105 protein-coding genes and 2 pseudogenes (1 of these 107 running past the window's edge) are annotated in these 115343 nt (G+C 44.3%); 89 read left to right on the top strand and 18 right to left on the bottom strand.

The annotated features are described in order from the left end of the window. The 22 genes from upp to nuoK form a co-directional block, all read left to right on the top strand. Window positions 1–382: the 3' portion of a uracil phosphoribosyltransferase gene (upp, locus tag ACQCVH_RS07035; RefSeq protein ID WP_009792624.1), read on the top strand. Its footprint begins 248 nt before the window's first position; 382 of the gene's 630 nt are visible here — the last part of the coding sequence; the start codon falls outside the window, past its left edge; its stop codon occupies window positions 380–382. Between the two features lie 15 nt (window positions 383–397). Then, complete coding sequence (gene wecB, locus ACQCVH_RS07030; RefSeq protein ID WP_426835042.1) at window positions 398–1546, top strand: non-hydrolyzing UDP-N-acetylglucosamine 2-epimerase; 1149 nt, start codon at window positions 398–400, stop codon at window positions 1544–1546. A gap of 321 nt (window positions 1547–1867) precedes the next feature. Continuing rightward, window positions 1868–2944, top strand: coding sequence for a nuclease-related domain-containing protein (locus ACQCVH_RS07025; RefSeq protein WP_426835041.1), 1077 nt, complete (start codon window positions 1868–1870; stop codon window positions 2942–2944). Between the two features lie 25 nt (window positions 2945–2969). After that, complete coding sequence (locus ACQCVH_RS07020) at window positions 2970–5210, top strand: S8 family serine peptidase (protein ID WP_426835040.1); 2241 nt, start codon at window positions 2970–2972, stop codon at window positions 5208–5210. Window positions 5211–5537: 327 nt separating this feature from the next. Then, window positions 5538–5759, top strand: a complete 222-nt coding sequence (locus ACQCVH_RS07015; protein WP_426835039.1) for an AtpZ/AtpI family protein — start codon at window positions 5538–5540, stop codon at window positions 5757–5759. Window positions 5760–5765: 6 nt separating this feature from the next. Continuing rightward, entirely contained in the window at window positions 5766–6140 is a 375-nt protein-coding gene (locus tag ACQCVH_RS07010; protein ID WP_129612994.1) for an ATP synthase subunit I, read from the top strand. Between the two features lie 21 nt (window positions 6141–6161). Next, window positions 6162–6872, top strand: coding sequence for a F0F1 ATP synthase subunit A (gene atpB, locus ACQCVH_RS07005; protein ID WP_426835038.1), 711 nt, complete (start codon window positions 6162–6164; stop codon window positions 6870–6872). Window positions 6873–6948: 76 nt separating this feature from the next. Continuing rightward, window positions 6949–7161, top strand: a complete 213-nt coding sequence (atpE, locus tag ACQCVH_RS07000; protein WP_009792631.1) for a F0F1 ATP synthase subunit C — start codon at window positions 6949–6951, stop codon at window positions 7159–7161. A 217-nt stretch (window positions 7162–7378) separates the two neighbouring features. Beyond that, complete coding sequence (gene atpF, locus ACQCVH_RS06995) at window positions 7379–7912, top strand: F0F1 ATP synthase subunit B (RefSeq protein WP_009792632.1); 534 nt, start codon at window positions 7379–7381, stop codon at window positions 7910–7912. Continuing rightward, window positions 7909–8445 carry a F0F1 ATP synthase subunit delta gene (locus ACQCVH_RS06990; RefSeq protein ID WP_426835037.1) on the top strand — a complete coding sequence of 179 codons (537 nt, stop codon included), beginning with the start codon at window positions 7909–7911 and terminating at the stop codon, window positions 8443–8445. Before atpF ends, ACQCVH_RS06990 begins: the two co-directional genes overlap by 4 nt. A 24-nt stretch (window positions 8446–8469) precedes the next feature. Next, window positions 8470–9978, top strand: coding sequence for a F0F1 ATP synthase subunit alpha (atpA, locus tag ACQCVH_RS06985; protein WP_009792634.1), 1509 nt, complete (start codon window positions 8470–8472; stop codon window positions 9976–9978). A 155-nt stretch (window positions 9979–10133) separates the two neighbouring features. Beyond that, window positions 10134–10994: a F0F1 ATP synthase subunit gamma gene (locus ACQCVH_RS06980; protein ID WP_009792636.1), complete on the top strand. Its 861-nt coding sequence runs from the start codon at window positions 10134–10136 to the stop codon at window positions 10992–10994. A 173-nt stretch (window positions 10995–11167) separates the two neighbouring features. Further along, window positions 11168–12589, top strand: coding sequence for a F0F1 ATP synthase subunit beta (gene atpD, locus ACQCVH_RS06975; protein ID WP_129613042.1), 1422 nt, complete (start codon window positions 11168–11170; stop codon window positions 12587–12589). Window positions 12590–12611: 22 nt separating this feature from the next. Beyond that, window positions 12612–13019: a F0F1 ATP synthase subunit epsilon gene (locus tag ACQCVH_RS06970; protein WP_426835036.1), complete on the top strand. Its 408-nt coding sequence runs from the start codon at window positions 12612–12614 to the stop codon at window positions 13017–13019. A 1015-nt stretch (window positions 13020–14034) separates the two neighbouring features. Continuing rightward, entirely contained in the window at window positions 14035–14409 is a 375-nt protein-coding gene (locus tag ACQCVH_RS06965) for an NADH-quinone oxidoreductase subunit A (protein WP_129612989.1), read from the top strand. Then, window positions 14400–14912, top strand: a complete 513-nt coding sequence (locus tag ACQCVH_RS06960) for a NuoB/complex I 20 kDa subunit family protein (protein WP_022544498.1) — start codon at window positions 14400–14402, stop codon at window positions 14910–14912. The genes ACQCVH_RS06965 and ACQCVH_RS06960 overlap by 10 nt, the downstream gene beginning before the upstream one ends. 4 nt (window positions 14913–14916) lie before the next feature. Beyond that, the gene (locus ACQCVH_RS06955; protein WP_426835035.1) at window positions 14917–16212 is read left to right on the top strand and encodes an NADH-quinone oxidoreductase subunit C; all 1296 of its coding nucleotides are present in this window, start codon (window positions 14917–14919) and stop codon (window positions 16210–16212) included. 3 nt (window positions 16213–16215) lie between these two features. Then, window positions 16216–17316, top strand: a complete 1101-nt coding sequence (locus tag ACQCVH_RS06950; RefSeq protein WP_426835034.1) for an NADH-quinone oxidoreductase subunit D — start codon at window positions 16216–16218, stop codon at window positions 17314–17316. Further along, window positions 17316–18323, top strand: coding sequence for an NADH-quinone oxidoreductase subunit NuoH (nuoH, locus tag ACQCVH_RS06945; RefSeq protein WP_426835033.1), 1008 nt, complete (start codon window positions 17316–17318; stop codon window positions 18321–18323). Before ACQCVH_RS06950 ends, nuoH begins: the two co-directional genes overlap by 1 nt. 69 nt (window positions 18324–18392) lie before the next feature. Further along, window positions 18393–18812 (top strand): NADH-quinone oxidoreductase subunit NuoI, encoded by a 420-nt coding sequence (gene nuoI, locus ACQCVH_RS06940; protein WP_426835032.1) that lies wholly within the window; start codon window positions 18393–18395, stop codon window positions 18810–18812. Next, window positions 18809–19333, top strand: coding sequence for an NADH-quinone oxidoreductase subunit J (locus ACQCVH_RS06935; protein WP_426835031.1), 525 nt, complete (start codon window positions 18809–18811; stop codon window positions 19331–19333). The genes nuoI and ACQCVH_RS06935 overlap by 4 nt, the downstream gene beginning before the upstream one ends. Next, window positions 19330–19644 carry an NADH-quinone oxidoreductase subunit NuoK gene (gene nuoK, locus ACQCVH_RS06930; protein WP_426835030.1) on the top strand — a complete coding sequence of 105 codons (315 nt, stop codon included), beginning with the start codon at window positions 19330–19332 and terminating at the stop codon, window positions 19642–19644. Before ACQCVH_RS06935 ends, nuoK begins: the two co-directional genes overlap by 4 nt. A gap of 13 nt (window positions 19645–19657) precedes the next feature. Here the strand turns inward: nuoK and ACQCVH_RS06925 are convergent, their stop codons facing one another. Next, window positions 19658–19813 carry a hypothetical protein gene (locus tag ACQCVH_RS06925; RefSeq protein ID WP_426835029.1) on the bottom strand — a complete coding sequence of 52 codons (156 nt, stop codon included), beginning with the start codon at window positions 19811–19813 and terminating at the stop codon, window positions 19658–19660. On the opposite strand from ACQCVH_RS06925, the gene nuoL reads away from it, so the two are divergent. The 7 genes from nuoL (at window position 19794) to spoIID (ending at window position 28771) form a co-directional block, all read left to right on the top strand. Further along, on the top strand, window positions 19794–21659 hold the full coding sequence (gene nuoL / locus ACQCVH_RS06920) for an NADH-quinone oxidoreductase subunit L (protein ID WP_426835415.1): 1866 nt from the start codon (window positions 19794–19796) through the stop codon (window positions 21657–21659). The genes ACQCVH_RS06925 and nuoL overlap by 20 nt on opposite strands. After that, entirely contained in the window at window positions 21656–23170 is a 1515-nt protein-coding gene (locus ACQCVH_RS06915; RefSeq protein ID WP_426835028.1) for an NADH-quinone oxidoreductase subunit M, read from the top strand. The genes nuoL and ACQCVH_RS06915 overlap by 4 nt, the downstream gene beginning before the upstream one ends. A gap of 6 nt (window positions 23171–23176) precedes the next feature. Continuing rightward, window positions 23177–24691: an NADH-quinone oxidoreductase subunit NuoN gene (gene nuoN / locus ACQCVH_RS06910; protein ID WP_426835027.1), complete on the top strand. Its 1515-nt coding sequence runs from the start codon at window positions 23177–23179 to the stop codon at window positions 24689–24691. Window positions 24692–24892: 201 nt separating this feature from the next. Then, window positions 24893–25129 carry a DUF1146 family protein gene (locus ACQCVH_RS06905; protein ID WP_009792651.1) on the top strand — a complete coding sequence of 79 codons (237 nt, stop codon included), beginning with the start codon at window positions 24893–24895 and terminating at the stop codon, window positions 25127–25129. Between the two features lie 256 nt (window positions 25130–25385). Then, a complete protein-coding gene (locus tag ACQCVH_RS06900; RefSeq protein WP_426835026.1) occupies window positions 25386–26132 on the top strand; it encodes a YwmB family TATA-box binding protein in 747 nt (248 codons plus the stop codon). 33 nt (window positions 26133–26165) lie between these two features. Then, window positions 26166–27473, top strand: a complete 1308-nt coding sequence (murA, locus tag ACQCVH_RS06895) for a UDP-N-acetylglucosamine 1-carboxyvinyltransferase (protein ID WP_426835025.1) — start codon at window positions 26166–26168, stop codon at window positions 27471–27473. A 269-nt stretch (window positions 27474–27742) separates the two neighbouring features. Further along, window positions 27743–28771 carry a stage II sporulation protein D gene (spoIID, locus tag ACQCVH_RS06890; RefSeq protein WP_426835024.1) on the top strand — a complete coding sequence of 343 codons (1029 nt, stop codon included), beginning with the start codon at window positions 27743–27745 and terminating at the stop codon, window positions 28769–28771. Between the two features lie 21 nt (window positions 28772–28792). Here the strand turns inward: spoIID and ACQCVH_RS06885 are convergent, their stop codons facing one another. Then, window positions 28793–29212, bottom strand: coding sequence for a VanZ family protein (locus ACQCVH_RS06885; protein ID WP_426835023.1), 420 nt, complete (start codon window positions 29210–29212; stop codon window positions 28793–28795). Window positions 29213–29351: 139 nt separating this feature from the next. On the opposite strand from ACQCVH_RS06885, the gene spoIIQ reads away from it, so the two are divergent. The 5 genes from spoIIQ to ACQCVH_RS06860 all read left to right on the top strand — a co-directional run bounded on the left by spoIIQ (window position 29352) and on the right by ACQCVH_RS06860 (window position 35412). Then, window positions 29352–30317, top strand: a complete 966-nt coding sequence (gene spoIIQ, locus ACQCVH_RS06880) for a stage II sporulation protein SpoIIQ (protein WP_426835022.1) — start codon at window positions 29352–29354, stop codon at window positions 30315–30317. A gap of 436 nt (window positions 30318–30753) precedes the next feature. Beyond that, entirely contained in the window at window positions 30754–32322 is a 1569-nt protein-coding gene (gene ggt / locus ACQCVH_RS06875) for a gamma-glutamyltransferase (protein WP_426835414.1), read from the top strand. Between the two features lie 12 nt (window positions 32323–32334). Further along, complete coding sequence (gene pcp, locus ACQCVH_RS06870) at window positions 32335–32937, top strand: pyroglutamyl-peptidase I (RefSeq protein ID WP_426835021.1); 603 nt, start codon at window positions 32335–32337, stop codon at window positions 32935–32937. A gap of 463 nt (window positions 32938–33400) precedes the next feature. Next, window positions 33401–33703 carry a DUF4212 domain-containing protein gene (locus ACQCVH_RS06865; RefSeq protein ID WP_426835020.1) on the top strand — a complete coding sequence of 101 codons (303 nt, stop codon included), beginning with the start codon at window positions 33401–33403 and terminating at the stop codon, window positions 33701–33703. A gap of 38 nt (window positions 33704–33741) precedes the next feature. Then, window positions 33742–35412: a sodium:solute symporter family protein gene (locus tag ACQCVH_RS06860; protein WP_426835019.1), complete on the top strand. Its 1671-nt coding sequence runs from the start codon at window positions 33742–33744 to the stop codon at window positions 35410–35412. Window positions 35413–35503: 91 nt separating this feature from the next. Here the strand turns inward: ACQCVH_RS06860 and ACQCVH_RS06855 are convergent, their stop codons facing one another. Next, a complete protein-coding gene (locus tag ACQCVH_RS06855; protein WP_426835018.1) occupies window positions 35504–36184 on the bottom strand; it encodes a LysM peptidoglycan-binding domain-containing protein in 681 nt (226 codons plus the stop codon). Between the two features lie 727 nt (window positions 36185–36911). Here ACQCVH_RS06855 and spoIIID point away from each other — a divergent pair. The 8 genes from spoIIID to ACQCVH_RS06815 all read left to right on the top strand — a co-directional run bounded on the left by spoIIID (window position 36912) and on the right by ACQCVH_RS06815 (window position 42851). Further along, a complete protein-coding gene (gene spoIIID / locus ACQCVH_RS06850) occupies window positions 36912–37184 on the top strand; it encodes a sporulation transcriptional regulator SpoIIID (RefSeq protein WP_009792667.1) in 273 nt (90 codons plus the stop codon). A 462-nt stretch (window positions 37185–37646) separates the two neighbouring features. Beyond that, window positions 37647–38648 (top strand): rod shape-determining protein, encoded by a 1002-nt coding sequence (mreB, locus tag ACQCVH_RS06845; RefSeq protein ID WP_426835017.1) that lies wholly within the window; start codon window positions 37647–37649, stop codon window positions 38646–38648. Between the two features lie 532 nt (window positions 38649–39180). Next, a complete protein-coding gene (locus tag ACQCVH_RS06840; protein WP_426835016.1) occupies window positions 39181–40017 on the top strand; it encodes a flagellar hook-basal body protein in 837 nt (278 codons plus the stop codon). A gap of 40 nt (window positions 40018–40057) precedes the next feature. After that, a complete protein-coding gene (locus ACQCVH_RS06835) occupies window positions 40058–40882 on the top strand; it encodes a flagellar hook-basal body protein (RefSeq protein ID WP_426835015.1) in 825 nt (274 codons plus the stop codon). Window positions 40883–40897: 15 nt separating this feature from the next. Then, window positions 40898–41164: a DNA-directed RNA polymerase subunit beta gene (locus tag ACQCVH_RS06830; RefSeq protein WP_426835014.1), complete on the top strand. Its 267-nt coding sequence runs from the start codon at window positions 40898–40900 to the stop codon at window positions 41162–41164. A 96-nt stretch (window positions 41165–41260) separates the two neighbouring features. Next, window positions 41261–41695 carry a 3-hydroxyacyl-ACP dehydratase FabZ gene (gene fabZ / locus ACQCVH_RS06825; RefSeq protein WP_224902168.1) on the top strand — a complete coding sequence of 145 codons (435 nt, stop codon included), beginning with the start codon at window positions 41261–41263 and terminating at the stop codon, window positions 41693–41695. Between the two features lie 235 nt (window positions 41696–41930). Continuing rightward, window positions 41931–42266: a hypothetical protein gene (locus ACQCVH_RS06820; RefSeq protein ID WP_426835013.1), complete on the top strand. Its 336-nt coding sequence runs from the start codon at window positions 41931–41933 to the stop codon at window positions 42264–42266. 186 nt (window positions 42267–42452) lie between these two features. After that, window positions 42453–42851: a hypothetical protein gene (locus ACQCVH_RS06815; RefSeq protein ID WP_426835012.1), complete on the top strand. Its 399-nt coding sequence runs from the start codon at window positions 42453–42455 to the stop codon at window positions 42849–42851. A 232-nt stretch (window positions 42852–43083) separates the two neighbouring features. On the opposite strand, the gene ACQCVH_RS06810 is transcribed toward ACQCVH_RS06815, so the two are convergent. After that, window positions 43084–43518, bottom strand: coding sequence for a YwpF-like family protein (locus ACQCVH_RS06810; protein WP_426835011.1), 435 nt, complete (start codon window positions 43516–43518; stop codon window positions 43084–43086). 261 nt (window positions 43519–43779) lie between these two features. Here ACQCVH_RS06810 and ssb point away from each other — a divergent pair, with 261 nt between their 5' ends. The 4 genes from ssb (at window position 43780) to ACQCVH_RS06790 (ending at window position 49051) form a co-directional block, all read left to right on the top strand. Continuing rightward, window positions 43780–44139 carry a single-stranded DNA-binding protein gene (gene ssb / locus ACQCVH_RS06805; protein WP_426835010.1) on the top strand — a complete coding sequence of 120 codons (360 nt, stop codon included), beginning with the start codon at window positions 43780–43782 and terminating at the stop codon, window positions 44137–44139. Continuing rightward, on the top strand, window positions 44136–44306 hold the full coding sequence (locus ACQCVH_RS06800) for a hypothetical protein (RefSeq protein WP_426835009.1): 171 nt from the start codon (window positions 44136–44138) through the stop codon (window positions 44304–44306). Before ssb ends, ACQCVH_RS06800 begins: the two co-directional genes overlap by 4 nt. Window positions 44307–44577: 271 nt before the next feature. Next, window positions 44578–48471, top strand: coding sequence for a S8 family serine peptidase (locus tag ACQCVH_RS06795; protein ID WP_426835008.1), 3894 nt, complete (start codon window positions 44578–44580; stop codon window positions 48469–48471). Window positions 48472–48634: 163 nt separating this feature from the next. Further along, window positions 48635–49051: a hypothetical protein gene (locus tag ACQCVH_RS06790; RefSeq protein ID WP_426835007.1), complete on the top strand. Its 417-nt coding sequence runs from the start codon at window positions 48635–48637 to the stop codon at window positions 49049–49051. Window positions 49052–49054: 3 nt separating this feature from the next. Here ACQCVH_RS06790 and ACQCVH_RS06785 read toward each other — a convergent pair whose 3' ends face one another. After that, window positions 49055–51880 carry a DEAD/DEAH box helicase gene (locus ACQCVH_RS06785; RefSeq protein WP_426835006.1) on the bottom strand — a complete coding sequence of 942 codons (2826 nt, stop codon included), beginning with the start codon at window positions 51878–51880 and terminating at the stop codon, window positions 49055–49057. Further along, window positions 51873–53495, bottom strand: coding sequence for an SWIM zinc finger family protein (locus ACQCVH_RS06780; RefSeq protein WP_426835005.1), 1623 nt, complete (start codon window positions 53493–53495; stop codon window positions 51873–51875). Before ACQCVH_RS06780 ends, ACQCVH_RS06785 begins: the two co-directional genes overlap by 8 nt. 191 nt (window positions 53496–53686) lie before the next feature. Between ACQCVH_RS06780 and ACQCVH_RS06775 the strand changes: the two genes are divergently transcribed. Both ACQCVH_RS06775 and ACQCVH_RS06770 read left to right on the top strand, forming a co-directional pair. Then, the gene (locus ACQCVH_RS06775) at window positions 53687–54109 is read left to right on the top strand and encodes a hypothetical protein (RefSeq protein ID WP_426835004.1); all 423 of its coding nucleotides are present in this window, start codon (window positions 53687–53689) and stop codon (window positions 54107–54109) included. Window positions 54110–54315: 206 nt separating this feature from the next. Continuing rightward, window positions 54316–55584, top strand: coding sequence for a hypothetical protein (locus tag ACQCVH_RS06770; protein WP_426835003.1), 1269 nt, complete (start codon window positions 54316–54318; stop codon window positions 55582–55584). A gap of 31 nt (window positions 55585–55615) precedes the next feature. Here ACQCVH_RS06770 and ACQCVH_RS06765 read toward each other — a convergent pair whose 3' ends face one another. From ACQCVH_RS06765 to ACQCVH_RS06755, 3 genes are read right to left on the bottom strand one after another with little or no spacing between them, the layout of a single operon-like run. After that, the gene (locus tag ACQCVH_RS06765) at window positions 55616–55909 is read right to left on the bottom strand and encodes a hypothetical protein (protein ID WP_426835002.1); all 294 of its coding nucleotides are present in this window, start codon (window positions 55907–55909) and stop codon (window positions 55616–55618) included. Window positions 55910–55927: 18 nt separating this feature from the next. Beyond that, on the bottom strand, window positions 55928–56626 hold the full coding sequence (locus tag ACQCVH_RS06760; RefSeq protein WP_426835001.1) for an Ig-like domain-containing protein: 699 nt from the start codon (window positions 56624–56626) through the stop codon (window positions 55928–55930). Then, window positions 56626–57630, bottom strand: a complete 1005-nt coding sequence (locus tag ACQCVH_RS06755) for an Ig-like domain-containing domain (RefSeq protein WP_426835000.1) — start codon at window positions 57628–57630, stop codon at window positions 56626–56628. The genes ACQCVH_RS06760 and ACQCVH_RS06755 overlap by 1 nt, the downstream gene beginning before the upstream one ends. A 291-nt stretch (window positions 57631–57921) precedes the next feature. Between ACQCVH_RS06755 and ACQCVH_RS06750 the strand changes: the two genes are divergently transcribed. Beyond that, window positions 57922–59223: a nucleotide sugar dehydrogenase gene (locus tag ACQCVH_RS06750; protein ID WP_426834999.1), complete on the top strand. Its 1302-nt coding sequence runs from the start codon at window positions 57922–57924 to the stop codon at window positions 59221–59223. A gap of 2 nt (window positions 59224–59225) precedes the next feature. Continuing rightward, on the top strand, window positions 59226–59942 hold the full coding sequence (locus ACQCVH_RS06745) for a WecB/TagA/CpsF family glycosyltransferase (RefSeq protein ID WP_426834998.1): 717 nt from the start codon (window positions 59226–59228) through the stop codon (window positions 59940–59942). A 1140-nt stretch (window positions 59943–61082) separates the two neighbouring features. On the opposite strand, the gene ACQCVH_RS06740 is transcribed toward ACQCVH_RS06745, so the two are convergent. Together ACQCVH_RS06740 and secA2 are read right to left on the bottom strand one after the other, a co-directional pair. Continuing rightward, window positions 61083–61991, bottom strand: coding sequence for an accessory Sec system S-layer assembly protein (locus ACQCVH_RS06740; RefSeq protein WP_426834997.1), 909 nt, complete (start codon window positions 61989–61991; stop codon window positions 61083–61085). Further along, window positions 61991–64366, bottom strand: a complete 2376-nt coding sequence (gene secA2 / locus ACQCVH_RS06735; protein ID WP_426834996.1) for an accessory Sec system translocase SecA2 — start codon at window positions 64364–64366, stop codon at window positions 61991–61993. Before secA2 ends, ACQCVH_RS06740 begins: the two co-directional genes overlap by 1 nt. A 386-nt stretch (window positions 64367–64752) precedes the next feature. Here secA2 and ACQCVH_RS06730 point away from each other — a divergent pair, with 386 nt between their 5' ends. Then, window positions 64753–68223 carry a S8 family peptidase gene (locus ACQCVH_RS06730; protein WP_426834995.1) on the top strand — a complete coding sequence of 1157 codons (3471 nt, stop codon included), beginning with the start codon at window positions 64753–64755 and terminating at the stop codon, window positions 68221–68223. A 154-nt stretch (window positions 68224–68377) separates the two neighbouring features. Next, a complete protein-coding gene (locus ACQCVH_RS06725) occupies window positions 68378–70852 on the top strand; it encodes a transglycosylase SLT domain-containing protein (protein ID WP_426834994.1) in 2475 nt (824 codons plus the stop codon). A 409-nt stretch (window positions 70853–71261) separates the two neighbouring features. Here ACQCVH_RS06725 and ACQCVH_RS06720 read toward each other — a convergent pair whose 3' ends face one another. Further along, on the bottom strand, window positions 71262–72251 hold the full coding sequence (locus tag ACQCVH_RS06720) for a C40 family peptidase (RefSeq protein ID WP_426834993.1): 990 nt from the start codon (window positions 72249–72251) through the stop codon (window positions 71262–71264). Window positions 72252–72739: 488 nt separating this feature from the next. Here ACQCVH_RS06720 and ACQCVH_RS06715 point away from each other — a divergent pair, with 488 nt between their 5' ends. The 4 genes from ACQCVH_RS06715 to ACQCVH_RS06700 all read left to right on the top strand — a co-directional run bounded on the left by ACQCVH_RS06715 (window position 72740) and on the right by ACQCVH_RS06700 (window position 79442). Beyond that, on the top strand, window positions 72740–76072 hold the full coding sequence (locus ACQCVH_RS06715; RefSeq protein WP_426834992.1) for an S-layer homology domain-containing protein: 3333 nt from the start codon (window positions 72740–72742) through the stop codon (window positions 76070–76072). A 237-nt stretch (window positions 76073–76309) separates the two neighbouring features. After that, window positions 76310–76684 carry a hypothetical protein gene (locus ACQCVH_RS06710; protein WP_426834991.1) on the top strand — a complete coding sequence of 125 codons (375 nt, stop codon included), beginning with the start codon at window positions 76310–76312 and terminating at the stop codon, window positions 76682–76684. Window positions 76685–76725: 41 nt separating this feature from the next. Continuing rightward, window positions 76726–78156, top strand: a complete 1431-nt coding sequence (locus ACQCVH_RS06705) for a recombinase family protein (protein ID WP_426834990.1) — start codon at window positions 76726–76728, stop codon at window positions 78154–78156. After that, window positions 78153–79442, top strand: a complete 1290-nt coding sequence (locus ACQCVH_RS06700; protein WP_426834989.1) for a recombinase family protein — start codon at window positions 78153–78155, stop codon at window positions 79440–79442. The genes ACQCVH_RS06705 and ACQCVH_RS06700 overlap by 4 nt, the downstream gene beginning before the upstream one ends. A gap of 16 nt (window positions 79443–79458) precedes the next feature. Here the strand turns inward: ACQCVH_RS06700 and ACQCVH_RS06695 are convergent, their stop codons facing one another. The 3 genes from ACQCVH_RS06695 to ACQCVH_RS06685 form a co-directional block, all read right to left on the bottom strand. Beyond that, on the bottom strand, window positions 79459–79623 hold the full coding sequence (locus tag ACQCVH_RS06695) for a hypothetical protein (protein ID WP_426834988.1): 165 nt from the start codon (window positions 79621–79623) through the stop codon (window positions 79459–79461). A gap of 494 nt (window positions 79624–80117) precedes the next feature. Continuing rightward, window positions 80118–81059: a tyrosine-type recombinase/integrase gene (locus ACQCVH_RS06690; protein WP_426834987.1), complete on the bottom strand. Its 942-nt coding sequence runs from the start codon at window positions 81057–81059 to the stop codon at window positions 80118–80120. Window positions 81060–81082: 23 nt separating this feature from the next. Further along, entirely contained in the window at window positions 81083–81919 is an 837-nt protein-coding gene (locus ACQCVH_RS06685; protein WP_426834986.1) for a helix-turn-helix domain-containing protein, read from the bottom strand. Between the two features lie 116 nt (window positions 81920–82035). Between ACQCVH_RS06685 and ACQCVH_RS06680 the strand changes: the two genes are divergently transcribed. The 3 genes from ACQCVH_RS06680 (at window position 82036) to ACQCVH_RS06670 (ending at window position 86581) form a co-directional block, all read left to right on the top strand. Next, the gene (locus tag ACQCVH_RS06680; RefSeq protein WP_426834985.1) at window positions 82036–84636 is read left to right on the top strand and encodes a hypothetical protein; all 2601 of its coding nucleotides are present in this window, start codon (window positions 82036–82038) and stop codon (window positions 84634–84636) included. 1042 nt (window positions 84637–85678) lie between these two features. Further along, complete coding sequence (locus ACQCVH_RS06675; protein WP_426834984.1) at window positions 85679–86011, top strand: hypothetical protein; 333 nt, start codon at window positions 85679–85681, stop codon at window positions 86009–86011. A 399-nt stretch (window positions 86012–86410) separates the two neighbouring features. Continuing rightward, window positions 86411–86581: a hypothetical protein gene (locus ACQCVH_RS06670; protein WP_426834983.1), complete on the top strand. Its 171-nt coding sequence runs from the start codon at window positions 86411–86413 to the stop codon at window positions 86579–86581. A 281-nt stretch (window positions 86582–86862) separates the two neighbouring features. On the opposite strand, the gene ACQCVH_RS06665 is transcribed toward ACQCVH_RS06670, so the two are convergent. Further along, window positions 86863–87021, bottom strand: coding sequence for a hypothetical protein (locus ACQCVH_RS06665; protein ID WP_426834982.1), 159 nt, complete (start codon window positions 87019–87021; stop codon window positions 86863–86865). 23 nt (window positions 87022–87044) lie between these two features. Between ACQCVH_RS06665 and ACQCVH_RS06660 the strand changes: the two genes are divergently transcribed. The 5 genes from ACQCVH_RS06660 (at window position 87045) to ACQCVH_RS06640 (ending at window position 91577) form a co-directional block, all read left to right on the top strand. Next, the gene (locus ACQCVH_RS06660; RefSeq protein ID WP_426834981.1) at window positions 87045–87197 is read left to right on the top strand and encodes a hypothetical protein; all 153 of its coding nucleotides are present in this window, start codon (window positions 87045–87047) and stop codon (window positions 87195–87197) included. Between the two features lie 921 nt (window positions 87198–88118). Further along, window positions 88119–88727: a LamG domain-containing protein gene (locus tag ACQCVH_RS06655; protein WP_426834980.1), complete on the top strand. Its 609-nt coding sequence runs from the start codon at window positions 88119–88121 to the stop codon at window positions 88725–88727. Window positions 88728–89492: 765 nt separating this feature from the next. Continuing rightward, window positions 89493–90182 carry a hypothetical protein gene (locus ACQCVH_RS06650; protein ID WP_426834979.1) on the top strand — a complete coding sequence of 230 codons (690 nt, stop codon included), beginning with the start codon at window positions 89493–89495 and terminating at the stop codon, window positions 90180–90182. A gap of 323 nt (window positions 90183–90505) precedes the next feature. Then, a complete protein-coding gene (locus ACQCVH_RS06645) occupies window positions 90506–91132 on the top strand; it encodes a VanZ family protein (protein ID WP_426834978.1) in 627 nt (208 codons plus the stop codon). 49 nt (window positions 91133–91181) lie between these two features. Beyond that, a complete protein-coding gene (locus ACQCVH_RS06640; RefSeq protein WP_426834977.1) occupies window positions 91182–91577 on the top strand; it encodes a hypothetical protein in 396 nt (131 codons plus the stop codon). 40 nt (window positions 91578–91617) lie between these two features. Here ACQCVH_RS06640 and ACQCVH_RS06635 read toward each other — a convergent pair whose 3' ends face one another. Together ACQCVH_RS06635 and ACQCVH_RS06630 are read right to left on the bottom strand one after the other, a co-directional pair. Then, a complete protein-coding gene (locus ACQCVH_RS06635) occupies window positions 91618–93072 on the bottom strand; it encodes an S-layer homology domain-containing protein (protein ID WP_426834976.1) in 1455 nt (484 codons plus the stop codon). Window positions 93073–93160: 88 nt separating this feature from the next. Continuing rightward, on the bottom strand, window positions 93161–94624 hold the full coding sequence (locus ACQCVH_RS06630) for an S-layer homology domain-containing protein (RefSeq protein ID WP_426834975.1): 1464 nt from the start codon (window positions 94622–94624) through the stop codon (window positions 93161–93163). A 165-nt stretch (window positions 94625–94789) separates the two neighbouring features. Here ACQCVH_RS06630 and ACQCVH_RS06625 point away from each other — a divergent pair, with 165 nt between their 5' ends. The 25 genes and pseudogenes from ACQCVH_RS06625 to ACQCVH_RS06505 all read left to right on the top strand — a co-directional run bounded on the left by ACQCVH_RS06625 (window position 94790) and on the right by ACQCVH_RS06505 (window position 114716). Beyond that, on the top strand, window positions 94790–96250 hold the full coding sequence (locus tag ACQCVH_RS06625) for an S-layer homology domain-containing protein (RefSeq protein WP_426834974.1): 1461 nt from the start codon (window positions 94790–94792) through the stop codon (window positions 96248–96250). A 219-nt stretch (window positions 96251–96469) separates the two neighbouring features. After that, window positions 96470–97078: a hypothetical protein gene (locus ACQCVH_RS06620; protein WP_426834973.1), complete on the top strand. Its 609-nt coding sequence runs from the start codon at window positions 96470–96472 to the stop codon at window positions 97076–97078. Window positions 97079–97860: 782 nt separating this feature from the next. Then, on the top strand, window positions 97861–99531 hold the full coding sequence (locus ACQCVH_RS06615) for a deaminase domain-containing protein (RefSeq protein ID WP_426834972.1): 1671 nt from the start codon (window positions 97861–97863) through the stop codon (window positions 99529–99531). A gap of 15 nt (window positions 99532–99546) precedes the next feature. Beyond that, window positions 99547–99903 carry an Imm3 family immunity protein gene (locus ACQCVH_RS06610; RefSeq protein ID WP_426834971.1) on the top strand — a complete coding sequence of 119 codons (357 nt, stop codon included), beginning with the start codon at window positions 99547–99549 and terminating at the stop codon, window positions 99901–99903. A 1098-nt stretch (window positions 99904–101001) separates the two neighbouring features. Then, on the top strand, window positions 101002–101580 hold the full coding sequence (locus ACQCVH_RS06605; RefSeq protein ID WP_426834970.1) for an SMI1/KNR4 family protein: 579 nt from the start codon (window positions 101002–101004) through the stop codon (window positions 101578–101580). Between the two features lie 71 nt (window positions 101581–101651). Beyond that, window positions 101652–102023 (top strand): hypothetical protein, encoded by a 372-nt coding sequence (locus ACQCVH_RS06600; protein WP_426834969.1) that lies wholly within the window; start codon window positions 101652–101654, stop codon window positions 102021–102023. A gap of 173 nt (window positions 102024–102196) precedes the next feature. Further along, complete coding sequence (locus ACQCVH_RS06595; RefSeq protein WP_426834968.1) at window positions 102197–102550, top strand: SMI1/KNR4 family protein; 354 nt, start codon at window positions 102197–102199, stop codon at window positions 102548–102550. 11 nt (window positions 102551–102561) lie between these two features. Further along, entirely contained in the window at window positions 102562–102744 is a 183-nt protein-coding gene (locus ACQCVH_RS06590; RefSeq protein ID WP_426834967.1) for an RNA 2'-phosphotransferase, read from the top strand. Then, a complete protein-coding gene (locus tag ACQCVH_RS06585) occupies window positions 102729–103028 on the top strand; it encodes an RNA 2'-phosphotransferase (RefSeq protein WP_426835413.1) in 300 nt (99 codons plus the stop codon). The genes ACQCVH_RS06590 and ACQCVH_RS06585 overlap by 16 nt, the downstream gene beginning before the upstream one ends. 753 nt (window positions 103029–103781) lie before the next feature. After that, window positions 103782–104111 carry a hypothetical protein gene (locus ACQCVH_RS06580; protein ID WP_426834966.1) on the top strand — a complete coding sequence of 110 codons (330 nt, stop codon included), beginning with the start codon at window positions 103782–103784 and terminating at the stop codon, window positions 104109–104111. A 334-nt stretch (window positions 104112–104445) separates the two neighbouring features. Next, complete coding sequence (locus ACQCVH_RS06575; protein ID WP_426835412.1) at window positions 104446–104904, top strand: hypothetical protein; 459 nt, start codon at window positions 104446–104448, stop codon at window positions 104902–104904. Window positions 104905–105273: 369 nt separating this feature from the next. Then, window positions 105274–105762 carry a cytoplasmic protein gene (locus tag ACQCVH_RS06570; RefSeq protein WP_426834965.1) on the top strand — a complete coding sequence of 163 codons (489 nt, stop codon included), beginning with the start codon at window positions 105274–105276 and terminating at the stop codon, window positions 105760–105762. Window positions 105763–106088: 326 nt separating this feature from the next. After that, window positions 106089–106520 carry a CdiA family toxin C-terminal domain-containing protein gene (locus ACQCVH_RS06565; RefSeq protein WP_426835411.1) on the top strand — a complete coding sequence of 144 codons (432 nt, stop codon included), beginning with the start codon at window positions 106089–106091 and terminating at the stop codon, window positions 106518–106520. A 20-nt stretch (window positions 106521–106540) separates the two neighbouring features. Next, a complete protein-coding gene (gene cdiI / locus ACQCVH_RS06560) occupies window positions 106541–106825 on the top strand; it encodes a ribonuclease toxin immunity protein CdiI (protein WP_426834964.1) in 285 nt (94 codons plus the stop codon). Between the two features lie 233 nt (window positions 106826–107058). Next, window positions 107059–108171, top strand: a complete 1113-nt coding sequence (locus tag ACQCVH_RS06555) for a deaminase domain-containing protein (protein WP_426834963.1) — start codon at window positions 107059–107061, stop codon at window positions 108169–108171. Between the two features lie 803 nt (window positions 108172–108974). Next, window positions 108975–109670 (top strand): ADP-ribosyltransferase family protein, encoded by a 696-nt coding sequence (locus tag ACQCVH_RS06550; protein WP_426834962.1) that lies wholly within the window; start codon window positions 108975–108977, stop codon window positions 109668–109670. Between the two features lie 11 nt (window positions 109671–109681). Beyond that, the gene (locus ACQCVH_RS06545; RefSeq protein WP_341080923.1) at window positions 109682–110293 is read left to right on the top strand and encodes a pentapeptide repeat-containing protein; all 612 of its coding nucleotides are present in this window, start codon (window positions 109682–109684) and stop codon (window positions 110291–110293) included. Window positions 110294–111082: 789 nt separating this feature from the next. Continuing rightward, a complete protein-coding gene (locus ACQCVH_RS06540; RefSeq protein ID WP_426834961.1) occupies window positions 111083–111304 on the top strand; it encodes a hypothetical protein in 222 nt (73 codons plus the stop codon). A 7-nt stretch (window positions 111305–111311) separates the two neighbouring features. Next, window positions 111312–111500, top strand: a complete 189-nt coding sequence (locus ACQCVH_RS06535; RefSeq protein WP_426834960.1) for an immunity 22 family protein — start codon at window positions 111312–111314, stop codon at window positions 111498–111500. A gap of 133 nt (window positions 111501–111633) precedes the next feature. After that, a pseudogene (locus ACQCVH_RS06530) lies at window positions 111634–111858 on the top strand (T7SS effector LXG polymorphic toxin); the annotation flags it as partial. 3 nt (window positions 111859–111861) lie between these two features. Next, the gene (locus ACQCVH_RS06525) at window positions 111862–112296 is read left to right on the top strand and encodes an SMI1/KNR4 family protein (protein ID WP_426834959.1); all 435 of its coding nucleotides are present in this window, start codon (window positions 111862–111864) and stop codon (window positions 112294–112296) included. A gap of 279 nt (window positions 112297–112575) precedes the next feature. Continuing rightward, the gene (locus tag ACQCVH_RS06520) at window positions 112576–113016 is read left to right on the top strand and encodes an SMI1/KNR4 family protein (protein ID WP_426834958.1); all 441 of its coding nucleotides are present in this window, start codon (window positions 112576–112578) and stop codon (window positions 113014–113016) included. A 95-nt stretch (window positions 113017–113111) separates the two neighbouring features. After that, entirely contained in the window at window positions 113112–113642 is a 531-nt protein-coding gene (locus ACQCVH_RS06515) for a hypothetical protein (protein WP_426834957.1), read from the top strand. A 23-nt stretch (window positions 113643–113665) separates the two neighbouring features. After that, a pseudogene (locus ACQCVH_RS06510) lies at window positions 113666–114151 on the top strand (polymorphic toxin type 15 domain-containing protein). 19 nt (window positions 114152–114170) lie between these two features. Further along, window positions 114171–114716, top strand: a complete 546-nt coding sequence (locus ACQCVH_RS06505) for a T6SS immunity protein Tdi1 domain-containing protein (protein ID WP_426834956.1) — start codon at window positions 114171–114173, stop codon at window positions 114714–114716. Window positions 114717–115343 lie beyond the last annotated feature (627 nt).

The raw sequence follows: 115343 nt of genomic DNA, 5'->3' as shown, positions 1-115343 counted from the left end.
CATGGTGGACGGCATCCTGAAGCTGATACCAGCGGCCAAGGTAGGGCATATCGGCCTTTACCGCGATCCGGAAACACTTCAGCCGGTTGAATATTATGCCAAACTGCCAAGCGATGTCGAGGAAAGAGACTTCATCGTTGTTGATCCAATGCTAGCAACAGGCGGATCTGCCATTGAAGCGATGCATTCCCTGAAAAAGCGCGGCGCGAAAAATATCAAATTCATGTGCCTGGTTGCTGCTCCTGAAGGTGTGGAAGCGGTGAAAGAAGCACATCCAGATGTTGATATCTATATCGCTGCACTTGACGAAAAGCTGAACGAAAAAGGCTATGTTGTACCAGGCCTTGGCGATGCCGGCGACCGTTTGTTTGGGACTAAATAAGAAGAGGTGTCATACATGAATCGTCCTATTAAAGTCATGACTATTTTCGGGACAAGGCCGGAAGCCATTAAAATGGCTCCGCTCGTCCTTGAACTGCAAAAGCACCCGGAACATTTTGAATCGATTGTTACAGTTACGGCGCAGCACCGCCAAATGCTTGACCAGGTGCTGGGTATCTTCAGCATCACCCCTGATTATGACCTGAATATCATGAAAGACCGCCAGACGCTGGTCGATGTAACAACCAGGGGGCTTGAAGGCCTTGATAAGGTCATGAAGGAAGCGAAGCCGGATATCGTGCTGGTCCATGGTGATACAACGACGACTTTCATCGCGAGCCTTGCTGCTTTCTACAACCAGATTACGGTTGGCCATGTAGAAGCCGGCCTGCGCACATGGAATAAATACTCTCCGTTCCCGGAAGAAATGAACCGCCAGCTGACAGGCGTCATGGCAGATATCCATTTCTCGCCGACAGCCATGTCTGCTGAAAACCTTCTTCGGGAAAACAAGAAAAACGAAAGCATCTTCGTTACAGGCAACACAGCCATTGATGCACTGAAAACGACCGTCAAGGATGCCTACTCGCATGAAGTGCTAGAAAAGCTCGGCAATGACAGGCTTGTCCTCCTGACGGCCCACCGCCGTGAAAATCTTGGACAGCCGATGAGAAATATGTTCAAGGCAATCAAGCGGATCGTGGAAGAGCAGCAGGATATCCAAGTGGTATATCCTGTCCATCTAAACCCGGCTGTAAGGGAAGTGGCAGACGAAATCCTTGGAAACGACCCGCGCATCCACCTGATTGAGCCGCTTGATGTCATTGATTTCCATAATTTCGCCTCAAGGGCAGAGCTGATCCTCACCGATTCAGGCGGAGTCCAGGAAGAAGCGCCGTCACTGGGCGTTCCAGTGCTTGTCCTGCGCGATACAACTGAAAGGCCTGAAGGAATTGATGCCGGCACTCTCAAGCTTGCCGGTGTTGAAGAACAGCCGATCTATGAAATGGCAACCGAACTACTCACAAACCGGGCGGCCTACGAAAAAATGGCCAAAGCCATCAACCCGTACGGAGACGGAAACGCCTCTGCACGGATCGGCGAAGCAATCCGTTATTATTTCAAGCAGACAGAAGAAAGACCTGGAGATTATAATCCGAATTAATGGGACCGGCCGCGTGTAGCGGCTGGTTTTTTTAGTTGTTTTGTTAGCGGTAAATGTAATGCGGAAAAATTAAACCGGAAAGTGGGTGGAATCACTGCAGATCTAGGACGAATAAATAAGAAAGTAGGGCGAAATACTTAAAATGGCAGCTGGTTTTTGGAAAATAATGTAAGATAGAAAAATTAAACCGGAAAGTGGGTGGAAATACCGCAAATCTGGGGCGAATAAATAGAATTGTAGGGCGAATCACTTAAAAAATGGGAATAATCATTGACGGTGTTCGGAGATTCAGAGAAGATTTTACTACCTGGAGGAGGATTTATGCCTCAGAAACACGAATACCTTCTCAAAACTATACTATCCCAAGAGGTGAATGCCCATATGATTGCCAAAAAAAGAGTTGTTCCTTTAAAAATCAGGCAGCTTGAAGCACTGTTGAGAAGATTGCCGCCCGATCATCCGAAAATCCCCCTGATTGAACAGGACCTCATCAAGCGCCGCGCCGGTTACCGCGGAGAAATGAATGTAGATTATCATCTTTCCTTCCTGCCGGATGAATATCTCATATTTCATGGTCTCCGCTTAGTGCATCAGCACCCTTTCCAGATAGATACCCTTATACTTGCTCCCTCATTTATCACAGCAGCTGAAATCAAGAACATTTCCGGTACACTATTTTTCGAAAAACACTCCCATCAAGTAATCAGGCAGTCCAGCAAGGGGGAGGATGGGTTTTCCAATCCGCTGCTTCAAGTCCAACGCCATAAGGTTCAGCTCAAAGGGTGGATGGAGAAAATGAAGCTTCCAGACTTGACGATCGAGCCACTGGTCATTATCAGTTCCAATTCCACAATAATCAAAACCAACCCGGGTAATGAACACATTTACAAAACCTTGATCCATGCAGAGCGGCTGCCTGGCAAGCTGGAAAAACTAAAACCAACCTTTCCCTCACTTATTCTGAGCAGCAAAGAGAAGAACAGAGTGAAAAGAACTTTTATAAAAAGCCACGAGCCACTATCAACATCCATCCTGGAATCATATAACATCTTACCTGAAGAAATCATCCGCGGAATCCAATGTCCAGGGTGCGAGCAGTATTCAATGTCCCGAATGTATGGCGGATGGATTTGCCAAGCGTGCGCCGGCGAGTCGAAATATGCCCACATCCGCGCTATTCTCGACTATTTTCTATTGCTGGAAAACTCCATTACCAGCCAGCAATGCAGGAATTTCCTATTATATGATTCCAAAAAGAACATTTATAAATTTCTGTCTTCACTCAACCTCCAATCCTCCGGCACCACCAAAAACCGCCTATACCATTCTCCCTCAGAAGAAAACTGGGAGGACCTCGAAAACCTCCTGAATACTCCCGCCCTTCAAAACAAACCCTAAGGAAAAACCCCGAAAGGAGCCTCCCATGAAAAAAATCTTCCTCATCATTAGTATGTTTGCGGTCATGCTCAGTCCTCATGTGAATGCAAGAACACTGCAAATCCCGCCGCTTCCTGCTGAACCGGAGGATGCAGATAGGGTGGCGATTGTCATGATGAAAGAAGGGGAAACCGAACAGGACCGGAACAGCCTTCTCCGGAAATACCCAGAATTAAATCTTAGGCAAAGTTTCCAGGAGGCATTGAACGGTTTTTCAGTAAAGGGGCCAATCAAAACGTTGAACCGGCTTGCCGAAGAAGAGGAAGTCCTGACCATATCCCAGGCGGTCACTTATCAGGCAGAGAATGAGGATGGCATCAGCCTGATCGGCAGCCAATCAGTCAGGGGGCTGTTTGATGAGAAGGGGGAGCGGCTGTCGGGGAAGGGTGTCACCATCGGTGTGATTGATACGGGAATTGATTATAATCACCCGGACCTGCGGAGGAATTACGCCGGCGGCCGCGATCTGGTGGACCAGGATGATGATCCGATGGAAACGGTCAGGACGGCAGGAGAGGATACTTTTCACGGAACCCATGTGGCGGGAGTAATTGCAGCCAATGGCAAAATGAGGGGAGTGGCGCCTGATGCAAAGATCATTGCCTACCGGGCGCTCGGTCCTGGCGGTGCTGGTACAACGGAGCAGGTAATTGCAGCCATTGAACAGGCCATCAAGGATAAGGTCGATATTTTGAATCTATCGCTCGGCAACACTGTCAATGGCCCGGATCTGCCCATCAGCCTTGCCTTGAATAAAGCAGTCGATAAGGGCATTACCGCTGTCACTTCATCTGGAAATTCAGGACCGAACACCTGGACTGTCGGCTCGCCGGGTACTGCCTCCAAAGCGATTTCAGTAGGCGCCTCTACGCCGAAGCTGCGGATTCCATATCTTGATTTCGGAAACGGAAAAAAAGTGAAACTGAATCCCCTTCAAGGATCTTCTCTCTGGAATTTAGACCGCTCCTATGAACTGGCGTTTGGCGGGCTTGGCAAACCAGAAGAGCTTAAGAGGATAAAAGGGAAGATTGCACTCATTCAGAGGGGAGGCCTTACTTTTTCACAAAAAGCCAAAAATGCCAGGGAGGCAGGCGCCGTCGCGGTTATTATCTACAACAATACGGACGGAAGCTTTGCAGGCAATCTTGAGGAAGATGCCGGCCTTCCGGTTGTGTCGCTCTCTAAACAGGATGGAAACCAGCTGAAGAAGCGCCTGCAGGAAGAAACGGTGCTGGCTCAAACATATATAATAGAAGAAAAGGATATTCTTGCTGATTTCAGCTCCCGCGGACCTGTTACCGATACTTGGGAAATCAAGCCGGATGTACTGGCCCCGGGTGTGGCTATCAGCAGTACGGTTCCCGGGGGATATTTGCCACTGCAGGGAACAAGTATGGCCTCGCCCCATGTTGCAGGTGCATGTGCGCTGATTAAACAGGCCCATCCTGATTGGAGTCCGGAAGAAATCAAAGCTTCGCTCATGAATACGGCTCTGCCTCTTTATAATGAAGGAGGCATGCTGTACAGGACCTATGAACAGGGGGCAGGCCGCATCCAGGTCGAAGAGGCGGTGAAGGCTCCTTACTTAGTGATGCCGGCTTCACTCCAGTTTGGCAAATTCAAGATAGCCGGCCGCGAGAATGAGCATGTCCGCTATCTGACTGTTAAAAATACGGGCAGCCGAACGGAGTCGTATTCATTCTCTGTACCCGCTAACATAAGCGGGATTGAATGGGAGATGCCGCTCGCCTTTCGCCTTGAACCCGGCGGGAAACAGAAAGTCGCTATCAGGATGAGAATAGATCCGGAAGAATTCAAACAGAAAATCCATGATGGGCGGCTTGTCCTGAATGCGGGCAGCAGAAAAGTCAGCATCCCGTATTTGTATGTCCTCGAGGAGCCGGATTACCCGCGTGTAATGGGGTTTGATTTTGGCAGGGGGGACAATGGCGGAAGTTATCGCTATGAAGTCTATCTGCCAGGGGGAGCGGAGGAATTCGGAATTGCGCTGTTCGATCCCGATACACTCAGGTTCATCCAATTTCTTGACTGGAAGCGGGATGCGGGGAAAGGCCAGATCCGCAAGGAATTAGTGAGCGATGATCTGCCTCCGGACGGCGTGTACATTGCCCAGGTCTTTGCAAGGAAAGCCGGCAGGCAGGATATGATCGAGGCCTATCTGGAGGTAAAAAAAGAAGCGGATGAGAGTGCAATTGGAGCGAGATAATGCCTCGCTCCAATTGCAAGTTAATATTCGAAAAAAAATTCGAAAATAGTGTGAACAAAGACTTTTCCGTTACTGGAGTTTGTGAACTTTTTCACTCCGAATGCATTGACATTGACAGATGCCTATTGTATGCTTACAAAGGGTATAAAATGATAGGGTTTTCACAGATTTTATGCGGAAGAAAATTACCGCAATCTGCATGATATCAACAATGAAAACACTTACCTCAAAACAAACACCATTCTCTTTTTACCAGCAGGAAATCCTGCATTCTTTAGACAAACATCCGTCAAAGGAATACATTTCCGGCATGGAGGATGCGTTATCATGCGTCGAAAAGACCGCCACCCGTTTCAAGCCATGGCTTTAATGTCCGCCATCCTTTCCCAATTAGTAGGCTCCGTCCTGATCGGCATCTTCCTCGGAAGATGGCTTGATGATGTGATTGGAACCGAGCCGTTATTCCTGATACTCGGATTGCTTATAGGATTGGCAGCAGGGATTTATGCCATGCTTCACCTGGTCAGACGTTTCTTTACAGGAGACTAACAGCCTATGCCAGACCTCAAAACAATGTTTATACGGCAGCGCAAATACATATTCCTACTGCTGTCAGTCTATGTTCTTGGCTGGGGGTTCACCTCTTATCAATCTATTTTTATGGGGCTGATATTGGGGACAAGCCTGAGCCTGTTCAATTTATGGCTGATGGTAAGGAAAACGGACCAGCTTGGGGAAGCGGCAGCGAATGGCCAAAGGATGCGGTCGCTCGGGATGCTGTCAAGGATGGCGACGGCAGTGCTTGCCGTCATGATCAGCATGAAATACCCGGATGAGGTGCATCTGATCAGCGTAGTTCTGGGATTAATGACATCATATATTGTCATTATGATAGATTATTTTCTTCAACTTTTTGTTTTACGTAAATAGCCGGGAAGAGAGGTGAATACTGTGCATCATGAAGCACCTATAGTTGAATTTCTTGGTTTGAACTTCAACTTGGCAAACATTTTGATGATTACAGTTGCCAGTGCCATTGTTTTCATCATCGCTGTTCTTTCCACTCGTACGCTCGCCATGAGACCAACCGGAATGCAGAACTTTTTCGAATGGGTCATGGATTTTGTAAAAAACATCATCAACAGTACGATGGACTGGAAAGATGGCGGGAGATTCCATATCCTTGGAATCACCATCATTATGTATGTTTTTGTTTCAAATATGCTGGGGCTTCCATTCTCCGTGGTCATCAATGACCAATTGTGGTGGAAATCGCCAACAGCAGATCCTGCCGTAACGCTGACATTAGCAGTTATGGTGGTTGGTTTATCGCACTATTACGGTGTAAAGCTTCGGGGAGTAGGAGAATACGGAAAAGAATTTTTCCGTCCATTCTGGTTCATGTTCCCGATCAAGATCATCGAGGAGTTTGCCAACACGCTTACACTCGGCCTTCGTCTTTACGGTAACATCTATGCGGGTGAAATCCTGCTGACACTGATTGCCGGAAGCCTGGCAACAGGATGGGTCGGAACGATTGCCGCGATTGTACCAATGCTTGCATGGCAAGGGTTCTCAATATTTGTCGGCGCGATCCAGGCATTTATTTTCTGTATGTTAACAATGGTTTATCTCTCCCATAAAGTGAGCTCTGACCATTAATATATACCTGTTCATTCTATGAACAAAACATTCAAACACTATACTATTTTATACAATCCTAAGGAGGAAATTTATAATGGGTCTTTTAGCAGCAGCAATTGCAATTGGTTTGGCAGCACTAGGTGCCGGTATTGGTAACGGTCTTATCGTATCACGTACAGTTGAGGGGATTGCCCGTCAGCCGGAAGCTCGCGGAATGCTTCAAACAACTATGTTCATCGGGGTAGCGTTAGTTGAGGCCGTGCCGATCATCGCAGTTGTTATCGCGTTCATGGTTATTGGTCAATAATTATAGGCAGTACAAATAATGGCGAAGATCATGGATGTGACCCTTCGCCATTCCTTTATGCCCAGGTGCGGATGCGCCTTATTCTTGGAGATCCGCTTAGCCTGTGCAGGCGGATGCAAACTGGCTTTTTGAATCTGAAAGAACCGAATTCATATGATGAAATTCGTTAACTTGTTGATAGGGAAAGTGGAAGACTCTTGAAGGGAGTGAATCGAGGGTGTTAGCAAGCAATTTAGTATTAGGCGCTGCAGAAGGCGCAGCACATACAGCATTCAACGGCGGGGATATCCTATTCCAGCTGGCTATGTTTATCATTTTGTTGGCATTGCTCAAGAAATTTGCATGGGGTCCTTTAATGGGCATCATGAAACAGCGTGAAGAGCATATTGCCAATGAAATCGGCGCGGCTGAACAAAGCCGTGTTGAAGCAAATAAGCTTCTGGAAGAGCAGAGAAGCCTTCTGAAAGAAGCACGCACAGACGCTCAGAACCTGATCGAAGGTGCGAAGAAGCAAGGCGACGTGCAGCGCGAGGAAATCATCGCCGCAGCCCGTGCTGAAGCAGAGCGCGTGAAAGAATCAGCGAAGCTGGAAATCGATCAGCAGAAAGAAAAAGCAGTTGCCGCAATCCGCGAGCAGGTTGCTTCACTGTCTGTCCTTATTGCTTCCAAGGTTATTGAGAAGGAACTGAGTGCAGCAGACCAGGAAAAGCTGATCAATGAATACATTCAAGAGGCAGGAGAAAACCGATGAGCGGCTCTACAGTAGCAAAGCGCTATGCGTTGGCACTGTTCCAGCTTGCGAATGAACATCAGCTTCTTGGCCAAATGGAAGAAGACCTTCGCATCGTCAAAGATGTCGTAAACAATAATAAGGGCCTGGATGCAGTCCTGAAATCCCCGAAACTTGAGAATGATGAGAAGAAAGGGATCATCAAAACTGCCTTCGCGTCTGTTAATTCTTTAGTACTTAATACACTTATGCTATTGATTGACCGCCACCGTGAAGATCAATTCTCTGATCTTGCGGAGGAGTTCATCAGCCTTGCGAATGACGCAAGGGGCATTGCGGAAGCAAAGGTCTACTCAGTCCGTCCGCTGACAGAGGCTGAGAGCAGCGAGCTATCTGCTGCATTTGCATCTAGGGTCGGAAAAACGTCCCTCCGCATCGAGAATATCGTGGACCCGGGCCTGCTCGGCGGCATCAAGCTCCGCATCGGAAACAGGATTTTCGACGGCAGCATGCGCGGCAAGCTGGAACGCCTGGAACGTCAATTATTAAGCTGAGATTTATAGATAGGGGTGAAACTCATGAGCATCAAAGCTGAAGAAATCAGTGCGCTGATAAAAAAGCAGATCGAAAACTATCAGTCGGAAATTCAAGTGAGTGATGTAGGTACAGTTATCCAGATCGGTGACGGTATCGCCCGTGCTCATGGCCTCGACAATGTCATGGCTGGAGAACTTGTTGAATTTTCAAACGGCGTTATGGGTATGGCACAAAACCTAGAAGAAAATAACGTCGGTATTATCATCCTTGGCCCATATACTGAAATCCGTGAAGGAGATGAGGTCCGCCGTACGGGCCGCATCATGGAGGTTCCTGTCGGGCCTGAGCTGATCGGGCGCGTAGTTAACCCGCTTGGACAGCCTGTTGATGGAATGGGGCCAATCAACACTACTGTAACACGTCCGATCGAAAGCCCTGCACCAGGCGTTATGGACCGTAAATCTGTTCATGAGCCGCTGCAGACTGGTATCAAAGCGATCGACGCCCTCGTGCCAATCGGGCGCGGACAGCGTGAACTTATCATCGGTGACCGCCAGACTGGTAAAACTTCCGTTGCCATCGATACAATCCTGAACCAGAAGGACCAGGATATGGTATGTATCTATGTAGCAATCGGACAAAAAGAATCTACTGTACGTAATGCAGTAGAGACGCTCCGCAAGACTGGTGCATTAGAGTACACAATCGTTGTGACAGCTTCTGCATCACAGCCTGCTCCATTATTGTTCCTTGCCCCTTATGCAGGTGTAACAATGGGTGAAGAATTCATGTACAATGGCAAGCACGTTCTTGTCGTATATGATGATCTTACAAAACAAGCAGCTGCTTACCGTGAGCTTTCACTATTATTGCGCCGTCCTCCAGGACGTGAAGCATATCCAGGGGATGTATTCTACCTGCACAGCCGCCTGCTTGAGCGTGCTGCAAAGCTGAGCGATGCGAAGGGAGCAGGTTCAATCACTGCACTTCCTTTCATTGAAACACAGGCAGGGGATGTATCTGCATACATTCCAACAAACGTTATTTCCATCACGGACGGACAAATCTTCCTTCAGTCTGACCTGTTCTTCTCAGGCGTACGCCCTGCGATCAACGCTGGTCTTTCTGTATCACGTGTCGGCGGATCTGCACAGATCAAAGCCATGAAAAAGGTATCCGGTACACTGCGTCTGGACCTTGCATCATACCGTGAGTTGGAAGCATTTGCCCAGTTCGGATCTGATCTTGATAAAGCAACACAAGCGAAGCTTAACCGCGGTGCCCGTACAGTTGAGGTACTGAAGCAGGATCTTAACAAGCCGCTTAAGGTTGAAAAGCAGGTAGCCATCCTGTATGCATTGACACGCGGCTTCCTAGACGATATCCCTGTCCAGGACATCCGCCGTTTCGAAGCTGAATTCCTTACATGGCTTGACCATAACAAGAAAGATTTGTTAGACCATATCGCTACAACGAAAGAGCTTCCTGCTGACGATGATATGGCTTCTGCGATCAACAGCTTCAAAAAGACTTTCGCAGTAACCGAGTAATAGCGCAAGTCCCAAGCAGAAAAAGCCTGATTCAGGCTTTTTCCCTTGAGGATGGATATCGCTGTTAAAGGTCTGACAATAGAAGGGCTGACGGGGCTGCTCCTAAACGGGCAGGCTCTCAGCCTGACATTCTTTGAAAAGGGTGGTGAGAACCTGTGGCATCATTGCGCGATATAAAAAATAGGATCACTTCTACAAAGAAGACGAGCCAAATCACAAAGGCCATGCAAATGGTATCTGCGGCGAAAATGAACCGTGCAGAAATGAATGCTAAGTCATTCGTTCCCTACATGGAAAAAATTCAGGAAGTTACTGCCAGCATCGCACTGGGAAGCACCGATGTATCCCATCCTATGCTGACATCCCGTCCCGTTAAAAAGACAGGATACCTAGTCATCACTTCCGACCGCGGATTGGCCGGGGCATACAACAGCAATATTTTGCGGACTGTATACCAGACCATCCAAAAACGCCATAAATCAAGTGATGAGTATGCAATCATCGCCATCGGCCGCATTGGGCGCGATTTCTTCAGGAAGCGCGGCATGAACGTCATCCTGGATATCGTGGCAGTTGCGGACCAGCCTGCTTTTGCGGAGATCAAAGATATTGCCAGCAAAACAGTCGGGATGTTTTCAGACGAAACATTTGATGAACTATATATCTACTACAGCCACTATGTCAGTGCAATTCAGCAGGATGTAACAGAGAAGAAGCTTCTTCCTCTGACGGATATTTCTTCTTCCGGCGGCAAGCTTACATCCTATGAATTCGAGCCTTCTGCAGAAGATATTCTGGAAGTTCTTCTTCCTCAATACGCAGAAAGCCTGATCTATGGCGCGCTGCTGGACAGCAAGGCCAGTGAGCACGCGGCCCGTATGACAGCGATGCAGAGTGCGACGGATAATGCGAAAGAGCTTATCAATTCGCTTAGCCTTAGCTACAACCGTGCGCGTCAGGCGGCCATTACCCAGGAAATTACCGAAATCGTCGGCGGCGCGGCAGCGCTGGAATAATAAATGCCAGTCCTTGATGCTTATAGAAGCTGCTGCTTAGGTGCCTTCACTGCTGATGGCGCCAAAGCATCTGCCTCTTACAGCACAGGCAAGGCAAAGCAAGATAGAGATGCCCGACTGATATCATGCCAGGCGCAATCCTCTATTGAATTGAAATATTAGGAGGGAAAATGATGAACAAAGGACGCGTTCTTCAAATCATGGGTCCGGTTGTTGACGTAAAGTTTGACAGCGGCGAGCTTCCGCAAATCTACAATGCATTAACAATCTCAGTCCCTGCGCGTAACGAATCTGAAGTTGCAATCAGCTTAACCCTTGAAGTTGCCCTTCACTTAGGTGATGATACAGTTCGTACTATTGCCATGGCTTCTACTGACGGTTTAACCCGTGGTGCTGAAGTTATTGACACTGGTGCACCTATCTCTGTACCGGTTGGGGATATCACTCTTGGACGTGTATTCAACGTTCTTGGTGAAACAATCGACCTTGATCCGGCACTTGAAGCCGGCATCCGTCGCGACTCCATCCACAGGGAAGCACCTAAATTCGAGCAGCTTTCAACTGAGGTTGAAATCCTTGAAACTGGAATTAAAGTAGTAGACCTTCTTGCACCTTACATCAAAGGTGGTAAAATCGGTCTATTCGGTGGTGCCGGTGTAGGTAAAACCGTTCTAATCCAGGAATTGATCAACAATATCGCCCAAGAGCACGGCGGTATCTCCGTATTTGCCGGTGTCGGCGAGCGTACACGTGAAGGTAATGACCTTTACCACGAGATGACCGACTCAGGCGTAATCAAGAAGACGGCGATGGTATTCGGCCAGATGAACGAGCCGCCTGGAGCACGTATGCGTGTTGCCCTGACAGGTTTGACAATGGCTGAATTCTTCCGTGATGACCAAGGACAGGACGTTCTTTTCTTCATGGATAACATCTTCCGTTTCACACAGGCAGGTTCTGAGGTTTCCGCCCTGTTAGGCCGTATGCCTTCAGCGGTAGGTTACCAGCCTACTCTGGCAACAGAAATGGGACGTCTTCAGGAACGTATCACATCTACTAACGTAGGTTCTGTTACTTCCATCCAGGCAATCTATGTACCAGCCGATGACTATACGGATCCGGCTCCTGCTACAACGTTCGCTCACTTGGATGCAACGACTAACCTTGAGCGTAAGCTTTCTGAGATGGGTATCTACCCTGCGGTGGATCCTCTTGCTTCAACTTCCCGTGCCCTGTCACCGGAAATCGTTGGAGAAGAGCACTACTCAGTAGCGCGCCAGGTTCAATCAACGCTTCAGCGTTACAGAGAACTTCAGGATATCATCGCAATCCTCGGTATGGATGAGCTTTCTGACGAAGACAAGCTTGTTGTACACCGTGCACGCCGTATCCAGTTCTATCTATCACAGAACTTCCACGTTGCAGAGCAGTTCACTGGCCAGAAAGGTTCTTACGTTCCGGTTAAAGAAACTGTCAAAGGCTTCAAAGAAATTCTTGAAGGCAAATACGACCATCTTCCAGAAGATGCTTTCCGCCTTGTCGGAACGATCGAAGACGTGCTTGAAAATGCGAAAAGCATGGGCGTAGAGGTCTAATTTCGGACCAGGAGGGTAAAAAATGAAGACGATCAAAGTCAGTGTTGTTACTCCCGATGGCCCGGTGTACGAATCAGATGTGGACATGGTCAGCACCAAAGCTCAAAGCGGCGAGCTTGGCATCCTGCCTGGACATATTCCAATGGTCGCACCGCTGCAAATTGGAGCCGTCCGCCTGAAGAATGGCGGAAATACTGAACTCTTGGCAGTCAATGGCGGCTTCATCGAAGTCCGTCCGGATCAAGTAACGATCCTAGCGCAATCCGCTGAGCAATCAGAAGGAATTGATATCGAGCGTGCCAAAAGCGCCAAAGAACGCGCCGAACAGCGCCTCGCCGATCAAAAGCGCGACAACATCGACGCCAAACGGGCCGAACTAGCCCTCCAAAGGGCAGTCAACCGTATTTCAGTTGCTGAAAGAAGAATATAATTAAAAACCCCCGGTAAATGCCGGGGGTTTTTTCTTTTTGGCTCTTTTCGAAAAGTAAAGTTGAAGGATAGAGAAGGTAAGGTTTTGAAAAATGGAAGTCTTATACTTACTTGAATGAGTGACAGCAAGCTTTAAAATAAGCGGAGATTTTCCAGTTATGTAGCTCAACATGGCTTGATCGGGTATAAATAAGCGGAGAAATTCCGGTTAAGAGGAGCGAAGTTGCCCATTTTCCTTCATTTTGAATTGATAGCCGGAATTTCTCCCTTTATTTTAGCTATTTTTAGAGTTTTTTTGAAATTAGAGGGAATTTCTCCTTTTATTATCTCGTCAAGAAACCATAAAAATTATAAAAACCCTGTTGATTGCAGTGGAAGGCACGCAGACTCCTGTGGGAAATAGCGGCAGGGCTGAGACCCCGCAGCGCGCAAGCGTGAGGAGGCTCAGCGCCGCCCCGCGGTAAGCGAAGTGCCTGGAACGGAAATCAACAGCCCCATACCAGCAGAACATAAGAAAGAATAATTTTGTATTTCTTCTCTGGTGTTTGCCTTTTGAGTGAAATAGCATGCTAATTAGTCTTTATAGATCCTGAGTGACCTTTTCATAAATCCATCGAAATTATGAAATCCCTGTTGATTGCAGTGGAAGGCACGTAGACTCCTGTGGGAGATAGCGGCAGGGCTGAGACCCCGCAACGCGCAAGCGTGAGGAGGCTCAGCGCCGCCCCGCGGAAAGCGAAGTGCCTGCAACGGAAATCAACAGCCCCATTACCAACACAAACCCACTCTCCTAAAGAAGTAACCTACAACCTTTTTATTACTTTACTAACCCCTCCAGTCCCTATATCACAAAAACTTAGGTCATAACTCCAACCATTCTGCGTAAAATGTACAAGGGCCTCAATATTTCCAAATAATACATAAGCTTTATCGACAGTAAAATCCAACGATGCTATAATGGTAACGATTACATTTCTAAAAGTTTTGAAAATTCACGTGTTTTAGGAGGAAAAGACATGGATTTGCTGAACTTATACCAAAATAACTATCTGATTGTCTTCGTATTTCTATGTCTAGGTGTCCTGCTTCCTGTGGTCGCATTATTCCTGGGAAAGCTCCTTCGCCCCAACAAGCCGTCAGAAGCAAAGTACACCACATATGAAAGCGGGATTGAACCATTCCATGATTCAAGGGTGCAGTTCAATGTCCGCTATTATATTTTTGCCCTCATGTTTGTCATCTTCGATGTTGAAACCGTATTTTTATACCCCTGGGCCGTCGCCTATGAAAAACTCGGAATATTTGCCCTGATTGAAATGCTCATTTTTACCATTATGCTGGTCATCGGACTAATCTATGCATGGAAGAAGAAGGTGCTCAAATGGACTTGAAGCTTGAGAATATCACACCGGAAGAAATGCAGGAGCTGCAGCGTAACGTATTTATGGCCACTCTCGAACAAATCAAAGCCTGGGCCAGGAGTAACTCCTTATGGCCCATGACATTTGGGCTTGCCTGCTGTGCAATCGAAATGATGGGGGTGGGTTCCTCCCACTATGACCTAGACCGGTTCGGATCATTTTTCCGTACCTCGCCGCGCCAATCGGACGTCATGATCGTTTCCGGTACCGTCACAAAGAAGATGGCGCCGATCGTACGCCGCCTATATGATCAAATGCCCGAGCCTAAATGGGTCATTGCCATGGGTTCGTGCGCAACGGCAGGAGGACCTTATGTTAAGTCCTATTCGGTTGTAAAAGGCGTCGACCAGATTGTCCCGGTGGATGTATACATACCAGGCTGTCCGCCAAATCCGGCAGCCCTGATATACGGAATCAATAAGCTTAAGGAAAAAATCCGATATGAAGCAAAGACCGGGAAGCGGGTGATCTAGGCTTATGGGCGATGAAAAGGATAAAGAGAAGCTGAAGAAAGAGGCAGCAGAAAAGGCCAAAGCAATCGCCAAAAAGCGCCTTGAAGAAAAACGGGCAGCTGAACAGGCTGAATTAAAAGAAGCTTCAGATCCAGAAGAAGACCTGGCAAAAAAGAAAGCCGCCGCAGCAGCCAAAGCAAAGGCCACAGCGCTTGCTAAAAAGAAAGCCAAGGAACAGGAAGCTCAGACAGAGGCCTCCGCGCCAGAGGATCCGGAAGAAGACCTGGCAAAAAAGAAAGCCGCAGCTGCAGCTAAAGCGAAGGCTGCAGCTCTCGCAAAAATGAATGCGAAAGAACAGGCAGCCAAGACAGAGGGCAGCCCTGCTGAGGCAGCAGAAGAAGAAGGAGAAGATCTCGCGAAAAAGAAAGCAGCCGCTGCAGCCAAAGCAAAAGCCGCAGCCCTCGCAAAAATGAAAGCTAAGGAACAGGAGTCAGGAGGGGAAGCAGCAGGGGACGGGGATCTTGCAAAGAAAAAAGCTGCAGCCGCTGCGAAAGCCAAGGCAGCCGCCGCGGCAAAGGCAAAAGCGGCAGCTTTGGCAAAGCAAGCCGGGGAGTCTGGCGGAGAGGACGAAAAGGCAAAAGCCATTGCAGCAGCCAAGGCTAAAGCCGCCGCAGCAGCAAAAGCAAAAGCTGCCGTTGCCGCAAAAGCATCAGGAGCCGGCGGTGATGATGAAAAAGCAAAAGCAATCGCAGCAGCAAAGGCAAAAGCGGCTGCCGCCGCCAAAGCAAGGGCCGCAGGAGGCACAAAGGCGGCCGCTGAGCCTGAGGCAGAACAGCTTCCTTCCGCAAACCAGCCTTTCCTGGATTTGTACACAAAGGTAATTGAAGAGCATCTCGGAGGGGATGTATTGGAAGAATCCTATATTAATAGGCTTTCAAAAGACGTTCCGACTCTTGTCGCAAGGCAGGATACATATTTCAGGATTGCAGAGTTTCTCCGCTATAACGAGCAGCTGGGCTTTGACTATCTGTCCGAGCTGCATGGTACTGACTTTGAAACTCATATGGAGGTCTATGTGCATTTGTACTCTTATAAAAACCGCCAGACGGTGGCATTGAAGACAAAGATAGACCGTTCAGACCCTGTCATAGAATCGCTGGTGCCTTTATGGGCAGGGGCCAATTGGCCGGAATGCGAGGCATATGATCTGCTCGGCATAGGCTTCAAGGGCCATCCAGGCTTGTACCGGATCATGCTCGGGGAAGAATGGATCGGCCATCCGCTCCGAAAAGATTATGAACCCTATGATGTGGAGGTGTAGCCGATGCTGCGAACAGAGGAAATGCTCCTGAATGTCGGGCCGCAGCACCCCAGTACGCACGGTGTTTTCCGGCTCGTCCTCAAAATAGACGGCGAGATCATTAAAGAAGCAAAGCCTGTCATCGGCTACCTTCACAGAGGTACAGAAAAGCTTGCTGAAAACCTACAGTATACACAAATCATTCCTTATACAGACCGGATGGATTATCTGGCTGCCATGACGAATAACTATGTGATCGTCCATGCAGTGGAAACGATGATGAACATCGACATCCCGGAGCGGGCCGAATACCTCCGCGTCATCTCGATGGAGCTTGGCAGGATTGCAAGCCATCTGGTATGGTGGGGAACCTACCTGCTCGATATCGGAGCGGTAAGCCCCTTCCTGTACGCTTTCCGCGAACGGGAAATGATCATCAATATGCTGAACGAGCTGTGCGGTGCCAGGCTGACCTTTAACTATATGCGTGTCGGGGGCGTTAAATGGGATGCTCCGGAAGGCTGGATCGAGAAGGTCAAAGAATTTGTTCCTTATATGAGGGAGCAGCTGAAAGGCTATCATGATCTTGTCACAGGAAATGAAATTTTCATGAACCGTGTAAAAGGAGTGGGCACCTACACGAAAGAGGAAGCCCTCAGCTATTCGCTGAGCGGCGCCAATCTCAGGTGTACAGGCGTCAAATGGGATCTTCGCAAAGATGAGCCTTACTCCATCTATGACCGCTTCCAATTTGATGTGCCTGTCCGGGAAGGCGGGGATGCATGGGCCAGGTATCATTGCCGGCTTGAGGAGATAGAAGAGTCTCTTAAGATACTTGAGCAGGCTGCAGAACAATTTCCCCAGGCTGGCGACTTCATGGCCAAGGTTCCGAAAATCATCAAAGCGCCGAAGGGTGAAGCCTTTGTAAGAATTGAATCGCCGCGCGGCGAGATCGGCTGCTATATTGCCAGCAACGGGAAAAAGGAGCCGTACCGCCTGAAATTCAGGAGGCCTTCCTTCTATAATCTGCAAATCCTTCCGAAGCTTCTGGAGGGAGAGAACATCGCCAATCTGATTGCCATTTTAGGAGCGATTGATATTGTACTAGGGGAGGTGGACGGCTGATGGTCAATGAACTGCTCCGTTCAGAACCCGGCCTTCTGAACTTTGGCATCTTTTTCGCGCTCGCGGCTGTTCTTCTGCTCGTTGTGCTCGGCTTTGTCACCTATGCCATCCTGGCAGAACGGAAAGTGATGGGCTTTATGCAGCTGAGGCAGGGGCCAAACCAGGTCGGCGGGCGGTGGGGCCTGCTGCAGACAGTGGCTGACGTACTGAAGCTGCTGATAAAAGAGGACACCATCCCGAAGCTGGCCGACCGGCCGCTGTTCATCCTGGCACCGGTCATTGCCTTCACGCCGGCCTTTATGGTCCTGGCGGTCATCCCGTTCACGGATAAGTTCCAGTTCGCCGACATCGGCGTTGGGCTGCTCTACTATATTGCCATTTCCGGTTTGACAACCATCGGGATTGTGACCGGGGGATGGGCATCCAATAATAAATACGCGCTCCTCGGCGGCATGAGGGCCGCCGCACAGATGATTTCCTATGAAATCCCCCTAGTCATGTCTGTGCTCGGAATCGTACTCCTGACAGGGAGCCTGAATCTCAATGAAATAGTCGAGGCGCAGCGTGGCGGCTGGTTCATCATCTGGCAGCCGGTCGCGTTCATCATATTCATCATTGCTTCTGTAGCTGAGCTGAACCGGGCTCCGTTTGATCTCCCGGAAGCGGAATCGGAGCTTGTTGCCGGCTTCCATGTCGAGTATTCAGGGTTTCGCTGGGCATTCTTCATGCTGGCGGAATATGTGTATTTTTTCGCAATGGCTTCCCTGACCACTGTCCTGTTTCTCGGAGGCTGGCTCCCGCTGCCATTCCTTGGCTTCATTCCCGGTGCAGTCTGGTTTGCCCTTAAATTCAGCCTGGTCATCTTCCTGCTCATCTGGTTCAGGGTCACCTTCCCGCGCATCCGCGCAGACCAGCTGATGGAGTTCGGCTGGAAGGTGCTGCTGCCGGCTGCCCTGGCAAATATATTCCTGACCGCGATCATTAAAGAGCTGATCAATTTCTTCTAAACCTGCAGCCCCCGGTTCAGAGCCGGGAATGCAGCTTATATTCCAGACTGATAGAAAGGGTGAAAAAGCATGCTGGGACTGGCAAAGGGACTCAAATATACCCTTAGTAATCTGGCAAGAAAAAAAGTCACCTATAATTATCCGAAAGAGCCGCTCCTGCTCCCGGACCGGTTCAGGGGCATCCAGAAATTCTATCCGGAAAAATGCATCGTCTGCAATCAATGCGCCAATATCTGCCCGACAGATTGCATCCAGCTGACAGGCAAGAAGCACCCTGACCCTGCGAAAAAAGGAAAAATCATTGACACATATGACATCAATTTCGAGATCTGCATCTTATGCGACCTATGTACAGAGGTATGCCCAACCGAGGCAATCATCATGACCAATAACTTTGAGCTGGCAGAATACAGCCGGGATGAGCTGTTCAAAAACCTTGAATGGCTTGATGAAAATGATGAAAACATACGGCAGGTGAATAAAGCATGACATTTTCAGGAGAGCTGCTTGCCTTTTTAGGGCTGGCGATCGCTGCAGTGACAGGGGGCATTCTGCTGATCAACCTTGAAAAAGTGGTCCATATGGTGGTCGCGCTTGTCTTTACTTTTATCAGCATAGCCGGCATTTATATCCTTTTGTCTGCTGAATTCATTGCTGTTGTCCAGGTTCTGATCTACTCGGGTGCCATCACGATTATCATGCTGTTTGGCATCATGCTTACCCGCCACAATGACGAGAGCGGGCAGAAAGCCGGCCGCCTGCGCAGAATTCTATTATTTCTGGCCATCCTTGCCTTTGCCTTCAGTGTGTATATCGGCATCTACAACCTGGAGTTCCCGGAACAGGAGGCACTGCTTCATGAAAACAATACAGAGCAAATCGGGATCAGCTTATTCTCCGAATTTGTCATTCCTTTTGAACTGACATCAGTAGTGCTCCTGGTTGCCTTAGTCGGGGCAATTGTCCTGGCGAGGAAGGATGATGGGGAAACGGAGGGGGATGAAAGATGACAGGTGTACCTGTTTCAGCCTATCTTGCGCTGGCACTCATCTTATTTTGCATCGGATTATACGGGGCTCTTACGAAACGGAATACCGTCATCGTCCTCATTTCCATCGAGCTGATGCTGAACGCGGTCAATATCAATCTTGTCGCGTTCAGCAAATTTGGGATGGTCCCGTCGATCACCGGACAGGTATTCGCCTTATTTGCCATTGCTGTCGCCGCAGCGGAAGCGGCGGTCGGCCTCGCCATCCTCATTTCTCTTTACCGGAGCCGCAGGACTGTCAATATTGATGAAATGGATACGATGAAACATTAGCTCTTGGGAAAAATCAGCGGATGTCCGCTGGATCGGAACAAACAGATAGAAAGAGGCTGTGCCCGGCAGACGAATGGATACACGCTGCCTGCTGCCCGCCTCCATCCAGCATGCCGGCTTGCGGTGTGCCAAAGGGGATCGTGATATTGATGGAAAGTGCATGGATCATACCGCTTTTCCCGCTGTTGTCATTTGTCATACTCCTGCTTTTCGGCAGGAGGCTCAAGGAAGCGAGCGCCTATATCGGGATGATCTTAAGCCTTGCCTCCTTTGTATTATCCCTGTTCGTCCTGTTTGACAGATTTGCCTCTCCAAGTTTCAAGGCGGAAGGAGTCTGGCTTAAGATCGGCGGACTGCAGATCACAGCGGGGTATGAAGTCAATCAATTGAACGCATTAATGCTGATCATTGTGTCTCTGGTAAGTTTTCTTGTACATATGTATTCAAAAGGTTATATGCAGGGGGACGGGAGGTTCCATATCTTTTACGCGTACCTTGGGCTTTTTACCTTTGCGATGCTTGGACTGGTCCTGTCGCCCAACCTCCTGCAGACCTATATTTTCTGGGAGCTTGTCGGTCTCGGCTCCTTCCTGCTGATCGGCTTCTATTTTTACAAAAATGAAGCAAAGCAGGCCGCCAAGAAAGCCTTCATCATGACAAGGATCGGCGATGTCGGCCTGCTGATCGGACTTATATTGCTTTTCTGGCAGACAGGAAGCTTTGAGTATGACGAGATTTTTGCTGCAATAGCGGAAGGTGCCATCTCTGAAGGGATGATCACGCTGACTGCAATCCTGATTTTTATCGGGGCCGTTGGAAAATCAGGACAGTTCCCGCTCCATACTTGGCTTCCGGATGCGATGGAGGGGCCGACGCCGGTTTCTGCTCTCATCCATGCTGCAACAATGGTGGCAGCTGGTGTGTATCTGGTTGCTGCGCTTTTCCCTCTATTTGCAGCCAGCGAAACAGCATTATTCACGGTCGCAGTCATTGGGGGAGGGACAGCTGTGTTTGCCGCCCTCATCGGTCTTGTTCAGAATGATATCAAAAGGGTGCTGGCCTATTCGACTGTCAGCCAGCTTGGCTATATGATGCTTGCCCTCGGATCTGCCGGCTACACGGCCGGGGTGTTCCACCTGATGACACATGCTTTTTTCAAAGCGCTTCTTTTCCTTGCGGCAGGGAGCGTCATCCATGCAGTCCATACACAGGATATTGAGAAGATGGGCGGCTTATGGAAAAAAATGAAGCTGACCGCGCCGCTGTTTTTGATCGGGACACTCTCCATCAGCGGTGTGCCGCTGTTTTCCGGCTTCTTCAGCAAAGATGAGATACTGGCATCTGCCTGGGTGCACGGACATACTGTCCTGTTCTGGCTCGCATTGCTGGCCGCCTTTTTCACCGCTTTTTATATGTTCCGGCTGTTCTTCATGGTCTTTGCCGGCGAGCCGCGGACAAAAACAGTAGATGTTCATGAATCACCGGGTGTGATGACCTTCCCGATGATTGTGCTGGGAATATTGGCTATTTTTGCAGGCTATGTGAATACCCCATGGTTCGGCTCCTTCCTCGGCGAATGGCTGACAGAGGGCAATGACCTGTTGGGACATGGCCATATTGAGGCACCCGTCTGGATCATGATTGCGGCGACGGCCGTTTCACTTGCCGGCATCATACTTGCCTGGCTGATGTACGGCAGGAGGACGGTATCGCGCACCTGGCTCAGCAGCTATATGCCTTCTGCCCACAGCATCCTGCTGAATAAATTTTATGTGGACGAATTTTACCGGCTCAGCATTGTACAGGGAATGAAGGTATTCAGCCTTTTCCTTCATTATATCGAGACTTTCATTGTAGAAGGAGCTGTAAAAGGAATAGGTTCTGCTGTGCAGGGCCTTGGAAAAGCAGGCTCCAGGCTCCAGGATGGGCAGGTACAGACTTATGGGGCAGCCGCCTTTATTGGCCTTGCCATCCTGACAGCTGTGTTTGCTCTGACAGGGGGGTTCTTTAAATGACATTTCCTTATTACCTATCTGTGCTGGTGTTCTCCCCGTTAGCAGGGCTGCTTGTGCTCCTATTTGTGCCAAAGGACAGAGAAAGGGCGATAAAGTGGATAGGGCTCGCCGCAGCATTGCCGGCTGCCATTCTCTCCCTTGCTGCCTACCTTACGTACCATTCAGGGGCAGGGCTGGAAGAGCTGGATGAAAGAGCAGACTGGTTCCAATTTGGCCATCCTGATCTGGTTGGCGATTATTTTAAAATTGGCTATGAACTCGGGGCTGATGGCTTCTCGTTGATCATGATCCTGCTCACCAGCCTGCTTGCATTGCTCGCTGCGGCTGCATCATTCCGGATCACTAAAGAATGGAAAGGGTATTTTATGCTTTTCCTTCTGCTGGAAACAGGGATGCTTGGTGTTTTCGCCGCAGAGAATCTATTCTTATTCTTCCTGTTTTTTGAAATAACGCTTATCCCGATGTTCTTTCTGATCGGAAAATGGGGATTGTTTGAAAAAGAGAAAGCAGCCTTCAGCTTTCTGATCTACAATGGCCTCGGTTCAGCCATCCTGCTGATCGTGTTTATTGTCTTGTTTGCCAGGACTGGAACAGCCAATATTGAAGAGCTTCAAATCGTCATGCAGGGGGGAGCACAGGCCATTTCGCCATTCTCTGAGGAGCTGAAGCTGGGGCTGTTCATTGCCCTCCTGATTGCATTCGGCGTCAAGCTGCCGATTTTTCCGCTTCACAGCTGGATGGTCCGTGTCCATGCAGAGGCGCCGCCCTCGGTTGTGATGCTGCATGCCGGCATCCTGCTGAAGATCGGGGCTTTCGGCCTCATCCGCTTTGGCCTCGGATTTTTTCCGGAGCAATTCCAGCAGCTTGGCCTGCTGATTAGCATACTCGGTGCAGTCAATCTCCTGTATGGGGCATTCCTTGCTTTTATCCAGGATGATTTCAGGAAAGTGCTTGCCTATTCTTCTATTTCCCATATGGGGATCGTCCTAATCGGATTAGGCGCATTAAATGAAGCGGGCGTACAGGGGGCTATTTTTCAAGTGGTGTCCCATGGCCTGATTTCTGCACTGTTGTTCTACCTTGTCGGGTCTTTATATGAGCGGGTCGAGACCTCCTCCATCAAGAAGCTTGGCGGGCTTTCCCGGCAGATGCCGCTTGCGGCCGGCTTCCTGCTTGCCGGGGCGATGGCTTCGCTCGGAATGCCCGGCATGTCCGGATTTATCAGTGAATTCATGGCCTTTCTCGGCCTGTTTGAAAACCGGCCGGCAGTGGCTGCTGTTGCCGCACTGGGCATCATCCTGACAGCTGTCTATCTTCTGAGGGCAGTCCTTGGAATGACGTTCGGGGAAGCGAGGTCCGACTATGGGAACGCTACGGACCTTAAAGCATTGGAATTGATGCCGGCGGTGATCCTGGTTGGGGCCATCGTCCTGATCGGCGTGTATCCGTTCGCCATCAGCGGGCCGCTCCAGCCGGTGCTGGAAACGATTTTGCCAGGAATGGGAGGGTGATGAAGGATGGATCTGGAAACATTGCTTTCATATAATTGGCTCTTGATGACACCGGAATTCATCATCCTCGGCAGCACAGCGATCTTAACTTTGCTCGATCTGTTCATGCCCTCCAGGAAGAACAGGCAGATCCTTGGCTGGCTTGCATTAGCAGGCATTCTAGGAGCACTGGCTGCCCTTCTTGGCCTGCTTGGGAATGAGACGGAATCAATCCTTTTTGACACCTTCCGCCTCGATTCGTTTGCCAAGGCATTCAAGCTTCTGCTCCTGATCGGCTCCGCTTTTGTCATGCTGCTCGCTCTCGGATATAGAGGGAAAGAGGGGCTGGAGGAATACAGGGGAGAGTTTTATTATCTCTTTCTAACGGCGCTTCTTGGGGCGATGATGATGTCTTCAAGCGGGGACCTGATCACCCTTTTCACAGGGCTCGAGCTGCTGTCGATTTCTTCCTATATACTGGCCGGCATGCAGAAAAGGAATCTGCAGTCCAATGAATCGGCTATGAAATATGTCATCAATGGCGGGATTTCCACTGCGATCACTTTATTTGGGATGAGCTATTTGTACGGAATTGCAGGCACAACCAATTTGAAGGATATCGGACTGGCACTGTCAACCATCACTGAATCCCAGTACCTGTACCTTATCGGTCTGGCCTTTTTCATGATTCTGACAGGACTTGCTTTTAAGATAGCGTCTGTGCCTTTCCATATGTGGGCGCCGGACGTTTATCAGGGAGCGCCGCTTCCGGTTACTGCTTTCCTGAGTGCGGTTTCAAAAACAGCAGGGTTTGTACTGATCGCACGGGTGGTGCTCGTCATAGCCCTGTCTGCACCGTCAGAAGGGCCGGGCTCGCTGCCTCTCATTATTAAGGTCCAGGATTATATAGCCTTCCTTGCAGGCGCAACCATGATCGCCGGGAATGTGATTGCCCTGAGGCAGCGTAATATCAAGCGGCTGTTTGCCTACTCAAGCATCGCCCATGCCGGCTATATATTTGTCGCCATCTCGGCTGCATCAGTATTCATGTTCGACTCGCTGTGGTTCTATCTGGGCGCCTATCTGCTGATGAGCCTCGGGGCTTTTGCGGTCATCCAGGCTGTTTCTGAAAAAGCAGGATCAGAAGACATCAGCATTTTTTCCGGCCTTTATAAAAAGTCGCCTCTGCTTGCTGCCGCAATGGGGATATTCATCCTCTCTTTAGCAGGCATCCCGGGGACTGCAGGGTTTATCGGAAAGCTGAATATCATTACAGGCGCCCTCATGACAGAGCCGGCCCACTATGTGCTCGTGTCGATCATGATTGCCGCAACCGTTGTTTCCTACTATTATTATTTTGGAATCCTGACGCAGATGTTCTTCCGGCCTGCAGCAAACCAGGAGAAGCCGGCCCAGCCTGCTTCCGTATCCATTGTTATCGGCGTCTGTGCCTGTGCGGTCATTGTGTTTGGGATCCTGCCAAACCTGGCCATTGATTTTCTGCAAAGCAACTTCAATCAATTTGCTGATTTCCTGCAATGAGAAGAAGTGGAGGCTGGTGAAAGGCGCCGGCCTTCCTTTTTATTTTTTTCCTAAAAGAATGTAACCTTTGCAGGGGAGCTTACGTCAAATGAATGGAGACATTCGTCTGTCATTTGGAATAATGGCTCCAATCAATTTATTTACGAAGCGATTGGTGCTAAAATCTAAGTACTGAATGAAAGTTTCTAGGGGGATTGCCAAATGATTTCAGGCTTCGGCCAGCAGGCATTACTAAGCATCATCTCACACTTGTTTTTCATTGCGATTGCCTGGTGGGCACTGCAGTCAGTCAACTATGAAAAGTTTCTGAGAGCCCATCATGTGTTCCAGGCAAGAGTGCTGTTCGTCATGCTTTCCATCGTCATTGGATCGATTGTCAGCAATTTTTTCCTCGACTATCTGCTATGGTCGCAGCAGCTGCCGCTCATTCTCCAATAAAGATGAGTTAAGTAGCGCAAGAAGCGAAATATAGGTCTTCACGCATGTTCCATTACAGCAGGAAACTTAGTAAAATCTTTTTTGTATGTCAGCAGCTTGCTTGCTGCAAATACATATGCGCACTTTTGTGAAAAAAGTCACGTATACACATAATGTGAGCTTTCCGGCTTCTGCACTTGTCAAAAAGTGACGACTTTTCCCTGGTATGCTCTCTCCCAGCTTGGCAACAATGGTAGTAAGGGGAGTGAGATACAGGATGAAAAAGTTTACACTTTATTTTGCAATTATCGCTATTATTGGTTTTGTCACTATAAACCTTGGGAATAAGACGACTGTAGCTTTCGGAAAGCATGACCTATTGACTATGGCCTCAGTTCTTCAAAACAAAGATATTTTGATTCAAGACTGGACGATTCATGCAAGAAAAAATATGGAAAATGTCGAAAATCTTCGGGACGCCGAAACGCTTGCCGGAAAATTGAAGGCAGATTATCCGGATTGGGAGTGGACATCAAGCTCCAGCAAGGATAAAGCCGAGTATACAGCGGTTTTTCAGGCAGACGGAAATAAAAAAGAGAGCATAAAAATTCTAACGACCCTCACAAATGGCAAGGCTCATACGTATTTAATTTATGAGGCCACAGGCCATGGCTGGGGGAAGGAAACGGAGACCTTCCTTAAAGAGGAACTTTCCGATAAGCTCTCCGACATATTTCGTGGAAATGCCACAATTTTCTCTTGTATTAAAGGCGAGTTCGGTGATAAGATGAAAAAGACTTTGCCTGATAATGTAAATGAATTGATGAAAGCTTTTGATGCAAAGGAAATTGAGTCATTAAAAGAAAGTTCTTTTATATCAACATCGGCGTATTCTCCAATGTTTGCCGGGTCGATTGAAAGCAACAATGATGAGATGAATTTACAAATTGGATTAAGAACTCAAGGATTGGGCGGAAAGACTACCCTTGTAGTTGGAACACCAATCATTACGATTGAATATTAATATAGAGAAATTGGACGCGGAGGGGAATACACTTTGGAAAAAATCATCGTCCGCGGCGGAAAAAGGCTAAGCGGTACTGTTAAAGTAGAAGGAGCAAAAAATGCTGTCTTGCCTGTTATCGCCGCTACACTGTTAGCAAGTGATGGGAAAAGCGTAATTCGTGATGTGCCGACTCTCTCCGATGTATATACCATCAATGAAGTGTTACGCTATTTAAACGCCGAAGTGGAGTTTAAAAATAACGAAGTCATCGTGGATGCATCAAGAGAGCTTAAGGTTGAGGCACCGTTTGAATATGTTCGCAAAATGCGCGCATCTGTACTCGTAATGGGATCATTGCTTGCGCGCAACGGCCGTGCCCGTGTCGCACTGCCAGGAGGCTGTGCCATCGGATCACGTCCTATCGACCAGCACCTGAAAGGCTTTGAAGCCATGGGTGCTAAGGTGAAAGTAGGAAATGGCTTCATTGAAGCGGAAGTAGAAGACCGCCTTCAGGGAGCAAAAATATACCTGGACTTCCCAAGCGTTGGGGCAACTGAAAACATCATGATGGCTGCAACCCTTGCAAAGGGCACAACAATCATCGAGAACGTTGCAAAAGAGCCTGAAATTGTTGACCTCGCTAACTTCCTCAATAAAATGGGGGCAAAAGTAAAAGGTGCAGGTACAGGTACAATCAAGATCGAGGGTGTTGACGTGCTTTTCGGAGCAGTCCATAACATCATCCCTGACCGCATCGAGGCAGGAACCTTCATGGTAGCAGCTGCTATCACAGGCGGAGATGTGCTGGTACAGAATGCAGTTCCGGAACACATGACATCCCTGATTGCCAAAATGGAGGAAATGGGTGTCACTTTCATCGAGGAAGGCGAAGGAGTCCGTGTCATCGGTCCTGACAAGCTGAAGGCTGTTGATATCAAGACAATGCCTCACCCTGGCTTCCCGACTGACATGCAGTCCCAGATGATGGCCCTCTTGCTTCGTGCAAAAGGAACCAGCATGATCACTGAAACGGTATTCGAAAACCGCTTCATGCATGTAGAGGAATTCCGCAGGATGAATGCTGAAGTAAAAATTGAAGGTCGTTCCGTTGTCATGAATGGTCCATCCAATCTGCAGGGAGCAGAAGTTGCAGCAACCGATCTTCGCGCAGCAGCAGCCCTGATTCTGACTGGCCTGGTCGCTGACGGCGTTACCCGCGTAACAGAGCTTAAGCACCTTGACCGCGGCTATGTCGGCTTCCACAACAAACTGGCAGCTCTTGGCGCTGACATCGAGCGCATCACAGAAGTGGAAGAAACCATTACCGAAGAAACTTTCGTAACAGATATGAATGCTTAATAAAGCTCCCGAAATCTTTCGAAAAACCGTAGAACCTTGTTGTCTGATATCCGACGATAAGGTTCTGCGGTTTTTTGATTTTATGCAGCGGAGCTGTTTTTACGACTGATCATGCTGAATGTAATCTATTCTTAATACCGGCCTGGTCTCAAGGCAAAACCCTTCTCCCATCTGAGGATTCTTGTCATAAAAGCTTGTCCACAGCCATATGAATGAATGGAGATGGCCAGTTGGTTATTTGACAATCATTCGATATGGAGGCATAATTCATGATTAAATTTAAACCGATCCTACTACTATCCGCCCTACTGCTCGTAACAACCCTGATGATCCCGACATTGCTCGTCCTCCCATTCAAGGATGCGAAAGTCAGCGGCAAGCTGGGCGAAGAACTCCAGCAGCAGGAAAAGCCGCCAGCAGCTGCCAAGCCTGCCGGACCGGCAATTGACGTGTCTGTATACCGCACGATGGCCAAAAAAGTAGAAACGCTTCCTCTTGAAGATTATGTAGTCGGGGTGGTGGCCTCTGAAATGCCTGCCGACTTTGAAAAAGAAGCACTGAAGGCACAGGCACTGACAGCCAGGACCTATATTGTCAGGCAGATGTTGGGCAAGGTGACAGACGGGCTGCCGGATGGAGCGATCGTAACGGATACGGAGAACCATCAGGTCTATAAGAATGAGGCTGAGCTGAAAAAAATCTGGCAAAAGGATTACAGCTGGAAGATTAAAAAGATCAAAGAGGCCGTGAGCGAAACGAGCGGACAGATCCTGACATATGAAGGCAAACCGATTGAAGCCCAATTCTTCTCCACGGCAAACGGGTATACCGAAAGCTCGGAAGAAGTGTGGTCCAATGCCATGCCATATTTGAAAAGTGTGGAAAGCCCATGGGATGTAGGGACACCTAAGTACCAGGCACAGAAAGAGATCACTGTCGCAGAATTTGAAGCAAAGCTCGGCGTAAAGCTGCCTGCTGACAACACGATTGGCACCGTTATTGAAAGAACGGCCGGAAAGAGGGTCGGCAAGGTGGATATTAACGGAAAGGTTCTGGAGGGTACAACGATTCGCACAGATCTCGGACTCAGGTCCACCGATTTCACGTGGGAGCGCAAGGGCAATAATATTGTCATCACCACGAAAGGTTTCGGCCACGGTGTCGGTATGAGCCAATACGGAGCAAACGGGATGGCAGCAGAAGGGAAAACCTTCAAGGATATCGTCACATACTATTATAAAGGCGTCGAAATTGCCTCAGCCGAGCAGGCATTGACAAAAATAACCGCACAAAAATAGGACTGGGGCCTGACCCCATTCCTATTTTTTTATATTCTCTATTCTTTTTAAAAAGCTGGCAAGCAGTTTGAAGCGTCCGCCGAACCTGGCCTGATAGACAAGATAATAAGACACAGCCACGCCAATCCAGTCCTTGGCTACATCGATCAGAGAAGAAGACCGTGCCGGTATGAAGGATTGATGGATCTCGTCTGTAACGCCATACAGGGCAGCAATGGCTGCCAGGGTGATATTGAGCTTCTTAGTGAAGTTTCCGCCAGTTAAAAAGGCCAGCACCAGCAGGAAATAAAGGATGGCAAATTCAATCAGATGCATCGATTCCTTCCAGAAACGGTCAACCTCAGAGTCAGGCAAAGCAACAACGGCATCAGATGGCATGCCCGATAAAAACCAGATCAGCCCCATATATAAGAAGGGCAGAATTCGTATAATCATTTTCATTATTTTTCTCCTGAAATTTATTTTGATGTTTCATGCATAAAGCGGAGAGCTTTGTCGAAAAATAAGCATTAAAAAATTTTTTTCCGGTATGTATATAAAACCCTCAATCTGTTCAGAATGATTGCTGAGGTGATGATAAATGAGAGAGGAAGAAAAGCAACGATCTTCTCAAGATTCAGGTTTCAAGCGCTTTATGAAAAAAAGGTGGGCATTCCCGGCTATCTATCTGGCGAGCGCAGCAATCATTCTAACCGCGGTTCTTTGGTATCAAAACTCGAACAATGCGACAGATGAGTATGATTACAGCGATACTGATGTTGCCGAGAAGAAATACGATGAGCCATCAGTAGAAGTTACCCGCTCAATGGAAAACTTTGTAATGCCGGTAGCCGACCAGGATTCAGTTGAAATCCAAAAGCAGTTCTATGATTACACAGGCAAGAAAGAAGAACAGGAAGCAGCATTGGTTTTCTACAATAATACGTACCATCCGAACACTGGAATTGATATCGCCCAAAAAGATGGCGAATCCTTCGAAGTGAAAGCAGCCCTGAGCGGAACTGTGACTAGAGTGGATGAAGATGCGCTATTAGGCAATGTCATCGAAATCGAGCATGACAAAGGTATTGTAACACAATATCAATCTGTTACAGATGTAAGTGTAAAACAAGGCGACCAGGTTGAACAAGGACAAGCTCTTGCGAAAGCCGGCCAAAGCCTATTTAACGAAGAAGCAGGCGTCCATGTACACTTTGAAATCCGCAAGGACAATGTACCTGTCAACCCGCTTGACTACTTCAATAAGCCATTGAGTGCGCTTCAGGAAGCTACACCGACTGATAACACAGGTGCAGCCGACGACAGCGGTGCTGCTGAAGAAAATGACAGCGATGCATCAGCTGAAGGTGAAGAAGCCGACGATGCAGCAACTGGAACAGAAGAACCAGCAGATGAGAAAAAAGCTGCTGAAGACGATAAAGCAGCAGAAGATAAAGAAGACAAAAATGCAGGCGATAAAGAAGATCAGGACAAAAACAATTCCGGAGATCAGGAAGAAGAGTCCACAGATTCATCTGACGCCAGCCTGAACAGCGAAAACGCTTAATAGGAATGAGAAGGCCCGCCCTGATGAAGGCGGGTTTTTTTGTTGTTGGTGAGGAGTTGGCTTGGCTTGCTGGCTCGAATGCCGGGGCTGGCTGCTCTTTTGGGCTAGTTGCTAATAAAATGGGGAAGTTGCTAATATATCCGGAAAGTTGCTAATAAAAAGAAAAAGTTGCTAATATCAGGAAAAAGTTGCTAATAAACGCAATTTCCGACCCTCCGATGGCCTATCGCCATCTAAATTCTCCCCTGCACTGACCTGCCCGGTCCAAACCATTCAACAGAATACTCACTCATTCAAAATTTTTCGACATTTCCCCCTTTTCTCTGGTATAATATTTCGCAAGGCGAAGGTTTTGCCTAGCTGGTGCCTGGCACCGTCAATAGAGGGGGAAAAGAATTTGTCTTCAAATCTTACATATCCATATCAGTCACAGCGGATGGCTTCAATTGCGCGGAACGGGATGGTTGCGACCTCCCAGCCCCTTGCTGCCCAGGCTGGGCTCGACATAATGAAAAAAGGCGGAAACGCCATTGATGCGGCAATTGCGACTGCTGCCTGCCTGACGGTCGTAGAGCCGACTTCAAACGGGATAGGCGGCGATGCTTTTGCGCTTGTTTGGACGAATGATTCACTGTACGGTTTGAACGGAAGCGGACCATCACCTCAGAGCATCAGCATTGAGAAAGTAAAGGAGAAGGGCCATGAAACCATGCCATCTCACGGCTGGGTGCCTGTCACCGTGCCTGGTGCTCCTTCTGCATGGGCAGAGCTGTCCAAGCGGTTTGGCCGCCTGCCATTAAAAGAGGTGCTCCAGCCGGCCATCGACTATGCACGTTATGGCTACCCTGTATCCCCGATTCTCGGGAAATATTGGACAGGTGCACATAAAATTTATAAAAAGCGCTTTACCGGCCCTGAATATGAAGAATGGTTCAAGGTTTTCGCACCGAATGGCAAGGCTCCGGAAATCGGTGAAATGTGGAAGTCTGAGGACCACGCAAGAACGCTCGAAGCGATTGCAGAAACGAACGCTGAAAGCTTTTACCGCGGCGAAATTGCCGATAAGATTGCCAAGGCATCTGAAGAGGGCGGAGGCTTCCTTTCCAAAGAGGATCTGGAAGGCTATAAAGCTGAATGGGTGGACCCGATTTCTGTTAACTACCGCGGGTACGATATTTGGGAAATCCCGCCGAATGGCCAGGGACTGGTAGCACTGATGGCCCTGAATATTTTAAAAGGCTATGAGTTCACCCATCGTGAAGATTCGGCACAGCTCCATCTGCAGCTGGAAGCGATGAAGCAGGCGTTTACAGACGGCAAGACTTATATCACAGACCCTGACTTTATGAAAACGAAAGTAGAAGACCTTCTCTCAGAGGAATATGCCGAGGCAGCACGCAGAAAAATTACGGGCGAAGCGCGCCTTCCAGAGCCGGGCTCCCTGCCAAAGGGCGGCACTGTCTATCTGTCTACTGCGGATGGGGAAGGCAATATGGTTTCGTTTATCCAGAGCAATTATATGGGCTTCGGATCAGGAGTGGTGGTGCCAGGCACCGGAATCGGGCTGCAGAACCGGGGGCATGATTTCTCCCTTGATCCAAACCATGAAAATGCCCTTGCACCCGGCAAGAAGACCTATCATACCATCATCCCTGGCTTTATCACAAAAGGCAGCGACGCAGTGGGGCCGTTCGGCGTAATGGGCGGATACATGCAGCCGCAGGGCCATGTACAGGTAGCCATGAACCTGATTGACTTCAACCTGAATCCGCAGGCAGCCCTTGATGCGCCGCGCTGGCAATGGACTGAAGGCAATAAGATAGAGGTTGAATATGCAATGCCAAACCATCTCGTGAAGCAGCTTGCCGCCAAAGGGCATGAAATCAAGGTGGCCCACGACTCAGGCGGCTTCGGGCGGGGGCAGGTTATTACCCGAAACCCGGAAACAGGCGTGCTGACAGGCGGGACAGAGCCGCGCACAGACGGAACGATTGCCAGCTGGTAAAGGAGGAGCATGATGAAGAAATTGCTTTTGACAGGCTTTGAGCCCTTTTTGGAATTTCCGATCAACCCGACGGAAAAGGTTGTTGAAGCCCTGAATGGAAAAAAGATCGGAGACTATGAAATCATCGGAGTCCTTCTCCCTGTCGAATTCAAAGAATCACCGGTAAAAATATTGGAAGCTTACCATGAGCACCAGCCGGATGCTGTCATCTCGCTCGGCCTTGCGGGAGGCAGGAACAGCATTACACCAGAGCGGATCGCCATCAACTGCCGCGACGGTGAACCTGACAACAGCGGAGCAAGACTGGAAGATTCGCCGATCGAAGAGGAAGGGCCGGACGGCTATTTCTCCACACTTCCAATCAGGAAGATGGTTAACAGATTAAAAGAGAACGGTCTGCCGGCTGAAATCTCAAATACAGCAGGAACATACTTATGCAATAACGTTATGTACACCATCCTGCATGCAATAAAGGCGAGCGGGAGGGAGATTCCGGCCGGATTCATCCACATACCGGCCTCCCACCAGCTCGCCGCCAAAAGCAAACGCAGCCTGCCAAGCTGGTCTGACTGCGATTTGCAGGAAGCAGTAAAACTGATGATAGAGGCTTTGTAGGGGGACAGATTTTGTCCCCTTTTTTATTTTTGGGAGACTAGCAGAAAATATGTCTGCCAAAATATCTTGACCCCGAGAGAGTTTCAAGTGATAATATAGTTAAAATTTTCATAAAATTTAGTCTTTTAATTCAACAGCATTGGGGGTAACCATTTGCCGACTCTTATGATTGTGCTGCTATTGACAGCATTCTGCCTTTTTCTTGCGCTGCGACAGAAGAAGCCCATCTTCCTTGCAATTCCTTTTCTGGGGATATTCGTTTACTTCCTCGTACAAATCATCCTGGTCCCTGCACCGTTTCTCGATACCATCAAGTTTATTTTCAGCCTCAGCTGATCCGGACCTGCCATCCCTTATGGCGGCAGGCCGATTAGAATATAACTTTTTATAAGGAGGGAATTGAGCCGATAAATGAACACGCTTCCATATGAGGGTAAATCCATTAATTGCGAGGTGCAAAAGTTTGAAAAAAATTGATAAGGCAACTGCAGACAGTTATTTTCGCGAAAAAACGAGAAACATGATCATCTATTTTGCTATCTGGTTCATCGTTTCCTACGGGGTAGTGCTATTTGCAGAGCCGCTCAGCGAAATGACGATCAACGGCTTCCCGTTCCATTATTTCATGGGTGCACAGGGAGCGGTCATTACGTTTATCATTCTTTTATTTGTGAATGCGAAACTAAGTGATTCGATTGACCGCAAGTATGGGATTGATGAGGATAAAAACGAACAGATCAGTTCTGGGAATGTGCTGGACCACTAAAATGCTTTTGTGTAGATAGAAACCTTAAGGGGGATTACATGGATACACAGTTTTTGGTCTCTTTATCAATTATTCTGGCTACATTTGCTTTATATATCGGTATTGCCGTCTATAATAAGGCGCGTGCCACCTCGGATTTTTATGTCGCAGGGCGCGGTGTCCCGCCGATTTTCAATGGAATGGCAATCGGCGCCGACTGGATGAGTGCAGCTTCCTTTATCGGGATGGCCGGTACGATCATGCTGCTCGGCTACGATGGTCTCGCCTATATTATGGGCTGGACGGGCGGCTACCTGCTCTTGACGTTCCTATTGGCGCCGCAGCTGCGCAAGTATGGGCGCTATACTGTTCCGGAGTTTATCGGCGACCGCTATAACAGCCATACAGCAAGGGTCATCGCCGCCATCTGTACAATCGTTATCTCATTTACCTATTCCATTGGCCAGCTGTCAGGCTCCGGCGTGGTAATCGGCCGATTGTTTGAGATCGATGCCAAACTCGGTACTATGATTGGGGTAGTGCTGATCGCCTTTTATGCCGCTTTCGGCGGGATGAAGGGAATTACCTGGACACAGGTAGCGCAATATATCATCCTGATCATTGCCTATCTGATCCCTGTTATTTTTATGTCCCTGCAGCTTACCAATAATCCGCTTCCGTGGATTTCATACGGCGAGCTCGTCGGCAAGATGGGTGAGCTTGACAGGGAGCTTGGAATCTCCGAATATTTCGCTCCGTTTACGAACGGGACTAAATGGCAGTTCCTTGCCCTCATGTTCACACTGATGGCGGGAACAGCCGGACTGCCGCACGTGATTGTCCGCTTTTATACGGTTTCTACAATGAAGGCAGCCCGCTGGTCAGGGGCCTGGGCTCTGCTCTTCATCGGATTGCTTTATCTTTCTGCCCCGGCTTATGCTGCTTTTTCACGTTTTATCCTGATGACAAAGGTTGCCGGCAGCAGCATCAGCGAGCTTCCGGCGTGGACTAAAACATGGGTTGACACAGGGAAGCTGCAGCTTGCCGATGGCAATGGGGACGGCATCCTGCAGTGGAGTGAGCTGATCATCTCAAATGATATCGTCGTCATGGCAACACCCGAGATTGCCAATCTCGGCGTATTCGTCATCGGCCTTGTTGCAGCCGGCGCCATGGCAGCTGCCCTGTCCACAGCGGGCGGGCTGATGATCGCCATTTCATCTTCATTTGCACATGATATTTTCTATCGGGTCTGGAAGCCTAATTCCACGGAAAAAACAAGGCTCAGTGTTGCCCGCTGGTCCATTGTGGTCGCCACGCTTCTGGCAGGCCTGATCGCCTTGAATCCGCCGGGGGCCATTACCCAGATTGTCGCCTGGGCCTTCGCTCTTGCAACAGGAACCTTCTTTCCGGCGCTCGTTCTTGGCGTCTGGTGGAAGCGGTCCAATGCTAAAGGTGTTATCTCCGGGCTCCTTGTCGGTCTGGGTGTGACTTTGGCTTATATCTTTGCCGCAAAATACGGCGGTTTCACTATCCTGGGCATTATAGATACAGGAGCGGGCGTATTTGGGGCAGCAGCAGCCTTCTTGACCAATATCATTGTATCGAAGGCCACCGAGGCTCCATCCCAAAAGATTCAGGAGGAAGTAATCAATCTGCGCTATCCTGAACAAATGATTTATAAAGATGGGGAAGTGTGGATGGATGAGGGGAAATCCAAATCCGTTTAACAGATTTCCTAATAAGGCTGTGCGGCTCTCTTTTGGAAGAGAAGCTGTACGGCTTTTTTTTTGCGGCTATCGACAAATTTCTCGGGAAATATTATTTTTTCATAGAAACAAGAGCACCGTCTTTATATGATATAGATACATTTTGTCCTGAGAGCTTCTGATAGTTCTGGGCGGTTCCATATGCCACTTTTAAAGCAACATATCCATCCTCTGTTTTGAATTCCACCGTGAAGTTATCTGCTGCTCCAACCACTTGTGCATCCACATAAGGAGTCTCCTCATGGATGATCAGTTTCTGGCCGATCAAGAGGAAATTGCTGTTCAGCCCATTCAGCCTTTTGATCGTCTCTATCGGAGTATGGAAACGCTGCGACAGCTCCCAGAGGCTGTCCCCTGCCTGTACTGTGTAGACGGAGATGTCTGCAGGTGTCTCCTGATCAGGTGCCGGTGTCACTGCCGTCCTGTCTGCTTCAGGTATCTTCAATTCCTGTCCTGGAAAGATAAGATTGCCAGTAAGATTATTTGCTGTTTTCAGATCGGAAACAGAAACGTCATAGGATTTTGATATTTTATAAAGAGAATCGCCTTTTTTCACGCTGTACACCGTTTGTTCTTCAGCCTCTGCATGCCCGGTGCCAGCCGCCATAAAAGAGGATAAAGTGATTGCCGCTGACAGGGAAATGGCAGCCGCTTTCTTTTTGCCTTTATACTTGTCTTTTTTCCTGCTTGCTTCTATACGTTCCTTTCTCGTCATCGTAATAATATGTTCCATTGAATAACCCGCCTTTTTATATATTTGGATAAATTTGGATGTGTAACCAAAATTATGAACGCTGAGCCAGAATTCATTTTATGTTAATCAATACCCTCCGGCAATAGGGATAAACTCATGAAAAAAAACGGCGGATATCCTGCTGGAAGAACTACTATTTTTGCTGAATAGGAGGATTTGTGCCCAGTTTTGAGCATAATATCTCTGAAAATATAGAACAAAACGATTAAAGATTTTCCTATTAAAAGGAGCAGATGGGAAAAAGATAGAGAATTCACATAGGGCATAAACACCCAGGAAAATGTCGGGATCTGTCGGAAAAGGGTTATTTCGTCCTTTACACCTCTGAGGACAAAGGCAGGAGGAACTGGATTGTATCTCCAGAGGATACTGGAAAAAGAGAATCTGATGTCCGATTTTTCAAATAATTTATATGTGCCTTGTCCTTATTGCCGTAATCGTGCATATAATCTCAACCAAGCTAATAAAATGTTACAAACCTTACACAAAAGAGAGAGTATGAGGTGCAGAGTCGTTTTGACACCAACAAAGAGCAGGCCCAAAGGACATGTTTATTCCCTGCAGTATTAGAGAGCACAGCTTTCTGCCGCAAAAAAAGCCGATTCTACCAGCTGTTGTATCAGAATGTGCGGAATGGAGAATTTCGAAAAAGCGAAACGGGTCTCATTTCACACTCCTCACATCCAATTTAGGGAGGGCGAGTGGTGTGCACGATTACATCAAAGAGAGAACTATCAAGATTGGAAAGTATATCGTGGAGACGAAGAAAACAGTTCGCGTGATTGCGAAGGAGTTTGGCGTATCCAAAAGTACAGTCCATAAAGATCTGACAGAAAGACTTCCTGAAATCAATCCTGATCTTGCAAACGAAGTAAAGGAAATACTTGATTACCATAAATCGATCCGCCACCTGCGCGGGGGAGAAGCCACGAAAATGAAATACAAAAAAGAGGAACTGGAAGGCGAGCCTGTTCAGTAGGCTGTGAAACTGAATATGAGAGAGGAAGAAAGCGCAGCCGACAGGATTTGTGCTTTTTTCTGCTTTAAAGCATATTTTAAACGACAAATTTTGCGGGATTGCTACAAAATTTTTACAAAATGTTTCTAGTTAAGGTTTGATTGTGATAAAATAAACAATTAGGATAGAACTTGGAAAAAACATTTACAGCTTTGTAAGCCAGCCTAATCTTTTAATGGAAAGGCTTCCTTTTGATGAAAAGATTTGCAGCGGCTGAAAGCTCTGGTATAAACGCCGCCTGGCCGTGCCTGCATCGGCAGCTTCCGTCTGACAGCAGGGAAGGCACAGGGGGTTCATAAAAAAATTGAAGCAGCGGCAACTGGCCAGCAGGAAAAAATCGATCGGCGCTTTTCTGCCGGCGAATGACTTCATTCAGAAGCCGGAAGCCCGTGCTGGCTAAGTGCAGGGAGGAAAAAAAGTAAAATGTTTGCAAGAGATATTGGAATTGATCTGGGTACTGCCAATGTATTGATTCATGTAAAAGGCCGGGGAATTGTATTGAATGAGCCATCTGTGGTGGCAATTGACAGAAATAGCAATAAAGTGCTGGCTGTAGGTGAAGAAGCCCGCCGCATGGTAGGGCGCACGCCCGGCAATATTGTGGCCATCCGCCCGCTGAAGGACGGCGTCATTGCCGACTTCGATGTGACAGAAGCCATGCTGAAGCATTTCATCAACAAATTGAATGTAAAAGGATTCTTATCCAAGCCGCGTATCCTGATATGCTGCCCGACCAATATTACCAGCGTCGAACAGAAAGCGATCAAGGAAGCTGCAGAAAAAAGCGGCGGCAAGAAAGTATACCTTGAGGAAGAGCCGAAGGTGGCTGCAATTGGCGCCGGCATGGATATCTTCCAGCCGAGCGGGAACATGGTTGTAGATATCGGCGGAGGAACTACAGATGTAGCTGTCCTTTCAATGGGAGATATCGTTACATCTTCTTCAATCAAGATGGCCGGTGACAAATTTGATGCCGAAATCCTCAACTACATCAAGCGTGAATATAAGCTGTTAATTGGGGAAAGAACAGCTGAAAACATCAAAATTAATATTGCCACGGTATTCCCGGATTCCCGGGATGAAGAAATCGACATTCGCGGCCGGGATATGGTCTCAGGGCTTCCAAGGACAATTACAGTCCGTTCTGGGGAAATCGAGCAGGCGCTCCGCGAATCCGTAGCTGTCATTGTCCAGGCTGCCAAAACAGTACTGGAAAGGACGCCGCCAGAGCTTTCTGCCGACATCATTGACCGGGGCGTCATTCTTACAGGGGGCGGAGCCCTTCTGCATGGCATCGACATGCTGCTGGCCGAAGAGCTCAAAGTGCCGGTCCTTGTGGCTGAAAACCCTATGGACTGTGTAGCGGTCGGAACCGGCATCATGCTGGACAATATTGATAGATTGCCTAAAAGAAGACTGGGTTAATTGATAAAGCGTGCGGGGGTCCGTGCGCTTTTTTCTGTGGTTGGGCCGGAGTTTGGGGAGGTTTTGACTCTGATTTGCTGTGTTCTTTGAGGGAATGGACATAAATTTAGGTAACTTCGAGGAGATGTTATTAGAATGGAGGATGTGCATTTCATCGGTGAGGCGCTTTTTTGAAATTTTGAAGAGATCATGCCAGTTTCGGCAATAATCATTCCAGATCCAATATTAATCATTGCAGTTTCAGCCTTACTCATTCCGTATCCCATATATTTACAATTACATCAAACCAATCCCCCAGCATCACCAAAATAATCCAACTTCCACAAGGCACCACCCCACTCCACCCTCCAAAAAGTGACCACAAACCCGCGAAATCCGCTGTTTTTTTCATATATTGACACTTTTTTGCAAAAATCTGCTGTTTCTTCGGCAGATTTTTTTTATAATAGAGAGTAACGTATTATAATTATCTGTCCCTTTTGATGGTGAAAATGATGCCTGGTGCAAACCGGGCAATATATAGAGGTGGAACATGTTCAGAGGTTTTTATACTGTGGCATCCGGAATGCTTTCCCAGCAGCGGAAGACGGAGATGCTGACGAATAATATGGCAAATGCCAATACGCCTGGGTACAAAGCAGATCAGGCTTCCATGAGGGCATTTCCGGAAATGCTTCTCCAAAGTGCGGGCCAATTGAGCCTGCCGGTTGAGAAAGGCTATAAAGTCCCTGTCAGTCAGCCGATCGGGCCGATCAATACAGGTGTGTATATGCAGGAAGCAATGGCAAACTTCCTGCAGGGAGATATCAGGGAAACGAATCAAAAAACGGATCTTGCACTTGTTGATCTGGCTATGCCGGTTAATGAAGCCGGCATAGCGGGTTCGGCTTTCTTTAAAGTAGAAGGTGCTGACGGGCAGGCAAGATATACCCGTAATGGCGATTTTACTCTGGATGGGGAAGGCTTCCTTACAACATCGTCAGGCCAGTATATTTTGGATGATGGAGATAACAGAATCCAGCTGGCAAGCGATCAGTTCACGGTAGATGAGGCTGGCCGGATTACTGGCGCCAACGGGGAAACTGCCGTCATCGGCATTGCTTTTGCCGCGGATCCGCAAAGGCTGATCAAAGAGGGGGGCGGGCTTTACCGCACTGATGATGGAAATCCTCTTGAAAATGCAGCAGGCAACCCGGATGCCGGCTTCCAGCTGAAGCAGGGCTTCCTGGAAGGTTCAAATGTAGACTCCAGCAGGACAATGACAGACATGCTGACCGCATACAGATCTTTTGAAGCCAATCAAAAAGTGCTTCAGGCATATGATAAAAGCATGGAAAAAGCAGCAAACGAAATCGGCAGGGTCGGATGATGGCCGCAAAAAACTTTAAATCCCTAAAAGGGGGAGTTCGATGAGCAGAATTATGATCACAGCGGCCAATACAATGGCACAGCTTCAAAAACAAATGGATATCACAAGCCATAACATGGCCAATATAGATACAGTCGGCTATAAACGCAGAGAAGCGAGCTTTTCGGATCTGATGGTCCAGCAATTTGCGAACCAGCCAAATTCGCCTGATGAAAACAGGCTCACCCCTGATGGGCTCCGGATGGGGACAGGAGCGATGCTGGCCCAGTCCCAGGCTGTTATGAATCAGGGCAGCATCAAGGAAACAGGCCGCCAGCTGGATACAGCATTTACAAAGGAAAACCAGCTGTATAAGGTTCTTGTCCGGACAGAAGCAGGGACAGCCGTTCAATACACGAGAGATGGCGCTTTTTATCTGACACCGGTTTCTGAAACAGAAAGCATGCTTGTGACAGGTGCAGGCCATGCGGTCCTGGACGAAAACGACAACCCGATTTACATCAATAGCCAGTCAGGGGAGTTCCGGATCACTGAGAATGGCATCCTTGCCGCCATGGATGGGAATGGCAATGAACAGACTTTCAGCCTTGGAATTGTCCAGGTCAATAAACCGCAGTTTCTTGAACAGCAGGGGGGCAATCTGTTTGCCCTTGCCGCAGGAGCAGCGGGCAATGAAGTGATGACAGATCTTTCAGGCGCCCTAAGAGGGCAGGCAGCTGTCCAGCAGAGGGCTCTTGAGCAGTCGAATGTGGATATGCAAAAAGAAATGACCGATCTGATCAGTACACAGCGGGCCTATCAGTTCCAGTCGCGGGCTATTTCAATGGCAGACCAGATGATGGGGCTCGTGAACGGAATCAGGTAAAGGGGATTAAAATCAATGCTAGAGAAGGATAACCAGAAAGCGGCCAGCATGCGTGAGCAAAAGAAAAAGCAAAGATTGGAAGAAAAAGCCGCAGGCAAGCGGATCATCCGTATTCGCCTTGTCCCGATCTGGCTTCGGATCATTATTGTGCTGATTTTAATTGCCGGAAGCCTTATCCTTGGGACAATCGTGGGATATAGTGTGATGGGCGGCGGGAAACCATCCGAGGTCTTTGAAAAATCCACCTGGATGCATATCAAGGATTTAGTGATAAAAGAATAATTTTGGCCGGGAAGGGAGTTTGCCCTTCCTTTTTTCTGTTCATTTACAGTACAATAAAGATATATGATACCTATTATTAGCAGGAGGTACTAAAATATGTTGGATATAGAGCAAATCAAAGAAATTATCCCCCACCGCTATCCTTTCCTGCTCGTGGACCGCATCCTTGAGGTTGAAGAGGCGCAGCGGGCAATTGGAATTAAAAATGTGACGGCGAATGAGGAATTCTTCAATGGGCATTTCCCGGACTATCCGGTTATGCCTGGGGTACTGATTGTTGAAGCCTTGGCGCAGGTCGGTGCCGTTGCCATGCTCAAAAAAGAAGAAAATCGCGGGCGCCTCGCCTTTTTTGCAGGCATAGACAACTGCCGGTTTAAAAGACAGGTAAAGCCGGGCGACCAGCTTCGCCTTGAAGTGGAAATGACGCGTGTAAGAGGTGCCATCGGGAAAGGAAAAGGCACCGCAACAGTAGATGGGGAGCTTGTCTGTGAAGCGGAGCTGACGTTTGCTCTTGGAGACAAGCAGGAGTAAATGATGGAGAATGTCCGGACTGCCGGGCATTCTTTTTTTTTATGCCGAAAAAACAAACTAGCACGTTTAGCTTGTCCCATATACGTGTATGTATATAATATCCTGGCCAGCAGGTGACAACTTGCATATAAAAATCCCCCTAAAATAATTTTTTATATGCAAGTTGTTTCTTTTTTTGGACATCATATGAAAAGACCAAGGTCAATATAAACAACCAGAAGGGAGCTTTTTACTTATGAAGAAAAGGCTTTTAACATTAATTGGCGGATCGGTGCTTTCAGCAATGGTATTGGCAGGCTGCAACAATGACCAGGAGCCTCCTCCGGAAGACGACAACACACCGCCAGTTGAAGAAGGCGACATGAACGGAGATAACGGCGACATGAACGGCAACAACGAAGATAATGGCAATATCAACGAAAACGATAATGGCGTTATTGACGACAATGGCGAAAACGGCGACACCAACACAGACGAAGATAAAGACATGATGGAAGATAATAATGATCCTGGTGAAGATGCGGTCGAAGACGATCTTGACATGCAGGATGATGACAATAAGGATAAATAATGAGTGAAAAGGGCAGGGTGATTCCTGCTCTTTTTTTCACGCAGAAAACATATAATGGAAGATGTCTTAATCGTAACCAGGTTTGCATAAATGATATTTTTTTGTAAAAATACGTCTAATTATGCTATTATTAATGTTATGATTGAGTTTAGGGTTTAGAAATTGCTGGGGGGTACTTTATTAATTATGTATAAAGATTTATCACCAGGTGTGAAGATTAGCATAAGCAGATCGATAACGACATCTTTTGAACAATATATGGCAAAAATCCAGTGGGACGAGAAAAGTTTTAATCTTCAGGATTTCGCCAGCGATTGGCGTGAATATATAACAAAACATTCTTCTTGGTATGATAAGCTGGACAGCGGTGTAAAAGCAGATCCGTCTTTCCATGAAGATCTTGCTGCAAAAATGAATGAAACAATCGATAAAATCCTTTCGGAAGAACCAACCGCCGAACAGATTGAAGAAATAGAAAGCCTCCAGAAAGACCTGGGAGAGGAAGTCGATTTCTCCTGCAAATCTGAAGCGAAGTATCTGATCGACTGGATGAAAAAGGAACTAAAAAAAAAGAGGAACAGCTGAGCCCTGCGGATGAAAAAGAACTGAAATATGCTTCGATTCTATACTACCAGGCCTTTGAAGCAGATCTACCTCATCTTGACTATCGAAAACAGGATATTGAGTTCCTCGTACAGCAGCTTAAACGCAAGTTAGCCGGAGAAAGACATAGTCTCCAGAATGCCCTTATTGTACACTAGGGCGGCAGGCCCTATTCATAAATAAACGAAGCTCCCTGATCCGGGAGCTTTTTGTGTTACTTTTTGGCGGCTGCCAGGCTTGGCTTGCTTTGCATCCTGTTCTTGAACTCCGAAAGCAGGTCTTCCCCGGTGTATCCTTCCTGCATCAGGCTGTTAAGCAGCCGCTCGGCATAATCACTTTTCGTTCTCATCAAGCTTCCTTCCAGCAGGACACTGATATGGTTTTCCAATTCTTTGACGGAAGAAACAGTGATAACCAAGGGAGCCGGATCATTCTCTTTCTTTGTAATGACAGCCTGTACTGTCATCACCTTTTTCGATTCCTTTGCCGCAGTGAAATATTCGAGAAATGATTTGCTGGTATACGCCTCTATCAGCCAGTTGCTCAGGTCGTCCTCTTTGTTGATGATAAGGCCGTCATCAAGAAAGATATCCTTCAAGCCATCGTCCTCCACAATCTGCAGGGAGACCAATTTAAATGTCTTCATCATCACTGCCTCCTTTCCTATAATAGATTCTTGGTTAAAATTATAGCATAGCCCCCCTTGAAAGCGAATTTTTCCATGTCGAAAAATAACAGCATAGACTTCCGAATTTCTATTTTACGGATAGAGTTATCCTGGAAAAAACGATTTTACAGTCAGGAACCTCTCATTCACAGGCGGAAATACCGCTCAAAAACAGATTTCTGCCTTTTTGCCATTCCGGCAATAGCCTGTAAGATAAAGCTATCACAAGAAAGGAGATGAGAAATGATCAACCAAGTCATTCTGGTAGGAAGGCTGACGAAGGATCCGGAACTGAAGATTACCGCTGGCGGAATATCAGTTGTGAATGTCACAGTAGCGGTCAACCGGCAATTCAAGAACCAAAAAGGCGAAATAGAAGCTGACTTTGTCCAATGCACGCTGTGGGAAAAGACAGCTGAAAATACCGCCCAATATTGCCAAAAAGGCTCCCTTGTCGGCATGACCGGCCGGATCCAGACAAGGAGCTATGAAAATCAGGAAGGAAAAAAAGTGTATATAACAGAGGTGGTGGCCGAATCGGTCCGTTTCCTTGAGCCGAAACGCGTGAGCAGCGGCAGCCAAAGGGAGGCGGCAAAGGTATGAGCAAGGACCAAAGCGCAGAAGCACTCATAGAGATGCTGATCAAAATGGCAGGACGGTCCAATGAACGGGCAGGCCAGCTGGAAAAAAGGATAGAGCAGCTCGAATACATCCTCCGCAGCATTCCGCAGGAGAATCTTCCTTATCAAAAAATCCGCCGTATCCATTAACCAATTCTCACCCCCCGCAAGAACACGCCTCAGTAGAAAAAATCAATGAAACCCCGCCATTCCTCCATTTTCCGGCAATCCCTGCCGGTTTTTTCTTTTTCCTGGGTAAGGTGCTGTCGAGAAATGTTTCGAGGCTCGAATAAATAAGGCTAATGGACTAGCATAATGCGAACACATTCATGACTATTTCCCCTTAATATCCTTTTTCCTGATATGGTAACTTTATGTAGTATTATAAAAATTCAGAATTTACTGCTTAAGGGGGAAAAGCATGAAATCGACCAAAAGGCTATTGGCTATACTGTCCTTATTTTTCTTGATGTTTTCAAGCTCGGTTTCTGCAGCCGCTGTGCCTGAAAAAACAAAGAGCACAAGGGGGCAGGAAAACCAAAAGACAATCCAGCAGCTCAAAAAGGCTGAATTGGACAAGCAATATAAAAGCACTGATATTGTGCGTGTTATCGTAGAAATGAAAACAGAGCCTGCAATCTTGTATGCTCAAAAGCAGAACAAGCGCTATAAAGAGCTTCCTGATGCGACAAAAGCCCAGCTGAAGAATGAAAAGCTGTCTGAGCAGCAGGCGGTCAAGAATAAAGCAAAGCAAAACCGCGTAAAGCTTATTGAGCATGAAAGCTTTACAACGGTGGTCAACGGCTTCAGTGCCGAAATGATGTATGGGGACATTGAAAAGGTTGAAGAACTGTCCGAGGTCTCCGATGTACAGGTAGTCAATGAATATACACGTCCGGAAGAAAAGCCGGATATGGTATACAGCAAGGAGCTTGTCCAGGCGCAGGAAGCCTGGAGGGAGTACGGATTCAAAGGAGAAGGCATGATTGTCGGTGTCATTGATACAGGGATGGACCCTAATCACCGCGACATGGTGCTTTCCTCTGATACAAATGAAGAATTGACAAAGTCCAAAGTCAATAAATTTGTGAAGAATAATACCCTTAAAGGAAAGTACTATACCGAAAAGGTGCCGTACGGTTACAACTATATGGATGAAAACGACACGATCGGAGATATCGGCCCAGGTGCCTCCATGCACGGGATGCATGTATCCGGCACAGTCGGCGCGAATGGCGATGAAGAAAACGGCGGGATCAAAGGGGTAGCTCCGGAAGCGCAGATCCTTGCTCTGAAGGTATTCGGAAATGATCCGAATATGCCAAGCACATACAGTGATATTTATGTAAAAGCAATTGATGATGCCATCGTATTGGGCGCAGATGTCCTGAACATGAGCCTGGGCTCCACTGCCGGCTTCGTCTCGCCAGAAGACCAGGAGCAAAAAGCGGTCGAAAGGGCAGTCAACAACGGAATCCTTATGTCCATCTCAGCGGGGAATTCCGCTCACTTCGGGAATGGATTTGCTAATCCTTGGGCATCGAACCCTGATGTCGGCGTATCCGGATCACCGGGGGTCTCCTATGACTCCCTCCAGGTAGCATCAGTCGAGAACTCTTATATGGACCTGGATGCAGTGAATTACCAGTTTGGAGCTGAAAGCGGCAAGGCAGCATTCCTGTCTGCCGGAAATATTCACCCGAACAGCATGGAAACAAAAACCTTTGAAGCCGCCTATGGGGGGCTTGGAAAGCCGGAGGAACTCGGCAATGTAGAAGGTAAATTTGCCCTCATTAAGCGCGGCGAGCTCGCTTTCACTGAGAAAGCGCTGAATGCGCAGGCTGCCGGTGCAGTCGGTGTCATCATTTACAATAATGCAGACGGCTATGTCAACATGCAGTCAGACCCTGCCATTCAGATTCCGCAGCTGTTCATGCTGAAATCTGATGGAGACAAGCTTCAGGCTGCCCTTGCAGCCGGAGAAAAAGTAACGCTTACCTTTAATGGAGAAAAAGTAAAATCAGCCAATCCAGAGGCAGGCAGGATGAGCGCCTTCACTTCATGGGGCTTGACTCCGAACCTGGATTTCAAACCGGAAATCACGGCGCCGGGCGGACAGATTTACTCTACGCTGGAAAACAATGAATACGGAATGATGAGCGGAACTTCCATGGCAGCTCCTCATGTTTCCGGAGGATCAGCGCTGATCCTTGAAAGAGTAGACAATGAATTTGGAGTGGAAGGTTTCGAACGCGTCAATATTGCGAAGAACCTTCTGATGAATACAGCTAAGCCGATCATTGACCAGGGTACAGTGAACCAGTCATTCGGCTGGGAAATTCCATACTCTCCGCGCCGCCAGGGCTCCGGGATCATGCAGCTTAATTCTGCCCTGCAGTCTCCTGTCATTGTAACCGATGCTTCAACAGATGAAGCGAAGGTAGCATTGAAGGAAGTAGGAGATACATTTGAATTCACATTGAAAGCCAAGAACTACAGCAGCGAGACCGCTGAGTATGATGTGGCTGCGAACCTGCAGACAGACTTTGCTGCATACGGTGAGCTTGGATGGGCTGCAGACGGCCTTGAAGCCCAGGAAATACTGGATGCTTCCATAACGGTTAATGGCGAGGAGGCAACAACAGTAAGCATTCCGGCCAACGGCACCGCGACCATCCAGGTATCTGTTGATGTAAGCAATGCAAAAGTGGTTGACCCTTCCATCACAGGCGACTGGGAAACACCGGTGGCAATTGATGAAGTTTTCCCGAATGGCTATTTCGTTGAAGGCTATGTGACAATGAAAGATGCAAATGATGTGAATGCCGAGCTTACCGTCCCTTATGCAGGTTTTAAAGGCGAGTGGGATAAGGCGCCGATCCTGGATGGGATGAAATATGATGAAAGCTCGTTCTACGGGATGGGCGGTGCCGTTTCCGAAAGCGGAGACAGCTATAACTACCTGGGCTATAACCCTGTAGAAGATGCATTCCAGGCAGAGAGCATTGCCATTTCTCCAAACGGGGACAAGATTCAGGATGAAATTATCCCTGTTCTGTCATTCCTGAGAAATTCGGAGAAAACAGAATTCATTATTACAGATGAAACTGGAAAGCAGCTCAGGAAGCTGCGCACAGAAAACAATCTGCGCAAGCATTATTACGACCGGGGCAATGGAGCGAATTATACGCTGAACCCTGCCTGGGGCTGGGATGGCAATCTTAACAATGCCGTTGCAGAAGATGGACAGTACTATTTCGAGATTAGAACTATAGTAGATTTTGAGGGGGCCGAATGGCAAAGCGTCAAGATCCCTGTCAAAGTTGATACTGCCGCGCCAAGCGTCAAGGCAGAGCTTGTGGAAGGCAACACGATTGTAAAAATTGAAGCAGCCGATAATGACGGCGGTTCCGGATTGTCTTATCTGGATGTGCTTGTGAATGGCGAAACCATTCTTGATGAGCCTTTGAGCGGCGACACTGAAGAGTTTGAACTGCCCGAAGCGCTGGATGAAAATGCCGAAGTCAAGGTAGTCGCCTATGACAATGCAGGAAACTCTGCAGAAGCAGCGGCTGGAATCGGTCAAGGCAGCACAGACAAAACCGTTCCGTATGTATATTTGAACGAACCGGCTGCACTTGAAGTCTATAACACAAATGACCTGAATGTGTCAGGAACCATTAAAGAAGAATCCGAAATGAAGGAATTCACGATCAATGGGGAAGCGGTTGAGCTGACATACAACGAAGAGAAAGAACAATACGAATTCACTTCATCCCTTCACTTTGAAGATGGAGTCCATTCATTCGAGGTAAAAGCTACAGACGCAGCTGATAACACGATTTCCTTCAAGCGGACAGTCATGGTGGATGCAACAGCACCGGGAGTAGAGATCATCGGGCTGCCGGCCAATAAGAATATCAAGCATAATAAACCGAATCCGGTGATTGATGTGAAAGTCACCGACAATTTCGACGAGCTCCGCATTTCCTTCAACGGAAGCGAGCTGTTCTACAATGAATTTAAAGAGCCATATGAAATGAGAAGCATTGAAAAAGTCCTGGAAGGGATAGAGCTTGAGCTTAAAGAAGGAGCCAACCTGTTCGTCTTCGAAGCGGTTGACCTTGCAGGCAACAAGACAGCGAAATCTATTGAACTGTATAAGCTGAAAAAAGGCGAGAAGGCCCCTGACAAAGGTGAAACTCCTGACGAAGGCAAGCCTGAAAAACCTGAAAAGCCTGAGAAGCCAGGAAAACCAGGAAAGCCAGATGAACCAGGCACGCCGGTTGAAGAGCCTATAAAAGAAGAAATGTAAGTATGAGCCGGCACTCCTTTTGGGGTGCCGGCTTTTTGCATGGAGAACAAAGGTACAGCCTGAAGATTAAAAAAAGATATAAAAAAGAATAAAGGAAAAAGGTGAAAGCTGTCGAAATATTAAATGGAAACCTATTCCAAATCAAAGGGAGTGCGAATGGAAAATGGAAAATAAACCAAAAAGGATTGAACACCGGCTTTACGTCCACAGAAAGGATGCAAAGGGAATCAACCTTGATTTCAAACCAGGCTTTTTTGACGCCCTTCAGCTGCTGAAGCCCTACCCGTCAGCCCACTTCTGCCAAATCCTCCTTGACCAAAACACCTCACACCGCATCTATTCCGGAACTTATCAGACCGATATCCAGCTGCAGCAATATGAAGAGAACCCGGGCGGACTGCCAGATCTCATCCATGAAAATAATGGCATCCACGCTTGTCTTTTATCCAGCCTCCTGATTAAAACCAGCCCTAATAAAGTATCCTTTGCCATCAAGGTGCCTGACAGCCGGGTGAAAAATAAAGAAAAAAGTCCGCTGCCGTCTCTTGCGGAATACAAAAGACAGAAGCGGACTCTATAAACCTTAAGCCAGATGGACGAGGTCGCGAAGATCATCGGTGGACAGCTCCGTGATCCAGCTTTCGCTCTGGATGACCTGGTCGTTCAGCGTTTGCTTTTTCTCGAGCATCAGATCAATTTTTTCTTCCAATGTTCCTGTACAGATCAGTTTATGAACGTGGACGAACCGCTCCTGGCCGATCCGGTAGGCACGGTCTGTCGCCTGGTTCTCAACAGCCGGGTTCCACCAGCGGTCATAGTGGATAACATGGTTCGCCGCTGTCAGATTCAATCCGGTTCCGCCTGCCTTCAGGGACAGCAGAAAGACAGGGAATTCACCATCCTGGAACCTGGTGATCATGCGGTCGCGTTCATTCTTGGAGACACTTCCGTTCAGGAATGGTACATCGATTCCGTGCCTCTTCTTCATGATTTTCTGGATCATATGCCCCATCTCAATGTACTGGGTGAAAATAAGACAGCTTTCCTCCTGCTCCAGGACGGCATCGACAAGCTCGTTCAGTTTTTCAAGCTTGGATGAACGTTCCAGCAGATGTAAAGGCTTCTCTTCCTTCAAGTAAAGTGCAGGGTGGTTGCAAAGCTGCTTCAGCCTGCTGAGCAGCTGCAGGATCAGTCCTTTGCGCTCAAAGCCTGAAAGCTTTTCAATTTCGGCAAAGGTATCTTTGACCAGCTGCTCGTAAAGGGAAGCCTGTTCTGCGGTCAGCGGGCAATATTCCTTCTGCTCCACCTTATCCGGCAGATTCAAGGCAACTTCTTTGTCCTTCTTTGTCCGGCGCAGGAGGAAGGGGCGGATGATAGCCTGGAGCTGCTGGACCTTTTCTTTTTCATCTTCCTTCTCGATCGGGAGGATGAACCGTTTCTGGAATTGTCCGAGGCTGCCAAGATAACCGTGATTGGTAAAATCAAAAATCGACCACAGCTCGCTGAGGCGGTTTTCCATTGGCGTTCCTGTCAGGGCAATATGATGCTTGCCGCGCAGCTTCCGGACCGCCCGGGACTGTTTGGTCTGCGCATTTTTGATATTCTGGGCCTCATCAATGCTGATTGAGCTCCAGGTGACGTTCTCGAAATCGGACAGGTCCAAATGAGTGAGGCCATAAGACGTTAAGACGATATCCGCTCTCTCAGCCTCTTCAGTGAACATCTGCCCCTTCAGGCGATTCTGCCCATAATGGAGATACACCTTCAAATCAGGGGCGAAGCGTTCAATCTCTTTTTGCCAGTTGCCGAGCACCGATGTCGGGCAGATGATGAGAGAGGCCCCATTATTCTCGTGCTCGCGCACCTTCAGAAGGTAGGAAATGAGCTGGACCGTTTTTCCGAGCCCCATATCATCAGCGAGAATGGCACCAAAGCCGTATTTCCTAAGGAATAACAGCCAGCTCATTCCGAGCTGCTGATATGGGCGCAGCTCACCGTGAAGAGCTTCCGGCGGATCAGCAAGCGGGATATTGTTCACCTCGCGCAGCTGTTTCACCATCTGCTTCCATTGCCTGTTCAATTCAATTTGGATGCGGGCGAACGCTTTCGGGTTATCAAGCTCGTCTTCTGAATCTTCTTCTCCGGACAATTCCTGCTCAATCAAATCGCGGACATGCAGCCCCTCTTTTTCCGCTTTCTTCATTAAATCCTGAATTTGGCGGATGAAGCCGTGGTCGAGCTTGATCCAGCGGCCGCGGATATACACTAGGCGGCGCTTTTCTTCAACCAGCTTATTGAATTCATCCTCTGACAGCTCGACTCCGTTCATGCTGAAGCGCCAGTCATAATCAAGCATCGCCTGCAGGCCGACGAAGGAAGGGCGGTGGCTGCCGGAGGTTCCTTTTACCTTTGCCTTCACCTTCATGCTCGCATTCTTCATCGCCTGCCACCAGGATGGGAGAAGAATTTCGACGCCAAGGGCAAGCAGTGTTTCGCTGGCTTCTGTCAGGAAAGTCCATGCTTCGTCCTCTGTCAGGCGGGTGGAGATGCCGCGGTCGCCGTTCAGCCAGGGGAATACATTAATCCAGCGCTGCTGCTCCCGTTCGATGACCTCATGATACTTCAGCCATCCGCGCGGATAATTGCTTTCATCCCGGTAATCGACAAACAGATCAGGATCCTTTTTGCCGCGCAGGAAAATCGACAAGTCCCAGAAACTGTCGATATCAGCAGGCTCTTCAAGCTTCAGTCCAATTGTAAAAGGTACATCATTTTCCTTCAGCCCGATCCATTCCTGCCAGCTTTCTTCATCAAAATAAGCAGCCAGCTGGCTTGGAGCGATATCTTCATTCTGCAGGCTGTCTATTTTACGGCCGAACAGTTCCTTCATTTCTTTATTCCGGTTCAAATAATCATTCAGGGAGCGGTCAAACCAATGCTGGACGAAGCCTTTGACAGACCTGCCATCTTCTTCAGCAAGCAGCCGGTCCCAGAAGGAATCATCAAATTCGTAAAGGACATTTTCAGGCAGCGCCCAGTGAAATTCATTCCGCTCCCATGCCTTGAAATCAGGGAGCCATTCTTTTTCAAGGATGGATTCCTCAAGCGCATGTCCGGCAGCAAGGCAGATTTCAGCTGTGTCATCCCAGTCCCATTCAATCAGGCGGTTGAACTGCTCGTTCGCAAACAGTGTAGCGAGCTGCCAGCCGTTGACCAGGAGGCCAGGAGCACCCTCCAGCTCAGCCGGTGCAAGCATCGTCCCGAAATAGCTTTCCTTATGATTGTTGAACAGCAGGTTCTGCCACTCGTTCGGCACCATCCATCTGTTGTGCTCATCAGAAGCTCCAATGAAAAAAGTATCTTTATCATATTGTTGGACGTTCACTTTTATAAAACGTGTTTTAAGCATCGATCAGCTTACCCCTTTTGCATTCTTCATGAAAGGCACGCAGGCGCCTGGTCTTTTCAAGAATCATTTCCAGAAAAAGCTCCCAGTCATCCTGCCGCTTTAATTTCCTGTAGATGGTCCGCAGCTTTTTCATTTTGCGTACTGCTTCCCGATAATGATCCCGGTTCTTCATGTTGATATGGCCCTGTACAGACTGATGATAAAGACCAAGCAGAATCTCAGGCTCTGATTGCTGAATCTTTTTGATCCGCTCTGAAGGGAGCATGCTGATATCAAAGCCGATATAAGCCTGCAGCTCTGCCCACTTTTCATAGTTTTCCTGTTCGAATAGAACATCCTCATATTCCCGGTAGCTGTATGGCAGCGTCTGGATCATAGCTTTTTCATACAGATCAGGCCTCCGCATCTCGCCGGTATAGGGGCGCAGTGCCTTCAAAGCCATCCTGGAAAAATCCATGCTGGCATTATATTCATTGTTCCAGCCCAGATACTCCTTTAACCGTGAGACAAACACCTCGGCGAACGGAGCCATCCGCTTCCATTCTTTAAGCGCTGTAAAATAGTCGAGCCAGTACAATAGATAAGGCGTCATCTCCGCGTTAGGAACCTGAATGATCCGCATCGCATCTTCATCCTCTCGCAGGAGGATATGAAGATGGGCCACACCCACAACCAGGGGCATTGTCGTCCCATCCAGAAGGCTCTTAAGTTTCTTGACTTCATCTTCCCGCCATTCCTTGCTTTTGAAAAGATGGGTCCAAAGCAGGCGGTAGAGATGGGCGCGCTCATATTCAATTTCAAAATCGTTCGTCAGGAGCTCTGCTGTTTCCTCTTTCAGCTTCCCGATGAATTCATCAAACGCAAAGGGGACGGACTGGACCGTCAGCTTTCCTGTAATGTCCGCGGCTTCTTCGGTCATGTAATGGAAGAGATGCCGGTAATAGCGGTTGATCGTATCCTCGAAATAGCCGAGCTCCATGCTCAGGGAGGTAAGCTTTTTAAAAGAGACAATATGCGCAATCAGCATATAAAGGAGACGCCATTCCTGCTCGACCGGAGCTGCCGCCCTGAGCCGCCGCAGATGGACCTGGAACAGCTCTGCCATCACATAGGGTTTCGGCTCACCCTGGCCCAGCAGGATTTTATCAAAGCTTTCTTCAATGGAGGATTTCCAGTTATCGTAATCCGGCTCCTGCTGCTGTTTGTTCGCCTTCAGCAGATCCCTTGCCGTTTTCAGTCCCTCCAGGGCAGCTGTTTTCGTCTCTCTGACCGGCTGGCGCCAGTCATTGAGCCAGGCGGCCACACTGCTCCCCTGGGACAGCAGATAGAAAAACGCGGCCATCCGGTGCCGGCAGAACCCTTGATGCGGGCAGGAGCATTCACTATGGTTAATGAAGTCCAGGTCCAGCACCACCTTTGCAGGTGTCACATCCTGGACTACGGCAGAAATTTGATCACCCTCATACTTCAGCTGATGCACAAGCCCCTGATGATACAAGAGCAGGCCCTTCTGGACCACCTTCTGATCGTCCTGGTCCTCCGGCCTCAGCAGGCTCTTCAGCTCGCCCGCAGCAAACTGCAGCCCCTCCAAATACCGCTCAGGAATCTGCGCCATAACAATCCCCCCTATACTCTAACCCGGCAAAAACCAGGTGAAAAAACACAAAAAAAGCTCACAAAAACAACACCATTCCGATTAAATACATATTCCTTTATTATACCGCATTTCACGGGAGTCTAAAAGACAGCAGCCATTAGGTGCCAGGTGCGGGAGTATAGTATCCTTAGAGAGAAGGAGATGAGGAGATGAAATTTGTGAAATTTGTCCTGATCCCATTGCTGATTCTTGCAGCACTGGGAATCGGCGTATACTACTGGGGAACCAATCTTGCCTCTGAAAAAGTGATGGATACTGTATCGGCTGAGCTTGAAAGCAGCGGCAGCATGGAAGAAGTGAAAACTTATATCGAAAACGATCCTGAGCTGAAGGAGTTTGTTGAGGAAGCGGAATCAGCGGATGAAAGCCGGCTGCCATTCACTACGAAGGAGCAGGCCACACGGCTCCTCATAAGAAAAGTCGGAATAGCAGAGCTCCAGGACATCCGGCAGCAGGTCCAGGAAGGTACAGTCTCAAAGGAAGAAGTTCTGCAGAAGCTTGAAAGCAATCTGACAGAAGAAGAGATTCTGGCACTTAAAGTTGTCGCTTATAAAGAAATATACAATCAGTAGAAGGTCCGCAGCGGGCTTTCTTTTTTTTAGCCAGTACTGTTTTTTTAAGTAATAGAATAAATTAAATTGTTCTCTATATAAGTTACTGGAAAAATTTTATTATTTTTTGCTTTTAATATGCGGGTTGACCATGTATAATAATTCTATATAACGAACATTAGTGAACTTAACCAAGAATGCTTCTTTCAAAAGGAGGGATTTCATCCGTGGAGCCAAGAGCAGACAAAATCAGGAAAGCCAGGACGGAAAAGCGGCAAAAACTTTTTAGAGCCTTTTCGGCCAGCACAGCGCTGTCTTCCATGATTCTCGGGGGTGCCCAGCTGGCATCGCCTACATATGCAAAGTACAGCGATGCAAATGAGCAGGAAGTGGGAGTGGAAGCCTGCTTTATATTTCCGGGCGTCATTGAGGCCGATTACCGGGATAAGGCAGGAGAAATTTCCAAGAAGGCAATGGAAGATATTCAACAGGTGATGGAAGAAGGAAAGGCCTTGAAAGGCAGCGGTGCACTGAAAATCAGCCTGGAAAGCTTTGATGATAATGATGCTGATGATTCCTCTGAAGCAGACTCCTTTTCCTCCTCGGGCGGAACAAGGGTGGAGGCGCTGGAATCCAGAATGAACAGATTGGAGAGCAGCTTAAGCAGAAATACAAATAAGCTGGATGCTCTGCTGTCCAAAATCAGCCGGACAGAGTCTGCCCTGGTTGAGATGGAAGAATTCCAGGCAGAAATAGATATCTTCGTCAATCAAACCTATCCCGAAGCGGAGAAGCAGGGGGATGAGAAGCACAGCGAAGTCCTGAACCTGCTTAAGGAAATAGGGGATATACAGGATCGGGCTGTAGCGGAGTGTACCTATGAGACCGATTATTTTGAAAAGGAAATTCTTCCGCCTATGGAAGAGGCAGAGTCTGGCCTGAAAGAAACATTGACCGCTTTGTCTGAAGGCAAAGCCGATTTTGAAAAAATGTATGACGAGACTGAAGAAAAGCTTCAAAAGCTTGAGAATATGCTCCAGAAATTCAGCGGCCGCAAAGACAGCCTGGAAAGCAAAATTGACCAGCTGAAAGAGCAGATCCGCGAAACGGCGCAAAATTTAGCTGAAGCAAGAGCGGAAGAAGCAAGGAAGGCAAAAGAAAAGAAAGAACAAGAGCAAAAAGAAAAAGAACAGATAGAGAAAGAAAAGAAAGAGAAAGAAGAGAAAGAGAAAGAGAAAGAGAAAGAGAAAGAGAAAGAACAGGGAACCAAGCCGGACGGCAAGAAAGAGGAAGGCAAGTCTGACGGAAGTGCCGGGGACGCAAGCGAGGAAAAAACAGAAAGCGATAAGCCGGCAGATTCTCCTAAAGAAGGCGCAGGCAGCGATGCACCGGCCGAAACTCCTGAGAGTAAGCCGGAAGAGGCAGCTGCAGGACAGGGAGAGGATAACGGTAAGGACAGCAGCCCCGCTCCTGCTGAAGGGGAGGGCGGAAACTAAAAAAATCAGTCCCTTCTGAGAGGGACTGACTTTATTTGATATCCACAACTTCAAAGTCACTGGAAGAAGAAGGGGAACCCTCTTTTACAGTGGAATCACCGCCGCCGCTGTCAGTTTTGGCTTCTGTTTCTGCTGCTTCCTGGCCTGCAGCTCTTCCGGCTTTTTGGTTATGTTCGCCGGAGCTTTCCGTCTTTGCGGAAACAGACTCCTTTTTGAACGGAAGGCTGTCAATCAGGCCGGTTTCATTCAAAAGATATGGCCAGAGGCAAAGATTGATCGCGATCATAAAGAAAATGGAAAAGCTGATGAGTGATTTTTTAAACATGTCGACCAACTTCCGTGTTTATTTGACAGTATAGCTTTGATTAATGGCTGCTTTGCCATTGAAGTCATAGGCAGTGACCTTGACTTCGCTGCCTTTGCCGACTCCTGACAGGGCAGCTTCAAAGGTGTTGTTCCCTGTATACTGCATCTTTCTTCCTTCGACCTTTATTTCTTTAATGGAAGCATCTGCCTTTACGGTAATGATGCTTAGATATTCTTTGGAAGAAGATGTAATCTTCAATGTGCTGGATGATTCGCTGCCATCCTTGGCTGCCGTTTCGGATTTCCCGGAACTTACAGCTGAAGCGCCGGCGCTTTTCGCATTACCCTTGCTGCTGCTCTTTAACTCAAAAGGCATCAGGATCTGCTCCTTCAAGCTCAGGTTTTTGCTGGAGCGGATATTTTTTTTGATGATCAGCACATACTCCCTCCCCGGCTCATAAGGGGTGAGGGGAGATATGGAAATCGATTTTCCGTCTTTTGACACTGTGATATTGCTTTTCTTTTGTTCTTTGGTTTTCGTATCCTGGATAAAAATACTGCCGCTGCCGCCGCTCTTTGCGTGAAGGGGCTGGCTGAAGCTGACAGTCCAGGATTTGTTCGGATCGCTGATCATTTGCTTTTCCCACCTGATTTCAGCAAGTGCCGAACTTCCCCCTCCAAGCTGCGTTATGATTAGGAATGCCAGGATGATGGCACCTAGTACTTTCTTCCTCATTATCTTCTCACCTGAATCATCAGCTTCTTGATTTCATTTTCTTCCAGCAGGGTATCAAAAAGCTTGTTATCCTCAAGCAGTTCGTACAGGGAATAGGAATTGCCGGCCGTCTTGTATTTGTATTTCTCAGAGATGCTCTGGAATACATTCTCATCTGTAGAAGCCCGTACAATCTTGCTGTCGATCCTATTTCCATCTGCATCAAATGTTAAAACGGCTGCATCGAATTGCTTCGGAAGCTTGTTAAAGCCCATCGAGAATAATTTGGTTTCTGCAGATTTGCCTTTTGTGCTGTCTGCTTTCACCGGCTTCGCATACACTTTATGGAGCAGTCTGCTTCCTTCGTATATATCAACGCGGACTGTTGCGACATTAGCACTTTTCGTTACTACATCGATATTGGTGGCACTCCCTGTAACAGCCTGTGAAGCATTTGTGCCTGTTTTGCCTCTTTGCTTGTTGAGTATATTTATTTCCTCGATATACCGCTGGGGAGCTGAAACAATGATGTCCCTCGGCAGATAGTCTGACAGAAGGTTTGTCAGCTTGGAGCTGTTTGAAACCATGACTTCATAGAAGCTCATATAGTCCGTTTTGAATGTAAAGTAAATATGCCTTGAAAAGGTGCTGGGCCCGTCCTTGAATACGACTGCATTTGGAAGAACGCTGACCACGTATTCCTTCCCGCCGAGCAGCTGGGCTGCAGGAGTAATGAATACCTTATTGTCAGGGCCTGGAGAAATCTGCTTGATTTCCACAGGATCCATTCCTCCGTATTGCTTGACGTAAACAAAGACTTTGTCTTTATCAATATCATTGACTTCCTGATTGAATGTCAGTTCAATCCTGGTATCGTTCGCTACCATTCCCTGGCCGTTCTTAGGATAAGTGCTCAGCAATTGGGGAACCGGCGCCCCTTTAGCGGACCATTCTACCGGTAATAAAAGACCAGCCGCCAGAATGAATAAGACTGAAATGATGGTAAGATGTTTAAAACGGCTCAAAAATACCCAATCCTCTCTCGTGAAATATAAATCTATTTTACTATATGGTGTAATAATATTCCATAGCATCTATTTAGAGTAAAAAAAGGGGATTATGCACAGGTTATAGGATATAGCTATTCATCCGGAATCTTTTTCGTTATAATAAAGGGTAGTTTTTCTTTTGAGCGGAGAGAGCAGGCAGCTTCGTTCGCGTTCAATGGCCCGGAAAGTTTTATTTTGACCATAAATGGGGCTGCTCATGAAGCGCTCTAAAACAGTTACTTTTTCCCGGAAAAGGAGATTTTGATTATGTCGAAAAAATTATGTGTTGTCGGACTTGGCTATATCGGTTTGCCAACATCTGTTATGTTTGCTAACCATGGATTGAAGGTTCACGGAATGGATGTGAACGAGAAAGCCGTCAGCATGATTAAAAATAAAGAATTGCACATAGAAGAAACAGGACTCCAGGAGCGCCTGAATGACGCGATTGACAGCGGCAACTTTACTGTTTCCACATCTCCTGAAGAGGCGGATGTATTCATCATCGCAGTCCCATCACCGATCAATGCAGATAAGTCTGCCAATCTGGAGTATGTCCGCGCTGCAACGAAATCGATTGTCCCTTACGTGAAAAAAGGGAATCTGGTTATCCTTGAGTCGACTGTTCCTCCGCGTACAGTCGAGGACGTCATGATGCCAGTCCTTGAAGAAACAGGGCTTGTGTTTGGCGAAGAGCTTTTCATTTCCCACTCGCCTGAAAGGGTTATCCCGGGCAAGGTGTTCGAGGAGCTTGTCAACAACGACCGCATCGTCGGCGGGATCAATGAGGAATCAAGCCGCCTGACTGTAGATCTGTACCGTACGTTTGTTAAGGGGACCATCCATGTGACAGACGCAACTACAGCCGAGATGGTAAAGGTCATCGAGAATACGTACCGTGACATCAATATCGCATTTGCGAATGAGCTGGCAAAAATCAGTGAGAAAATCAATGTGAACGTTTGGGAAGCGATCAAGCTTGCCAACTACCACCCGCGCGTCAACATCCATACGCCAGGCCCTGGAGTCGGCGGCCACTGCATCGCGGTTGATCCATGGTTCCTTGTCGAGCTTCAGCCGGATCTCGCGAAAATGATCCACCTGGCAAGGTCAACGAATGACAGCATGCCTGAACATACAGCAAGCCGTGTAGAAGAGATCCTGCGTGAGCAGGGCATCCAGCAGGGGCGCGCAGCGGTCCTTGGGCTGGCTTTCAAAGCGAATATCGACGATATGCGCGAAAGCCCATCCATCGAGGTGCTTCAGCAGCTGGAAGAAAGAAAGATCGATTTCACAGCATATGATCCGCATATCAAGGAAAACAAGCATCCGCGCCAGACACAGAACCTGCAGGAAGCGGTCGACCATGCGGATATCATTGTCATCCTGACAGATCATGCGGCATTCAAAGAGCTAGAACCGGAAACCGTTTCTGCCACTATGCGCACGAAGATCATTTTCGATACAAAGAATTGCCTGGACCGCAGCAAATGGGAGAATGCAGGCTTTGAAGTCATTGCACTCGGCGATTCCAAGAATCTTCCGAAGGCAGAGACAAAGGTGATATAAGCATGAAAGAGCAGTTTCTTGGCGTGGATGTCTGCGGAGAGAATTATGAGCAATTGGCTTCTCTTCTGCTGAAGGATATCGATGAAGGAAGAAAGTCCTTCATTGTCGCCATCAACCCTGAAAAAGTAATGAAAGCAAAGGAGGATCCTGCTCTGAAGGACCTCCTTAATACAGCTACCTATCAGATTCCTGACGGTATTGGCATCATCCTTGCCTCCCGGCTGAAGGGCGGGCAGATTCGCGAGCGGGTCACCGGCATTGATATGATGCTGAATCTGTGCAAAATGGCTGCAGGCAACGGGAAAAGCATCTTCCTGTATGGCGCCAAGCCGGGTATTGCAGCAGAAGCAGCAGATAAGCTGAAGGAAATGTATCCAGGGCTCACGGTCGCCGGAGTGCTTGATGGATATGAAAAGGACGAGCAAAAAGTAGTAGATACGATCAACCACGCCAATCCGGATATTATCTTTGTGGCAATGGGCAGCCCGCGCCAGGAAAACTGGATCATCAAGCATATGAACACCCTTGCGCCAAGCGTTTACCAGGGAGTGGGCGGATCGTTTGATGTGATTTCAGGAAAAATCCAGCGCGCGCCGGAGGCTTTCCAAAAGCTTGGCATGGAATGGTTCTACCGCCTCATGAAAGAGCCGTGGCGCTGGAAAAGGCAGATACTTTTGCCTAAGTTTTTACTGGCTGTCATTGGCGATAAAAAAAGGTAGAGTTTTTTACAATTCTTCGAAAAAACAAATTGTCTATAGGGTTTTTTGATGTTAAAATGGCAATAGAGAGAATTATTTCCTTCTGCTTAGATAAATAAAAAATTTTTCCTCGGTTGGTAGCCTTCTGGAGAGCGCCTATCACTTTATGTGATAGGTGTTTTTCTATCTGCAACACGGGGTTATAGGTAAAAGCACCCGGTCTGAATTGGCTGGGTGCTTTTTTGCTGCTGACTGTTCAATGAATATTCAATCTGTCCGCAGTTTTGCTTATAAATGGGGTGTTGATCTGCGTTCCAGGCACTTCGCTTTCCGCGGGGCGGCGCTGAGCCTCCTCGTCGTACCTCCTGCGGGGTCTCAGCTTTGCCGCTGCAATCCCGCAGGAGTCTACGTGCCTTGCACTCCGATCAACAGGTTTAATAATTGATGTTGCTAGTCGCAGCTTTAACCCTATTGATTACAAAATAAATCTTAAGTGATTTTTACTGCAGACCTGCTCAGTGAAGATTCAATATGTCAGCAGTTTTGCTTATAAATGAGTTGTTGATCTGCGTTCCAGGCACTTCGCTTTCCGCGGGGGCGAAGTTGAGCCTCCTCACGCTGCGCGCTGCGGGGTCTCAACATTTTCGCTGCAATCCCGCAGGAGTCTGCGTGCCTTACACTCCGATCAACTGGTTTAATAATTGATGTTGCTAGTCGCAGCTTTAACCTTATTGTTTACAAACTAAATCTTGGGTGCTCTTGGACTGCAGACCTGCTCAATGAAGATTCAATCTGTCCGCAGTTTTGCTTATATATGGGGAAGTTGATCTGCGTTCCAGGCACTTCGCTTTCCGCGGGACGAGGTTGGGCCTCCTCACGCTGCGCGCTGCGGGGTCTCAATATTTTCGCTATCTCCCGCAGGACGTTGAATCTTCTTCTTCGAATTTTCATCGCACGAAGAAAATGCGCATGCATTTTATGAGGAGTCTGCGTGCCTTGCACTCCGATCAACAGTGTTTTATAATCTTTTGTGCTAACCTCAGTTCCAACTCTTGTTGTCTACGAACTAAAGCACCCAGCCAAAATTGGCTGGGTGCTTTTATTATGAGATTCGCAGAATTCTATCAAAACTGCCTGCACTCAAGTCGGCTTCTCTATTGCTTACTGCTTCGCATAGGCCTTCCACTTGCTCATGTCAGGCTGTTCTTTTTGGATCATTTCTTTTGGGAAGATGAATGTCCAAGGCTTGGTTGTGTGGGCCTTGACTTCAAAGTCCTCGAGTTTGAATCCGCCGGTGGCGACGACATCGCCTGCCGCATCCTCCACAATGAGCGGAAGCTGCTGGAAAGTGACGTTTTTGTCAGAGCCGTTGCGGAGCAGAAGGGTGACAGAAAGCTTGTCGCTGTTCAGATTGGCCTGTAGTCCCATGAAGTTGACTTCGCCTTCCTTCGGGGCAGGAATCTTGCTGTCGACGAGCTCACGCAGCTTTGCTTTCTCTGATTCCGGAAGCTTTTCCTCCCAGCTTTCATGAAGATCCAGCTTATGCTTCGGCTTGATTTCAAAAGCAATTCTCCAGTCTTTCTCTGCAAGCGGGAGCAGGTCATGGTTCACATCGTTGTAGTCGAATATAAACTGCCAGGGCATGCTTGTTTTTGGCTCAAGCTGGCCGATTTCAGCCAGGTCAAATTTCTTCTTCGCCACTCTGTCGCCTTTTTCATTCAGCACAAGCAGTGCGGTTTCCTTCAGGCTGAAGGCTTTGGAAAGGCTGTTGCGCAGGAAGGCAGTCACTAAAAGCGCACCTGTATCAGGATCAATCATATGGTCAATGCCAGACAGGGAAAGCTGGTTCGGTTTAAGCGGAGCCAGCTCATTGTTCGCGAATTGGTATACATATCTTTCTTCATCGGAAATCCCGCTCCAGTCCGGATGGATGGACAGCTTTGTCTCGACTTCTGCCCCTTCCTCCGGTGCGGCGCCGACACCAGTCAGCTCCTGGGAGGATACGACGCTTTCCTGTGACTTGAAGTTTTTATTTTTATTTCTTCTGAAGAATGGAAATGGGAATGCCATTACATATTACCCCCAACTTGTTCTTGTTTCATGCTTTCAGCGGCCACTAATGCAGCAAGGTGATAGCATGCTGATTTTTCGAGCTTATGGTACATCATTTCAAACAGCTCAAGCCCCTCACGCGCATATTGGCGCATAGGATCTTCCTGGCTGTAATTCCGGAGGCCGATGCCTTCCTTCAGGCGTTCCATGGCTTCGAGGTGAAGGATCCACCGTTGGTCAAGTGCATTCATTGCCAATGTTTTCAAAGTGAACTGGAAGGCTTCGCCTGACCTCAGCTCTTCCACCTGAGCATCATATTCTTCAAGTGCAGCTGCAATTGTGTCTTCTACTGCACTCAGGTCATTGATTTCACCGAAGGAGATCATCGGCCTTGGCAGGATATTGTTCAGCTCATCTGCCATTTCGGATACCTTCCAGTCTTCAGGGAGGATTTCCTCATTGCAGTAGCTTTTTACGACGTAATCGGTGTAATCCTTGATCATCGGCTTGACAATGGCAACGGCATCTTCAGCCAGAAGGAGACGGTCGCGGAGCTCATACACAACGCCTCGCTGTTCGTTGATGACATTATCAAGCTTCAGATTGTACTCCCGGACAGAATAATTGCTGTGTTCACAGATGCGCTGAACCCGATCGACAAAGGCGTGAATCTTCTTGCTGGTGATCTCGCCATTTGCATCAGGAGTGAGTTTCCCGTCCATCTTTTCAAGGTCCTCGGAAGCAAAGCGCGTAATCATTTCATCCTCGAGGGAGATGAAGAACCGGGACAATCCCGGGTCGCCCTGGCGTCCGGAGCGGCCTTTCAGCTGATTGTCGATCCGGCGGCTTTCATGGCGCTCTGTGCCGATGACGTATAATCCGCCCAGTTCATGGACGCCTTCGCCAAGCTTGATGTCTGTGCCGCGGCCTGCCATATTGGTGGCGATGGTGATATGGCCCTTCTGGCCGGCCTCAGAAATCAGGCGGATTTCCTGCTCGACCGTTTTTGCGTTAAGGAGCTCGAAAGGAAGGCCGGCTTCTTCCAGGCGCTTCGCCACTTCCTCGGACTGAATGATGGACGTTGTCCCGATCAGGATCGGCTGTCCGGCAGGATGGATCTTTTTGACTTCCTCTGTCACGGCGCTGTATTTATCATTAATCGTCATGAATACCCTGTCCTCATGGTCAGCACGGGCAATCGGGCGGTTCGTCGGGATCTGGACAACGTCCATTCCGTACAGCTCGCGGAATTCTGTTTCTTCTGTCTTGGCCGTCCCTGTCATGCCGGACAGCTTCGGATAGAGGCGGAAATAGTTCTGGATCGTGATGGACGCCTGTGTTTTATTCTCCTCTGTCACCTCGACGCCTTCTTTAGCTTCAAGTGCCTGATGGAGCCCATTGCTCATCGTCCGGCCTTCCATGATCCTTCCGGTGAACATATCGACAAGCATGATTTTGCCGTCTTTTACGATATAATCGACATCCCGCTGGAACATGACGCGTGCCCTGAGAGCCTGGATGACATAATGGTAGAGTGTCTGGTGCTCCAGGTCATACATATTATCGATGCCGAAGCCGCGCTCAATCTTTGTGATGCCATCATCCGTCAGATTGGTCGATTTTGTTTCACGGTCAAATAGATAATCTTTATCTTCTACAAAAGATTTTACAATCCTGGCGCATAAAGAATGCAGATCCTTGCTGACTGTCGTTTTGCCCGCAATGATAAGCGGTGTCTTTGCCTCGTCAATCAGGATGCTGTCTACCTCATCGATGATCGCGAAATGATAAGGGCGCTGTACGCGCTGTTTCGCATCATAGACCATTTTGTCGCGAAGATGGTCGAAGCCGAACTCTGTGCCGACACCATAAGTAATGTCAGCCGCATAGGCCTGCTGTTTTTCCGGGAGTGACAGGCCGGAAATGTTGAGGCCGACCGTAAGGCCCATGAATTCATGGATTTTTCCAATCTGCTCACGATCGCGTTTCGCAAGGTAGTCATTCACCGTGATCACATGGACGCCTTTCCCTGTTAATCCGTACAAATAGCTCGGAAGGGAAGCGACAAGCGTTTTCCCTTCACCGGTCGGCATTTCAGAAATATTCCCTTCGCTGAGTACAAGCCCGCCGATAAGCTGGACATCAAAATGCCTCATATCAAGGACACGCTTTGACGCTTCCCTGATGGCAGCAAAAGCCTCCAGCCTGATATCATCAACCGTTTTGCCATTATCCAGCTGTTCCCTAAAAAACTCCGTCTTTTGGCGGAGTTCGGCATCTGAAAGCTTAGCAAAATCCGCTTCCAGCCCATTTATTTTTTCAGTCATTTTGATATATTTCTTCAAACGGCGCTGCTGATCATCGCCGATTACTTTTTTTATATAGGCAAGCATGATTTTCTCCCCTTAATGTCTTGCAATCTATGCATAATAAAACACTTAGAATTCCTGTAATTCCAGCAAATATCAACTACTAGTATATCATTCCTGCCTGAATCTTTCACCCTTATACAAAAAAATACAAATCTGTAAGGGGAAACAGGATGATTGGAAGTTATTTGAGAAATTTGTAGAAGAAAAGTCCTAACTTAGCCCTTTTCAAAGATCGGAAGCTGGGTTATGGTAGAAGGTGAAATAGAATATATTTACAGCAAATCCACTATTTACACTTTTTTACGTAAAGTTGAAACTTCTTCTATTTTCCATTCGTATATTAAGAGGAAAATACTAGAAAGGAGATAGTGGACAAGGATCAAACTAGTTTAAGGGGGAAAAGTGAGTTGAAGAATGCGAAAAAGAAAGCTCTATCTGTCGGACTGGCAGCGGCGCTGATGGTGCCATCATTTGCTATGCCGGCAAGCGCAGGCTACGGGACTGTCTATAATACAGATAAAAAGCCGTCCTCAATGCTGGAAAAATTGAAGCAGCAGAAAGAGATTTACAGCAAGGATACCCTTGTTATCAAGTATTCTAAGAAACTTTCAGAAGCAGACCACCGTCAGGCAGGGACAACCCTTGTTAAATCATATCCTTCTCTTGGCTATGATGTGGTGAAACTAAAAAAAGGCTCCAAGCTGCAGTCAGTGATGGAGAAGTACAGATCCACCAAAAAAGTTCTGAATGTTTCGCGAAGTGCGGTCATTAACAGCTTTGCTGCAGCGAAGGATCCAAAAGCGAAGGATATGTATCATCTGAACCAGCTGGGGATTGAAAAAGCCCAGAAGCTTGCGGGCAATAAAGAAATCACTGTAGCTGTCATTGATACATGGGTCGATACGGACCATCCTGAGCTGAAGAATCAGGTGCTGCCTCCATACAATATTGCCAATCCGGCAAGCCCTGGCTCCAAGGAGGTACATGGAACCCATGTATCCGGGATCATTGCTGCTGAAAAAGGGAATGGCATCGGCGGATACGGAATCAATCCAAATGCAAAGATCCTGCCGATCAATGTGTTTGACGGCTATAATTCTGGATCAGACTATGTGATTGCGGAGGCCATTCTTTATGCAGTCGACCAAGGCGCGAAGGTCATCAATATGAGCCTGGGAGGCTACGGTGAATCCAAGATCATGGAGGAGGCCGTCGCAAAGGCAATTGAAGCGGGCGTTACGGTTGTTGCTGCTGCAGGAAATGAATCAACAGATCAATACTCGATGCCTGCATCCTATGAAGGCGTCATTTCTGTAGGGTCAACCAACAGCAGGAATCAGCTTTCATCCTATTCAAATTTTGGACCATCGGTGGATGTTGTGGCACCGGGTGAAGCTGTCTACAGCTCTACATACTATCCGACCCGCAGCCAGTCTTCTTTCACAGAAATGGATGGAACTTCAATGGCATCGCCTGTAGTGGCGGGCGTCGCTTCCCTGATATTGTCCAAATATCCGGATCTGAAGCCATACCAGGTGGAAGCGCTGATCGAAACAACAGCAAAGAACCTTGGCCAGCCTGGCTATGACCTGAAGTTTGCCAATGGCCTTGTCGATCCTGTTGCCGCTTTAAGCTATGATATTTCGAAGCTTCCGAAGGCTGAGAAACTGACAGCCGATCAGCTGGCAGAACAGGCGAAAGAGTTCAGCTTTGAAAATGGCGAAGTGAAGGCTTCCGGAAAAATTTCAGCGCCTATGCAGCAGGATGCCTATAAAGTTCCTGTGACAGCAGGCATTCCTGTCCAGATCATCCTGGATGGAGCAGATAAATATGACTATAAAGCAGAGGTTCTCTTCTATGGACAGGACGGCAAGAAGGCCGGGAAGCCGGTAGAGCTGAATCAATCAAGGGCAGGGGACGCGGAAGGATATGTCTATATGCCTGAAGAAGACGGAACCCTGGTTGTCTCTGTTTCTGATGCCAATGACAGCTACAGCAGATCAGGCGATTCCGCCTACACGCTGAGGATGTTCCAGCAGGAAGTCCCTGAGGATGAATCGAGCAAGGAAAGCATGATTGAGCTGGGCGCATTCCCTGCCAAGCACCAGGGCTATCTTTTCTCATCAGAAGATGGGGACAAGGACTACTACAGCTTCAAGGTCGATGAACCGACGATGATTGAAGCAAAGCTGTCCGGGCTTCCAGGTGTAGATGTAAGTCTGAATGTATATCTGAAGGATGATCTGATGATGGAACTCCCTGAGGGAATCCCGGCTTCAGAAGCATCCATGTATGAGCCATATCCGATTGAAATGGCCAATATGAATGGCCCGGGCAAGGGAGAGACCCTGGTTTTCGAAGCTATTCCTGAGATGGAGTATGTTGTAGAGGTATCTTCAGGCGCGGATGCCTTCTTTGATCCTTTCTACTTCATGATGATGGGCGACTACAGCCTTGAATCCCAGAACACAAACTCTCTGGTTCCTTACACGCTGACAGCAGAGGTGAAAGCACTGCCGGAGGATGAGGATATGTATCCGGAAATGATGCCTATTGAGGATATGCTGATGGAAGAAGAAATCACGCTGGAAGAATACAAGGCAGAAAAACAGGATGTCATTGATGACTTAATCATGCTCCTCGGCGGATTCAGCTACTTTACTAAAGAAGAAGTGGAAATGATTACATCAGCAGCCAGGCCACTTGAAGCAGGAGGCAGTGAAACTGGCTACTTCCAGATGTATGGGGACCAGGATTGGTTCAGCTTTACGACAGATGCAAATGCTGTATATGAGCTGAGCACCAATATGACCGATACACTGATGCCAAACATCGAGCTGTTCGAATACGATGCCGAAGCAAATGACTTGATCCCGGTTGCAGGCTCCTATTATGGATACGCGATGGACGGCACGATCGAGGCAGCGGACCTGACTGCTTCGCTGAAGCCGGAAAAGCAATATTACGTCATGCTCAACAATGACCGCATGACCATGGACCAATACAAGCTTAAGCTGAAAAAGGTCATGGATGCGCCAGCCGATGAAAACGAGCCGAATGACAAGCCAAGTGAAGCCAAAAACCTGGCTATCGGATCAAAAGCATCCGGCAACCTGGCCAGCATGAATGATATGGATTATTTCTACTTCAAAAACCTGGGCAGAGATCAGTTCGTCAATGTGACAATCACGCCGAACGAGATGAGTCTGAACGATCAGCTCCGCCTGCCAGGTGATTTCACACAGCAGATCGTCCCGCTAGTGGAAATTTATGAAGACACAAACAATAACAAAGAACTTGATGCCGCTGAGCAGACAAAGGTCATTGCCTACCTGCGCTATGACGAACTGATGAACTCCGTCTGGATCGGAGACTTGCCGCTGACGGCCACCTTTAAAGCAAAGGAAGGCCTGAACTATTTCATTAATGTCATCGATCTACAAGGCACTGGGTTAAGCTTCACTTCTTACGATATTGAATTGACTTCTTCAAGCAAGGTAAAAGATGAAGATGCCGGTTCAGTCGTCAAAAATAATATCCCTTCCAAGCCGATCATGCTGAAGCAGAAAGGGAAAACTTCCTCTGCCAAAGGCTACCTGAACATCGGGGTGCCTTTCGGGGATAAAGATCATTACAGCTTCGAAGCTGCCAAGGCGGGAAGCTACCAGTTTAAGCTTGATGTGCCGTCCCAGCTGGATGGGGTGCTTACCATCTACAACAATAAAGGCACACTGGTTAAAGAGCTTAACTATTACGGATATGGAGACAGTGAGCTGGATACAATTAAGCTTGAAAAAGGCAAATATTATATCGAGGTCAAGGATGCTGCTAACCAAAGCAGCGACAAGCCTTACGAGCTGACTGTGACACATCCATAATAAAAGGAAACCCGATCATAACGGATCGGGTTTCTTCTATTATATATACCTGCTGCCTAGGAGTGAGGAAATAATTAACATGGATTTATTTAAGTAAAAATAATAGTAAATAATGTTAATATAGAAATAGAATAACAGAAAAAGGGGTGCAGGAATGAAAAAGATGCTGATGCTCTTGCTTCTGGCCGGGATTGCCGGCGGGACTTCCGCCCATGAAGCACAGGCACATGTAACAGACGAGACAAAGACGAAGCGTCTGCAGTACCAAATCGACGGCCAGGAAACTGACCTGAAGGTGCTGGGCACGTATAAAGGGAAGAGCGGAGTCACCTATGACAGCTACAGCCCGGCATGGAAGGATGCCGCCAAGCTGGCAAAGCTGGACGAAGAGCTCCTGAAGAACAAGCATGGCGAGGAGCTTTCCAAGCTGGGGAAGATCCTCATCTATCCTGATTATCCTGCCGGAAAGCAGGTCGCAGGACAGTATTTTGCCAAATATCAATTTTCCGGCAAGGATGGGCAGCTGTCACCGGGCAGGATCATCCATCTTTATGGCGGGGACAAAAATACATCGGTTGCCTCGATGGCCCGGACGCTTTCTCATGAATATGGCCATCATGTAACTTTCTATATGCTGGTCGAGAAAGAAGATGTCCTGCCTGAGAACTGGCTGGAATCAGACTATGCCAAAGCAAGGGAGCTGGACAATTACCCGAAGGTGCACACAGATGATGAGGGCGCCTATGACTGGTATCTGCCTGAGGTGCTGGCAGAGGATTATGTGCAGCTGATGGGCAGTGAAACGGCAGTGAGCACTGAGGCACAATATAATGGGGAGCTTCCGACTCCATTTGACCTTTCAAATCTGCAAAGCTATTGGAACAGAATGCTGGGCAGCCGCTATGCTCCGAACCAGCCGCTTGCCCTAAGTTTGACAGACTATCGCAAAAACGGTTCAAATACATGGGATCTCCAGTTTGCAACAGACAGCCGCACCAGCGGGGAAGCCTATCTGTCAGGCCAGGCGCTGAATGAGAGATATGCGCCGGTAGCCCTTGGCAGACTTGGCGGACAGGCCGGCATGGACAACTGGTATACAGCTGGGCAATATGATTCCCAAAGTGCATGGATCCTGACTAACCAGGTACAGGGAGCACACTTCCGTCTGCTGCAGCATGAAGAGCAGGGCTTCAATAAGGGCTCAAAGACCCTAACGGTTTCTTACCAGAATGTTGCAGCCAGCAAAACTGCCCCGCCTGCTGCAGAGGAAGAGCAGACGCCGGCTATAGAAGTGAATGAAGAGCTGTCGATCGTGAAGAAGAAAGAGCTTCTAACAGCTGCTGCGAAAAAATATAATATTCCTGCCGAGGTACTGAAGGCAATCGCCTATAATGAATCCGGCATGAACCAGTTCCAAAAGGACGGAACCCCTCTTATTACAGATGATGGCGGCATCGGCATGATGCAGGTCACGCTTTCAGCTGAAGAAGCGGCTGCCAAAGGCTATGACAGGAACAGACTGATCACCGATACAGCATACAATATAGAAGCGGGAGCAAAAATCCTGAAGGAAAAGTGGAACTACACCTTCATCCCGCGCATCAATAACCATGATCCAAACATCATCGAAAACTGGTATTTTGCCATCATGGCGTACAACGGACTTTCGATGAGGAATGACCCGGACAACACGCAAGGAAAGACTCCTTACCAGGAAAAGATTTTTCAAATCATTGAGGATAATAGTCTGGTAGATTTGACTGCCATTCCCGAATTCGATGTAGAATACAAAGACCCGGCCCGTCCTGAAATCATGAGCTTCCCTTCGGGCAAGCTTTCTTATCAGTGGAGCGGCATGGACACAGAAACATCCCATCTGTTCGAAAAAGGGGATAAGGTGTATACATGGAATCATATGCAGTCCACTTCCAATCTGAGAGACGCTGTGGACGGCGGGCGTGCAGCTTCAGTGCCGCATTTCTCACCGCTCACAATTGTGTCAGGTCCGTACGAATCGGCCAACGCCAATAACCATTTTGTCTATTATGAAGTAAAGGGCAGCAATGTCCAGGGCTTCATTGCATCAACCTTGATCCACAAAGGGAACATCACTAATTTCAGTGATGTAAAGGACCAGGAAACCCGCGAAGCGGTAGCCTACCTGCAGATGAACAATATCCTGAACGGCTATCCGGATGGGCGCTTCGGCGTCAATGATCCGCTTCTCCGCCGCCAGGCAGCTGCCATCCTGATCAAGGAATTGGGGCTGACGCTCCCGGCCGGCTACAAAACGAAGGCAACCGACATGAAGCCAGGGGACCTTGGCTATGAAGCGATGGTTATCGCCGAGGCGAACGGAATCTTCGGCCAGGGCGGAGTGCTCAACGGCAAAGGGGAACTCACCAGGGCCCAGATGGCGTCCATCCTTGTCCGCGCCTACAGCAATGTAATGGACAAGCCGCTCTCCAATGCCAAGTTCAGTGATATTGATGAGGATTTCTGGAACTATAAGGATATCAATACACTTGCTTATAATAAAATCACGATTGCCGATCCATACCGTGCAAGCGAGTCTGTTAAACGGTCCCAGTTTGCGATTTTCCTTAAGAGGATTTTGGATCGGGAATAGAAAGAAAGCCGTGCTTCTTGAGAGGCACGGCTTTTGGTTTTGTTAAATAAGTACAAACTGCTTGGCTTACTGACTTTGTTATCTTCTTTGAATGCAGTCTGCTGATTTGCGTTCCAGGCACTTCGCTTTCCGCGGGGCGGCGCTGAGCCTCCTCGTCGTACCTCCTGCGGGGTCTCAGCTTTGCCGCTGCAATCCCGCAGGAGTCTTCGTGCCTTCCACTCCAATCAGCAGGGTTCCATAATTTTTGGGGCATTCTTAAATCTACCCAGTATAAATAATCTCTCATTTAATAAGGTAGAATTTATGAACGTCCTCCGTGAATTAAATAAAGGTAGAAGTAAGGTAGAAATTTTTTCTCCTCTGCTGCAAACTAAAAGCCGTGTCTCCTGGGAGGCACGGCTTTCTTTGGTTATTTTACATTAATTGATCGGTCGAGCAGGACGGCGAATTGGGCGCGGTTGACTTTTTCTTCAGGACGGAAGGTGCCATCTTTATAGCCGCCGCTGATGCCGTTGGCTGCCAATGCGGAGATTGCCTTATGGGCAGGGTGCTTGGCATCTACGTCGCTGAATTCAGCAGCTTTGCCTTTACTCTTCAAACCGAATGCTTCTGCCAAGGCAATAGCGGCATCCCCTCGAGTAATGGCTTCCTCGGGATAAAATTCTTTCCCAGCTGCCTTAATAAGCTTCTTTTTTTGAGCTGCCAGGATAGCACCGCTAGCCCAGTAGTCTGTTTTTACATCGGCATATATCTTTTTCATGCTGCTGATATTTAAGTCAAGCTGCTGTGCGAGCAGGGAGGCAGCCTGGGCGCGTGTCATTTCTTCATCCGGCTTAAAGTAGCTTTTCTCATAGCCGAGGAACAAAGTATCTTTACTAAGTTCAGTTATGGATTCAGAAGCCCAGAAATCTTTAGCGACATCGTGGTATCTTCCAACTGGCAACTCATATGAAAGAACCCGTCTTGCTCCCAGATACCGGGGAGCATAATAATATGGATCATTAAGGCTTGAGATGATGACGCCTTTTGAGGTGGAGCTATGTATGAATTGATCTTCTCCTATATATATGCCCACATGTGACGGGCCTTTTTTATATGTTTCAAAGAAAACGAGATCGCCTATCCGCAGATTGTCTTTTCCAGCCGGCTTGCCTGTGCTGTACTGAGCATCGGTAGTCCTCGGGATCGAGACACCTATTTCTTTCATTATATGTCTTGTATATCCGGAGCAGTCAAAGCCGCTAGCGGATGTGCCGCCGAATTGGTACGGAACCCCTATGTATTTTTTGGCTGCTGAAAGCAGGTGATCATAGTTTGAACTGCTTTCCGCCCCGGCAGAAGTGGACCCCAGGGCCCAGATGAACAGCAGGCCAAGGATGGCCGGCAAAGCTTTCTTCATTTTTATATCACCTTCTATTAAAATATTTTAAAAAATTTGAAACTTTTTCCTACAATGGGAAGTCTAACATAGTGGGAGGGCCGATAGTATTACAGTTTGGTAACAATTGCAAATGAATGGCATACTTTCTCCCAGGTGAGCATATATTGGTCTTTGTGGTGCCAAAAAGGCAATTTTACAAAGTTATCAAAATTAATACAAAAATGTCAGGAAAACATTTGCAACTTCTGGGAAATATTGTAGAATAATAGAAGAAAAGAACACATTTTGTGGTTAAAATCTTCCTGTATGCAAAAAAATAGGAAGATATGGTATAAATTAACCCTTTACATGTTGACTTTTCAATATGGCGATTCTATAATAAAACTTGTATTTGTTAATAACTAGGTTTAAGGGATGGGTTTTTATACATAGAAGAAGAATCCGTTAGTCTCTTAATCTTAGTTACTATATTCCTATTGAACATACTAAAGGAGGAAATATCTAAGATGGCTTACCAACCAAAGTCTTATCGCAAATTCTTAGCTGGTTCAGTAAGTGCAGCAGTTGTTGCTTCTGCACTAGCAGCTCCTGCCGGCGCTGCAGCTGCTTCAGCTAGCTTCCCAGACGTACCAACAGGTCACTGGGCTTACAACGAAATCACTGCATTGGCAGACAAAGGAATTATCAACGGTTACTCTGATGGCTCTTTCAAGCCAAGCCAACTGCTTAACCGCGGTCAAGCTGCAGTACTTTTCACAAACGCTCTAGGTCTTGAAGTTCCTGAAAACCTGAACGTTTTCAAAGACCTTAAATCTACTTCTTACTTCGCTCAATACGCAGCAGCTGTAGAAGCTAACGGCGTATTCGGCGGATATGCCAACGGCAACTTCGGCGCTGGCGACAACCTTACTCGTGAGCAAATGGCTTCTGTCCTAGTTCGCGCGTTCGATCTTAAAGACACTGGTGAAGCTGTAAACGTTGCTGACCTAAGCAAAGCTCACGCTTCTCACCAAGCTAACGTTAAGATCCTTGTTCAAAACGGAGTATCTGTTGTTTCTGACAACAACTTCCGTCCAAAAGAAACTGTAAGCCGTGCACAATTCGCTACATTCCTATACCGTGCAATGGTCCTTACAGGCAAAATCAACGAAAACGCTGACGTAGTAAGCGTTAAGGCGATTAACGCTACAACTGTTGAAGTTAAAATGGCTGGCGAAGTTAAAGACGTAGAAGCTTCTGACTTCACTATCGATGGACTTACAGTTTCTAACGCTGCTGTTAAGCAAACTGACAACACTACAGTTGTTCTTACAACTTCTGCACAAGAAGGTAAAGAATATACTCTTAAAATCAAAGGCGAAACTGCTGGCAAATTCACTGGCGTTTCTGCAGTAGTTCCTTCAGCTGTTAAGATGACTACAGCTTCTACTCAAGGAGTTATCGGTAACGAAGTCACTCTTAAAGCTCAGGTAACTGTTGCTGACGGACAGTCTAAAGCTGGTATCCCTGTTACTTTCAACATCGTTAACAGCAGCTCTAACAACGAAAAAATCGAAGTTGAAGCTCTTACTGACGAGAACGGTGTAGCAACTTACTCTTACACTCGTTACTACGGTTCTACTGACACAGTAACTGCTTACGCTACTAGCAAATCTTCTGTACACTCAACTGGTAAAGTCTACTGGGCTAATGCTGCTCAATTGACTGTTAAAGATGTGACTGAAGGTTCAACACTAGTAAACGGCACTAACAAAGTTTACGAGATCAACTCTACTAAAAATGCAGGTAAGTATGTATTTGTAACTTTCAAAGAAAACTTAGATGTTACTCCTGACAAGTTGACTAAAACTGTTACTCCTCAAGGGGTTACTACTCATGTACTTGATTCTGATGGCGATGTTACGAATGCATCAGCTTTATACCCATATGAAACTACAACTGGCGGTAAAGCAGTAACTGCTGTTAAGCTGGATTCAAAAGGAAAAGCTAACTTAGTATTGTCAGGTTCTGATGCTTCTGTAACACCAGTTGTGTTTGAAGGTACTTATACTGGTACTGGTTCTAGCGTAACTGATTATAAAGCTGAATATTCAGCAACAGCACTACAAGCTGAAGGTTCAACTGTTAAGTTTGAACTTAAGCACCAGCTTGGTTTAACTCTAGAAGCTGTTGGTAATAAGAATGCAGCAACATACCTGAACGGTACAGAGACTGGTGGACGTGACTACAAGCTAACTTATGTAGATAAGGATGGCAAAGCAGTTGCAGCCGGCACAAAAGTTAAAGTTGCAATCGACAAGACTGGAATTAATGGAACATTTACTTTGTTAGATTCAAACGGTACAGCTGTAACAGGTACAGAAAGAAACGGAAAAATCTACTATGAAGTGACTGTAGGAAAAGACGGGCAAGCTACATTTACAGTCGCTAGCACTAGAGCAAATGATTATGTGACACCTGTTGTATTTATTGACAACGGTAAAACTGCAAATGAACTAGATACTAATGATCTGCAAGCAACTGCTGAAATCACTTATTTTGTTGACGAAGTGACTTACACAGCCCAGCTAGTAGCATTAGGTTCAGATGGTAAAGCAGCTAAACCAGTACTTGCTAACAACAGTGACTACATTGAATTCGTTTATGAGTTAGTTGACCAAAACGGTAAGACTCGTAGAGCTTCTTCTCAAACAGAAGTAACATTTAATGTAACTGCTGGCGCAGGAGCATTAGTTGTAGATAACACAATCAATCTAGCTCCAGGACAAAGCCGTCCAGTAACAAAAACAATTGCTGCGAACGCTACTGAAGCGTCAATTCAAGTTAAAGCAGAATCAGCATCTTCTGCTTATGTAACAGCTACTGGATCTAGAGCGGGAGTGGTTCTTCCTACTACTAACCCTACTTCTGTAACTGGAACTTTCTTGAGCACATCTGAACTAATTGATGGCAAAACTTATGCTGGTGCTAATGTAGTTGGCGTTGACAAAGATGCAAACACTGTAACATTAGCAATCAGTGGTAAGAACCACACTGTTTCTTATGGAAGTGGTAACCTATACATTGGTGGGGCTTCTAAGACAATTGTTGACTTTGAAGCAGCATTGAGTGTTGGAGACGTCGTTACTTATGTACCAGGTACAACTCCATACTTTGATATAACTACTAATAACCCAGCAGATACTACTGCTCCTACAGCAACTGTAGCATATACTGCAGAAGTACCAGCTGTGACAACAAATGCATACGCAACTGACACAGTAACGGATTCTGGTAAAGATTTAGTCTTTACTGCAACTGAATATGGTTCTGAGTATAACGGTATTCAAGTTAAACTACTTGACAATAATAATGGTAATACATCAACTACTGCATCTTTAGACCAGGTTTCTGGTAAGTATGTAATCAATGTTGATCTTTCAGATGATGGTGCAGGCGCTATTACAGCTGATTTTGATGATGTAGTCGCTGCAGTGAATAACTGGTCTTCTACTACTAAGGTAAGAGCAACAGTTGCATCAGCTGATGCTACTACTGTAGTAACTCAAGCAGCTACTGCTACTTTAGCTAATGGATCAAAAGCTACACCTGCTGAAAATGCTAAGTTGACTGTTACTTTCAACGAAGCAATTGCTAATCCAAGTGCTGTAACTGTATCTGCCCCTACTGGCAAAACACTTGGTACTTCACCAGTATTCAACTGGAATGATGGTAAAACAGTATTAACAGTTACTCTTGGTTCTGATGCATCTACATTTACTTCTGGTGATGTTATCACTGTTTCTAATGCTAAAGACGCGTCAGGTAACACTCAAGTACTAACTCCTGCTCTGCCTTAATTTTTCTTAAGGAGTGTTTGGATTTTGGAAGACAGAGAGCTTTGCTCTCTGTCTTTTAATTTTTATTCAAAAAAAACGACTTACTAGTCGTTGGGGTCCTCGCACAATTTGAGAACCTAGTAATATTTATTTTTACGTAATAACCAGCTAGTCAAAGATATATTATTTATATGAAGCAACGCCAGAAGCCCTAATTCCGTAGAGGAGTTAGGGCTATTTCTATTAAGGAGGAATAACATGGCCAAAGCAGTAAAGCAAATGCAAGAAGAACTACAAAAAGAAGTGAGGATCAAACCGGCTAAGCGAGTGAATATCGTCAGCCTGAAGCTGGTGAAAGAGTCCAGTCTACTATACAAGGAGAGACATATCCGATCTCCAGAGGACGGGTACAGGCTGATGAAGCACTTCCTGAATGACCTGATCGGGAGGCGTTCATCGTCATTAGCCTGGACACCAAGAACTAGCAGCTGTTCATCAACGTCAGCATATAGGCAGCCCAAATGTTGTATTGTTTATCCAAAGTTCATTATTAGAAACTCTATAAGAAAGGTCCCGTTTGGAATTTCTCGATTTTCTTTTGTAAAACTTCTACGTATACAACAAATATGTTAAGCGCACCTTACTATTAATTTCACAAGAAAGGTGTGTTTTATATGGATGAAAAAAATAAGTTAGCTATCAGTTATTGTAGAAAATCTACAAGAGTTAAAGGTAAGTCTGTAGAGGAAAGTGTAGGTTATCAACAGGAAGCTATAAATCAATACGCAAGGAAGAATGGGATCCAGATAGTTAAAGGATTTAGCGATGTTGGGGTATCCGGAAAAGATACTAATAGACCAGAGTTACAGGAAATGATTCACTTTTTAAAAACAACTAATGAAAAAATAAGTGAGTTGATTATCTACTCGATTGATCGTTTTGGTAGAGACTTACAGCATAATATACAGCAAATGTTGGAGATTCTACAACTGGTAGAAAAGGTTAGTTTTGTTTCCCAGCCAATTACGAGTGATACAACTTACTTTAAGCTATTGTTTTTAACTTTAACCGCTGTAGCGCAAGATGAAAGGGAGAGATTATTAACACGGTGTGCAAATGGCAGGAAGCAGAAAGTGTTGAGCAGAAAAAGCTTTGACGGAAATTACAAGCCTTTTGGAATGGTAAAAAAGGATGATTCTGAAAAGTTAATTGCAGCCAAACCATTAAATGTTTTAGAGCCGAGTATGGCACAAGAATTTATACAGATTCAGTATATTTTCTATTTATATATGTACAATTATCCACTTAGAAGAATTGCTAGTATTCTAAATGAGAAATTTGGAAAAACGAAAAGAGGTGTAGATTGGACATATAAATCAGTAAAGTACATCCTTCAAAACCCGGTATATCTCGGCAAACTTAGGGGGGTCCTAGAGGGATCAACCCATTACCTTATTGATAATGCCAACGTAGAAAGTATCATCGATCCAGCTACTTTTATGTTAATTCAAAGAAAATTGCAATTTGAGAAGGCAGGAAGAAAGAAAAGGGAGGTCTCCCAAAGCCCTTATTTTAACCTCTGCTATAGCTGTGGGAGTTACTTAGAGAAGGAAAGTGGGATGTATGCTTGTAGAAAGTGCGTTAAATCAGTAGATACTTTAATAGTTGAAGAAAAAATTAAAAACAGCTTGATGAATTTCTTAAAGTTTAAGGAGTTGAACCACTCATGTATTATAAAAAAACATCTTCTTGAGCTACGTGAATCTGATGAAGAACGATTGAGAGCCGGTAAAATTGAATTGAAAAAGCTTGAGAGCAGATTAAACGAAATTGAAAGATTAGAGATTAATGAGGATCTAAAAACTAGGCTGAGGAGTACAAACACAGTAGAGACAAGAAAGTTAAATATGAAAATGGAAGAACTGCGAAGAAAGATAAACTATTTTGAAAATAATGAATTAAATTATTCATGCATAGCACACTCTAAAGAAGCTAAGGATTTTTTGATTAGAACACCATTTATAGTGCTATACAATTTCATTGAAAAAGAGGTAGTTATTTTGCCGAATAAAAATCTTCTTAAGAAAGATGCGGTAGAACAATGAAAGTTTGCGCAGTTGGTTATGCACGAACATCTAGTTATTTAAATCCACGAGCAAGTATCCCGAATCAATGTAAATTAATTAGAGAGTATTGTGAAACAAATAACATATTTTTAAAAGAGATCTATATTGATGAGTCAAAGACTGCGACCACGGTAGAAGGCAGAGAAGGATATTTGAAAATGAAGTCTGATATTGAAAATGGCGATATAGATATGGTTATTGTGTCATTTTTTGACCGACTTGCACGTGAGGCATTTGAGTTTATTTTGACAGTCATTGATTTAAATAAAAAAGGGGTTGGGATAGTTAGTATCTCTGACGACTTATCCAGCACAAAAATGAGCCCAATCCACTTAGCAATGATTGCTTTTGAAATAGAACATGAAAATAAACAGAGAACAGAAAGGATCCATAGTGCAATTAAAGATAATAGAAGAAAAGGGATTTATAATATCCCCCATATACCCCTAGGATATATTAAAGATAGAAACGGAATGTTAGCAATAGAACCGCAAAAGGCTATATTGGTAAAGGAAATATTCGAATTTTACATATTCACTAAATCTTTTTATGAGACGGTGGGACGGTTTACGGAAGTTGAGGGGCTTAAGGAAAACATGATAAAAACTATTCTTGAAAATAAAACCTATACTGGATTCATCTATAAGAAAAAACAGAAAAATAACAGTATTGAATATATTCAGGAGTCATTTGTAAGTCATCCTTCGCTAATTGATGATGAGACATTTGAAAAAGCAAGGCTAATTAGGGAACAAGACCAAAAAAGGGCAAAGAGAATAACAAAACCTTACTTGCTTAAATATCTATTTAAATGTCCAAAGTGTCACAAGAGTATAGATTCGGGTAAGGGAAAGTACACATGCGGTAGATGTAAAGATGCTGGTATGATATTTGACCAAGAGGTCTTGGAAAATGAATTTATTAATTGGATTAGTATTTATTCTGGCCAGATCAAGTATAAAAGAACTGAAGAGTATAGTGAATGTATATACAAGATTGAGAAGGAGAAAAGGAAGCTAGAAGAAAATTATTCTAAAGCTAAAATATCACTTACTGAATTTCAAGTAAAGGTTAACCACCTAAATGAGCAAATTGTGGACTTCAATAAAGCTGCTTATTCGAGTGATGACTTTAAAGCTATATACGAAATTAAAAAACTAATTAGAAAAAAAGCATGGTTAAGGTTAAGAAAGATAATGGTTGAGGAAAAAATGTATATTACTTTGAATGAAGAACTTTGCTTTGTATTATTGAATAACAAATAAAATCTTAGAGGACGGGTTACCGTCCTCTTTCTTTAGGTTGTTTCTTCTCTGATTCAAAGACTTTTCTCTCCAACTTTTCTTTTATTGCTTCATCCAAACAATACCTATATAAGAAATCAATTTGTTCTTCATCAGGTAAGTTCAGAAAGCGAACAACCCATTCATTCTCTTCTTTAAGCATTTAACCACCTCTGTTCGCCATTATTGACAAAAATATTCATTTTTTATACAAAAAGGGTTTTAAAAAAATGAGAAGTTGACTATAATGAACTTCTCATTTTTTTTCAATAGTTAGTTCCATATAAAAATTAGTTTTTGTTATTGAAATGCATTACAGTTTTTGATTTTATTAAGGGATATTTCTATGAAATGCTTTACAAAAAAAGCCAGATAAGGGAGTTTGAAATTTGAAGGGGATGTCAATAATAGAAATGTAATACATTACATCAAATTAAAAAAAGAGCCTTGAACTGGTATCAAGACTCTAAAAATAAAAATTCTTCATTAGATTTACTTTCGGTGATCTTAACAATGTAATTAAGCAATAACTCATTTTCAAGCTCAATATGCATTTGATCTTGATCACTTTTTTTAAGTATGATAAGGGTTTGCGATTTAGGGTCAACTACAATGTCTTGTTTTCTAAGTAGGAGCAGCTCCTCCAAAGGATAATGATTAATTATCAATTGGATTAACAAAGTTTTTGCTACTTGATTCCACATGGTTAAATCCAAGTTGGTTTATGGATGGTCGTAAGTTCTCAACATTTAGCCGTTGGTACCTTGCAGTTGACCTTAAGTCTGTATGGCCTAATATTGATGAAACGAATTTCTGATCTACTCCTTTTAATGTTAGGTGAGTTGCGGTACAGTGCCGAATAACGTGTGGAGTAACTCTTTTGGTTATTCCAGCTAGTTTACTTATCTTCCTAAGATTGTTTCTTACATCGGAAGGACTTATGGGTTTGTTTAAGAACTTAGGTGAATTAAATAGATACTTTTGCTGCAAGTGTTTGGTTTCCAACATATACTCGTTAAGGATATGATATAGATTTTGATTTAAAGGTAAATACAGGTCCTTTCCATTTTTGACTTTTTCAAAATAGATTCTCCTGTTTCTAAGATCCACATGCTCTCTTTTAATAATTCTGACAGGTGTTAAACGGCTGCCGGTATAGTACAGCAGACTAAATAAAGCATAATAAAAAGAACTAGTATCTTTAGTAGTCTGGAGTAAGATATTCATCTCCTGATCATCTAATACATCCGGTAATGGAGAATACATTTTAGGATGTTTTATGCGAGCAGCCACATCAATATTAAAATTTTGCTCGTAAACTAGAAACTTAAAAAAGGACTTTAGTGTTGATAAGTTTCGTCCAATAGAGGTTTGCTTTAGTCCTTTATCTCTCAACATATTCAAATAATCAATTAGGTCCTCCTTTTCAATATGTTCTGTTAGTATGCTTCCTTTATATTCTCTGTAGATAAACTCTCTAAATTTTTTTAAATCTTTCGTGTAACCGTTAATCGTTTCCTTGGAATAATTAAGTCGTTCCAGGTATTTAATAAATTTCTTAGTGTAAATAGGTAAGTCAAAGTGGTTTACGTTAAGCAAGTTTCCACCTCTTTTCCAAGTTGTTAAGATGCAGAGTTAGTATTAATTTGCACTGAATCAGTTTGCATTTGTGACTGTATTAACCAACTTAGCTGAACATCATACACATCAATTGAGTTTAGATTTAGCTCCATAGTTGATAAATGTCTAAATTTATCAAAACACGACATGGAGGGAGAAAACCAAAGATATTCAATCACCTTTTGTTTAGATGTCAAATGAGGAATTAATTCTTCTTTTGTATAGCTAACATGGTGATGATCTATCCACTCCTCGAAAGATTTTACTTGACTAAAGTTAGATGCCAAGAGGGTTAATTTCATCAATCTGCTATCGTGTTCAATGGCAAAATAGATTGGTTGTCCCAAGTGAATACATCCTTTGGTCTTCACTATTGGGTCATCAGTGACTACATTAATGGCATAACAGTTTATCCAATTGGAACGAATTTTAAGGACTTCCTGTTTTATCTCCCTGAATTCATATTGTTTTAATAAATTGAGTAACCTTTCGTTAATATTGTCTAGAAAAGATTCGACAATGGATTTACAGGAATCTTCCTCAATAATTGTTAAAACATCAACTAAGTTCTGAATATGCTCAGGTAATACTGAGCTTACAGCTTGAACAGAAGTATTCATAGGGTAACTCATCTCCTCTTCCTTTAATTTGAGGAACTCATCATGAGATACCTGAAAATAATCTGCAAGTTTCCCAATTGTCTCCCCAGAAGGACTTCTCTCGCCCCTTTCAATAAAACTAATGTACTGTGAACTAATCCCTACTTGCTCTGCTAAATCTGATTGAGTTAGATTGTGTGTCTCCCTCAATACCTTGATTTTGTTCCCAAGTGGATTCATACTTTCCCTCCTTGTAAAATAAAATAACTAATCGTTTTACATCTTTGACACAAATAAGGTTGTTTAATCAGTAGATAGTTAATAATTGAAGTAGAACTGAAGAGATGTTTTCAAAAATGAGGATAAAAAAAACAACTTTCGGGGCAAAGGCGATTAACGCTACAACTGTAGAAGTTAAGATGGCTTCTGAAGTTTCTGCTGACGTTAAAGCTGCTGACTTCACTATCGACGGCCTGACAGTTTCTAACGCTGCCGTTAAGCAAACTGACAAATCCACAGTAGTTCTTACAACTTCTACTCAAGAAGCTAAAGAATATACTCTTAAAATCAAAGGCGAAACAGCTGGCAAATTCACTGGCGTTTCTGCAGTAGTTCCTAGCAAAGTTGAGCTTGTATCTAAATCAGTACAAGGTAAACTTGGCCAAGAAGTAACTGTAAAAGCTCAAGTGACTGTTGCTGACGGTCAATCTAAAGCTGGTATCCCTGTTACTTTCAACGTACCTGGTGATAACGGAACTCTTAAAGATACACTAACTAAAGAAGTAATGACTGATGAAAACGGTGTTGCTACTTACACTTACACTCGTTATGCTTCGACTACTGACACAGTAACTGCATATGCTACTGGAGATCGCTCTAAGTTCTCTAACGGTTATGTATTCTGGGGTGTAAACCAGATCCTTACTGTTGAAGAAGTAACTACTGAAGATGTAATTAATAACGGTTCAAACAAAACTTATAAAGTTAAGTTGACCAACCCAGTTACTGGAAATGCAGATGCTAATAAAACACTTAACGTCTCTTTATGGGAAAATATCAATGTTTCTCCTGATAAAGTAAAAGACGCTACTGTAAACGGTGTTGCAGTTAAGCAATTGAGCAATGGATCTGTTACTACAGCTGCACAAATTACTACTGACTCAAAAGGTGAAGCTACTTTCACTGTTTCTGGTAGAAATACAGAAGTAACTCCAATTGTTTTCGAAGCTAATAATACTGCTACTGCTAAAGACTATAGCTATTCTGCTTCTGACCTTCAGGCAACTGGCTCTAAAGTCACTTTCTCTGCAGTTCAAGCAGACTACACTATCGAGTTAACTCGTGATGGTGACCAAGACGCTGCTATCGGTGAAAGAAATGGCCGTAAGTACAACGTTGTTGTGAAATCAAAAGATGGTAAGGTTGCAGCAAACGAAGTAGTTAATGTAGCGTTCAATGAAGATTTGGATCGCGTAATTTCTACTAATACTAGCGCTCGATTTGTTGAAGTCTTAGCAGATGGTTCACAACGCTACTTCACTGGTTCAAAAGCTAAACAAATCAGTGTTAAAACTAACTCTAAAGGTGAAGCTTCATTTGTAGTTTCAAGTGAAGTTCTAAATGACTACGCTACTCCAGTAGCCTGGATCGATGTTAACTCACCAAACGCTGTTAATGGTACACTTGATGAGGGTGAACCAAAAACAGTTGCAGCTATTAGCTACTTCGAAGCAGAAGAATTAGAGGGTGCTAAGTTAGCTACTTATAACGAAGCTGGTGAAAAAACTACTGATATCGATGGTGATGAGTCAGCTTCATTCAGATTGGCTCTTACAAACCAAAGTGGTAAGTCTTATTCAGGAAGCTATACTATCAAGTCAGCTTCTTGGACAGTAACTAACACTGGAGCTAACCCTGTTGTAGTTAATGGTCAGACTATCTCACCTAACCGAAGCTATACTACATCTCAAACTTCTAATCTAGTAGTAGATTCAATTGATGGTAAAACTACTTCTGTAAAAGTTGTTGCAACTGGTGTTGCTGTAGCAGGTGGAGAAGAGTTTGCTTTCACTGCAACGGAATCAACTGCTAAATTCACAAATGTTAATGATGTAGCAGACTTCTATACTGGAACAATTGAATTAATTGATCTAAATAATGAAGAAATTTACTTTGACGGTAAGGCAAACCCAGTTGACTATAGCGATGCTACATTCACTGGTGTAAGTGGAAAGAGCATCACTAAAGAAGGTTTTGAACAACTTCTTGCTAATGATACTTATTCTGCCACTTACCAAAAAGATAAAGATGGCAAAGTATCTATCGATCTAGTGCAAGTTCTTAATTCAACAGATACTCCTGCATTGGCGGACTTCTCTAACTTGAACTCAGCTATTAATAATGCGGAGTCACTCTATAACAATGCAGTAGTAGGAACAGATGAGGGTGAATATCCACAAGCTGCTAAAGATGCATTAGGTACTGCTATTACTAATGCAAATGCTGTAGCAGACGATTTAACTTCTACTCAAGCACAGATTAATACTGCAGTAACTAACTTAAATTCAGCTATCAGCACATTTGAAGCTGCTGAAGTAGTTGTTCGCCCAACTGCTGCTGCTACAAATCCTGTTGCTTGGGCTACAAATGCAACTGCTGGTGATAATACACTTGCACAAAATGATTCATTTGTACTAACTTTCAGTGAAGCACTTGCTACAGGTGCAACTGAAGCGGTAGAAAACGCTGTTGAAACTGCTTTAGCTAAACCAGACGGTTCTATTGCTGTAACAACAACTGACAATAAGTCATTCACTGTACAATATATTGGTGGTACAAGTGTGGACATCACTGGTGGAGCAGATGTAACTTTAGCTGCTAACGCAGTTAAGGATCTGGATAACAACGGTAACGAAGTTATTACTTTCACAGTTGTTGATGCACCAGTTACTCCTTAATAAAAATAAACGAAACGTTACTTCATAAATTCATAACTGAATGAAAGAAGTGAAACAAAGACCTCATGTTAGTGCTTAATAGGCTCTGCATGAGGTCTTGTTTTAACTGTCACTTCCAATAAATGGGTGAAACTCCCACTCTTGTAAACAGTCCATCTACAAGTGCCTAATCCTCCTGCATCCAGTGAGGCTCTAACCAGCCAAAGGGGTGAAGTCAGGTGAAGTCGTACTCGCAGGGCGAGGCGGGGCTCCATAAAAGGTGGCTATGGCTAGGAGACGAATCCATGTTGAGGCAGGGTGAGGTAGTGGATGCTAAGAATTGCTAGGAGTTTGGCATTCACCCATGGGCAGGAAATCGCTTATAGGCGATCAGTACAATTGACTGTTAAACTGGTCGTTCTCATTCCTGGATAGTGGAAGCCTAAGGTCATTAAAAAGAGGGATGGAAGTGATGGAACGTTTGAAGTCTTGCCGGAAGAGGCGGGTTGGCGCCTAAGAGGCCGGCAGGATGGCGGCGGGTTCGTAGTAGTGAAGATCATTTGCCGTTTGCATCTCCATGGCAACATGGGGAGAGGGTAAAACGGATGGGAGCGAAGGAACCCAGTCAGTAGTAGATTCTTAGACTTATTTCCCCAAAATAAGTATATAAGCTATATAACTTGATAAAACATCATATGCGAGACTAGACACAGGAAACACTAGAGCCAGTGAGTAGTATCTTACTGGCTCTTTTTGTGCCAATCTTTTATTAGTGTTTTTTAAGAGTAAATATCATAACTATTGACGGATCGCCGTGTGCGATGAAAGTCGCCCGCACGGTGAAGGCTCGTTATAAAACTGAGGTATAGAGAAAGTATAAGACGAGAATAGCAAACCAGTTGAACCAACATTTGTTGTATCAACTATTGATTTTAAGAATGGTGAAATCGGAATAGAAGGTCAATTTGATGATGGTGATCAAATTATAATAGGATTTAATAATGAAATAGACCCCACATCAGTACATTCTTCACTCATAAAAGGTGGGGAAATTTTAGTTCCTGTGAATGACTTTTGGCTTTATGCAGATGAAAGTGAAGATATTCTAGAATTCCGAGGGATCAATTCGAGTTCCTATAACGTAGGAACATTTAATGTTGTTGGTGATGTTATTGGAGGATATGGCGCGGATGGTACTATTAGCAAAATATCACTAGATTCAACAGGTAAGATACTTACATTAACATTTACTAATATTCTTAATGATCCATATGCAGATGCTACTGAGAGTACTTACATTGAATTCGAACCAAGCTCATTAATTAAGGACTTAAATGGAGTGTCTATTGACAATAGTGTAAAAGTAAGAGAAGCAAATGGGAATAAACATTATTAATATCTCTTTTTACCTCACCTTTAAGGTGGGGTTTTCTTTTTTACAATATATTAATACTCGGAACATACTGTCGATAATATAATGGGGGAATAAGTTTTAATCATCTAAACTGACGGATCGCCGTGTGCGATGAAAGTCGCCCGCACGGTGAAGGCTCGTTATAAAACTGAGATAGATAGAGAGAAAGTATAAGACGAGAAAAGCATAACACCAATTCAATCAATAACCTTTTCAGGAGATGAGCCTGAGTCGGGATCTTATGGAGTTTTTTCTGTAAATGGAGGCCCTTTACATTTTAGTGCGAACGCAATTAGTGTAAGTGCTGGAGACCTAGTACCGAATAGCCCGATAGAAAATAACCTTTCCGTATATAAGTCAAATCCGAGTACGAGCTTTACGGTGGTCCATCCGATTCCAAGTGTATTTTTAATATATGGTTTTGGAGCTAGTGTGGACGATACGATTACTGTAAACTTAAATCACTTTCAAGATGAGAATGGAACGGTATTATCAGGAATTTTAGAAATTAAATATGATGGAGCAGAATGGGTACCAAGAGTAGTAGAATAATGTTACTCTTCTCTATCTATTATTATATTTGATTAGAAATAAATTAGGCTAGCATAGAAACTAATCACGTAATAACCAACTAGTCAAAAATATATTATTTATATGAAGCAACACCATAAGCCCTAATTCCGTAGAGGAGTTAGGGCTATTTGTATTTAGGAGGAATAACATGACGAATGCAGTAAAGTAAATGCAAGAAGTACAAAAAGAAGTGAGGAACAAACCGGCTAAGCGAGTAAATATTGTCAGCCTGGAGCTAGTGAAAGAGTCCAGTCTGTTAGTTATACAAGGAAAGTCACATCTGGTCTCCAGAGGACGGATACAAGCTGATGAAGTACTTCCTGGATGACTTGTGTCGGGAAGCTTTCATCGTGATCAGCCTGGACACCAAGAACCAGCACTGTCCATGAACGTCTGACATGTAGGCAGCCTGAATGCAAGCATAGTCCATCCTAGGGAGGTAATGAAGAGTGCTATCCTGTCTAATTCTACCTCCATCATGATTGGGCATGAAGTAAACTTTAGCATAAAAACTTTTGATAATAATATCAGATACTATAGGGCGACCTATAATGTTTCTACAGGTAAATGGGTGTTAGACCCTATGCTTATTTAATGTTTTGCCACATCTCTTTGGTGGGGTTTTTCTTAGAAAAATATTAGTGAAAATATATTTAACTTTCCTATGATACTACCGATAATATTATGGGGAAATAGTTTAAAAATCTAAGCTGACGGATCGCCGTGTGCGATGAAAGTCGCCTGCAGGGTGAAGGCTCGTTATAAAACTGAAATAGATAGAAGTATAAGACGAGAATAGCGGTTCACCAAGTAATCCAGCACCAAGTGCTCAATTACCAAAGTATGGAGTGTTCCAAGTTAACGACAGTACTGCAACAAGATCAATAGTCGAAAACCGTGTGAAAGATGCTATACCGAGTTGGCATTATACTTATCCAGAGTTTGCAAATTTGGATACAATAAACTTTGTCACTTGGACTGATTACCCGGGCTCAATTCCAGCTGCAGAACTAGATCCAGATAGTCCTATCCCGGGTGCGCACAAGAAGATTGACTATAATTTCGATGTAAATGCTACTATGACGGATGGAACGACAAAAACTATACCAGTTATAGCAACAATTGAATTTGAGTGATGCTTTAGTACCTCACCTTTTGGTGAGGTTTTTTTGTACCCAATTCGGCAATCAGAATTGACAGTAGACTTATATCTTATTAAAGGAAATAAAGGATAATAGTAAATACAGAATTTATACGAGTATGATTCCAGAAAGCCACTAGGTTTAACTGCAGAAAACGCCAAGTAGTTATATAGTGAAAACTCTAATAATAAGTTTAAGTAATTTTTGATAAATGTTACCGAACTGTTATAAAATAGTATAGGGGAATAGTTCTAAAAACTAAACTGACGGATCGCCGTGTGCGATGAAAGTCGCCTGCACGGTGAAGGCTCACTGAAAGCTTATTGGTATAAGGTGAGAATAGCATTGAATTACAAAAACAGCTGCAGCTGCATATGAATTTTGATAGCGATTACACGGATAGTTCTGCTAACCATATTCTTACTACCCAACAGGGGAATGTATCTTATGAACAAGGTAGAGTAGGCAGTGCAATAACCTTCGGAGGGCATACTAATCCAGGCAGTATAACCGTTCCTTTTCATGAGGATTTTCAATTCGAAAACGAAATGACCGTATCTTATTGGGTTAAGATAAATGACCCTAGGGGATATGATGGCAATGGGGCGCTGGTTTCTGAGGGGATACACAATGTTTTGCATGGCCAGAGAACGAATACTCAAATCTTTACCGAATACGATAGGGTCTCTTTTTATTTCAACTCAGCCGCTGGCGGTCTGCATACCCCGGAGATAAAAGAAGGGGAATGGTACCTTGTAACAAGTGTTGTTTCGAAACAATCGGTATCCACCTTTATTAATGGTGAATTAGCTGGAAGCAGAGCACTAGCTTCACCTGTTAATCTATCAACAACGCAGGGGTTCAGAATTGGAAGGCAGACCGACAACTGGTATCCGTTGAATGGCTCGCTGGATGATCTTCGTATTTATAATCGTGCTCTGAATGAAGCCGAGGTAAGAGCACTGTATGAACTGGGAGAATAATTGCCGTATATGGCTTCTTATTCTCATAATCTCTGAAACAAAAGATAAATCAATTCTATATTACAAATGTGATTAGCTAACTATAGTCCTTACTCCTTCCTTGGAGTACGGGCTTTTTCTTTTAGAGAAGATTATGAAGAAGTAATCTGCAAAAAAGGTGAATATCGTCAGCCTGAAGCTGCTGAAGGAATCTAGTCTGCTATTCAAGGAGAGGCACATCCGGACACCAGAGAATGGATACAGGCAATGATGAAGAACTTTCTAGATGACCTGGATCATACCCATGTAGGGGGAGGACTATTCCGGCTGGCTGATGGAGAAGGTTTATGGTGAAAGGGGAAGCTTGAAAGTGAGAAAATTGTAGTAGAAGCAGCATTCTCATTGGTCCTGATTGAGTGAAAGGTAAAATTTAAATTGATCGCTGAAAGCTTTCTGATTTTTGTCGAAAAGTTTGCCATGACATTAAAACTAATATCCCTTAATCTAAAATTGGGGAAATAAGTTATTTGAAAACTGCTGACGGATCGCCGTGTGCGATGAAAGTCGCCTGCACGGTGAAGGCTCATGCGAAAGCTAGAAAAACTAGTATAAGCTGAGAATAGCGAGATAATTACTAAAGCGTTTATTAGTGCTTCCAGAGAGAATTATGAAGGCTATATTACCGAAGCAAGCCAGTCTTCCATCAGGGTTACAATAGAAGGCCCTAAATCTGGCATAATAAAGGCTGCTTTAAAAGATCAATCAGGAAAAACAGTAACGCATACTTTGGCAGCAGATCCTTCTGGCGTTACAGTAGGACAACTTAGTATTGTAGGTGTTGATTTTTCAGAAGGGGAGGTTCTGGTTTCAGCGAATGTAACGGATGCAAGTGGCAGGACATCAGCAGAGTTTAACGGGAGTACAGCAATTTTAGATGTAACCTTGCCTGAGGTGGTGTCTATTATCGCAGGTACGGCAGGAGTGGGCGCAGCAGGTTTGGATACTGCGGGAGATGCAGTACTTTTCCACTCAAGAGAACCAATCATTTTTACAGATTTTGTAGGTCCTATGAAGAAAATAACAAACCCGGAGCCGGATTCTGCTGATGGTTTTGGGGAGACCTCAGCATTAATTGAAGCTTTAAATAGGGATTTGCCTTTTAATTCTCAAAATGATGGTTCGGGCCAAATTGGTACATGGGGATTAGACTCCAGTACTGCAGGTGCCGACTTAAGCATAACTGAAGGTATGGATAGCGGGTGGTATGCTCTATTCCTTACCTATGGCAATATAGGGAATTCTGGTTTTAATTCCAATATTCTTAGTGGATTCTATCAGTATCTTATTCCTCATTCAAACCCGGTTTCTGTAGCCATTACTGACCGGGCGGGGAACAAGCTGAGCGTAAGTAAGGGTGAATCTCCTGTTGCGGTAGACTACGATCATATCAGAGATGTGGATGTTACAGATTGGTAAATGAGTAATACTGTTTTAACTGATTAATAAAAAATAGATTTCAGGGAGCTCTGAGCTTCCTGTTTTTAATTTCCCTAGATAACTTTCAGGAGTTAATCTGTTGGTGGGTTTTTACAGCCACTTTTGTTCCAGCTCCATAGGTTTCTAAGAAAAAGCTATCGGGTGAATGAAAGGTGGTACACATATGCAAACCATTTTGGGGAAAAAAGAAAAAATATAGTTTTATTTATGGAGAAATGGCTGCTCATTTAGACAGGACTTCTTCGCTGTTTTGTTGAAATGTAAGCTGAGTAAAAAAGACATTGCTTAAAGGAGCTGCTTATATGCTGCCCTATTTTAAAAATGCCCTGAATGACATGATCCATTTTCGGCCGCCTTATGTGATGGCCATTTTCGGCCCTCCTTTTCTTATCATGGCTATGATGCTCGTTTGGAAAAATAAACAGGATCCGGTGTTGAAAATAATCTGGAAAATGGCGCTGCTGTTTTTTTCATTCATCTATTTGATGGGTGTTTCTCTGGTTACAAGAGTAGCTGACATTCCTTTTTCCGTCTATGAGAGGGTGACAGAAAACCGGGCTGTCTTTTCTTTCGCAGAAGAGGAGGTGCAGCTGATTCCTTTTCGTTCGATTTTCCATATCCTGAGCTATTATGGTATGGGGGTCAACATAGTAGGAAATATATTGCTTCTGCTGCCTTTGGGTTTTCTGCTGCCGGTATGGTTCGGGAAGCTGCAGGGAGTGTATCGGACAGGCTTTGCCGTTATGCTTTTTTCAGCTGGAATTGAATTTTTGCAGATTATCTTTGGAGTTGGAGTCGGGAGTGTTGATGATGTGATTTTGAACACACTCGGAGGACTGATTGGATATGGTTTATTTAGGCTTGCGGCGAATGTAAGGAATCAGCGCCATTTGAGGAATAAGAAAGGGACGGCCAGGGGTATCTATTAATTCGCTGGATGTGTTATATGTACAATAGATTTAAAGGAGGCAGGTTTTAATGCGAGAAATAGAAGTCAATTATATGGCTCTTCCAGACATCAAGGATGGTGTGGCCAGTTTTTACAATTCATATAGGGATACTAAGTGTGCTGAGCCGGCTAAGGATTATGCTTCCGGCAGATGCCATGTAACCTGGGATGAGCTTGATTCCCTTGCTCTGCAGGCGGGTTTCATCACACGTGAGCAGTTTAGGGAAGTTCATGGGGAGCATTCCTTGAATGAATACGGCTATCAGTTATCCATGGCAGTGGGGAAGGTCTTATTGCGGGAAGGGATTTGTTTGGAGATCAATGGTGAAAAGGTTCGTTTCCGCTGTAAGGAAGACAGATTTTGTTTATGGCCGAAGAGCAGGCGTGAGTTTCTTGTTTTGGATTATCATATTCAGTCTTTCTAAATGGAAATCAGGCCAGGTGGATATGGCCTGATTTTCTATATTACCAATTATCCTGTTTAATAACAGTGTGTACAAGGACAGAAATGATGGGCCCCGATTTATCGACCGAAATCTCCATTCCCTGGGTGACTCCTTTTTCCTTGGCTGACCTCGGAAAATCAATGTAGGCAATTCCATCTGTTAATCCTTCAATCTGAAAAATTCCCGGTTTATTTGTTTGTGTCACTCTTGCCACTTTTTCCTGTTCGGGAGACCGGTACTTAAATTCGCTGAAGTCTCCTTTCTTTTTGCTTAAGTCCACAGTCACCTGGGGTCTTTCCTCTATCGAATATATCTGCATATAAAAATCGCCGGGCCCCGCTTCTGCTCTCATAGCAAAGCGGGCTTTGCTGCCGTCTTCATATTCAATTGATGCGATGTATTCACCAGGTTCGGCAATCAGGATGGAAACGAGAAGATGCTCTTTTGATTCATCAATAATCTGATATTTCATCTGATCCTCAATCAATCGCCCATCTAAGGCGGACAGGGATATCTGTTTGATGTCCCCTCTTTTTACTGTCAGGCGTTCCTCTGTCGGGGAAATGTCATCCGTTTCTTCCAGGATTGCTTTCAGCTGCCCATTTTCCTTTTTAACATGAACATAGTATTTCTGGAATGCCCTGTCACCGTCTTTCTTTTTGCCATAGACAGACAGCTTCTGTGTTCCTTCCTTCATCGGGAAAATGAGGACTTTGTTTGAATCTGTCATAGCGAAGATGATTTCTTCCTCAGCTTCTCCGTCGCGGACATTACCGTGATAATCATTCACACTTGTGAAGGAGGACCATCCCATTTCCTCTGCCTCTAATACGGCAGCTCTGGAAACTGCCTTTTCTGCGCCTGTAATCAGCACGGCTGCCTGTGCCCTGGATATCGGGTTATTCGGGCTGAAGCTGGTTCGTGAAGTTCCGGAGACAATGCCCAATTTATAAAGGGTGGATATAGCATAGCGGTGGCCGATGTCTAAATTGTACACATCTTCAAAAGGAATATTAATGGTCATGTAGATAGGAGTACTCATATTAAAAGTTTTGATCAGCACTGAAGCCATCTGTGCCCTGGTGATTATGTCATAAGGCCCAAAGCGTCCGTCCCCATAGCCGGAGAAAATCCCTTTCTCTGCTGCTGCTGCAATCGCCCCGTAGCTCCAAACGGCAGGGGACACGTCCTTGAAGCCGGGATTTTTCACATTCCGGGTATCCAGGTTCAGCAGCTTTGCTACGATAGCAGCAGCCTGGCCGCGGGTGATGCTATTGCCCGGCTTGAATGTGCCATCCGAATAGCCGCCGATGATGCCGCGTTCGGCCAGCTGGTAGACAGCGCTGGCATAAGGCTTGCTGCGGGGCACATCGGAAAAAGCGGGAGATGCGGCATCAGCTTTCAGAGGCTGCGGCAGCAGGCTCAAACAAAGGGCGAGAGTCAATAATAGACATGTCATTACTTTTCTGTTCATATAAGAAGCCAGCTCCTTTATAAATGAGTGGAAAAACACAGGCTATCCCTGGTTATGAGGATAGCCTGTTCTTGCGTGTTAAATGCTATTAGTAAAATAGACTTTCATATTTAGAGACTTCAGGAGTTACTTTAAAAATCGAACCGATTTTCTGAACTCTCACTTCTATGCCAATTATGCCGTTCTTTTTATAATTATTAGGGAACTTGATATAAGCATTTCCTTCTGATAACCCTTTGATCTTAAAGGTATTTCCGCTTTTGGCGATTTGGATGATATCTCCAGCTTCTTTTTCATTGAATTCGTACTTGCTGAAGTCATTGCCAGGGTATTTGCTTAGATCCACTGTTGCTTCAGTGACTTCTTCAATTGAGTAGGTCCTAAAATAAAATCCGGATTCCTCAATGGCCTGCAGTCCATATCGGACTTTAGAGCCATTTGAAAACTCGACAGTGGCAATATATTCACCTGGCTGATCTAAGAGAAGGGCGATGATATTCCGATCAGGATATTGTTTGACCGTTTCAAACTTGTAGTTTTCATCAATCACCTTGCCATCCATTGCTGCAAGTGATACTTTTGCGATCTTATCTTTCTTGACTTCAAGCCGGACATTGGTCGGGAGGATATCGTCTGTTTCCTCAAAATCAGCCTGTAATTGTCCGTTTGTCTTGGATACGGTCACATAGAATTTCTGGTAGCCGATATCTCTTTCTTCCGTGCCCTTCTTTTGTCCCCTCAGCACAAGCTTTTGTTTTCCTTCTTTCATTGGTACAATTTGATACTCTTGATTATTCGATTTGTTGTAGAGAACGATGATGGCTTGTTCATCATTTTCTTCTGGTTTTTCGAATCTGTCCTTATAATCTTCAAAACTATTGAACTCTGACCATCCGAAGTCACTCGCTTTAAACGTTTTCGCAGCAGAGCGGACAGTCTCCGTTTTGGTAATCAAAACAGCAGCCTGTGCCCTTGTAATGGGATCATTCGGGCTGTAGGTCGTTTTGGATGTGCCGGATGTGATGCCAAGCTTATATAGTGTGTAAACAGATTCCTGATGGCTGGCCAGTTTTAGAATATCAGTGAAAGGTGTATCCTGCCATTGGAAATCCAAATAGTTGAAGCCGAATGCTTTAATCAGTGTGGAAGCCATCTGTCCCCGGGTGATTTTATCATTGGGACCGAACCGGCCATCACTGTAGCCGCGGAAGATCCCTTTCTCGGCAACAGCTGCAATGCTTTTGTAGCTCCAAAGCCCGGGAGATACGTCCTTAAATCCAGGATCCTTCACATTCTCAGTATCCAGATCGAGCAGGTTTGCCAGAATGGCCGCAGCCTGTCCGCGGGTGATGCTATTGCCCGGCTTGAAGGTGCCATCCGAATAGCCGCCGATGATGCCGCGTTCAGCAAGCTTGTAGACAGCACTTGCAAAAGGCTTATTCTGCGGCACATCCGAAAAACCTGCTACAGCTGAAGCCCTGTTTCCGGAGTATGTAAACATACTAAGGAACAGAACAGAAACCATGAAAATAGCAGACCACTTTTTATGCAATACAATTACCTCCTATGAAATTGGGATTCTTTTGTAGTATAAGTATAAATTTGGAAGCGGGCAAGGGATGGGTGGAGGAAATACTTGGGATATGAGTGGGATTGGAAAATATTTGGGCTGGAGTGCTATAATGGCTTTAATTTCAAATAAGAAAGAGGCGATCCTATGAAAAAATGGCTTTTGGCAGCAACCGCACTTTCAGCTTCTATCCTCCTTGCATCCCCCGCTTCAGCAGCTTCTTATTCTGATGTCAGTGATAACTATTGGGCTAAAAAGGAGATTGATAAGCTTACAGAAAAAGGCGTGATTGGGGGATACCCGGATGGGACGTTCAAGCCAAGCAAGTCTGTAACAAGGATTCAGGCAGCGGCGATGATTGTCAAAGCGCTTGGACTGGAGAGGAAGGATGAAAAGGAGCCTGACTATATTGATATTTCGGCCTTTTTTCCGCAAAGGGATATTGTCGATATTATGAATGAAACGGGAATCATGAGAGGAGAATATGGAATGTTCAGGCCATACGAGCCAGTGACCAGGGCACAGATGGCTTCCATCCTGACCAGGGCATTCGAACTCAACCGGAATGACAGCTTCTATTTCACCGATATCCAGCCGGACTTCTGGAATTATAGTGAAATCAATGCGCTTGCAGCGAGCGGGATTACAGGAGGAAAAGGGGATCATACCTTTGCACCCTCTGAGGCAGCTTCAAGGGCCCAGTTCTCTGTATTTCTAAGCCGGGCCATTGATACGGACATTCCGCGGACACCGATTGAGCCGCTGGCCGGTGAGCATGGGGAGTTTGTGCAGAAGGATGGCTGGCTGTATGGGGTCGAAGGCAATGATTTGATTAAGTGGAATAAAGAGAATGGAAAGAAGACGATTTTAACCAAGGAAGAAGTAGAAGAGTATCTGAGCGGAGACAAGGAATTAATGCTGGATCCCCGGGGGTTTACGGAAAATACCAGCCTTCAGCTCAGCGGGGGAAAAGTGACTATTCCATTTAACCATGCGGAGAGGACTGTCCATAATATTTCCCCACGGTTTAAAATGTTTGCATTAGATGAAGAAAGCAGTACAATCAGCCCTTCAAAATTTCCAATTAAGAGTGAGGACTTCAGGCACCCTTATGTATTGGATGGAAAAATCTATTATATTATGTATTCGGATGTAGTATATTACTTTGAAAACGAAACAGTAGAGCTAAGAAGCGTAGACCTGGCTAACGGAAAAGATAAACTGCTTAAGACGTTCAAAACGGGAATCAATGCTTTTGAACAAAATGGTGGAGATCTCACCTTCCGCAGTGAGGATTTGTATGCGAACAGCCCGTTCAATATTGATTACAGCGGTTCGAAGATATACTACTATAATGCCGAGGATAAGAAAGTGAAAGCTCAGGATCTTATTACTGGATCAGGAGCAGTCCTTTACTCTGGCGAAGTGGAGGCACTGAGGACCTTCAAGGGGAAATTGTATCTTGTTACATCTTCCAGTGTAATATCCTCTGATTTAAAAGGGGAGAACAGGAAGGTTTTGGCTAAAGGGAAGACCACTTTGATTGATGAAAAGCCAGAAGGATTGGAGTTTACGGTGGGCGGTAAGAAAGTTTTAGTGAAAAGGTAAGCGGAATGGCGTTCGGCCACTGTTATATGGGAAAAGGGAGCTGCTAAGGAGGCTCCCTTTTTGTATGGGATTTTTTGTTTCTTCAGTGACTTGCCAGTTGGGGTAAAGTATAATGGAAGGGGCTTGTATACAGATAGAAAAAACTGAGCTGGCATAAAGCTGTTGCTAGTGTTTCAGCCAGTTATTATAATGAAACACAGAAGGGGTGTTAAGACTACAATGACGATGAAAGAAGTTATAAATGAAGGTGAAAAAATAACGATGGGCGGTTTGCCGTGGAATGCCGGCTATAACTCATTGACTGTCATGCTTTGCGTGGTGATCGGTCTTGCCTTGATCGGGATTGTCTATACTTTATTCAGGTCTAAAGTACATATTAATATCATGCTGCTTTCTGTTTCAATCCTCTTGTTTGCTGCAGTTACGGGGATGACACTGAAAGAAATCCATGAGGTTAAGTCGGACGTGTACAATGAGCGGGTAACTGAGTGGAGAGAGGGGCCAGCGAGGGAATTCGTGGATTCGCTGCCGGTCAGCCAGAGAGAAATCAATGTATTTGAGATTGATGAGTCAGAGCCAGTGAACAAATACTACCGGAACTGGTGGCAGATTAATTACAGTGATTATGATGAGATATACCTGGCCACTGTTGAGTATTCTTTTGATGAGGACGATGAAGAAAAACCGAAAAAAGGCTTGTTCGAAGTCGTCAGGGATTTGGAAAGCGGTGAAGAGCCCTATGTCGAATATCAGGAATTGAAGGAAAGCCTAGGGCATGGTGTTAATAAAGGGATGTATAATATGGTCATTCACGTACCTGGGGATTAAGGGATGGGGATGGTTTGGAAAGGGGATCATGGCTGAGGCTTTGGTTCCTTTTTTTTTGTTGGTAGATGTTTTGCAGGTACCAGGTAGGGTCCGTGGACAGAATGGGTGAAAGTGTCTTTTGATGGTACCAGGTAGGGCCTGTGGACAGAATGGGTGTAAGTGTCTTTTTGTGGTGCCAGGTAGGGTCTGTGGACAGAAAGGGTGGAAGTGTCTTTTGATGGTACCAGGTACGGCCCGTGGACAAAATGGGTGTAAGTGTCTTTTTATGGTGCCAGGTACGGGAAGAAGTACGGGAAGCTTCACAGCCTTATGCTGCGAGGTTTCTGTGTGTTTTGTACCAGGCACGAACGGTGGAGGAAGGGTATATGCCGCCGTTTAGAGCTGCTGAACTCATGTCGAAAGGACCACTAGTATTTTCCATATATTATGACTTTGTGACCTTTTGGGATTTTTAGGAAGGATGTAGACTTTAGGTAAGTATGCCAAAAGTCTATATGAGAATGGACTGCTGAACGGTTTGGATATTTTTTTATTTTAATAGAGAACAGAGTTTCTTTATCAGTCAGGGCTTGATTAGTTTTTGCCCTTGCAGCAAGTACGTTTCTCATGAATAATAATCCTAAAAATTCTAAGGAGGTTATACAATGAACCTTTCTTGCAGGCTCTTAAAATTTACATTGGCAGGACTGCTATTGATGGTGGCTTTTTTGACCCATTGGCAGCCTGCGTTCGCTGATGTCGGGGATGTAGATACGGAAAGGACAAGCATCACGAAAACTGAGGTGACAGATATTGAAGGAGAGCCGGTAGATGGCTCGAAGGAAAAACCGAATTGGTTCAATCGTTTGAAGGAGATAGCAAAAGGGGCTATTAAAGATTTAAAGGAAGGCTGGGACTGGACGACTGAACAGTTCAAGGAATTTAAAGATTGGTTCGATGAGAATTGGGACAAGGTTAAAAACTGGGAAATATGGGATCATGTGCAAGAGTTCTTTAATAATAAAATTGTAAAGGTTATACTGACAGCTTTGGGAGTAATAGCAGTTATAGCCGCTCTTATTTTTGGAGGAGTCTATGTACTGGGTTTATTGGGAATTACTGTTGGCATCGGAGCGATTCTCACCGCTTTGGGGGGCGCCATCGTTGGTGTTGTCATTTCGATCATAGGCGGGGAAACCGGCTTTGGGGGAATGCTCGCCGGCGGACTGTCAGGGGCGCTCTCTGTATTCGGCGGATTTGCTGTCCTCAGGCTGCTTAAGGGCAGCAAACTTCTATCATTAGTTGGTTTGCCAAGGCTTTTCGCTTTCGCCGCAGGTACAGGGGCAGGAGCAGTCGCCTACTCATTCCTCCATGGAACCTTGCATTACCTTTTTACAGGCGACAGCAGCCTATTAAGAGAAGCCTTTACATGGGAAAGTATTCTTTCCAATTTTACCATGGGAGCTGTGCTGGGGCCGCTCGGGGCCAAGCTCTTAAAGAGCGTTGGACCGGCAAACCTCATGAAAGGCCCCGGCAACTGGATTGCCGGCTTTACAGCAAAGCTTTTAAAGAAGCCGTTCAGCCGCAAGCTTGCCAGCCAGATCAACAAGGGCGTGCATATTGTTAAGAATTCGGCGATATACAGCGGAGCCACGAGCCTTATGACCTCCGCCTTTGATGCCTTCAGCCAGTGGCGCCAGACTGGAAACGTGGACTGGAAGAAGAACGGCAAGCGGGCTGCCATAGTGGCTGCCCTCACCATCCCGTTAATCGGCGCCGGGATGTTCGCCGGCACCAAAACCAAGATTTTTGGCGATGATGCTCCAGTTGTCAGCAGGACGATTCAACAAGATGATGTCCATTTTAGCATTAATAAACCGAAAGCTGATGGCGGGGATGTTAAGACGGATGTGGAAGTGCCTGCGCTGGAGAGGCCGGTGGCTGGGGATAGTAAAGGGGTTAATTTACGGATTAAGGGTACGGGTAAAGTATATCCAACTAGACAAATAGATTCAGTAACAGAAGCACATATAATTGATAGAGTGAAGGAACTAAGAGGGAAATTATCGAGTAAATATAAGAAGTCTGGTAATTTTGCTCTTGCAGAGGTGGATGTTAATAGTTTAAATAAAAAGGAGTTTTATGCTTCGAGTAAAATAGATGAATTTAAAGGGGATTTAGAAGAAAAAGTTCCTGAAATTTCATTGAAACCAAATGAGCCAATTTTTGAGGCAACTCTAGCACCTGGTAAAGATGGAAAACCTTTTATGCGAGATTCTGACACTGAGTATAAGATTTTGAATGAAATTGCTTTAAAACTGGGTGATGATGTAAATGCTACTGGTAAAATTAAGTTATTCACAGAACTAGATACGTGTGACAGTTGTAGCAAAGTAATAGCTGAATTTGCTAATAAATATAAGAATATTGAATTGGAAGTTATTCACAATAACGGTGAAAGACTTAAACCATAAAAGAGGAGTGATATCTTGGAAGACTGGGAATATAATGAAATATTTGAGGCTATTAATGAAGACTACAATGATTATTTAAAATTAAATAGAGGACATGAATATGCAATAGCAAGAACTGTTAATGATTATATAAATCTTGGAAAGATAGAAGACTTTATTGTTGATACTGCTATAGGCGAAATATTGTTATCCAAAAATAAGGTCTTTATTGGATATGTTGAAGGGATAACAAAGAGATTAAGTATGTTTAAAGATTTAGATGCTACAAGTGAACTGACACATGAAGAAATAGCAGACTTGACTAATAGGATAGAGAAAGTACTAGATGGTCTTAGTAAGGTTGAGATAGATTATAACCCTTATTCCGAGTAGTAATTTGCGAAGTTGTGATGATTAAATTAATTAAAAGCACTTGATTTCCTTTTTAGGGCATTAGGTGCTTTTTATGTGATATTTATGCTTTGGACAAAATAAAAATGTCTAAAATAAATTCATAGCTCATAAAGGTTGTACCATCAAGGCATTCTGTTTTAATACTTGGTTTGTGAAAATAATAATGATAAATAGGTGAGATGACATTTTACATGCCGAGAGGACTTATGTTACTGCCAAACACACAAACTAATGAAAATGACAAAGCTCGTAATGCTAAAGGTGGTAATGTTATAGATACATAAAGCTAGTGAATAAAAAGAAAGTGAGGATTTATGAGTGAGACAAAAGGAAAATGATTTACTTTAAAATCGAAAGCTCATGATGGTTGTACCATCAAGGAGTATCGGTTTAATACTTTGCGGAACTGAATAAGAAAGAGTAATGGGCGAGATGACATTTTACATGGCAGGGGTTGTTATAATAAGGAATGGCTGACAAACTAACGAGATTGACAAAGCACGTGGCGATAAACAAGAGGTAACGTTAAAGGACGTTCTTTTACTGCCTTTGGCATATAAATTTTGTGTTGTATTTTAACTAGAGACGGTCGTATAATACTCGCTATTCGTTTAAAAAGCGTTACATAAATTTTAATTTTCGTAACGGGAGGGTGAAAAGTTGAACGTTGTTGGGTATATACGAGTCTCCACTCAAGGGCAGGCAAGAGATGGATATAGTTTGAAATAACAGGGTTAAATTATGGCCAACTTATGTTGAGGATGTTATTTCACCGAAGACCGGTGAACCTTTTCTAAGCATTAATAAGACGAAAACTGTACACATACATACGAGAATGAAGCTCCTACTTAAAAGTTTTGGTATTGGTTGATCCAAATTTCAGAAGAGAAATAATTGAAAAGGACGATAATTAGCAATTGAGTTACAAAAACAGATTGATGATTTTGTTAATAGAAATGAAAGGAGGATAAACAGAGTTTCCTTAGAAAATATAGCAAGAATGTTGAAATAGTTAACCATAGTCAAATTAAGAAGCTAGACTCGGGTGCATTACCAGTTAATTGGTTAAATACTGTAATGGAAGATGATGATAGAAAAAGGGTGGAGAGAGCATTAGAACTTTGGGAGAACCTCGTTTCAATTGATCTAAGAAACACAATTTCCTATTTGAAGGAAAACCTTATAAATGTTGAATTATTAAAAAGTAATAATAAATACTCGATTTTGTATAGTGTGCGGATGGGAGATGGAGATATAGGCTATTATGAAGGAGGTATACCTAACGTTAATTTTGATAATGCTGCATTAGAAGCTAAATGGTCCAAAATACCTCGATCCATTAAGAATTTCTATGAAAATCTTCATGACGGTTTTTATTACTATGCGAGTAGAGCCATGGGGCTAGTAGCTCTGGAAGATGTTACTTTCTTTGAAGACGATGAGTGGGGTATTATCGAGGAGTTAGAAGAGCCTATACAAATTAACTTGAAAACTACTTTTGGTTTTTTTAAAAGTGGCATGGGCGGATATGTGGCGATAGATTATAAAAATGATGAAAATGACAATGCTACTTTATGGTTTACGGATGACCAACCAAAATATAATGTTAACTTTTGGGACATAGTAGATGAATGGTTAGTTATTGGGTTTGAATAGATTTCTAGAAGATGATAAATTTGTTTAAAATTGAAGAACGTGCCAAATTAAAGTAAGATAACAGCTCTACCTTGATTGGTTATATGCCTTTCAAGGTTTTTTGGTTAACAGGATTTATAAAAAATCCTTCACCCCCTGTTAGCATTAATAAACCGAAAGCTGATGGCAGGGATGTTAAGACGGATGTGGAAGTGCCTGCGCTTGAGAGGCCGGTGGCTGGGGATAGTAAAGGGGTTAATCTTCGAGGTGAGGGTACGCTTAATCCTAATGAAATCAGATTTAGCCGGAATTCTGTAAATGGTTCTCAAGAAATAATTGAAGGTATGGCTAAAAATGGGTGGGTAGGAGATCCAATTGATGTTGTTAGGATGTCTGATGGTGGCCTTACGACTATAGATAATACTCGTGTTGTTGCAGCTAGAGCTGCTGGAATTGACGTTTAGGCAGTTGTTCGTAATGCTGATGACCTATTACCTGAACACTTAATTGAAAGATTCACTACAAAGAAAGGTGTGCCAACTACATGGGGTGAAGCGATAGAATCGAGAATTGGTAAGCAAAATTCAGGCTTTAGAACAAACAACCCATATGGCTCATTTGAAATGGAGAAGATAAAATGATAAAGAAGATACCAGCAGAGTTTTTTGAGAAAGGATTCAAATATCCAGAATCATATACCAAAATTATTGAGTTGAATTTAGTTGACTTTGATTACTGGTATATTATGAGTGAAGAACAAGCCTTAAAGAGATTAGCAGGTTTAAGGCAAAGATATCCTGAAAGATATTTAGTACCGTTCGCTAGAAGAGACGACAATGATGATATTGCTTGTTTTGATTTAAGTGAGCCTGAAAAGGTTCAAATAATTCATGACTTTGCATCTAGTGGCTATGAACAGAGGAGAACTTATGAAGATTTATGGGAATGGCTACAAGAAGCAGTTAATGAGCTTATAGAGAGTAACAGATAATCAATACTGGGGTGATAACTATTAACTATCGAGAGTTGAGTAAAGAAGTATCTTATGCATTAAGACATGCACCTTCCGAATATGGCTTGTCTTTAGACGAAAATGGGTGGGTGGAACTTCTTAAAGCACTAAAAGAAAATAATAAATGGGCATCTATTGAGCTTAATATGGTCATACAATACCTTCGCCTATAAAAAAAGAAATAGCCGAGCCTCCAGAGTATTTATATCATGGAACAGCTAGGAGGTTTGTCGAGTCGATTAAGGAAAAAGGATTGTTATCACAAGAAAGTCAATATGTTCATTTGTCTGTAGATGAAGATACTGCTTATGAAGTAGGAAAGAGAAGAGATGAAAAACCTGTTATATTAAGAATTAAAGCTAAACTAGCATTTATGAATGGTGTTTCCTTTTACAAGGGAAATGATGAGGTTTGGTTATCGAATTCAATTAATAGTGAATATATTGAATTCAATTAAATTAAGCGTTATATAGTTACAATTCAAAGAAGAAGAATTTAATGAAATTGAAGAATTGGTTTTTATTGGGGGAAAATTAACATTTCAAAATGCATCTAAAGTAATTGGGAACGGAAAGTTAAAGTTGTAGACTATATATTTGAGGGTTAATGGAGTCTACCAATAATTAGTAGCTTGAAGGGCTATTGATATGCTCCCCTTCAGGCAATAGTTTATTTTTCATCTGTCTACCTGAAGGGGAGCATATCGCTATACGCCTTTATTAAATCTGATATTTGAATCAAAGACTCAAGATGATATCAGATGTTTATATAGAAAATTTGTAAATAATTATATCCTTCTATTTTTGACCTTGAAACTTTATCAAGGTCATTTTTGTTATTGTTTAGGTGATACGGAGTGTCGAATAAACCGCTTGTTAATAATAGAATAGAGATAACACTTGTAATCCCTATTTGATGTTTTATCAAATTATAGAGTAGGTACAGCTACTTTAAAACGTATGTCCTATAAAAGAATATAATTTTAATCCCTCATGGAAGTGGTACTGTTCACTCAAAAATTTCAGCTCACTACTCATCAAAATTTGACTATACAGATGGTTTAACTGTTCGTGACTGGCTTGCGAATCAATCATTTGAGGATCAATTTATATATGGAAAAGAACTTCTTGAAGAATTTGGAGATGTGACTGCTACAAGTAAGGGATGGGTGTTTACAGAATTTAAATAATAAAGGAGAGGAATTATTAAAATGGATGAAAGAGCGGCTAAGTTTGGTGAAATTGCAATGAAAAGGTGGGAATACCTTAACATTGAGGATAGCACCAAAGGAAATAAATGTTACGATGAGCTACTCACTATTGCAATAGAACTTCGAAATGAAGGTAACCTTCATGAACTTGATGGACTATTGGATAGTGAAAATGAAGGTGTTCAATTTGAAGCAGCAACTAAACTATTGACACTTAACTTTGAAAAGGCAGAAAAGACTTTAGAAAAATTGACTGATAAAAAAGGTATCTTACCTTTTTCAGCTAAAATGACTCTTAGACAATGGAGAGCGGGTAATCTTAAATTTTAGGATTCCATGCTCTTAATCATCTAGAATATCCTTATAATGAAGTAGAGTTAGAGGCAAGGGAGATCAATGGAAAGAAGTATGTGGTTGATTCTTATGTTCCAGGTGAGGAAATTGTTTAGAGGAAATTTACCCAATTGTCTGAAGTAAAAGAAACGACGGCATTAGGTTATTAAAGTGAGTTTACTAAGAAGTATTCTTCAGGTTAAAAAATTACCTCTGGTAAATTTAACCTGAATGCTTTGAAGGTAGTCGACTGGAGGGAGAATTAATTTTGGAAGTGCCTGTACAAACCAAGCCAGTTCCCCAAAAAATCATTAATGGGGGGTGTACAATTATGGGAATTTACTATTGTGATAAGTGGTCTAATACAAAAAATAAACCTTGGAATATAATTGATGAAGATACAGCAAAGACACTTCATGAAAATAGTGATCCATATACTGCTGTTTTAAGTGATGGAGATCAGCCAAGGTATCTAGTAAATGTCACTGATAAATGGGTATCGATAAGTTTTATGAATGATTATGGTCGCAAATATTTAAACTACGATTTTATAGTTAAAGAAGATAATAGGATATTCCTTAGGACAATAATGTATTGGGAGTATGAAGGAGATACACAATTAAAAAGTATGATTTTAGGCTATAAAGAAAATGGTCATATTGCAATGGAACAAAGAGATTCTAAAACTGGAGAAGTAGAAGAACGAGAGACAAAAGATGATGTGACTAGAAACTGGGATATATTCCCTGAGTTTGGCCAATACTTATATTTGTGCATAGAAGAGAGATAATTTATTTGAAAATCGATAGTTCATATGAGGTTAATGATGGAATTCTTATTGGACTACGAATATTAATATATGTAATAAACTAAAGCAAATGAACTGGCAAGTTTTAAAGGTATTACTTGTCATGATATATAAACTTACTCTACAACGTGTAAATAATGTATGTGCCATTGCTAGTCCACCAGTTAGAAAAATCCTACAAGATTTTCTTTCAGAAATACATCTTGATAGTTAGTTTTTAACATTCCATAGTTACAAGACTAAAATTAATAATACCGAACAATTTTACAAAAGTGGTAAAAATATAGAACTGCCTGTTTGGAATAGAGGCGGCAGAGCAGCAGAGGAGTTATGGGAAAGGTGGCTAGCTAAATGGAATTTGGTGAAAACTCTCAATTAGTAGAAGAAGTAATGGATTTTATTCGGAATAATAAGATGTTCAATTATAATAACTTTCATGTAAATAACTTAGAGGTAATAAAAGATTTCAATGAAGCTCAAAATCGTGCCTGGTCTCATGATTCAAGTGAAGTTGATACTGTATGGGAATATGTAAAATCACAAGAAGCAGCAAGTATTGTCGAAAAGGTTTATGACCTGGAATTAGTAACTCAGCAAGATGAATTATATGATTTTTTTAGTGACCATGACAATTACTCGAATGACTATCTCCCATTTAATTATTTTGATATCAACGAGGAAGTAGTAGGAGACCTCACCATGTGTGCTTTAAATCGATTAGTTAATGGGGAATCAGATAACTTTTATGGGAAAATCTTCGAAGTTTATAAGCAAGGAGGTTGGCCTTGCGGGTGGAAGGGGATATACCCTATTGGTGAAATTATTGTGTATGTACCTTAAGTAAAGAAAATTACAAACCTTAATTGGCAAAAGTGCCTTTCAAGGTTTATTTTTTTAGGGGCTACCTAGTGCCGAATGCATTGCTAGTTAATAGTATTCTTTCCAATTTTACCATGGGAGCTGTGCTGGGGCCGCTCTAGGGCAAGCTCTTTAAGAGCATTGGACCGGAAAACCTCATGAAAGGCCCAGGATTGCAGGCCTCACAGCGAAGCTTTTAAAGAAGCCGTTCAGCCGCAAGCTTGCTAGCCAGATCAACAAGGGCGTGCATATTGTTAAGAATTCGGCGATATACAGCGGAGCCACGAGCCTTATGACCTCCGCCTTTGATGCCTTCAGCCAGTGGCGCCAGACTTTTAGATAACTTTGGTAATCAAGTTAAGGATATTAATCAAGCTGTTACTAAAACGTCTCATCCTGATATTTCAGGAATTTATGAGGTGAAATATAAGCTTCCTGTTTATGATGGATTGAGTAAAGAAAATGGTGGAAAAGGTAACTTTACTGGACAGTGGAAAGAGTATAGGAATCCTAAGACAGTATATGACCCAAAGGTTTTTTCTGATGAACAGATATTAAAATTGGGTAGGGAAGCAATGGAAGAAGGTATTAGTAATAATAGGATAATTCAAGGTGGAGATAGGTCACCAAGTGATATGGTAGAAGGGTATGTCAATGTAAATGGGAAACAATTGAAATTTATGGGCTTTAAAGACAAAAATACAGGTGAGATTTCGAATTTCTTCCCAGTTTTAGATTAAATGATAAAGGAGTGTTTGTTATGAGCGAGGAAGTTTTTATTATTGAAGAATTTTCAGAAAAAGTTGAGTTGATGCGTCTATATTACAAAATAATAGGTGATGGGAAGTTTATAGAAGCGATTGAAAATTTCAAAAACAAACAAGGTTTTGGGATTGATCCAGTATGTTGTATTTTTGCAAATGAATATCAGACAGGAGAAGAGGGATACTTTGGTGAAACTGGTGTTAACTTCAGTATACAACCTCCTATGGCTGAAGTTGAGGAAAATGCTATTGTAGATGAAAATGTATTTTTCAATATTTAACAGAGGCTGGGGAAGACTATTTAACAAGACGACCTCAAGATCGAACAAGAGTTGAAGTTTCCTTAAAAGAACTAAAAGAAATATTAAATTTATCATAATTTAAGATGGAGAAGAAATAGATATTTCAAGCCACATTTACCAGATTTTAGATTAATCAAAAGTACTAGTATATAGGTGAGAAGAAGTATTATTTGGGTTAATGTTGCTGCCCTCACCCGCTGAATGGAGCCGGGATGTTCGCCGGTACAAAAGCGAAGATCTTTGGCGATGATGCTCCAGTCATCAGCAGGTCGATTCAGAATAATGACGTGCATGTTAGCATTAATAAGCCGAAAGCTGATGGCGGGGATGTTAAGACGGATGTGGAAGTGCCTGCGCTTGAGAGGCCGGTGGCTGGGGATAGTAAAGGGGTTAATTTACGGATTAAGGGTACGGGTAAAGTATATCCAACTAGACAAATAGATTCAGTAACAGAAGTACATATAATTGATAGAGTGAAGGAACTAAGAGGGAAATTATCGAGTAAATATAAGAAGTCTGGTAATTTTGCTCTTGCAGAGGTGGATGTTAATAGTTTAAATAAAAAGGAGTTTTATGCTTCGAGTAAAATAGATGAATTTAAAAGGGATTTAGAAGAAAAAGTTCCTGAAATTTTATTAAATCCAAATGAGCCAATGGTCAAGAGGAGGAATAGGATGAGAAAGTTTACTGAGATAATTGAAAGATTTGAGCAAAACTTAGTTAGAGATGGTCAAGTGTCTAATGAAGCTAAACAGGCATTTGGCCAAGCTAGTCTTGATGACCTAAATTATATTACTAGGTTGTATGAGACATTTACTAAGTGGTCTGCTTTTTATAAGGAAAATGATTTAGAAAATTTGAAATCATATGTAATTCCAGAAACTATAGTAACTTTTTATCGGGATTATGAGCCTCAAAACTTACCTGGTTTAAGTGGTGGGATAAGATTATTGGGACTAGAACAAATTAAAGAAGAGAATGCATCTGCTGTACCTAGTATGTTTTTGGTAAAATTTGGTTTATTAACTGTTGCTACAACTATAGGTGGTAATGTAATTTGTTTAGACTTAAATGCGATAAAGAATGATGAACCTAGGGTATTAATAGCAGACCATTCCTTTTGTTCTTACAATGATGACTTAGATGTTGTAGAGTGTGTAATTGTTCCAGATGATATAGCTGACAATTATTCAGATGATGAACCTATAGTATTAAATTACGATTTAATCAAAAGTTGCCTTCCACAGGTTGCAGATTCGTTTAGTGACTTTTTAATTAAGCTAGCAAATGAAGAATATGTGAATATTGAAAATGAATACTTGTAGGCATATTCGATAAGAGGTAGTAGCTTCATCTAATACCTGTATTATTCAACCTTGATTGGCTAAATGCCTTTCAAGGTTTTTTACTTTAATTTATATTAATTCAGTTGTTATTTGAGCGAGACAATAAAAAATGATTTGTTTGAGAATCGAAAGCACATGATGGTTGTACCATCATGGAGTATTATTTTAATACTCGGATAGTAAGAAAAGTACGATAATTAGGCGAGATGACATTTTATATGGTAGGGGTAGTATGACATGGATTGGCTAACAAACTAACGACAATGACAAAGCTCGTGGCGATAACCAATGGGTAACGTAAAGAGGTGCTGTTTTATTGTATAAGAAAATTAACTTATGGTTGTATTTTAACTAGAGACGGTCGTATAACACTCGCTATTAGTTAAAAAAGCGTTACATAAATTATAATTTTCGTAACGGGAGGGGGAAAAATGGAACGTTGATGGGTATATTCTAGTTTTGTTTAGGGACAAGCCAATAATAGATACAGCTTGAAATATCAAGAAAATAAAATTAAAGCATATAGAAAGTAAACCAGGTTATTGAAGACAAGGAATTAGGGGGCAAGCTTGTATGAAGTCGCCTACTCGTTCCTCCATGGAAGCCTGCATTACCTCGTACAGGCGACAGCAGCCTATTAAAAGAAGCCGTTCAGCCGCAAGCTCGCCAGCCAGATCAACAAGGGCGTGCATATTGTTAAGAATTCGGCGATATACAGTGGAGCCACGAGCCTTATGACCTCCGCCTTTGATGCCTTCAGCCAGTGGCGCCAGAATGGAAACGTGGACTGGAAGAAGAACGGCAAGCGGGCAGCCATCGTTGCTGCCCTCACCATCCCGTTAATCGGCGCCGGGATGTTCGCGGGTACCAAAACCAAGATATTTGGCGATGATGCTCCAGTTGTCAGCAGGACGATTCAACAAGATGATGTCCATTTTAGCATTAATAAACCGAAAGCTGATGGCGGGGATGTTAAGACGGATGTGCAAGTGCCTGCGCTTGAGAGGCCGGTGGCTGGGGATAGTAAAGGGGTTAATTTACGGATTAAGGATACGGGTAAATATACTGGAGGAAGAAAACAGAAAGAATTAGATGATTTGGCAGGAGATCCATCGCATGGTGGTAAAATTAGGGATCAGGGTTTGAAAGAAAGAGAGATAGGGCTCGATTTGGAGCAACAAGGTAAGTTAGGGAAGATTATACGTGATCCACAAGGCAATGGTGGGGCAGAATTTATTGATACAACAAATAATACTAAATGGGACGTTAAAAGCTTCGTCTCTTATCCGAATGGTCATACATCACCTAAGAAAGGGGCATTTACAGTAAGTAACGGGATGAAAGGTATTAATAAAGAACTTGAAAAAAATTATAATGTAATTGTGGATGTAAGGGACATGATTCCTGAACATGTTGAACAATTAAAAGAGGCAATAGAGAAAGCTGGAGTATCAAATAGGATTATTTGGTATCCATAAGGGAGGTTAGTATGAATACTGATATCAGAGAAATTATCGTTCAATTAGAGTCGCACCGTCTTTGGATTGAAACTATTGGTGAACAAGGAGAAAAACTAGGTATAGATGAGATTGATTTGCGAAATGTGGATTTGTCCCCGTATCCACTAGACCAAGCGTATATAACAGATTGTATCTTTGATGGCATGGATTTAAATAACAAGGATATCTCGTCATCTTTACTATGTTCATCAACTTTTATATCTGCAAATTTAGAAGGAGCAGATTTTGGAAAATCTAATGTCTCGTATGTAGACTTCACAAATGCCAATATTAAAGCTGCTAGACTTGCTGATAGTGAATGTATTGAAACCGTGTTTGCTAAAGCAGATTTATCAGACGCTAATTTAGTAGCTGGTCTTTTTGATGAGGCGGATTTTCGTAATGCAGTTTTATTAAATGCCGATATACGGTTAGCAACGTTTGAAAATGTATTGCTAAACGGAGCTATATTAACTGGCATTCGTGGAATAGAAGAGGCTTTTATAAAAAGTATCAATATAGGAACTGCAGAAAAACCAATAATTTTAATGGGTGAAGAAGCTAGGAAATGGTTACAAAATAAAAGTTTGAACATTGAGTAGAATTTAAGAATACACTAAGCGATAAGCAAATTCTATTCACAACTTCGCTTCATAAACTTTCAAAAGGTTTATTCCAACTTGGCTATGAGTTAGGAATAAACTTTTTTTCATATAAAGAAATCAAAGGAGAAAATAAATCATGGCAAAAAATCTCAAGCGATAGGAATGGACCTAATGAACAATAATTGTTTGAGAATTGAGAGCTCATGAAGGCTGGACCATCAAGGAGTGTTCTGTAAACAGTGGTCTAGGCAGAAAAGTGTGAGAATTAGGTGAGATGACATTTTACATGCAGGAGATAGTGTTGTATGAAATAGTGACTAAATAAACGAAAATAACAAAGCTCGTGGCGATAAACAAGGATATAAATAGTTTTTTAATTGTGTATAGTTAAAGAAATCCTTGAATTTGAATTAATAACTCATGAAGGCTAGACCATCAAGGAGTGCTATTTTAACAATTAAGCAATAAGAGCGAGAAGAGGCGAGATGACATTTTACTTACAAGGACCACTTTTATGGATGTCGTAAGCAACAAACACACGAGATTAAACAAGCTAAAGGGTTTAAACGTTACACTTGCCAAGTAGTAAAAAGATGTCATACTGTCGATATAAAAATAACTTATAAAACTCTCAAATATATTAATAAACTTAGAAAATTTATAAACTTAAAGCACTTGATTGTCTATAACAGGCGACAAGTGCTTTTTCATGTTTAAATATGTAAATTGAAAAGATTACGATTATTTAATTAGTGTACTAAGTGGTTTAAAGAGTGGGGAATATCAATGGATGAAATAAAAGAAATGAGAACTTTAACAAAAGATGTAAAATTTATTAATCCACCTGGTGCACATGGTGGAGAAGGTTCTACGGTAGCCCATAATCAAATTCTACGAATAATAGATACATCAAAAGATTATGATACCTTTGTAAAAAGATTAAATAATTGGGCAGAAGATAGATTGGAGAGAGGGAAAATGGGGTTACCAATTGAATTAAGGAGGTAGTAAAATTATGCATTACTATGTATCAATGTGGATTGGGAATTTTGGCAGCAAGGAAGAGTTAATGAATTATACAAATATTGAATATACAGAAGATGGAGACAGTATTTCTTCAGTTTTCGAAAAAGACTTTAACTTAGATTATTATGATCGCGATTTAGTAGAAAAAAATGGATTAGTAAATCGACAAATAGTGTGAAGGATTTATTAGATGGATTTTCTTACTCTGATCAATTTTTAGAACAATTTTCTACTATAAACTATAATGAAGAATTTAATTCTGCGTCTCAACTAAGGGCGGCGCAAGAGATGAATATAGTTTGAGAGATCATGGTCAAAAATGGCCAACTTATACTGAGGATGTTATTTCAACGAAGACCGGTGAACCAATTCGAAGAAAAGGAGATAAATACGATGCCCATCATATAATTGAGAATAGTTTCCAAGAAGAACATGGATGGTGGAATATACATCCTGCTAAATTTCCGAATGAACATCAATCAGGAATCCACGGTACCGGCTCACCAGCAAATGAATTATTTAAAGGAGGAAAGTAATTTATGCGATTTGATTTTATTAAAAATCAAGTTGGTAATCAATTCTTCCCTGTAAGTGAAAAAGAAATTGAGGAAGTTGAATCCACCTTGGGATTGAAATTTCCTTACGACTTGAAAGAATTCCTTGTAGAAGTTGGTTATGGTTTTCTTAGAAAATCTGAATATAATATCAATCGGATTATGGGACCAGCTTCTATAAGAGATGCCAGATTAAAAGTTAATGATTTTGAATTTTATCCCGATATAGAGGTATATGAAGAACTTGAAGAGGGAAAAATAATTTTCTTCGAAGCAAATGAAAGTGCATTGTTACTAATTGACTTGAGTGAAGGAAAAGATAATTCAATTTATTATGACGAGATAAAAATTGCTGATTCTTTAATGGAATTCCTAGTGAAATTAATGGACGACGACAAATATTATATTAATATGGAGTAGATTTAGCTGAAAGAACGGCGTTATTTTTAAGGTTATATAAAAAATGTTCATATAACTATCCAATCTTTAGGGCTTCAGTTTATATAACACCACGGTGATGAATCATATGGTTACACTCGAGAATGAGTATAATAATAATTTTTTGTTGTAGAACAATGATTTGGATGCAAATAATAAAAGTGAGACAAAAATAAAGATTAGGGTGCTCATGTTGGTTGTAGGCTGGTACTCTTGGAAAAGGGCTGCCAGTAAATACACCGTTTGAAGGAGAAAAAAATAATGGGCTATGAATTTATTAAGGCAAACGAAGAAAATAGTTTTTTTCCAGTGACTGAGAATGAAATAAAACAGGTGGAGAAGGAACTCAATTTAAAGATTCCTAAGGATTTAGTTGATTTTTATAAAGAAGTTGGCTACGGGTTTATAAAAGGTTCAGAGTTTAATATTAATCGAATCATGGACCCTTATTCCGTAAGAGATTTTCGGCAAAGAGTTAATGACTTTGAGTTTTATCCCGACATAGAAATCTATGATCAATTTGAAAATAACAAATTAATATTTTTTGAAGGGAGTGAATCGGCCTTGATGTCGATCGAATTGAATGAAGAGGAATGTAGTCCGGTTTACTATTATGATATTCAAATTGCAACTTCTCTTAAAGAATTCTTAAGAAAAATAGAAGGAAATGATAAATTCTACTTGGAGTTTCTAATTGATTAAAAACTCTTACCTTGATGGGCTAAATGCCCTTCAAGGTTTCTTTTTTGAGGAGGTACCTAGGGCTGAATGAACGTTAGTTTATTGCAAAATATAGATTGATCATTGCAAGCCTGGGGCCGCTCGGGGCCAAGCTTTTCAGGAGCATTGGACCGGCAAACCTCATGAAAGGCCCCGGCAACTGGATTGCCGGCCTCACAGCAAAGCTTTTAAAGAAGCCGTTCAGCCGCAAGCTTGCCAGCCAGATCAACAAGGGCGTGCATATTGTTAAGAATTCGGCGATATACAGCGGAGCCACGAGCCTTATGACCTCCGCCTTTGATGCCTTCAGCCAGTGGCGCCAGACTGGGAACGTGGACTGGAAGAAGAACGGCAAGCGGGCTGCCATAGTGGCTGCCCTCACCATCCCGTTAATCGGCGCCGGGATGTTCGCCGGCACCAAAACCAAGATTTTTGGCGATGATGCTCCAGTTGTCAGCAGGACGATTCAACAAGATGATGTCCATTTTAGCATTAATAAACCGAAAGCTGATGGCGGGGATGTTAAGACGGATGTGCAAGTGCCTGCGCTGGAGAGGCCGGTGGCTGGGGATAGTAAAGGGGTTAATTTACGGGTACGGGTAATATAAAGCATTTGGACGATGTACCAAGAATAAAAGAAGTTAAAGTAAATTTTAAAAGAAATAATAAACATGACTCCGAGGAGTTTGCAAGACAATTGAAAGACTAAGAAAAAGGAATGAATGAATTAACGATTGACGAGTATCTGAAAAATAGAGACAGATATATTGCTGAAGGTAGAGCAATAGAAGGAAATGCAGCTCAAAAAATGGCTAGACAAGAAGCACTTAAAGATAAAATTGCTGAACTGCGAAAACAAGGACTTTCCAGAGCAGATGCGACAAAGCAAGCTTCAGAATGGCTGGAAACAAAAGCAGCACTTCATAATCCAGATCAAATAGCTGGAGGAATAGCAGACACTATTGGAGGTATGGGGGATAAAAGAGTAAATTCCTCGATAGGTTCACAATGGAAATATAGAATTGATATTGTTGATGAGCAAATTAGGGAAATTGCAAAGAATATGTCACCTGAACAGCTAAAGAATACTTATTTAAATGTGAAATTAACTCAATAATCAAAGGAGGGTATGTTAATTGGAAACTATATTTAGCGATTTTATTAAACATGAAACAGTTGATGAAAATGTTATTTTAAAATATAAGGATAAAATTCCTGAAGAATTGATAGAAACATGGGTAAAATATGGGTTTGGTACTTTCGCAAATGACTTTTTAAAAGTTATTAATCCAGACGATTATTTAGGTATTTTAGAGAGAAGTTATCTAAGGTATGAGCAGGCCATTCCTATTTTTACAACCGCAATGGGTGATATTATAGTATGGGAAAAAGATAAGTATGTAAATTTATTAAACTTTAGGAAAGGATATGTTAATGTTGTTTCATCCGGATTTGAATTCTTTTTTGATGACTTAAAAGATAATGACTTTATGAATGATGAATTAATGTGGCAGCCTTATCCTGAAGCGATTAGTGAATACAGTGCCCCTAACTATGACGAGTGTTTTGGATACACACCTCTATTAGGTTTAGGTGGAGCAGAAAAAGTAGAGAATCTAAAAAAAGTCAAACTGAAGGAGCATATTCTTATTATTACTGAATTTATGGGACCAGTTCAGTAATATTCGGGAGTATGTTATAGAATTACCATAAGCACTTGATTGCCTTATTAGGAATCAGGTGTTTTGGTTTTTTTATAAATCTTAACTTTGAGATGTTGGATATTACTATACAGAAATTCATAGTTCATGAAGGCAGTACCATCATGGAGTATTGGTTTTATATTCGGATTTTGTAAGAAGTACGATAAACACTGCAAAACCCGCAAACTTTAAACAATGACAAAGATCGTAATGCTAAAGGTGGTAACGATAAGGATACATAAAGATAGTAAATAAAAAAAAGTGAGGATTTTTTTGGGGAGACAAAAAGAAAATGATTTAATTGAAAATCGAAAGCTCATGATGGTTGTGCCATCAAAGAGTATCGTTTTAATACTTTACGGAAAATGAATTGGATAGGCGATATTAAAGTTGGAGTGATATTAAAATCTTAGATAGTATAACTGATATTGGTAATTCTCCTCCACTAATTATTAGAGATAGAGATGGAGCAACTTTCCTGTAAACGCTAAAATAAAAGTTGACCACTTTAGCGGTTTTCGCTAACCAAAAAGTTGACCACCCTTAACACCCATCCCTTATCATAAGTTTGTCGAGAACTGTATGATTTGGGAGGAAAAAGGATGT

Origin of the sequence: Bacillus infantis, from assembly GCF_050107595.1 — a bacterium.
Taxonomy (GTDB): domain Bacteria; phylum Bacillota; class Bacilli; order Bacillales; family Cytobacillaceae; genus Bacillus_AB; species Bacillus_AB infantis_C.
This window is presented reverse-complemented; position numbering and strand designations above follow the sequence as displayed.

What these genes read in the sequence shown, in the direction of transcription:
- ACQCVH_RS06820 (WP_426835013.1), top strand. Translation starts at nt 41,931, where the DNA reads ATGAAGAAAAGGCTTTTAACATTAATTGGCGGATCGGTGCTTTCAGCA.
- ACQCVH_RS06740 (WP_426834997.1), bottom strand. Translation starts at nt 61,991, where the DNA reads ATGGCATTCCCATTTCCATTCTTCAGAAGAAATAAAAATAAAAACTTC.
- ACQCVH_RS06685 (WP_426834986.1), bottom strand. Translation starts at nt 81,919, where the DNA reads ATGAATCCACTTGGGAACAAAATCAAGGTATTGAGGGAGACACACAAT.
- ACQCVH_RS06540 (WP_426834961.1), top strand. Translation starts at nt 111,083, where the DNA reads ATGGATGAAATAAAAGAAATGAGAACTTTAACAAAAGATGTAAAATTT.
- ACQCVH_RS06810 (WP_426835011.1), bottom strand. Translation starts at nt 43,518, where the DNA reads ATGATGAAGACATTTAAATTGGTCTCCCTGCAGATTGTGGAGGACGAT.
- ACQCVH_RS06840 (WP_426835016.1), top strand. Translation starts at nt 39,181, where the DNA reads ATGTTCAGAGGTTTTTATACTGTGGCATCCGGAATGCTTTCCCAGCAG.
- ACQCVH_RS06640 (WP_426834977.1), top strand. Translation starts at nt 91,182, where the DNA reads ATGCGAGAAATAGAAGTCAATTATATGGCTCTTCCAGACATCAAGGAT.
- nuoL (WP_426835415.1), top strand. Translation starts at nt 19,794, where the DNA reads ATGGAAAGTGCATGGATCATACCGCTTTTCCCGCTGTTGTCATTTGTC.
- ACQCVH_RS06700 (WP_426834989.1), top strand. Translation starts at nt 78,153, where the DNA reads ATGAAAGTTTGCGCAGTTGGTTATGCACGAACATCTAGTTATTTAAAT.
- ACQCVH_RS06625 (WP_426834974.1), top strand. Translation starts at nt 94,790, where the DNA reads ATGAAAAAATGGCTTTTGGCAGCAACCGCACTTTCAGCTTCTATCCTC.
- ACQCVH_RS06950 (WP_426835034.1), top strand. Translation starts at nt 16,216, where the DNA reads ATGCTGCGAACAGAGGAAATGCTCCTGAATGTCGGGCCGCAGCACCCC.
- ACQCVH_RS06570 (WP_426834965.1), top strand. Translation starts at nt 105,274, where the DNA reads ATGGAATTTGGTGAAAACTCTCAATTAGTAGAAGAAGTAATGGATTTT.
- ACQCVH_RS06725 (WP_426834994.1), top strand. Translation starts at nt 68,378, where the DNA reads ATGAAAAAGATGCTGATGCTCTTGCTTCTGGCCGGGATTGCCGGCGGG.
- ACQCVH_RS06710 (WP_426834991.1), top strand. Translation starts at nt 76,310, where the DNA reads ATGGCCAAAGCAGTAAAGCAAATGCAAGAAGAACTACAAAAAGAAGTG.
- ACQCVH_RS06645 (WP_426834978.1), top strand. Translation starts at nt 90,506, where the DNA reads ATGCTGCCCTATTTTAAAAATGCCCTGAATGACATGATCCATTTTCGG.
- ACQCVH_RS06715 (WP_426834992.1), top strand. Translation starts at nt 72,740, where the DNA reads ATGGCTTACCAACCAAAGTCTTATCGCAAATTCTTAGCTGGTTCAGTA.
- nuoI (WP_426835032.1), top strand. Translation starts at nt 18,393, where the DNA reads ATGCTGGGACTGGCAAAGGGACTCAAATATACCCTTAGTAATCTGGCA.
- ACQCVH_RS06855 (WP_426835018.1), bottom strand. Translation starts at nt 36,184, where the DNA reads ATGGAACATATTATTACGATGACGAGAAAGGAACGTATAGAAGCAAGC.
- ACQCVH_RS06695 (WP_426834988.1), bottom strand. Translation starts at nt 79,623, where the DNA reads ATGCTTAAAGAAGAGAATGAATGGGTTGTTCGCTTTCTGAACTTACCT.
- ACQCVH_RS06790 (WP_426835007.1), top strand. Translation starts at nt 48,635, where the DNA reads ATGGAAAATAAACCAAAAAGGATTGAACACCGGCTTTACGTCCACAGA.
- wecB (WP_426835042.1), top strand. Translation starts at nt 398, where the DNA reads ATGAATCGTCCTATTAAAGTCATGACTATTTTCGGGACAAGGCCGGAA.
- ACQCVH_RS06705 (WP_426834990.1), top strand. Translation starts at nt 76,726, where the DNA reads ATGGATGAAAAAAATAAGTTAGCTATCAGTTATTGTAGAAAATCTACA.
- atpE (WP_009792631.1), top strand. Translation starts at nt 6,949, where the DNA reads ATGGGTCTTTTAGCAGCAGCAATTGCAATTGGTTTGGCAGCACTAGGT.
- ACQCVH_RS06750 (WP_426834999.1), top strand. Translation starts at nt 57,922, where the DNA reads ATGTCGAAAAAATTATGTGTTGTCGGACTTGGCTATATCGGTTTGCCA.
- ACQCVH_RS06970 (WP_426835036.1), top strand. Translation starts at nt 12,612, where the DNA reads ATGAAGACGATCAAAGTCAGTGTTGTTACTCCCGATGGCCCGGTGTAC.
- ACQCVH_RS06525 (WP_426834959.1), top strand. Translation starts at nt 111,862, where the DNA reads ATGCGATTTGATTTTATTAAAAATCAAGTTGGTAATCAATTCTTCCCT.
- ACQCVH_RS06905 (WP_009792651.1), top strand. Translation starts at nt 24,893, where the DNA reads ATGATTTCAGGCTTCGGCCAGCAGGCATTACTAAGCATCATCTCACAC.
- atpD (WP_129613042.1), top strand. Translation starts at nt 11,168, where the DNA reads ATGAACAAAGGACGCGTTCTTCAAATCATGGGTCCGGTTGTTGACGTA.
- ACQCVH_RS06580 (WP_426834966.1), top strand. Translation starts at nt 103,782, where the DNA reads ATGGATGAAAGAGCGGCTAAGTTTGGTGAAATTGCAATGAAAAGGTGG.
- ACQCVH_RS06885 (WP_426835023.1), bottom strand. Translation starts at nt 29,212, where the DNA reads ATGAAAATGATTATACGAATTCTGCCCTTCTTATATATGGGGCTGATC.
- ACQCVH_RS06545 (WP_341080923.1), top strand. Translation starts at nt 109,682, where the DNA reads ATGAATACTGATATCAGAGAAATTATCGTTCAATTAGAGTCGCACCGT.
- ACQCVH_RS06780 (WP_426835005.1), bottom strand. Translation starts at nt 53,495, where the DNA reads ATGGCGCAGATTCCTGAGCGGTATTTGGAGGGGCTGCAGTTTGCTGCG.
- ACQCVH_RS06660 (WP_426834981.1), top strand. Translation starts at nt 87,045, where the DNA reads ATGAAGAGTGCTATCCTGTCTAATTCTACCTCCATCATGATTGGGCAT.
- ACQCVH_RS06775 (WP_426835004.1), top strand. Translation starts at nt 53,687, where the DNA reads ATGAAATTTGTGAAATTTGTCCTGATCCCATTGCTGATTCTTGCAGCA.
- ACQCVH_RS06915 (WP_426835028.1), top strand. Translation starts at nt 21,656, where the DNA reads ATGACATTTCCTTATTACCTATCTGTGCTGGTGTTCTCCCCGTTAGCA.
- ACQCVH_RS06955 (WP_426835035.1), top strand. Translation starts at nt 14,917, where the DNA reads ATGGGCGATGAAAAGGATAAAGAGAAGCTGAAGAAAGAGGCAGCAGAA.
- ACQCVH_RS06830 (WP_426835014.1), top strand. Translation starts at nt 40,898, where the DNA reads ATGCTAGAGAAGGATAACCAGAAAGCGGCCAGCATGCGTGAGCAAAAG.
- nuoH (WP_426835033.1), top strand. Translation starts at nt 17,316, where the DNA reads ATGGTCAATGAACTGCTCCGTTCAGAACCCGGCCTTCTGAACTTTGGC.
- ACQCVH_RS06960 (WP_022544498.1), top strand. Translation starts at nt 14,400, where the DNA reads ATGGACTTGAAGCTTGAGAATATCACACCGGAAGAAATGCAGGAGCTG.
- ACQCVH_RS06815 (WP_426835012.1), top strand. Translation starts at nt 42,453, where the DNA reads ATGTATAAAGATTTATCACCAGGTGTGAAGATTAGCATAAGCAGATCG.
- ACQCVH_RS06575 (WP_426835412.1), top strand. Translation starts at nt 104,446, where the DNA reads ATGGGAATTTACTATTGTGATAAGTGGTCTAATACAAAAAATAAACCT.
- ACQCVH_RS07020 (WP_426835040.1), top strand. Translation starts at nt 2,970, where the DNA reads ATGAAAAAAATCTTCCTCATCATTAGTATGTTTGCGGTCATGCTCAGT.
- ACQCVH_RS06935 (WP_426835031.1), top strand. Translation starts at nt 18,809, where the DNA reads ATGACATTTTCAGGAGAGCTGCTTGCCTTTTTAGGGCTGGCGATCGCT.
- ACQCVH_RS06635 (WP_426834976.1), bottom strand. Translation starts at nt 93,072, where the DNA reads ATGAACAGAAAAGTAATGACATGTCTATTATTGACTCTCGCCCTTTGT.
- ACQCVH_RS06785 (WP_426835006.1), bottom strand. Translation starts at nt 51,880, where the DNA reads ATGCTTAAAACACGTTTTATAAAAGTGAACGTCCAACAATATGATAAA.
- ACQCVH_RS06520 (WP_426834958.1), top strand. Translation starts at nt 112,576, where the DNA reads ATGGGCTATGAATTTATTAAGGCAAACGAAGAAAATAGTTTTTTTCCA.
- ACQCVH_RS06765 (WP_426835002.1), bottom strand. Translation starts at nt 55,909, where the DNA reads ATGTTTAAAAAATCACTCATCAGCTTTTCCATTTTCTTTATGATCGCG.
- ACQCVH_RS06965 (WP_129612989.1), top strand. Translation starts at nt 14,035, where the DNA reads ATGGATTTGCTGAACTTATACCAAAATAACTATCTGATTGTCTTCGTA.
- ACQCVH_RS06835 (WP_426835015.1), top strand. Translation starts at nt 40,058, where the DNA reads ATGAGCAGAATTATGATCACAGCGGCCAATACAATGGCACAGCTTCAA.
- nuoN (WP_426835027.1), top strand. Translation starts at nt 23,177, where the DNA reads ATGGATCTGGAAACATTGCTTTCATATAATTGGCTCTTGATGACACCG.
- ggt (WP_426835414.1), top strand. Translation starts at nt 30,754, where the DNA reads ATGGCTTCAATTGCGCGGAACGGGATGGTTGCGACCTCCCAGCCCCTT.
- spoIIQ (WP_426835022.1), top strand. Translation starts at nt 29,352, where the DNA reads ATGAGAGAGGAAGAAAAGCAACGATCTTCTCAAGATTCAGGTTTCAAG.
- ACQCVH_RS06595 (WP_426834968.1), top strand. Translation starts at nt 102,197, where the DNA reads ATGATAAAGAAGATACCAGCAGAGTTTTTTGAGAAAGGATTCAAATAT.
- ACQCVH_RS06990 (WP_426835037.1), top strand. Translation starts at nt 7,909, where the DNA reads ATGAGCGGCTCTACAGTAGCAAAGCGCTATGCGTTGGCACTGTTCCAG.
- ACQCVH_RS06565 (WP_426835411.1), top strand. Translation starts at nt 106,089, where the DNA reads ATGCCTTCAGCCAGTGGCGCCAGACTTTTAGATAACTTTGGTAATCAA.
- ACQCVH_RS06860 (WP_426835019.1), top strand. Translation starts at nt 33,742, where the DNA reads ATGGATACACAGTTTTTGGTCTCTTTATCAATTATTCTGGCTACATTT.
- mreB (WP_426835017.1), top strand. Translation starts at nt 37,647, where the DNA reads ATGTTTGCAAGAGATATTGGAATTGATCTGGGTACTGCCAATGTATTG.
- ACQCVH_RS06720 (WP_426834993.1), bottom strand. Translation starts at nt 72,251, where the DNA reads ATGAAGAAAGCTTTGCCGGCCATCCTTGGCCTGCTGTTCATCTGGGCC.
- ACQCVH_RS06535 (WP_426834960.1), top strand. Translation starts at nt 111,312, where the DNA reads ATGCATTACTATGTATCAATGTGGATTGGGAATTTTGGCAGCAAGGAA.
- nuoK (WP_426835030.1), top strand. Translation starts at nt 19,330, where the DNA reads ATGACAGGTGTACCTGTTTCAGCCTATCTTGCGCTGGCACTCATCTTA.
- ACQCVH_RS07015 (WP_426835039.1), top strand. Translation starts at nt 5,538, where the DNA reads ATGCGTCGAAAAGACCGCCACCCGTTTCAAGCCATGGCTTTAATGTCC.
- ACQCVH_RS07010 (WP_129612994.1), top strand. Translation starts at nt 5,766, where the DNA reads ATGCCAGACCTCAAAACAATGTTTATACGGCAGCGCAAATACATATTC.
- atpA (WP_009792634.1), top strand. Translation starts at nt 8,470, where the DNA reads ATGAGCATCAAAGCTGAAGAAATCAGTGCGCTGATAAAAAAGCAGATC.
- ACQCVH_RS06620 (WP_426834973.1), top strand. Translation starts at nt 96,470, where the DNA reads ATGACGATGAAAGAAGTTATAAATGAAGGTGAAAAAATAACGATGGGC.
- secA2 (WP_426834996.1), bottom strand. Translation starts at nt 64,366, where the DNA reads ATGCTTGCCTATATAAAAAAAGTAATCGGCGATGATCAGCAGCGCCGT.
- ACQCVH_RS06760 (WP_426835001.1), bottom strand. Translation starts at nt 56,626, where the DNA reads ATGAGGAAGAAAGTACTAGGTGCCATCATCCTGGCATTCCTAATCATA.
- ACQCVH_RS06745 (WP_426834998.1), top strand. Translation starts at nt 59,226, where the DNA reads ATGAAAGAGCAGTTTCTTGGCGTGGATGTCTGCGGAGAGAATTATGAG.
- fabZ (WP_224902168.1), top strand. Translation starts at nt 41,261, where the DNA reads ATGTTGGATATAGAGCAAATCAAAGAAATTATCCCCCACCGCTATCCT.
- ACQCVH_RS06655 (WP_426834980.1), top strand. Translation starts at nt 88,119, where the DNA reads ATGAATTTTGATAGCGATTACACGGATAGTTCTGCTAACCATATTCTT.
- cdiI (WP_426834964.1), top strand. Translation starts at nt 106,541, where the DNA reads ATGAGCGAGGAAGTTTTTATTATTGAAGAATTTTCAGAAAAAGTTGAG.
- ACQCVH_RS07025 (WP_426835041.1), top strand. Translation starts at nt 1,868, where the DNA reads ATGCCTCAGAAACACGAATACCTTCTCAAAACTATACTATCCCAAGAG.
- pcp (WP_426835021.1), top strand. Translation starts at nt 32,335, where the DNA reads ATGAAGAAATTGCTTTTGACAGGCTTTGAGCCCTTTTTGGAATTTCCG.
- ACQCVH_RS06605 (WP_426834970.1), top strand. Translation starts at nt 101,002, where the DNA reads ATGGAAGATGATGATAGAAAAAGGGTGGAGAGAGCATTAGAACTTTGG.
- ACQCVH_RS06800 (WP_426835009.1), top strand. Translation starts at nt 44,136, where the DNA reads ATGAGCAAGGACCAAAGCGCAGAAGCACTCATAGAGATGCTGATCAAA.
- ACQCVH_RS06555 (WP_426834963.1), top strand. Translation starts at nt 107,059, where the DNA reads ATGTTCGCCGGTACAAAAGCGAAGATCTTTGGCGATGATGCTCCAGTC.
- ACQCVH_RS06795 (WP_426835008.1), top strand. Translation starts at nt 44,578, where the DNA reads ATGAAATCGACCAAAAGGCTATTGGCTATACTGTCCTTATTTTTCTTG.
- ssb (WP_426835010.1), top strand. Translation starts at nt 43,780, where the DNA reads ATGATCAACCAAGTCATTCTGGTAGGAAGGCTGACGAAGGATCCGGAA.
- ACQCVH_RS06925 (WP_426835029.1), bottom strand. Translation starts at nt 19,813, where the DNA reads ATGATCCATGCACTTTCCATCAATATCACGATCCCCTTTGGCACACCG.
- ACQCVH_RS06680 (WP_426834985.1), top strand. Translation starts at nt 82,036, where the DNA reads ATGAGGATAAAAAAAACAACTTTCGGGGCAAAGGCGATTAACGCTACA.
- ACQCVH_RS06900 (WP_426835026.1), top strand. Translation starts at nt 25,386, where the DNA reads ATGAAAAAGTTTACACTTTATTTTGCAATTATCGCTATTATTGGTTTT.
- spoIID (WP_426835024.1), top strand. Translation starts at nt 27,743, where the DNA reads ATGATTAAATTTAAACCGATCCTACTACTATCCGCCCTACTGCTCGTA.